Annotated in this window: 84 protein-coding genes, 2 tRNA genes, 4 rRNA genes, 1 other RNA gene and 4 pseudogenes (2 of these 95 cut by a window edge); 49 read left to right on the top strand and 46 right to left on the bottom strand. The window is 62.5% G+C overall.

Features of this window, described 5'->3' with window-relative positions:
- The 6 genes and pseudogenes from GKC70_RS23235 to GKC70_RS23210 form a co-directional block, all read left to right on the top strand.
- On the top strand, positions 1-630 hold the 3' portion of the coding sequence (locus GKC70_RS23235) for a phosphate ABC transporter substrate-binding protein PstS (protein WP_029612258.1). It extends 351 nt beyond the left edge of the window; the window shows 630 of its 981 coding nt (coding positions 352-981); the start codon falls outside the window, past its left edge; the stop codon is at positions 628-630.
- Positions 631-773: 143 nt separating this feature from the next.
- Positions 774-3061, top strand: a pseudogene (locus GKC70_RS23230) (ABC transporter permease subunit).
- Positions 3062-3078: 17 nt separating this feature from the next.
- Entirely contained in the window at positions 3079-4749 is a 1671-nt protein-coding gene (gene pstA, locus GKC70_RS23225; RefSeq protein ID WP_342650048.1) for a phosphate ABC transporter permease PstA, read from the top strand.
- 90 nt (positions 4750-4839) lie between these two features.
- Positions 4840-5673 carry a phosphate ABC transporter ATP-binding protein PstB gene (gene pstB / locus GKC70_RS23220; RefSeq protein ID WP_039582425.1) on the top strand — a complete coding sequence of 278 codons (834 nt, stop codon included), beginning with the start codon at positions 4840-4842 and terminating at the stop codon, positions 5671-5673.
- Between the two features lie 122 nt (positions 5674-5795).
- Positions 5796-6566 (top strand): phosphate signaling complex protein PhoU, encoded by a 771-nt coding sequence (phoU, locus tag GKC70_RS23215; RefSeq protein ID WP_039582427.1) that lies wholly within the window; start codon positions 5796-5798, stop codon positions 6564-6566.
- A gap of 161 nt (positions 6567-6727) precedes the next feature.
- Complete coding sequence (locus GKC70_RS23210; RefSeq protein WP_029612261.1) at positions 6728-7636, top strand: response regulator; 909 nt, start codon at positions 6728-6730, stop codon at positions 7634-7636.
- Between the two features lie 50 nt (positions 7637-7686).
- On the opposite strand, the gene GKC70_RS23205 is transcribed toward GKC70_RS23210, so the two are convergent.
- From GKC70_RS23205 to GKC70_RS23185, 5 genes are all read right to left on the bottom strand, one after another.
- The gene (locus GKC70_RS23205; RefSeq protein WP_029612263.1) at positions 7687-9027 is read right to left on the bottom strand and encodes a hemolysin family protein; all 1341 of its coding nucleotides are present in this window, start codon (positions 9025-9027) and stop codon (positions 7687-7689) included.
- Positions 9028-9154: 127 nt separating this feature from the next.
- Positions 9155-10462 carry a phosphate regulon sensor histidine kinase PhoR gene (phoR, locus tag GKC70_RS23200; RefSeq protein WP_039582429.1) on the bottom strand — a complete coding sequence of 436 codons (1308 nt, stop codon included), beginning with the start codon at positions 10460-10462 and terminating at the stop codon, positions 9155-9157.
- Positions 10463-10567: 105 nt separating this feature from the next.
- Positions 10568-11257 (bottom strand): phosphate regulon transcriptional regulator PhoB, encoded by a 690-nt coding sequence (gene phoB, locus GKC70_RS23195; protein ID WP_003253341.1) that lies wholly within the window; start codon positions 11255-11257, stop codon positions 10568-10570.
- Between the two features lie 230 nt (positions 11258-11487).
- A complete protein-coding gene (gene ubiA / locus GKC70_RS23190) occupies positions 11488-12378 on the bottom strand; it encodes a 4-hydroxybenzoate octaprenyltransferase (RefSeq protein ID WP_342650047.1) in 891 nt (296 codons plus the stop codon).
- Complete coding sequence (locus tag GKC70_RS23185) at positions 12378-12935, bottom strand: chorismate lyase (protein ID WP_342650046.1); 558 nt, start codon at positions 12933-12935, stop codon at positions 12378-12380. Before GKC70_RS23185 ends, ubiA begins: the two co-directional genes overlap by 1 nt.
- A gap of 175 nt (positions 12936-13110) precedes the next feature.
- Here GKC70_RS23185 and rubA point away from each other — a divergent pair, with 175 nt between their 5' ends.
- From rubA to GKC70_RS23165, 4 genes are all read left to right on the top strand, one after another.
- Positions 13111-13278 carry a rubredoxin RubA gene (rubA, locus tag GKC70_RS23180; protein ID WP_342650045.1) on the top strand — a complete coding sequence of 56 codons (168 nt, stop codon included), beginning with the start codon at positions 13111-13113 and terminating at the stop codon, positions 13276-13278.
- A 30-nt stretch (positions 13279-13308) separates the two neighbouring features.
- Entirely contained in the window at positions 13309-14457 is a 1149-nt protein-coding gene (locus GKC70_RS23175) for an FAD-dependent oxidoreductase (RefSeq protein ID WP_342650044.1), read from the top strand.
- Positions 14458-14645: 188 nt separating this feature from the next.
- Positions 14646-14954 carry an HU family DNA-binding protein gene (locus GKC70_RS23170; RefSeq protein WP_029612270.1) on the top strand — a complete coding sequence of 103 codons (309 nt, stop codon included), beginning with the start codon at positions 14646-14648 and terminating at the stop codon, positions 14952-14954.
- 144 nt (positions 14955-15098) lie between these two features.
- Complete coding sequence (locus GKC70_RS23165) at positions 15099-15473, top strand: helicase (protein WP_342650043.1); 375 nt, start codon at positions 15099-15101, stop codon at positions 15471-15473.
- Positions 15474-15488: 15 nt separating this feature from the next.
- On the opposite strand, the gene GKC70_RS23160 is transcribed toward GKC70_RS23165, so the two are convergent.
- From GKC70_RS23160 to exbB, 6 genes are all read right to left on the bottom strand, one after another.
- A complete protein-coding gene (locus tag GKC70_RS23160; RefSeq protein ID WP_342650042.1) occupies positions 15489-16892 on the bottom strand; it encodes an HDOD domain-containing protein in 1404 nt (467 codons plus the stop codon).
- 81 nt (positions 16893-16973) lie between these two features.
- The gene (gene recG, locus GKC70_RS23155) at positions 16974-19052 is read right to left on the bottom strand and encodes an ATP-dependent DNA helicase RecG (protein WP_342650041.1); all 2079 of its coding nucleotides are present in this window, start codon (positions 19050-19052) and stop codon (positions 16974-16976) included.
- 4 nt (positions 19053-19056) lie between these two features.
- Positions 19057-19983: a LysR substrate-binding domain-containing protein gene (locus GKC70_RS23150; protein ID WP_342650040.1), complete on the bottom strand. Its 927-nt coding sequence runs from the start codon at positions 19981-19983 to the stop codon at positions 19057-19059.
- A 93-nt stretch (positions 19984-20076) separates the two neighbouring features.
- Positions 20077-20811, bottom strand: coding sequence for an energy transducer TonB (locus GKC70_RS23145; protein ID WP_029612277.1), 735 nt, complete (start codon positions 20809-20811; stop codon positions 20077-20079).
- A complete protein-coding gene (exbD, locus tag GKC70_RS23140) occupies positions 20808-21236 on the bottom strand; it encodes a TonB system transport protein ExbD (protein ID WP_039582442.1) in 429 nt (142 codons plus the stop codon). The genes GKC70_RS23145 and exbD overlap by 4 nt, the downstream gene beginning before the upstream one ends.
- A 3-nt stretch (positions 21237-21239) precedes the next feature.
- Positions 21240-22214 (bottom strand): tonB-system energizer ExbB, encoded by a 975-nt coding sequence (gene exbB, locus GKC70_RS23135; protein WP_039582443.1) that lies wholly within the window; start codon positions 22212-22214, stop codon positions 21240-21242.
- Between the two features lie 190 nt (positions 22215-22404).
- On the opposite strand from exbB, the gene GKC70_RS23130 reads away from it, so the two are divergent.
- A complete protein-coding gene (locus tag GKC70_RS23130; protein WP_342650039.1) occupies positions 22405-23262 on the top strand; it encodes an SDR family oxidoreductase in 858 nt (285 codons plus the stop codon).
- Positions 23263-23273: 11 nt separating this feature from the next.
- Here the strand turns inward: GKC70_RS23130 and GKC70_RS23125 are convergent, their stop codons facing one another.
- From GKC70_RS23125 to GKC70_RS23105, 5 genes are all read right to left on the bottom strand, one after another.
- Positions 23274-24005: a hypothetical protein gene (locus GKC70_RS23125; RefSeq protein WP_342650038.1), complete on the bottom strand. Its 732-nt coding sequence runs from the start codon at positions 24003-24005 to the stop codon at positions 23274-23276.
- Between the two features lie 53 nt (positions 24006-24058).
- A complete protein-coding gene (locus GKC70_RS23120; protein ID WP_029612280.1) occupies positions 24059-24439 on the bottom strand; it encodes a RidA family protein in 381 nt (126 codons plus the stop codon).
- 23 nt (positions 24440-24462) lie between these two features.
- Positions 24463-26571, bottom strand: a complete 2109-nt coding sequence (gene spoT, locus GKC70_RS23115) for a bifunctional GTP diphosphokinase/guanosine-3',5'-bis pyrophosphate 3'-pyrophosphohydrolase (RefSeq protein WP_029612282.1) — start codon at positions 26569-26571, stop codon at positions 24463-24465.
- A gap of 59 nt (positions 26572-26630) precedes the next feature.
- Positions 26631-26894 (bottom strand): DNA-directed RNA polymerase subunit omega, encoded by a 264-nt coding sequence (gene rpoZ, locus GKC70_RS23110; protein ID WP_003253383.1) that lies wholly within the window; start codon positions 26892-26894, stop codon positions 26631-26633.
- Positions 26895-27099: 205 nt separating this feature from the next.
- Positions 27100-27972 (bottom strand): LysR family transcriptional regulator, encoded by an 873-nt coding sequence (locus tag GKC70_RS23105; RefSeq protein WP_342650037.1) that lies wholly within the window; start codon positions 27970-27972, stop codon positions 27100-27102.
- A 270-nt stretch (positions 27973-28242) separates the two neighbouring features.
- Between GKC70_RS23105 and GKC70_RS23100 the strand changes: the two genes are divergently transcribed.
- Entirely contained in the window at positions 28243-29004 is a 762-nt protein-coding gene (locus GKC70_RS23100) for a gamma-glutamyl-gamma-aminobutyrate hydrolase family protein (protein ID WP_342650036.1), read from the top strand.
- Between the two features lie 126 nt (positions 29005-29130).
- Positions 29131-30678, top strand: a complete 1548-nt coding sequence (locus tag GKC70_RS23095; protein WP_342650035.1) for an APC family permease — start codon at positions 29131-29133, stop codon at positions 30676-30678.
- A gap of 30 nt (positions 30679-30708) precedes the next feature.
- Here the strand turns inward: GKC70_RS23095 and gmk are convergent, their stop codons facing one another.
- Together gmk and GKC70_RS23085 are read right to left on the bottom strand one after the other, a co-directional pair.
- Positions 30709-31329: a guanylate kinase gene (gene gmk, locus GKC70_RS23090; protein WP_116887315.1), complete on the bottom strand. Its 621-nt coding sequence runs from the start codon at positions 31327-31329 to the stop codon at positions 30709-30711.
- A gap of 13 nt (positions 31330-31342) precedes the next feature.
- Entirely contained in the window at positions 31343-32206 is an 864-nt protein-coding gene (locus tag GKC70_RS23085; protein ID WP_317871790.1) for a YicC/YloC family endoribonuclease, read from the bottom strand.
- Positions 32207-32427: 221 nt separating this feature from the next.
- Between GKC70_RS23085 and rph the strand changes: the two genes are divergently transcribed.
- Both rph and GKC70_RS23075 read left to right on the top strand, forming a co-directional pair.
- The gene (rph, locus tag GKC70_RS23080; RefSeq protein ID WP_029612290.1) at positions 32428-33150 is read left to right on the top strand and encodes a ribonuclease PH; all 723 of its coding nucleotides are present in this window, start codon (positions 32428-32430) and stop codon (positions 33148-33150) included.
- A gap of 26 nt (positions 33151-33176) precedes the next feature.
- Positions 33177-33545 (top strand): DUF4870 domain-containing protein, encoded by a 369-nt coding sequence (locus GKC70_RS23075; protein WP_342650034.1) that lies wholly within the window; start codon positions 33177-33179, stop codon positions 33543-33545.
- A 9-nt stretch (positions 33546-33554) separates the two neighbouring features.
- Here GKC70_RS23075 and GKC70_RS23070 read toward each other — a convergent pair whose 3' ends face one another.
- The 10 genes and pseudogenes from GKC70_RS23070 to GKC70_RS23025 form a co-directional block, all read right to left on the bottom strand.
- Positions 33555-35513 carry a DUF4105 domain-containing protein gene (locus GKC70_RS23070; RefSeq protein WP_342650033.1) on the bottom strand — a complete coding sequence of 653 codons (1959 nt, stop codon included), beginning with the start codon at positions 35511-35513 and terminating at the stop codon, positions 33555-33557.
- Positions 35510-35830 (bottom strand): DUF2388 domain-containing protein, encoded by a 321-nt coding sequence (locus GKC70_RS23065; RefSeq protein WP_029612292.1) that lies wholly within the window; start codon positions 35828-35830, stop codon positions 35510-35512. Before GKC70_RS23065 ends, GKC70_RS23070 begins: the two co-directional genes overlap by 4 nt.
- Positions 35831-35866: 36 nt before the next feature.
- Positions 35867-36160, bottom strand: coding sequence for a DUF2388 domain-containing protein (locus GKC70_RS23060; RefSeq protein WP_029612293.1), 294 nt, complete (start codon positions 36158-36160; stop codon positions 35867-35869).
- Positions 36161-36239: 79 nt separating this feature from the next.
- Positions 36240-36557 (bottom strand): DUF2388 domain-containing protein, encoded by a 318-nt coding sequence (locus tag GKC70_RS23055; RefSeq protein WP_342650032.1) that lies wholly within the window; start codon positions 36555-36557, stop codon positions 36240-36242.
- 299 nt (positions 36558-36856) lie between these two features.
- Positions 36857-37069 (bottom strand): DUF1127 domain-containing protein, encoded by a 213-nt coding sequence (locus GKC70_RS23050; RefSeq protein WP_029612296.1) that lies wholly within the window; start codon positions 37067-37069, stop codon positions 36857-36859.
- 332 nt (positions 37070-37401) lie between these two features.
- The gene (locus GKC70_RS23045; RefSeq protein WP_039582460.1) at positions 37402-38895 is read right to left on the bottom strand and encodes an acetyl-CoA hydrolase/transferase family protein; all 1494 of its coding nucleotides are present in this window, start codon (positions 38893-38895) and stop codon (positions 37402-37404) included.
- Between the two features lie 188 nt (positions 38896-39083).
- Positions 39084-40535: an NAD(P)(+) transhydrogenase (Re/Si-specific) subunit beta gene (locus tag GKC70_RS23040; protein ID WP_342650031.1), complete on the bottom strand. Its 1452-nt coding sequence runs from the start codon at positions 40533-40535 to the stop codon at positions 39084-39086.
- Positions 40532-40852 (bottom strand): NAD(P) transhydrogenase subunit alpha, encoded by a 321-nt coding sequence (locus tag GKC70_RS23035; protein WP_039582464.1) that lies wholly within the window; start codon positions 40850-40852, stop codon positions 40532-40534. Before GKC70_RS23035 ends, GKC70_RS23040 begins: the two co-directional genes overlap by 4 nt.
- Before the next feature lie 11 nt (positions 40853-40863).
- Positions 40864-41984: pseudogene (locus GKC70_RS23030) on the bottom strand (Re/Si-specific NAD(P)(+) transhydrogenase subunit alpha).
- 428 nt (positions 41985-42412) lie between these two features.
- Positions 42413-43312 (bottom strand): LysR family transcriptional regulator, encoded by a 900-nt coding sequence (locus GKC70_RS23025; RefSeq protein ID WP_342650030.1) that lies wholly within the window; start codon positions 43310-43312, stop codon positions 42413-42415.
- Between the two features lie 163 nt (positions 43313-43475).
- Here GKC70_RS23025 and GKC70_RS23020 point away from each other — a divergent pair, with 163 nt between their 5' ends.
- The 8 genes from GKC70_RS23020 (at position 43476) to rrf (GKC70_RS22985) (ending at position 51900) form a co-directional block, all read left to right on the top strand.
- On the top strand, positions 43476-44657 hold the full coding sequence (locus GKC70_RS23020; RefSeq protein ID WP_342650029.1) for an acyl-CoA dehydrogenase: 1182 nt from the start codon (positions 43476-43478) through the stop codon (positions 44655-44657).
- A gap of 15 nt (positions 44658-44672) precedes the next feature.
- Positions 44673-45893 carry a CaiB/BaiF CoA-transferase family protein gene (locus GKC70_RS23015; RefSeq protein ID WP_342650028.1) on the top strand — a complete coding sequence of 407 codons (1221 nt, stop codon included), beginning with the start codon at positions 44673-44675 and terminating at the stop codon, positions 45891-45893.
- 572 nt (positions 45894-46465) lie between these two features.
- A 16S ribosomal RNA gene (locus GKC70_RS23010) occupies positions 46466-48001 on the top strand.
- 86 nt (positions 48002-48087) lie between these two features.
- Positions 48088-48164: transfer RNA gene (locus GKC70_RS23005), tRNA-Ile, on the top strand.
- A gap of 37 nt (positions 48165-48201) precedes the next feature.
- A tRNA-Ala gene (locus GKC70_RS23000) sits at positions 48202-48277 on the top strand.
- Positions 48278-48531: 254 nt separating this feature from the next.
- Positions 48532-51422 (top strand): 23S ribosomal RNA (locus GKC70_RS22995).
- 137 nt (positions 51423-51559) lie between these two features.
- Positions 51560-51675 (top strand): 5S ribosomal RNA (gene rrf / locus GKC70_RS22990).
- 109 nt (positions 51676-51784) lie between these two features.
- Positions 51785-51900: ribosomal RNA gene (gene rrf, locus GKC70_RS22985) — 5S ribosomal RNA — on the top strand.
- The 16S, 23S and 5S rRNA genes sit together here with 2 tRNA genes alongside, the layout of an rRNA operon.
- Positions 51901-51967: 67 nt before the next feature.
- On the opposite strand, the gene GKC70_RS22980 is transcribed toward rrf (GKC70_RS22985), so the two are convergent.
- The 6 genes and pseudogenes from GKC70_RS22980 to GKC70_RS22955 form a co-directional block, all read right to left on the bottom strand.
- Entirely contained in the window at positions 51968-52435 is a 468-nt protein-coding gene (locus tag GKC70_RS22980; RefSeq protein ID WP_039582467.1) for an SRPBCC family protein, read from the bottom strand.
- Positions 52436-52468: 33 nt separating this feature from the next.
- Positions 52469-55898 (bottom strand): annotated as a pseudogene (locus GKC70_RS22975) (amino acid adenylation domain-containing protein).
- Between the two features lie 10 nt (positions 55899-55908).
- The gene (locus GKC70_RS22970) at positions 55909-56838 is read right to left on the bottom strand and encodes a diiron oxygenase (RefSeq protein WP_342650027.1); all 930 of its coding nucleotides are present in this window, start codon (positions 56836-56838) and stop codon (positions 55909-55911) included.
- On the bottom strand, positions 56835-57611 hold the full coding sequence (locus tag GKC70_RS22965; protein WP_029614631.1) for a DUF3050 domain-containing protein: 777 nt from the start codon (positions 57609-57611) through the stop codon (positions 56835-56837). Before GKC70_RS22965 ends, GKC70_RS22970 begins: the two co-directional genes overlap by 4 nt.
- 599 nt (positions 57612-58210) lie before the next feature.
- Entirely contained in the window at positions 58211-58795 is a 585-nt protein-coding gene (locus GKC70_RS22960) for a hypothetical protein (protein WP_342650026.1), read from the bottom strand.
- 71 nt (positions 58796-58866) lie between these two features.
- The gene (locus GKC70_RS22955; RefSeq protein WP_342650025.1) at positions 58867-59559 is read right to left on the bottom strand and encodes a GntR family transcriptional regulator; all 693 of its coding nucleotides are present in this window, start codon (positions 59557-59559) and stop codon (positions 58867-58869) included.
- Between the two features lie 205 nt (positions 59560-59764).
- On the opposite strand from GKC70_RS22955, the gene lapG reads away from it, so the two are divergent.
- Positions 59765-60526, top strand: a complete 762-nt coding sequence (gene lapG, locus GKC70_RS22950; protein WP_317870238.1) for a cysteine protease LapG — start codon at positions 59765-59767, stop codon at positions 60524-60526.
- Positions 60527-60535: 9 nt separating this feature from the next.
- Positions 60536-62482, top strand: a complete 1947-nt coding sequence (lapD, locus tag GKC70_RS22945; protein ID WP_342650024.1) for a cyclic di-GMP receptor LapD — start codon at positions 60536-60538, stop codon at positions 62480-62482.
- 39 nt (positions 62483-62521) lie between these two features.
- On the opposite strand, the gene GKC70_RS22940 is transcribed toward lapD, so the two are convergent.
- On the bottom strand, positions 62522-62863 hold the full coding sequence (locus GKC70_RS22940; protein WP_029614627.1) for a hypothetical protein: 342 nt from the start codon (positions 62861-62863) through the stop codon (positions 62522-62524).
- 156 nt (positions 62864-63019) lie between these two features.
- Entirely contained in the window at positions 63020-81238 is an 18219-nt protein-coding gene (locus tag GKC70_RS22935; protein WP_342650023.1) for an immunoglobulin-like domain-containing protein, read from the bottom strand.
- Between the two features lie 1110 nt (positions 81239-82348).
- Between GKC70_RS22935 and GKC70_RS22930 the strand changes: the two genes are divergently transcribed.
- From GKC70_RS22930 to GKC70_RS22905, 6 genes are all read left to right on the top strand, one after another.
- Entirely contained in the window at positions 82349-84505 is a 2157-nt protein-coding gene (locus GKC70_RS22930; RefSeq protein ID WP_342650022.1) for a type I secretion system permease/ATPase, read from the top strand.
- A gap of 28 nt (positions 84506-84533) precedes the next feature.
- Entirely contained in the window at positions 84534-85871 is a 1338-nt protein-coding gene (locus tag GKC70_RS22925; protein WP_205419314.1) for an HlyD family type I secretion periplasmic adaptor subunit, read from the top strand.
- Positions 85872-86260: 389 nt separating this feature from the next.
- Positions 86261-87160: a TauD/TfdA family dioxygenase gene (locus GKC70_RS22920; protein WP_342650021.1), complete on the top strand. Its 900-nt coding sequence runs from the start codon at positions 86261-86263 to the stop codon at positions 87158-87160.
- A gap of 18 nt (positions 87161-87178) precedes the next feature.
- Positions 87179-88198 (top strand): ABC transporter substrate-binding protein, encoded by a 1020-nt coding sequence (locus tag GKC70_RS22915; RefSeq protein ID WP_342650020.1) that lies wholly within the window; start codon positions 87179-87181, stop codon positions 88196-88198.
- A 6-nt stretch (positions 88199-88204) separates the two neighbouring features.
- Positions 88205-89068 carry an ABC transporter ATP-binding protein gene (locus GKC70_RS22910; RefSeq protein ID WP_342650019.1) on the top strand — a complete coding sequence of 288 codons (864 nt, stop codon included), beginning with the start codon at positions 88205-88207 and terminating at the stop codon, positions 89066-89068.
- Positions 89069-89080: 12 nt separating this feature from the next.
- Positions 89081-89944, top strand: coding sequence for an ABC transporter permease (locus GKC70_RS22905; RefSeq protein WP_342650018.1), 864 nt, complete (start codon positions 89081-89083; stop codon positions 89942-89944).
- Positions 89945-89956: 12 nt separating this feature from the next.
- Here the strand turns inward: GKC70_RS22905 and GKC70_RS22900 are convergent, their stop codons facing one another.
- Positions 89957-90511 carry a WYL domain-containing protein gene (locus tag GKC70_RS22900; RefSeq protein WP_342650017.1) on the bottom strand — a complete coding sequence of 185 codons (555 nt, stop codon included), beginning with the start codon at positions 90509-90511 and terminating at the stop codon, positions 89957-89959.
- Positions 90512-90716: 205 nt separating this feature from the next.
- Here GKC70_RS22900 and GKC70_RS22895 point away from each other — a divergent pair, with 205 nt between their 5' ends.
- The 7 genes from GKC70_RS22895 (at position 90717) to GKC70_RS22865 (ending at position 98846) form a co-directional block, all read left to right on the top strand.
- Positions 90717-91529 carry a tetratricopeptide repeat protein gene (locus tag GKC70_RS22895; protein WP_342650016.1) on the top strand — a complete coding sequence of 271 codons (813 nt, stop codon included), beginning with the start codon at positions 90717-90719 and terminating at the stop codon, positions 91527-91529.
- A gap of 90 nt (positions 91530-91619) precedes the next feature.
- Positions 91620-92063 (top strand): MarR family transcriptional regulator, encoded by a 444-nt coding sequence (locus tag GKC70_RS22890; RefSeq protein WP_039582492.1) that lies wholly within the window; start codon positions 91620-91622, stop codon positions 92061-92063.
- Positions 92060-94147 carry an FUSC family protein gene (locus GKC70_RS22885; RefSeq protein ID WP_342650015.1) on the top strand — a complete coding sequence of 696 codons (2088 nt, stop codon included), beginning with the start codon at positions 92060-92062 and terminating at the stop codon, positions 94145-94147. The genes GKC70_RS22890 and GKC70_RS22885 overlap by 4 nt, the downstream gene beginning before the upstream one ends.
- Positions 94144-94356, top strand: a complete 213-nt coding sequence (locus tag GKC70_RS22880) for a DUF1656 domain-containing protein (protein ID WP_342650014.1) — start codon at positions 94144-94146, stop codon at positions 94354-94356. The genes GKC70_RS22885 and GKC70_RS22880 overlap by 4 nt, the downstream gene beginning before the upstream one ends.
- Positions 94353-95228 (top strand): HlyD family secretion protein, encoded by an 876-nt coding sequence (locus GKC70_RS22875; RefSeq protein WP_039582496.1) that lies wholly within the window; start codon positions 94353-94355, stop codon positions 95226-95228. The genes GKC70_RS22880 and GKC70_RS22875 overlap by 4 nt, the downstream gene beginning before the upstream one ends.
- Positions 95225-96643, top strand: a complete 1419-nt coding sequence (locus tag GKC70_RS22870) for a TolC family protein (protein ID WP_342650013.1) — start codon at positions 95225-95227, stop codon at positions 96641-96643. The genes GKC70_RS22875 and GKC70_RS22870 overlap by 4 nt, the downstream gene beginning before the upstream one ends.
- Positions 96644-96869: 226 nt before the next feature.
- On the top strand, positions 96870-98846 hold the full coding sequence (locus GKC70_RS22865; protein WP_342650012.1) for a methyl-accepting chemotaxis protein: 1977 nt from the start codon (positions 96870-96872) through the stop codon (positions 98844-98846).
- A gap of 6 nt (positions 98847-98852) precedes the next feature.
- Here GKC70_RS22865 and GKC70_RS22860 read toward each other — a convergent pair whose 3' ends face one another.
- Entirely contained in the window at positions 98853-100238 is a 1386-nt protein-coding gene (locus tag GKC70_RS22860; protein ID WP_342650011.1) for a VOC family protein, read from the bottom strand.
- Between the two features lie 123 nt (positions 100239-100361).
- A pseudogene (locus GKC70_RS22855) lies at positions 100362-101338 on the bottom strand (NADPH:quinone oxidoreductase family protein).
- Between the two features lie 156 nt (positions 101339-101494).
- On the opposite strand from GKC70_RS22855, the gene GKC70_RS22850 reads away from it, so the two are divergent.
- A complete protein-coding gene (locus GKC70_RS22850) occupies positions 101495-101899 on the top strand; it encodes a flagellar basal body-associated protein FliL (RefSeq protein ID WP_029614651.1) in 405 nt (134 codons plus the stop codon).
- Between the two features lie 23 nt (positions 101900-101922).
- Here GKC70_RS22850 and GKC70_RS22845 read toward each other — a convergent pair whose 3' ends face one another.
- On the bottom strand, positions 101923-102375 hold the full coding sequence (locus GKC70_RS22845; protein WP_295486128.1) for an EVE domain-containing protein: 453 nt from the start codon (positions 102373-102375) through the stop codon (positions 101923-101925).
- 174 nt (positions 102376-102549) lie between these two features.
- Between GKC70_RS22845 and GKC70_RS22840 the strand changes: the two genes are divergently transcribed.
- Complete coding sequence (locus GKC70_RS22840; RefSeq protein ID WP_162889483.1) at positions 102550-102702, top strand: hypothetical protein; 153 nt, start codon at positions 102550-102552, stop codon at positions 102700-102702.
- A 19-nt stretch (positions 102703-102721) separates the two neighbouring features.
- On the opposite strand, the gene GKC70_RS22835 is transcribed toward GKC70_RS22840, so the two are convergent.
- The 4 genes from GKC70_RS22835 to GKC70_RS22820 form a co-directional block, all read right to left on the bottom strand.
- Positions 102722-103330, bottom strand: coding sequence for a 5-formyltetrahydrofolate cyclo-ligase (locus GKC70_RS22835; RefSeq protein WP_342650010.1), 609 nt, complete (start codon positions 103328-103330; stop codon positions 102722-102724).
- Between the two features lie 79 nt (positions 103331-103409).
- Positions 103410-103588, bottom strand: a non-coding RNA gene (gene ssrS / locus GKC70_RS22830) — 6S RNA.
- Positions 103589-103605: 17 nt separating this feature from the next.
- Positions 103606-103923, bottom strand: coding sequence for a cell division protein ZapA (locus GKC70_RS22825; RefSeq protein ID WP_029614654.1), 318 nt, complete (start codon positions 103921-103923; stop codon positions 103606-103608).
- The gene (locus GKC70_RS22820; protein ID WP_037028563.1) at positions 103920-104102 is read right to left on the bottom strand and encodes a TIGR02449 family protein; all 183 of its coding nucleotides are present in this window, start codon (positions 104100-104102) and stop codon (positions 103920-103922) included. The genes GKC70_RS22825 and GKC70_RS22820 overlap by 4 nt, the downstream gene beginning before the upstream one ends.
- Positions 104103-104283: 181 nt before the next feature.
- On the opposite strand from GKC70_RS22820, the gene GKC70_RS22815 reads away from it, so the two are divergent.
- The 9 genes from GKC70_RS22815 to gcvH all read left to right on the top strand — a co-directional run bounded on the left by GKC70_RS22815 (position 104284) and on the right by gcvH (position 113537).
- On the top strand, positions 104284-104838 hold the full coding sequence (locus GKC70_RS22815; protein WP_342650009.1) for a YecA family protein: 555 nt from the start codon (positions 104284-104286) through the stop codon (positions 104836-104838).
- Positions 104839-104860: 22 nt separating this feature from the next.
- Positions 104861-106195, top strand: a complete 1335-nt coding sequence (gene pepP / locus GKC70_RS22810; RefSeq protein ID WP_039582507.1) for a Xaa-Pro aminopeptidase — start codon at positions 104861-104863, stop codon at positions 106193-106195.
- The gene (ubiH, locus tag GKC70_RS22805; RefSeq protein WP_342650008.1) at positions 106192-107391 is read left to right on the top strand and encodes a 2-octaprenyl-6-methoxyphenyl hydroxylase; all 1200 of its coding nucleotides are present in this window, start codon (positions 106192-106194) and stop codon (positions 107389-107391) included. The genes pepP and ubiH overlap by 4 nt, the downstream gene beginning before the upstream one ends.
- Positions 107388-107870, top strand: a complete 483-nt coding sequence (locus GKC70_RS22800) for a DUF4442 domain-containing protein (protein ID WP_039582510.1) — start codon at positions 107388-107390, stop codon at positions 107868-107870. The genes ubiH and GKC70_RS22800 overlap by 4 nt, the downstream gene beginning before the upstream one ends.
- A gap of 9 nt (positions 107871-107879) precedes the next feature.
- Complete coding sequence (locus tag GKC70_RS22795) at positions 107880-109097, top strand: 2-octaprenyl-3-methyl-6-methoxy-1,4-benzoquinol hydroxylase (RefSeq protein ID WP_342651568.1); 1218 nt, start codon at positions 107880-107882, stop codon at positions 109095-109097.
- Positions 109098-109199: 102 nt separating this feature from the next.
- On the top strand, positions 109200-110204 hold the full coding sequence (locus GKC70_RS22790; protein WP_039582514.1) for an extracellular solute-binding protein: 1005 nt from the start codon (positions 109200-109202) through the stop codon (positions 110202-110204).
- 73 nt (positions 110205-110277) lie between these two features.
- Positions 110278-111900 (top strand): iron ABC transporter permease, encoded by a 1623-nt coding sequence (locus GKC70_RS22785; protein ID WP_342650007.1) that lies wholly within the window; start codon positions 110278-110280, stop codon positions 111898-111900.
- Positions 111901-112024: 124 nt separating this feature from the next.
- On the top strand, positions 112025-113107 hold the full coding sequence (gene gcvT, locus GKC70_RS22780) for a glycine cleavage system aminomethyltransferase GcvT (RefSeq protein WP_342650006.1): 1083 nt from the start codon (positions 112025-112027) through the stop codon (positions 113105-113107).
- 46 nt (positions 113108-113153) lie between these two features.
- Positions 113154-113537, top strand: coding sequence for a glycine cleavage system protein GcvH (gene gcvH, locus GKC70_RS22775; protein ID WP_342650005.1), 384 nt, complete (start codon positions 113154-113156; stop codon positions 113535-113537).
- 46 nt (positions 113538-113583) lie between these two features.
- Here the strand turns inward: gcvH and GKC70_RS22770 are convergent, their stop codons facing one another.
- Entirely contained in the window at positions 113584-113892 is a 309-nt protein-coding gene (locus GKC70_RS22770; protein ID WP_039582522.1) for a DUF2388 domain-containing protein, read from the bottom strand.
- 91 nt (positions 113893-113983) lie between these two features.
- Positions 113984-115343: the 3' portion of an ATPase, T2SS/T4P/T4SS family gene (locus GKC70_RS22765; protein WP_342650004.1), read on the bottom strand. It continues 317 nt past the right edge of the window; only the last 1360 of its 1677 coding nucleotides appear in the window; its start codon lies off the right edge, out of view — the gene reads right to left on this strand; the stop codon is at positions 113984-113986.

Here is a 115343-nt window from a genome sequence, read left to right as displayed (position 1 = left end):
ATTCCGGTCGCTGTCGATGCCTTGGCCGTGTTCGTGCACAAGGACAACCCGATCCAGCACCTGACCATGGAACAGGTCGATGCCATTTTCTCTTCCACCCGCCTGTGCGGTGGCAAGACCGAGGTCAAGACCTGGGGCGACGTGGGCGTGACCGGCGACCTGGCCAGCAAGCCCATCCAGCTGTTCGGACGCAACTCGGTGTCCGGCACCTATGGCTACTTCAAGGAAGAGGCGCTGTGCAAAGGCGACTTCAAGCCTAACGTCAACGAACAACCCGGCTCGGCGTCGGTGGTGCAGTCGATCAGCTCCTCGCTGAACAGCATCGGTTACTCGGGCATCGGCTACAAAACCGCCAGCGTGAAGACCGTTGCCCTGGCCAAGAAAGGCAGCAGCGAGTTCATCGAAGACACCGAAGAAAACGCCCTGAACGGCAAGTATCCGCTGTCGCGCTTCCTCTATGTGTACGTGAACAAGGCGCCGAACAAGCCGCTGGCACCGCTGGAAGCCGAGTTCGTCAAGCTGGTGCTGTCCCAGGCCGGCCAGCAGGTGGTGGTGAAGGATGGCTACATCCCGCTGCCGGCCAAAGTCGTCGAGAAGACCCTGAACGACCTGGGCCTGGCCCACAAGTAAGACGATGACCCGGAAGCGATCGGTCTTCAGCCGCCGATCGTTTCCACCGCCTTTTCAGTCCGGCGCCAGATACCTGAGCGGCGGGCTTTTTTGCGTCATTGTGTTGTCATGTTTCTGTAATACGGTGCCACTAGGGTGTGCCCATGAACGATCTGGCCAATTCTGCGATGACCCCCAATTCCCCTCCCGTGCGCATTGATTTCAATACGCCCGAGCTGCAACGCAAACGCCGTCTGCGCGCGTTGAAGGACCGCCTGACCCGTTGGTATGTGCTGGTGGCGGGCTCGCCGTGCTGGCCGCCATCACCCTGATCTTCTTCTACCTAGCCTACGTGGTGTTGCCGCTGTTCCAGGGCGCCGAGTTGACCCGCAAGCCGGCCTTGCAGCCTGCCTGGCTGCAGCAGGATGCCAGCAAGCCGCTCGCGCTTGCCCTCGAGGAGCAGAATCTGGTGGGCATGCGGGTGTCCGATAACGGCCAGGCGCTGTTCTTCGATAGCCGTACGGGTGCCGAGCTCAAGCGCGTCGAGTTGCCGGTCCCGGCCGGCGCCAGCGTCAGTTCGATCGGCAGCGACCAGCCGGGCAGCGCGCTGATGGTACTGGGCCTGTCGGACGGTCGCGCGCTGGTGTTCCATCACAGCTACAAGATCACCTACCCGGACAACAAGAAGACCATCACCCCTGATATCGACTATCCGTATGGTCAGGAGCCGATCCTGCTCGACGAGCAGGGTCGCGCGCTGGAGCACGTCACCCTGAACCGCAACGGCGACACCCTGTTGTTGGCCGGTTCGACCGGTGCGCAGTTGCAGGTGCTGTCGCTGTCGAGCAGCGAGAACATGATGACCGGCGAGGTCACCCACGAGCAGACCCGCATCGTGCTGCCGCAGATGACCGAGACGGTGAAGAACCTCTTCATCGACCCTCGTCAGCAGTGGCTGTACGTGATCAACGGGCGGGCCACGGCGGACGTATTCAGTCTGCGCGACAAGAGCCTGAACGGCCGCTACACCCTGCTCGACGATGGCAACGCGGCCATCACTGCCAGCGGCCAGCTGGTCGGTGGCATTTCGCTGATCCTCGGCGACTCCAAGGGCGGCCTGAGCCAGTGGTTCATGGCCCGTGACCCGGATGGCGAGTCGCGCCTGAAGCTGATCCGCAGCTTCCAGCTGGGCAAGGCGCCGATCGCGCAGATCGATGCCGAAGAGCGGCGCAAGGGCTTCATCGCCCTGGACAGCGACGGCAAGCTCGGCGTGTTCCACAGCACCGCGCACCGCACCTTACTGGTGGAGCCGGTGGCCGAGGGCGCCGGGCTGCTGGCGCTGTCGCCGCGGGCCAACCGCATCATGATCGAGCAAGGGGGCAAGCTGCTGCCGCTGAGCCTGCGCAACCCGCACCCGGAGGTGTCCTTCAGCGCGCTGTGGGGCAAGGTGTGGTACGAGAACTACGACGCGCCGAAATACGTCTGGCAGTCCACAGCTTCCAACACCGACTTCGAGCCCAAGCTGAGCCTGTCGCCGCTGACCTTCGGCACGCTCAAGGCGGCGTTCTACGCGATGATCCTGGCCGCGCCGCTGGCCATCGCCGCCGCCATCTACACCGCCTACTTCATGGCGCCGGGCATGCGCCGCAAGGTCAAGCCGGTGATCGAGCTGATGGAGGCGATGCCGACGGTGATTCTCGGCTTCTTCGCCGGCCTGTTCCTGGCCCCGTATCTGGAAGGCCATCTGCCGGGCGTATTCAGCCTGTTGCTGATCCTGCCCATCGGCATCCTGGTCACCGGCTTCGCCTGGAGTCGCCTGCCCGAATCGATCCGCCTGCGCGTGCCGGACGGCTGGGAGGCGGCGATTCTGATCCCGGTGATCCTGGCGATCGGCTGGCTCGCACTGCACCTGAGCCCGGCGGTGGAAAGCGCCTTCTTCGGCGGCGACATGCGCCTGTGGATCCGCGAAGAGCTGAAGCTCAACTACGACCAGCGCAACGCCCTGGTGGTGGGGATCGCCATGGGCTTCGCCGTCATCCCCAACATCTACTCCATTGCCGAGGACGCTGTGTTCAGCGTGCCGCGCAGCCTCACCCTGGGCTCGCTGGCCCTGGGCGCGACACCTTGGCAAACGCTGACCCGCGTGGTCATCCTGACCGCCAGCCCCGGCATCTTCTCGGCGCTGATGATCGGCATGGGCCGGGCAGTGGGCGAGACCATGATCGTGCTGATGGCCACCGGCAACACCCCGGTGATGGAGCTGAACCTGTTCGACGGCATGCGCACCCTGGCCGCCAACGTGGCGGTGGAAATGCCCGAATCGGAAGTCGGCGGCAGCCACTACCGTGTGCTGTTCCTCGCCGCCCTCGTGCTGCTGCTGTTCACGTTCGTGATGAACACCTTGGCCGAGCTGATTCGCCAGCGTCTGCGCAAGAAATACTCGTCGCTTTGATAGAAAGGTAGAGATCCGTGAAACAGGATTCCCTCAAAGGCTGGTTCAAGAGCGGTGCGCCCGGCGTGTGGATCAGCGGTGGCGCGGTGGCCATGGCGGTGATCATGACCCTGGGCCTGCTCGCCGTGATCGCCGTACGTGGCCTGGGCCACTTCTGGCCTGCCGATCTGATCCAGGCCACCTACCAGGTGCCCGGGCAGGCCGACGTGGTGATTGTTGGCGAAGTGGTGCAGAAGGAAGAAGTCCCTCGTGTGCGCCTGAAGGATGCCGGCTTGCCGGTGCCCGAGAATGGCCCGGAGTTCATGACCCGCGAGCTGGTCAAGGTGGGTAACCGCGACCTCAACGGCAGCGACTTCACCTGGCTGGTCGGCGACTGGCTGGTGGACCAACGCCGGCCGACCGACCTGATGGCCCTGGAGCGCCGCGAGTGGGGCAACTTCTATGGCTACCTGGTGAGCGTCAAGGAGCAGGGCCGTGTGGTCGCTTCTGGCCCCAGCGCCTGGAACGAACTGCAGGCGCGACTCAAGCGCGCCGACGCGCTCAACGACCAGCTTGTCAGCCTGGAAAAAAAGGACATCGGGTCGATCAACCATGGACTGGAACGCCTGCGCCTGCACAGCCGCAAGCTGGAATTGCAGGGCAAGCTGGACGCGGCAGCCCAGGCCGATATCGAGGCCGAGCGCGCCGAGCTGACCAGTCGTTACAAGACCATCGAAGAGCGCCTGACCGAGCTGCACCAGGCCTTCGCCCGTGACAGCCTGGTGGCTCGCGACGGCAGCGGCCGACAGGTCGAGATCAACTTGAGCAAGGTGGTGCATGCCATCCAGCCCAACAACATGTCGACCCTGGCCAAGCTGGGGGCTTATTTCAGCAAGGTCTGGGAATTCCTCAGGGACGACCCGCGCGAGGCCAACACCGAAGGGGGGATCTTCCCGGCCATCTTCGGCACGGTGATGATGACCTTGATCATGGCGGTGATCGTCACGCCATTTGGCGTGCTGGCGGCCGTTTACTTGCGCGAGTATGCCCGGCAGGGGCCGGTCACTCGCCTGATCCGTATCGCTGTGAACAACCTGGCAGGGGTGCCGGCGATCGTCTATGGCGTGTTCGGCCTGGGCTTCTTCGTCTACGTGCTCGGTGGCTCCATCGACCGCCTGTTCTTCCCCGAATCGCTGCCGGCGCCGACCCTGGGCACGCCGGGCCTGCTGTGGGCCTCGCTGACGCTGGCGCTGCTGGCCGTGCCGGTGGTGATCGTCGCCACCGAAGAGGGGCTGGCGCGCATTCCACGTACCGTGCGCGAAGGTTCATTGGCACTCGGTGCGACCAAGGCCGAGACCTTGTGGAAGATCGTGCTGCCGATGGCCAGCCCGGCGATGATGACCGGCATGATCCTCGCCGTGGCCCGCGCCGCCGGCGAAGTGGCGCCGCTGATGCTGGTGGGTGTGGTGAAGCTGGCGCCGTCGCTGCCGGTGGATGGCAACTACCCTTACCTGCACCTGGACCAGAAGATCATGCACCTGGGCTTCCATATCTACGATGTCGGCTTCCAGAGCCCCAACGTCGAGGCCGCGCGGCCGCTGGTGTACGCCACCGCCCTGTTGCTGGTGCTGGTCATCGCGACCCTCAACCTGTCGGCGGTATGGATCCGCAACCACCTGCGCGAGAAATACAAGGCACTCGACAGCTGATCCCGCCCGCACGCCGCAAGCCGATTCGACGCAGGCCCCTATTTGCAGCGTGCAGCTCAGAGCTCGCAGCTAAAAAACCGGAGTACGACCATGCAACACGATACTCATAACCACGGCATCGACATGTCGGCCCTGGGGCGCAACAAGCAAAGCCTGCGCCTGGCCGAAGAAACCGTGGCCATCGAAGTGCCGGGTCTGTCGCTGTTCTACGGTGACAAACAGGCGCTGTTCGATGTGCAGATGAACATTCCCAAGCAGCGTGTCACCGCCTTCATCGGCCCGTCCGGTTGCGGCAAGTCGACCCTGCTGCGCACTTTCAACCGCATGAACGACCTGGTGGACGGTTGCCGCGTCGAGGGCGCCATCAACCTTTACGGCCACAACATCTACCGCAAGGGCGAGGACGTGGCCGAGCTGCGTCGTCGAGTGGGCATGGTGTTCCAGAAGCCCAACCCGTTCCCTAAGACCATCTACGAGAACGTGGTCTACGGCCTGCGCATCCAGGGCATCAATAAGAAGCGCGTGCTGGACGAAGCGGTGGAGTGGGCGCTCAGGGGCGCGGCGCTGTGGGATGAGGTCAAGGACCGCCTGCACGAGTCGGCGCTGGGCCTGTCCGGTGGCCAGCAGCAGCGTCTGGTGATCGCCCGGACCATCGCCGTGGAGCCGGAAGTGCTGTTGCTCGACGAACCCTGCTCGGCGCTGGACCCGATCTCCACGCTGAAGGTCGAAGAGCTGATCTACGAGCTCAAGTCCAAGTACACCATCGTCATCGTCACCCACAACATGCAGCAGGCCGCACGGGTTTCGGACTACACCGCGTTCATGTACATGGGCAAGCTGATCGAGTTCGGTGACACCGATACGCTGTTCACCAACCCGGCCAAGAAGCAGACCGAAGACTACATTACCGGCCGCTATGGCTAAGCGCCCTTGGGCGCAGCCGCACGTTTTGAGCTGCAAGCCACGAGTCAAGGCAGCTCGCGCGGCGACAGGGAACCACAGGAACTACTTGAAGCTTGCAGCCAGCAACTTCGCGGAGCGAACGCATGATCAACAAAGACAGCCTCACCCATCACATTTCCCAGCAGTTCAATGCTGAGCTCGAAGAGGTGCGCAGCCATCTGCTGGCGATGGGCGGCTTGGTCGAGAAGCAGGTCAACGACGCCGTGACTGCGCTGATCGAAGCCGATTCGGGGCTTGCCCAGCAGGTGCGTGAGGTCGATGAACAGATCAACCAGATGGAGCGCAACATCGACGAAGAGTGCGTGCGCATCCTCGCCCGGCGTCAGCCGGCGGCGTCCGACCTGCGTCTGATCATCAGCATCTCCAAGTCGGTGATCGACCTGGAACGCATCGGCGACGAGTCGACCAAGATCGCCCGACGCGCTATTCAATTGTGCGAAGAAGGCGAGTCGCCGCGTGGCTACGTGGAGGTGCGGCACATTGGCGATCAGGTGCGCAACATGGTGCGCGACGCGCTGGACGCCTTTGCCCGCTTCGACGCTGACCTGGCGTTGTCGGTGGCGCAGTACGACAAGACCATCGACCGCGAATACAAGACCGCCCTGCGTGAGCTGGTCACCTACATGATGGAAGATCCACGCTCGATCTCGCGGGTTCTCAGCGTGATCTGGGCACTGCGCTCCTTGGAGCGCATCGGCGACCACGCGCGCAATATCTCGGAATTGGTGATCTACCTGGTGCGCGGTACCGATGTACGCCACATGGGCCTCAAGCGCATGAAAGCCGAGGTTGAAGGCGACCCGTTGGCGGCGCTGGAAAAGGCTAATGTTCCGGGGCAATCTGACGATAAATAGTATTGCCCCGTGCATCGACGCCCGGCCCAAGCCGGGCGTTTTCGTTGGTGGCAGATGCTGCAGGTACCCGCGAACTGTCTTGAAACGTCCCGGCGTGAACAGTGCTTTGGCAAATTGCCATCATTCGGCGGTAAGCTAGTCGGGATTCAAGAGGAGTATCGATGAGTAAAGTCAATGTGCTGGTCGTGGACGATGCGCCGTTCATCCGCGATCTGGTAAGAAAGTGCCTGCGCAATGCCTTCCCCGGCATGGTCATCGAAGACGCGGTCAACGGCCGTAAAGCTATGGCCATGCTGACCAAGGAACGCTTCGACCTGGTCCTGTGCGACTGGGAGATGCCGGAAATGTCCGGCCTCGAACTGCTGGCCTGGTGCCGCCAGCAGCCTGAGATGAAAGCCATGCAATTCATCATGGTGACCAGCCGTGGCGACAAGGAGAACGTGATCCAGGCCATCCAGGCCGGCGTCTCCGACTTCGTCGGCAAGCCGTTCACCAATGAGCAACTGCTGACCAAGGTGAAAAAGTCGCTGCAGCGCATCGGCAAGCTCGAAGGGCTGATGTCGGCGGGACCTGCGCGGGTGAATTCGGCATTCGCCAACGATTCGCTGAGCGCCCTCACCGGCGGCAAGCCTGAGGCGGCCAAGGTCGCGGCAGCGCCGTCCGCAGCAGCCAAACCGCTGATCAATGCGCCGGCCCCGCAGAGCGCCGCCGCCGCTGCTGCCGCAGCGCCGAGTGGACGTGGCCAGGGCCAGTTGCGCCTGTCCAGTGGCAACCAACCTTGTGTGATCAAGGCGCTGAGCCTGAAGGAGGCCCTGCTGGTGGTGCGTCGCAGCGCGGTGCTGCCGCAGGTGCTCGAGGGCGCGGTGCTCGATCTGGAGCAGGGCGAGAACGCTGAGGTGGCGCGTCTGAACGGCTACCTGCACGCCGTCGCCGCGCTCGAGCCCAAACCCGAGAGCGACTGGTTGCAGTTGACGTTCAAGTTCGTCGATCAAGATGCACAGAAGCTCGACTACCTGTCGCGGCTGATCGCTCGCGGCACCGCGCAGAAGCACTTCATTCCCGGCGCCTGATCCGTCCGGCCGCTCGCGATCGTTTGCCGCTCCCCTACAGGAGCGGTGTTTCAGTCCAGTTTGACCACTTTGGACAGCACGATCTTCGGGCCTTTCATCTTCTTGATGATGATCCGCAGGCCCTCGACTTCCAGCACTTCCTCTTCCTCAGGCACGCGCTTGAGCGATTCGTAGACCAATCCGGCAAGGGTCTCGGCCTCGATATGATCGAGGTCGACGCCCAGCAGGCGTTCGACCTTGAACAATGGCGTGTCGCCACGCACCAGCAGCTTGCCTGGTTGGTAGGCGAGGATGCCGCGCTCGGCCTTGCGGTGTTCGTCCTGGATATCGCCGACCAGCACTTCCAGCACGTCTTCCATGGTCAGGTAGCCGATCACCTTGCCATCGGCTTCCTCGACCAGCACGAAGTGCGCGCCGCCCTTGCGGAACTGCTCCAGCAACTGCGACAGCGGCATGTGCCGTGAGACGCGTTCCAGAGGGCGTGCCAGCTCTTCCAGGTCGATGCGCTCGGGCAGGTGGTCGAGCTCGGCCAACTCCAGCAGCAGGTCCTTGATGTGCAGCAGCCCGGTGAATTCCTCGCGCTCGGCGTCGTACACCGGGTAGCGGCTGAACTTGTGGCGTCGCAGCATCGCCAGGATGGTCTTGAGCGGCGCCTTGGCGTCGATTACCACCATGTCTTCGCGCGAGTTGGCCCAGTCGACCACCTCCAGTTCGCCCATCTCCACCGCCGAAGCGAGCACGCGCATGCCTTGGTCGCTCGGATCCTGGCCACGGCTGGAGTGCAGGATCAGCTTCAGTTCCTCGCGGCTGTAGTGGTGCTCGTGGTGCGGCCCGGGCTCGCCCTGGCCGGCGATGCGCAAGATGGTGTTGGCGCTGGCATTGAGCAGGTAGATGGCCGGGTACATCAGCCAGTAGAACAGGTACAGCGGTACCGCCGTCCACAGCGACAGCAGTTCAGGCTTGCGGATCGCCCAGGACTTGGGCGCCAGCTCGCCGACCACGATGTGCAGGTAGGAGATGACGAAGAAGGCGATGAAGAACGACACGCCCTTGATCAGCTCCGGGCTGTCGACGCCCAGGTAGGCCAGCAGCGGTTCGAGCAGGTGGGCGAACGCCGGCTCACCGACCCAGCCCAGGCCCAGGGAGGCCAGGGTGATACCCAACTGGCAGGCCGACAGGTAGGCATCGAGTTGATTGTGCACTTTGCGCAGGATGCTGCCGCGCCAGCCGTGCAGTTCGGCGATGGACTCGACGCGGGTCGCGCGCAGCTTGACCATGGCGAACTCGGCGGCAACGAAGAAGCCGTTGAGCACAACCAGGAACAGGGCAAAAAGGATCATGCCGAAATCGGCGAACAGTGACGCGAGGTTGAAACCAGGGGAAGGGTCCATGATGGAGTTTTTACGGGGTCCGTCTTCGATAGGGGGAGAAAAAAAGTGCCAGCTCAAGCTGGCACAGGGGATCCAATGTAGCGGCTGGTGCCGCAAAAGCAAAGGGGACTGATGTCATTGCCGAGCGTCAGCGGCTGGCGCCGACTAATTGTGCCGGGGCGAAGTGACAGGTGAAGGTGCTGCCGTGACCGGGCACGCTGCTGATCTCCAGCTTGCCGCGATGGCGCATCAGCACGTGCTTGACGATCGCCAGGCCCAGGCCGGTGCCACCGGTATTGGACGCGCGGCTGGAGTCGACGCGGTAGAAGCGTTCGGTCAGGCGCGGCAGGTGCTTGGCGTCGATGCCCACGCCAGAGTCCTGCACGCTCAAGTGCGCACCTTGCTCGTCGGCCCACCAGCGAATACGGATGTTGCCGTCTTCCCCGGTGTACTTCACGGCGTTGAACACCAGGTTGGAGAAGGCGCTGCGCAGCTCCGATTCGCTGCCCTTCAGGCGCACGCCGGGCGCCGCCTCCAAGGTGATGTGCTGACGCTTGGGGCCTGACAGCGCCTGGGCGTCGCCCTTGATCGACTGCAGCAGCGTGTCCACGGCCACCGGCTGGTTGTCGGAGGGGTAGTCGGTGGCTTCGAGCTTGGCCAGCAGCAGCAGGTCGTTGAGCAACGTCTGCATGCGCGAGCCTTGCTGGCTCATCTGCTGCAGGGCGCGGGCCCAGCGCGGATTCACATCCTCGACGTTGTCCAGCAGGGTCTCCAGGTAGCCGGTGATCACAGTCAGGGGGGTACGTAGCTCGTGGGAAACGTTGGCGACGAAATCCTTGCGCATCTGTTCGAGCAGATGGATACGGGTGACGTCGCGCACCAGCATCAGGTGCTCGTTGTTGCCATAGCGGGTGATGTTCAGTTGCACGCGCAGACGGTCGTTGATGGGCGAGGGGATTTCCAGCGGTTCGACGTAGTTCTCCGCTTCGAAGTACTCCTTGAAGCGTGGATGGCGGACCAGGTTGGTCACCGGTTGTCCGCCGTCCTGAGGGGTCTTGAAGCCCAGCAGGGTCTCGGCGGCGCGGTTCCACCACTCCAGGTTGCCGTCGCTGTCGAGCATGATCACCGCATCGCGCAGGGCTGCGGTGGACTCCTGCACCCGGTCGATCACCGCTTGCAGGCGGCCGCGCACGCGCTGATCGCGGCGTTGCAGGTGATAGATGCTGTCGAACACTTCGCCCCACAGCCCGTAGCCGTCGGGCGGTGCCTCGTCGGGTTGATGGTTGCGCAGCCAGTCGTGCAGGCGCAGCAGTTGCTTGAGGGTCCAGCCCAGGTACAGCGCCAGGCCGATGGCCAGGCTCCAGCCGTACTCGCCGCTGGCCAGCCCACCGACCAGGCAGACGGTGATCAGCAACAACAGATGACGAATCAGGGTCGCATGCCAGTTCTGGTTCAATTAGGGGATCCTTCGGATCCAGCGGCTAGTTGCGAGCGGCGAGCTGCAAGTAGAGGCGGATCGGTGGTGCATTCACGTCCATTTATGGGCTTGGCGCTTCGCTTTTCAGCTCTTGGTGGAGAAGCGGTAGCCGGTGCCGCGTACGGTTTGTACCAGATTTTCGTAGGCTTCACCCAGCGCCTTGCGCAGGCGACGGATGTGCACGTCGACGGTCCGCTCTTCCACATAGACGTTGCCGCCCCAGACCTGATCGAGCAGTTGGCCACGGGTGTAGGCGCGTTCCTGGTGGGTCATGAAGAATTGCAGCAGACGGTATTCGGTCGGGCCCATTTCGGCGGGTTTTCCGTCGATGGTCACGCGGTGGCTGATCGGGTCGAGCAGCAGGCCGCCGACTTCGATGGGCGCCTCACTGTCGCTCGGGCCGGTGCGGCGCAGCACGGCTTTCAGGCGGGCCACCAGTTCGCGGGGTGAGAAGGGTTTGGTGATGTAGTCGTCGGCACCGACTTCCAGGCCCTGGATCTTGTTGTCCTCTTCGCCTTTGGCGGTGAGCATGATGATCGGAATATCGCCCGTCAGTTCGTCGCGCTTGAGGCGGCGCGCCAGCTCGATGCCGGAGGTGCCGGGCAGCATCCAGTCGAGCAGGATCAGGTCCGGCTTGCGGTCGACGATGATGGCATGGGCCTGCTGGGAGTTCTCCGCTTCGAGGCAGTCGTAGCCGGCCATTTCCAACGCAACGGCGATCATCTCGCGAATAGGCGCTTCGTCGTCGACGATCAGAATGTTCCTGCCAACCATGCTCAAACCTCTCCCATCTATGGTGTCTTGGCCCGCATTAGATAACGGAATTATTGCAGCTGTGTGACAGGGCGTTGGCCATTCTGGCGACATTGCATGAACGGAGGGGCTTCGCGGCGTGGCGCCGGCACCACTGAAAATCCGGTGCGGGAGGGGATGGAATACGGCTTGTCGGGGCGGCAGCCCACTGGCGATTGCGGCGCAGGCCGGTGCCTGCGCCGGCCTGGCGTTCAGCGCAGTGCGTAATCCAGCACCACGCCGATGAAGATCAACAGCCCCGCCCAGTGATTGTGCAGAAACGCCTTGAAGCAGGCGTCGCGCTGCCGTGTGCGGGTCGACCAGAACTCCCAGGCGAAACAGGCCAGCGCCGCCAGCAGCCCCAGGTGGAACCACCCTCCGAGCGCGAAGCGGCTGCCGGCCAGCAGCAGACAGCCCAGTGACAACACCTGCAGCGTGAGGATGATCACCCGGTCGGCGTCACCGAACAGGATCGCGGTGGACTTCACGCCGATCTTCAGGTCGTCGTCGCGATCGACCATGGCGTAATAGGTGTCGAACGCCACCGTCCACAGCAGGTTGGCGATGTACAGCAACCAGGCGGCGGCAGGCACCTCGACGCCGGCCGCCGTGAAGGCCATGGGAATGCCCCAGGAATACGCCGCACCCAGGACCACCTGCGGGTAATAGGTGTAGCGCTTCATGAACGGGTAGCAGAAGGCCAGCGCTGCGCCACCGAAGGACAGCCACACGGTACTGACGTTGGTGCACAGCACCAGCAGGAAACTGATACCGGTCAGCACGGCGAACAGCAGGACCGCTTCGCGCGGTTTCACCCGACCGCTGGCCAGAGGGCGATCGGCAGTTCGTTTGACATGACCGTCCACCTTGCGGTCGGCGAAATCGTTGATCGCGCAGCCCGCCGCTCGCATCAGCGCTACGCCCAGGCCGAATATCAGCACATTGGCCAGCGTCGGTGAGCCGTTGCCAGCGATCCACACCGCCGACAGCGTTGGCCACAGCAGCAGGTAGATGCCGATGGGGCGATCCAGGCGACTGAGCTGCACGAAGTCCCAGGCCCGGGGATGCAGGCGGTTCAGCGATTTAAGCAGGTTCAGGTACATCAGGACGGCACCTCTTGCTCAGCCTGCCACAGTGCCGGCAGGAAGACCTCGGCGACCAGCAGGTCGAGGCCGTCGCGAGAGAAGCGCGAGCGTCGCCCCCACAGCCCGGCGCTGGCGCTGGGCGCGGGCAGCCAGGATTCGGGATAGCGGCACACTTCGATGGGCTGGCGAACGAACGCCTGGTCGCAGAACAGCAGCTCGCCCAGCGAGCGGCTGCCCAGCGTTTCCAGATCCAGGCCACCACGCTCCAGCGCTGCACGGCTGGCGACGCTGCGGGCGAACACCCAGGGCTGATCGTGGCCGCGCAGGAACACTTCGCGGACCCAACCCTGGGCGCCGGGCTCCAGGCTCAGTGCCTGGCATTCGTCGGCACGCAGCGGCTGCCAGCCTTCGCTCAGGGGCGTCACGCAGAAGTGATCGTCGGACAGGCGTGTCAGGCGGCGGGTCAGGGAGCCCTCGTCGAACAACCAGTCGCGGGTGCGCGGGTCGAGCTCGCTCGCCAGCTGTGAATACGCCAGCCACGCGACAGCGGCTGCTTGCGGGGATTCGTACGGCACGTCGGTATGCTTGCTACATCCAGAGAGGCGGCGAGCTTAGCATGATTGCCCGGTAGGCTTGCATCCTGCCCGCCGGGCCAGTAAAAAGCCCCCATGAATTGCGCGGTGAGTGCAGTGCAGGCCTGCCCGCGCAGCCGTCACCCGACGCAACACGACGCCTGACCGAGGATCACCAATGAAGAAGTGGCAATGCATCGTCTGTGGCCTGATCTATGACGAAGCCGAGGGCTGGCCGGACGACGGCATCGCGCCCGGCACCCTTTGGGAAGACGTGCCAGACGACTGGCTGTGCCCGGACTGTGGCGTAGGCAAGAGCGACTTCGAAATGATCGCCATCGGCTGATCGAAGACCCTTTCAGAGAGGAACCCCGACATGACGTCACCTGTAGTGATCATCGGCACCGGCCTTGCGGGCTACAACCTGGCCCGAGAGTTTCGCAAGCTCGACAGCGAAACGCCGCTGCTGCTGATCACCGCCGACGACGGGCGTTCCTATTCCAAACCGATGCTGTCCACCGGCTTCGCCAAGCAAAAAGGCGCCGACGAGCTGTGCATGGCAGAGCCCGGCGCGATGGCCGAGCAGCTCAATGCCGAGATCCGCACCCATACGCGTATCAGCGGTATCGACCCCGGCCACAAGCGCCTGTGGATCGGCGAGGAGGCTGTGGCCTATCGCGACCTGGTGCTGGCCTGGGGCGCACAGACGGTACAGATACCGGTAGAAGGCGACGGTGGGCAGCACATTTTTCCGATCAACGACCTGGAGGATTACGCCCGCTTTCGCGCCGCGGCTGTCGGCAAGCGGCGCGTCCTGGTGCTCGGCGCGGGGTTGATAGGCTGTGAGTTTGCCAACGACCTCACCTTGGGTGGCTACCAGTGCGATGTGGTCGCGCCGTGCGAGCAACTGATGCCGACGCTGCTGCACCCCGCTGCCGCGCATGCAGTGCAGGCTGGCCTGGAGCAGTTGGGCGTGCGCTTTCATCTCGGACCGGTGCTGACGCGACTGCAGTGTGTCGACGAGGGTTTGCAGGCGCAACTGTCCGATGGCAGCGTGATTGCCTGCGACCTGGTGGTATCCGCCGTGGGCCTGCGGCCTCGCACCGATCTGGCGGCGGCGGCTGGGCTGCTGGTCAATCGAGGCGTGGTTGTGGATCGCCAGTTACGCACATCCCACGCCAACATCTTTGCCCTGGGCGACTGCGCCGAGGTCGACGGTCTCAACCTGCTCTACGTCATGCCCTTGATGACCTGCGCCCGCGCCTTGGCGCAGACGCTTGCCGGCAATCCCACGGGCGTGACTTACGGGCCGATGCCGGTGACGGTGAAGACGCCAGCATGCCCGCTGGTAGTTTCGCCCCCGCCACTGGGGCGAGAGGGGACTTGGCGTATCGAAGGGCAGGGCAACGACCTGAAAGTGCTGTGCCACAGCGCTGAAGGCGAGCTGCTCGGCTATGCGCTCACCGGCACGGCGGTCATGGAAAAACTGGCCTTGAATCGACAGCTGCCACCGCTGTTGGCGTGAATGGCGTCCGGAGTGTCATTTGCGTCGTGTTCTAGACGCGACAATGGCCGCGCAGATACTGGCGCGCCCCCGGCCTGCATGCCATCCTCACTGGCGTCTGCCGCAGACTAGAGCCTGTGGCGCCTTGGGCGCTGCATTCGCAGGCAGTACGGCATAACAACAAAAAATCCCGTCTAAGAGGCTTCACTATGCGTAAACCAGAACTCGCCGCCGTCATCGCTGAAAAGACCGACTTGACCAAGGACAAGGCCAATCAGGTCCTGAACGCGATTCTCGACAGCATCACTGGCGCGCTCGACAAAGATACCGTCACGTTGGTTGGTTTCGGTACCTTCGAAAAACGTCATCGTGGTGCGCGCACTGGCAAGAACCCGCAGACTGGACAACCGGTCAAGATCAAGGCCAGCAATACCGTGGCGTTCAAACCGGGTAAGAACCTGCGTGACACCGTCATGACCTCCGGCAAGCCGGCTAAACCGGCGAAGAAAGCCAAGTAACCGACAGACATTCGAGTGTCATCCAGACGGGCGCCTATTGGCGCCCGTCGTATTTGGCACAAACACCCCGGTGCGCACTGGCGTAATCGGTTCGATAAAAAGCTAGAATCCGCGCTTCGGTCACTTTTCCATCGAGGCACCCTGATGAAGTTTCGCTTTCTGCTCTGGGCCATGGGGCTGCTGATGGCTCGGGCCAGCCGCAACAATCCGGCGTTTCAGCAACAGCTTCGCGGCAAGGACCTGGTGTTCCAGATGCAGACGCTGGACGGCAAGGTGGCGCGGCACTTCAAGGTCAGTGGCGAGCGCATCAGCAGCAAGGCCGGCCTGCATCCTGATCCCGCCTTCGCCATCGCCTTCAAGGATGCGGCGTTCGGCTTCGCCACCTTGCAGGCGAGCAACAAGCAACTGGCCTTCATGCAGGGCATTCAGGACAAGAGCATCCAGATCAAGGGCAACCCGGCCTTGGTGATCTGGTTCCAGGGCCTGATGAAGTACCTCAAGCCGCGCAAGAAGGCGTGAGGCGGTCGCGCACGGTCAGTGCGGGGTGTGGAATTGCGAGGCCAGTTCGCGCAGCAGTGCTTCGGCCTCCAGCACCTTGCTGACCACCTCCTCGGCTTTGTTGCGTGTCAGCCCCAGGCGTTCGAGCAGCGCCTCGGGAATCTCCTCCTGCGGCCCCGCACCGATGCCCCGCGAGCGCAGCAGCGAAGTGGCCAGGCACACCAGGTTGGGATAGGCCGAATAGTCCCCTTCATAGCTTGGATCGTGCTGGAAGCGCAGCGCCGTGGACAGCTCGTCCGGCATGTCCCACAGCTTCATCAGCCAGGCGCCGATCTGCTCGCGGCTGATGCCCAGCAGGTGCTGTTCGACGTAGCTGTGATAGAGGTGCGGGTTGACCTCCAGATGGCGACAAATCAGCGAGAAGTGCGGTGGGAACACGTGGGCCAGCAGCAGGTAACCGAAGTTGTGCAGCAGCCCGGCCAGGTAGGTAAGCCCCGCTTCTGGACGCTCGGTACGTGGCATCGCGCGGGTCAGGCCTTCGATCACCGCGGCGGTGTAGATCGATTGCTGCCAATACGGGGTGGCCTGCTGCGGATTGTCCTTGGGCAGGCTCAGGGTTTTGCCCAAGGCCAGACCCAACGCCAGGTTGATCACCAGATCGAAGCCCAGCACCCGCACGATGGCATCTTCCACCGAGCGGATCTTGCCCGGTGAAGCGTAGTAGGGCGAGGCGGCCCAACTGACCACCTGAGCGGCCAGCGCCGGATCGGTTTCCACCACGCCGGTGATGTCGTCGAGGCTGGCATTGGGGTCGACGCGCAGCTTGATGATCTTTTGCGCGGTGTCGGCCAGCGGCGGGATCTCGATGGTCTGTTCGAGGCGTTGCTGGATGCGTCGGGCGGTGAAGGCTTGAACCGCATGGGAAATCTCGCGGGTGTCGTCGTGCGGACGGTCGAGATTGCGGCGGATGCCCTCGACTTCCACACCGAAGCTGCCGGCACTGGCCTTGCTCAGCATGCGCTTGAAATCGTCTCGGGCAATTTCCAGCAGCAGACCGGTTTCTCCCGACTGGATCAGCAGCGCATCGGCGCTCAGTAGCCGTTCATCGTACAGACAGGGGGAACTGGTCAGCGCGGGCAGCCCAGGCAGGGCCTTGAGCGAATGCTTGTCGAGCATCTTCCTCAGGCGCTCCCCCGGGACCGCGGTCAGCGTGCGGCCGGTGAGCTCTTCGAGACGCTTGAGGTCGAGCAGTTGGCTCTGTGCGAACAGCACCATGAGTGCGCCGACTTCATCGTCCAGCAGGATCGCCTGGACACGCGAACTGGCAGGCAGGTGTGGGTGCTCCAGCACCTCGCGATAGCCGATGCCAAGCTTTTCCAGCAGCAGCCGGATGACCGGCGGGGCGTGCGGGTGTGCGGTATCCAGGGCCACTTCAGTCATGGTCTGTTTTCCAATGTGTCTTTTTCAAATGCGAAGTATAACCATCCTGCGCCCCAAGCTGGGGCGCGAATAGGACCAAGGTCACACTTGGCCGTACTGTTGGCCGTGACGCAACCAGCGGTCGAGCAGTGGGCTGACATGCTCCGGCCAGCGTGACAGCAGGGCCTGCGCCGCATCGCGCACCGCTGGCAGGAGATCGGCATCGCGCATCAGGTCGGCCACCTTGAACTGCAACAGACCAGTCTGCCGGGTGCCGAGCATTTCTCCAGGCCCCCGCAGTTCCAGATCCTTTTCCGCGATGACGAAGCCGTCGTTGGTTTCGCGCATGATGCCCAGGCGTTCGCGACCGATCTGCGACAGCGGCGGATGATAGAGCAGTACGCAGTGGCTGGCCGCGCTGCCCCGGCCAACCCGGCCGCGTAGCTGGTGAAGCTGAGCCAGCCCCAGGCGCTCGGGGTTCTCGATGATCATCAAGCTGGCGTTGGGCACGTCGACGCCCACTTCGATCACCGTGGTGGCGACCAGCAATTGCAGCCCGCCCGCCTTGAACTCGGCCATGACCGCAGCCTTTTCGGCAGGCTTCATGCGTCCGTGGATCAAGCCCACGCGCAGCTCGCCCAATGCGCTGCCCAGTTCCTCGAAGGTGCTTTCGGCCGCCTGGCAGGTCAGCTCTTCGGATTCTTCGATCAGCGTGCACACCCAATACGCCTGGCGACCCTCGGCGCAGGCAGCGCGCACGCGCTCGACCACCTCGAATCGACGGCTGTCGGCTACCAGCACCGTATTGACCGGCGTTCGCCCGGGAGGAAGCTCATCGAGAATGGAGGTATCCAGGTCGGCGTAGGCGCTCATGGCCAGGGTGCGCGGGATGGGGGTGGCGGTCATGATCAACTGGTGCGGACAGAGCAGACCATTCACGCCTTTCTTGCGCAGGGCCAGGCGCTGCTGCACGCCGAAGCGGTGCTGTTCATCGATGATAGCCAGGGCCAGGTTGCGAAATACCACTTCCTCTTGGAACAGCGCGTGGGTGCCGACCACCATCGGTGCGCCGCCGGCGATCTGTTCGAGCGCGCTGGCGCGGGCCTTGCCCTTGAGCTTGCCGGCCAGCCAGGCGACCTCGATGCCCAGCGGTTCGAGCCAACGCTTGAAAGTGAGGTAATGCTGCTCGGCGAGAATCTCCGTAGGCGCCATGAGCGCAACCTGGTAACCCGCCTCCAGCGCCTGCAGGGCGGCGAGCGCAGCGACGACCGTCTTGCCGGCGCCGACATCGCCCTGGACCAGGCGCATCATCGGCTCAGGCTGGCTGAGGTCGTAGGCGATCTCGTTGCCGACACGCTGTTGTGCACCGGTGGGGGCGAAGCCGAGATTGGCCAGGTAGCGCTCGGGCAGGCGGCTGGCCTTGGCCAGCGCCGGTGCCCGCAAAGCTCGCAGGCTTTCGCGCAGGCGCTGCTGGGAAAGCTGATGGGTCAGCAACTCCTCGAAGGCAAGCCGGTGCTGAGCCCAGTGCTGGCCTTCGGCGAGCTCGTCGAGGTCGGCGTCGGCAGGCGGGTTGTGCAGGTAGCGGATCGCATCGTCCAACGGCGCCAGGTGATAGTCGCGGGCCAGCTCGTCAGGCAGCCAGTCGGGCAGGCTGCGTGGCCCGAGCTTGCTCAGGCTGAGTTGGCAGAGCTGACGCAGACGCTGCTGCGTCAGGCCTTCGGTGGTCGGGTAGATCGGCGTGAGGGTTTGCTCGACTGGAGGCGGCGGCTCGTCGCCGTTGAGCGCCCGATATTCGGGATGGTAGATCTCCAGGCCCGAGGCGCCGGGGCGGGCCTCACCGTAGCAGCGCAGGTGGGTGCCGCGTTTGAGGCCCTCCTTCTGCGCATTGCTGAAATGATAGAAGCGCAGGCTCAGCACGCCGGTGCCGTCGCCCAGGCGCACGACCAGACTGCGGCGCTTGCCCATGGTCACATCGGCGCCGCTGACCACACCTTCGATCACCGCGTCCTGGCCAGGACGCAGCGCGCCGATGGGCACCACGCGGGTGCGGTCCTGATAACGCAGGGGCAGATGGAACAGCAGATCCTGCAGGTTCTCAAGCCCGACCTTGGCGAGCTTTTCCGCCATGGCCTCGCCGACGCCCTTGAGCTCGGTGACCGGAACCTTCGACAGCTCGGTCATGGGATCAGGCCGGCTGATGCGTGGGCGTCTTGGCCACCGAGCACAGGCGGATCGAGTCGGCGAGGATCTCGATGGCCTTGGGCCGTGGGAAGCTGGCACGCCAGGCGATGGCCACGGTGCGGAACGGCGCCGGGGCGGTGAGCGGGCGTACTTCGATCACACCGGGTGCATAGTGGTGACTGTGCACGGCAGACAGCGGCAGGATGGAGACGCCCAGACCGGAGGCGACCATGTGACGGATGGTTTCCAGCGAGCTGGATTCCACCGTGGTGTGCTTGGAGGCATCCGCACCCTTGTTCAGGGTCGGGCAGGCTTCGAGCACCTGGTCGCGGAAGCAGTGACCTTCACCGAGCAGCAGCAGGCTCTTGTCGTTGAGCAGAGCGGTGTCGATGGTCTTCTTTGCGGTCCATGGGTGATCGGCCGGCATCAGCGCGCAGAACGGCTCATCGTACAGCGGCAGGGTGAGCACGTCGGCCTCGTTGAACGGCAAGGCGATGATCACTGCATCCAGCTCGCCGTTGCGCAGCTTCTCGCGCAGCACGTGGGTGAAGTTTTCCTCGATGTACAGCGGCATCTGCGGCGCGACCCGGTGCAGCTGTGGAATGAGGTGGGGGAACAGGTAGGGGCCGACGGTATAGATGGCGCCGACCTTCAGCGGGGCGGTGAGCTGGTTCTTGCCGGCCTGGGCCAGTTCGCGGATGCCCTGGGCCTGCTCCAGCACCTTCTGCGCCTGGGCGACGATGCTTTCGCCGACAGGCGTGAGGCGCACCGCACTCTTGCTGCGCTCGAAGATCAGCACCCCCAGCTCGTCCTCGAGCTTCTTCACACCGACCGACAGGGTAGGCTGGCTGACGTGACAACGCTCAGCCGCGTGGCCGAAGTGTTGCTCCTGGGCGAGTGTGACGATGTAGCGGAGTTCTGTGAGGGTCATAACGTGCGTCCATGAAGTTGCGGCCCCAGCATAGCGGGTGCAATCGATAGACGCACGTTATCAGACTTGCGGCTGTGTGACAGATTCAATGTGTCAGCGCTTGTCCAGCGAGAAGACAAAGGGCGCGACCACTTCGATCTGACCGTTGTTCAGCAGCTCCGGCGGCGGCTTCGGCACCGTGCCCGCGCGGCGGATCATGTCCATGGTCGCTCGGTCCAGCGAAGCGCTGCCTGAACCTGCTGCCATCGAGTAGGACAGAATCTTGCCGTCGGCATCGACCACGAAACGCAGCCGGTTGATGCCTTGCAGGCCGCGACGGCGCGCGTCCTCCGGGTACTTCTTGTACTTGGCCAGATGGCGCAGCAGGTCACTCTGCCAGTTCGGCAGGGCATTGCTGTTGGACGCGATACTTGGCTGCGGTGCGGCCGACTTCTGCGGTGGCGCATTGCTGGGCGGCGTATCGGCGACCTGCTCCTTGGCGGGAGGCTCGTCCTTCGGCGGCTCAGGCTTCTTCTCAGGCTTGGGCGGCTGCGGCTTGACCTTCGGCTTGGGCGGCTTGTTGATGGCGATCTTCGGCTTCGGCGCCTCGGCGACCTTCGGCAGCGGCGGCTCTTCGACCGGCGCCGGCGGCGGCGGGGCGACTTTCGGTGGCGGCGGCGGTGCCGGCTCCGGCAAAGGCGCCAATTCGACCATCATCGCTGCCGGAGGCAGTTCGATGGCCTGGGGCACCGTCCAATTGAGCATGAGCAGCACGGCGATCGCGTGCACACCCAGCACGACCGCCAGGCCTACACCGTAGCGCGCCAGGTTGGAGCGCGTCTTTGTCATTTCTTCGCTGCCGTCTCGAGTCCGACCAGACCGACCTTGAGATAGCCGGCCGCACGCATGGTGTTCATCACTTCCATCAGGTCGCCGTAGTCGACCCCCTTGTCAGCCTGGAAGAAGATGGTGGTTTCCTTGTCACCCTTGGTCTTGCCGTCGAGCATCGCGCCAAGCTGATCGGGTGTGGCCACCGGGTCATCGCCGACATACAGCTTCTTGTCGGCCTTGACGCTGACGAACACCGGCTTCTCCGGCCTCGGCGCCGGTTTGGCGGTGGAGGCGGGCAGATCGACCTTGATGTCGACCGTCGCCAAAGGCGCGGCAACCATGAAGATGATCAGCAGTACCAGCATCACGTCGATGAACGGGGTGACGTTGATTTCGTGGTTTTCGGCGAGGTCGTCGCCACCTTCGTTGAGATGCAGGCCCATGGCTTACCCCACTTTCACCATGTGCGGGGCGGCGCGATCGCCAGCCTGGTGGTCGAGGTCGCGGCTGACCAGCAGCAGGACCTGCGCCGAAGCATCGGACACCTGCGCCTTGTAGCCGGCGATGGAGCGGGCGAAGACGTTGTAGATGACCACCGCCGGGATGGCGGCGACCAGACCCAGTGCCGTTGCCAGCAGGGCCTCGGCGATACCCGGTGCGACCACGGCCAGGTTGGTGGTCTGGGTCTTGGCGATGCCGATGAAGCTGTTCATGATGCCCCATACGGTACCGAACAGACCGACGAACGGTGCGGTGGAACCGATGGTCGCCAGTACGCCGGTGCCGCTGCTCATGGCGCGGCCGCTGGCGGCCACCAGGCGTTCCAGACGGAAGCTGACGCGTTCCTTGATGCCTTCTTTCTCGCGGCTGTTGGCCGACAGGCGCATTTCCTCGAGGGCGTCATGCACCAGGGTATGGGCCAGGGTGCCTTCCTTGTTGGCGACCGTGCTGGCCTCCTTGAGGCTGGCGGACTTCTTCAGCACGGCGATTTCGCCACGCAGACGGCGCTTGGCGCCCAGCAGCTCGAAGCCTTTGGCGATCCAGATGGTCCAGGTGATGATGGAGGCGATGGCCAGGCCGATCATCACGGCTTTGACCACCACGTCGGCGTTCTTGTACATGCCCCAGGGCGACAGGTCGTGAGCCATGCCCAGCGAGGTGTCCTCGACCAGCGCCTGAGTGCTGTCGTCGGCAGGTGCCGGGGCGTCGACGGGTGCGGCGGCGGTGTCTGTCGTCGACGGCTGGGCAGCAGTGGGGGCTGCCGGGGTCGCCGGGGCTGCGGCGGCTGGCGCGGCTGCGCCATTGGCGGCGGGCTCATCAGCCATGGCGGCCGGTGCCAGTACCAGGCTGAACATCAGCGCGGCGATGGCGCCCCAGGCGCGCGATGTGGTTGGCGAAGCGGAGGGTTGAGTACGAGTCATGCTGGCCGGACCTGATGAAGAAAAGAGGGTGACGTTCTTCACGGCCTCGAGACAGGCCGAGAATTTTTCAGGGCGCCATTATTGCAACTAATTCTTGTTAACAAAAGCAATACAGTAACTTTTTTTATACGTTCCATAGCCGTTGATCGTCAGAAGGGGCTAGCCTGAAGCTTTGGAATTGGAGTGTGTGATGTCCGATTTATCCGCAATGATCGTAGGCTGCGGTGATGTAGGCGGGCGGTTGGCTCGACAGCTGCTCGCGCGTGGCTGGCACGTGCATGGCCTGCGAAGGTCCGTCAATCAACTGCCCAATGGCGTGCTGCCGGTGGCGGCGGACCTCGCCCAGGTGGAGATGCCAGCGGCTTGGCCCGAGGGCTCTTTCGATTACCTGGTCTACTGCGTGGCAGCCAGTCAGCACGACGAGCCCGGTTACCGTGCAGCCTATGTCGAGGGGTTGCGTAACGTGCTGTCGTGGATGGCGCAGCGGGCACAGCGGCCTCGCCGAATCCTCTTCGTCTCCAGCAGCAGCGTCTATGCCCAGAAGGATGGGGCCTGGGTCGATGAGCGTGCGGCTACCGAGCCAGAGGCCTATTCCGGTCGAGTCATGCTTGAGGCTGAGAAGCTGGCACTGGACAGTGGCCTGCCGGCCAGTGTGGTGCGCCTCACCGGCATCTACGGCCCAGGCCGTGAATGGCTCTTGAGTCAAGTGCGTCAGGGCTACCGGGTTGCCGAAGAGCCGCCGTTGTACGGCAACCGAATCCATGCCGATGATGCCGCAGGTCTGCTGGCGTTTCTTCTGCAGGCCGATGCCGGTGGGCAGGTGCTGCAAGACTGTTATATCGGCGTCGATGACGATCCGGCGCCACTGGCCGACGTGGTCACCTGGTTGCGCCAGTACCTGGGCATCACGCAATGGTCGGACGAGCAGCGCGTGCGTCGTACCGGGAGCAAGCGTTGCAGCAACGCGCGTGCTCGGGCACTGGGCTGGGCGCCGCAGTATCCGAGCTACAAGGAGGGTTACGCCGCGATTCTGCTGGGTCAGGGTTGAGGCCGTGCCGCTTAGTTGCGCTGAAGTACCCACTGGCGCGGGCCAGGTGCCAGCTGTGGCATGTCATCGGGCTGGGCACGATTGACCGCGCGGAAGATCTCGAGTCGGTCGGGGCTGCGCCGGAAAATCCAAGGCCCGCCTTGTTGATTGCGCTCGAGCCATAGGCTGTCGTTACCATTGCCGATGGTGGCGCAGTCGCCGGCCAGGCACAGCGCATAGCGGTCAAGCGCCGGCAAGCCAGTGACGCTGCCGTCATCGCCGAAGCGGACCTTGGCGCCTTGGCCCGGTCCTTCGGTGATCGTCCACTCACCGCCCAGGTAGGTCTGGTACAGCGTCTTTTCGAAGCTGCTGCCTACAGGTGAATCGGCCGCTTCGGGCGAGGTACTGCGTATGAACGTCTGGCGGGTGCCGTTGGCGTCGGTCGTTTGCAACTCGTTGCCGCTCAGGCTCAACTGTTCGCTTTGGCCGCCTTCGAACGTGGCTTGCCATTGCTTGTCGTTGGCGAGCAAGCGGCCATCGACGGTCTCCACGCCATTCATGTAGCTGGCCTGTTGACCGGCGACATTGATCTTCCATTCGAAGACCGGACCATTGCTAGCCAGCGCATTGCGTAGGCTCTCGCCCTTGGCCGCTGCATCGATCGCTTTCTGATTGATCCAAGTACCGTTGTAGTCTTCGGGTTTGTGGCTGGCGCAGCCGCCCAGAATCAGGGCTGCCAGCGCGAGGGGCAGGGCATGACGCATGAGGGGAACCTTCAGGCAGGAGGAGCGGCAGGCGAGTGCCCGCCGCTTGGGCATCACTCGATGACGAGGATGGCGTCCATCTCGACTTGCGAGCCTTTTGGCAGCGCTGCTACGCCGATCGCGGCGCGCGCGGGGTAGGGCTGCTCGAAGTAACGGCCCATGACCTCGTTGACCTTGGCGAAGTGGCTGAGGTCGGTGAGGAAGATGTTCAGCTTGACGATGTCCTTGAACGACCCACCAGCCGCTTCAGCGACCGCCTTGAGGTTCTCGAAGACCTGCACGGTCTGGGCCTCGAAGCCTTCGACCAGTTCCATGGTCTTGGGGTCCAGCGGAATCTGCCCCGACATATATACGGTGTTGCCAGCCTTGATCGCCTGGGAGTAGGTGCCGATGGCGGCCGGGGCCTTGTCGCTGTTGATGACGGTCTTGGTCATGTTGACTCCTTGCGGTTGACGGACTACGCACGCGTGCGGGTAATGCGTACCACGCCGGTAAGGGTGCGCAGCTTCTTGATCACGCGCGCCAGGTGCACACGGTCGCGCACGCTGACCACCAGCTGGACCACGCTGACGCGACCGTCGCGCTCATCCATGCTGATCTTCTCGATGTTGCCGTCGGCGGCATTGACGCTGCTCGCCAGCAGCGCGATCAGGCCGCGCTGGTGCTCCAGCTCGACGCGCAGTTCGACATTGAACTCGCCGGTGACGTCCTTGGCCCAGGAGAGCTGCAAGCACTTTTCCGGGTTGTGTCGGATTTCGCTGATATTTCGGCAGTCTTCCAAGTGAACGACCATACCTTTGCCTGCCGACAGGTGGCCCACGATAGGGTCACCTGGAATCGGTGTGCAGCACTTGGCGTAGCTGAGCACCAAACCTTCGGTGCCGCGGATTGCCAGTGGCCCTTCAGGCGATGGCAACTGCTCGCCCTCTGCGGACAGCAGGCGTCGGGCCACCACGTAGGCCATGCGGTTGCCCAGACCGATGTCCTCGAGCAAATCCTCGATCAATTCCAGGCGGTATTCGCTGAGGATGGCCTGCACGCGCTCGCTCGGGATCTTGTCCAGGCTGCTGTCGAAGCCGGTGAGCACTTTGTTCAACAGGCGTTCGCCGAGATTGATCGACTCGGAGCGGCGTTGCTGTTTGAGGGCATGACGGATGTGGGTGCGGGCCTTGCCGGTGACCACGAAGTTGAGCCAGGCCGGGTTCGGGCGCGCGCCGGGCGCGCTGACGATCTCCACCGTCGAGCCACTTTGCAGCGGTTCGGAAAGCGGCGCCAGGCGACGGTTGATGCGGCAGGCGATACAACTGTTGCCCACGTCGGTGTGCACGGCGTAGGCGAAGTCGACGGCCGTGGAGCCTTTGGGCAGCTCCATGATCCGGCCTTTGGGGGTGAAGACGTAGACCTCGTCGGGGAACAGGTCGATCTTCACGCTCTCGATGAATTCCAGCGAGTTGCCGGCCCGCTGCTGCAACTCAAGAATGCCTTTGACCCACTGGCGGGCACGGGCGTGGTTGCCCTTGGGCTGCTCATCCTCGTTGGACTTGTACAGCCAGTGTGCGGCGATGCCGTTGTTGGCCATCTCTTCCATTTCGCGGGTGCGGATCTGGATCTCGATGGGTACACCATGCATGCCGAACAGCGTGGTATGCAACGACTGATAGCCGTTGGCCTTGGGAATGGCAATGTAGTCCTTGAAGCGACCCGGCAGGGGTTTGTACAAATTGTGTACAGCGCCCAGTACGCGATAGCAGGTATCGACCTTGTCGACCACGATGCGGAAGGCGTACACGTCCATGATTTCGGTGAAGGCGCGGCGTTTGCCGCGCATCTTCTTGTAGATACCGTAGAGGTGCTTCTGTCGCCCACTGACCTCGCCGGCGATGCCGTCCGCTGCCAGGCAATTGGCCAGGGAGGTTTCGATCTTGGCGACGATTTCCTTGCGGTTACCGCGCGCGCTCTTGACCGCTCGATGAATCAGCGCTGAGCGCATGGGGTGCATGGCCTTGAACCCCAGGTCTTCGAATTCCACGCGCACGGTGTGCATGCCCAGGCGGTTGGCGATGGGGGCGTAGATCTCGAGGGTTTCCTTGGCGATGCGCCGGCGTTTTTCCCCGGACAGCACTTCAAGCGTGCGCATGTTGTGCAGGCGGTCGGCGAGCTTGACCAGGATCACGCGGATATCGCGGGCCATGGCCATGGCCATCTTCTGGAAGTTTTCGGCCTGCGCTTCGGCTTTGGTCTCGAAGTTCATCTGGGTCAGCTTGCTGACCCCGTCAACCAACTCGGCGACGGTTTCGCCGAACTGCTGGCTGAGGGCTTCCTTGGCGATGCCGGTGTCTTCGATGACGTCGTGCAACATGGCTGCCATCAGGCTCTGATGGTCCATGTGCATGTCGGCGAGAATGCTGGCCACTGCCAGCGGGTGGGTCACGTAGGGCTCGCCACTGCGGCGGCGCTGCCCATCGTGTGCCTGCTCGGCATAGAAATAGGCCCGGCGAACCAGGTTGACCTGTTCGGGACCTAAGTAGGTCGACAGCCGCTCGGCAAGGGCTTCTATACCCGCCATGATTTCACCTCTTGCACAGGAAGAGGATCGGGTGCCGCGCGACGTCGACAGGGCATGAATCAGACGGCCTCGTTGTTCTCGTCCTCGAACGCGGCGAACACCGGATCCTCGGTGACGATCTCTTCAGCGGCGATGAATTCATTGGTCACGATGCCTTCGGCGATTTCGCGCAGGGCAACGACGGTCGGCTTGTCGTTTTCCCACGCCACGCGTGGTTCCTTGCCGCCGGTGGCCAGTTGGCGGGCGCGCTTGGTCGAGAGCATGACCAGCTCGAAGCGGTTATCCACGTGTTCCAGGCAGTCTTCAACAGTTACGCGGGCCATGGTGTTCCTCAGTAGCAGATGCGTTAGGCGTACAGCCCAGAATGGGCAGGCGGACTCGATAGTTTAAAAAATCACCAGCCAATAGGGAAGGACTGTTTCGCTCCACGCCCGGGTTTCGCCGGGCAGTGCCCACGAAACAGGCGCCGCAGAAGGCCTTTTGCACGACGCTGACGATAACGCCTCCCGCCCCGCGAACACAACAGCCTCAACGCATCGCGTCACGCAGCCGCGGCGTCAGTTCCTCGAACAGGGTCTGCACCGAGCGCAGGGCCCGGCAGTCGGGGCGGGTGAGCAGCCATAACTGGGTGTCACAGCCTGGCAGCGGGCCGCTCAGGGCCTCGACACCGGGCAGGGTGTCGACCATGTAGTCAGCCAGTGCGGCCACGCCCATGCCGCTACTGACCAGTTGGGCGATGGTCGACATGCCACTGCATTGGTAGCGCGGAACGAGGTCGGGGTGGTGCTGAGTGCGCCAGATGACCGTGGGGTGTTCGTGCATGCTGTCGTCCGGGGCGATCCAGGGCACGTTGTTCGGCGACTCGGTCAGGCGTTCGCGAAACGCCGCGTGGCCGCAGATCACGTAGGAGGTCGACCCCAGGCAACGCCCGACCAGATGTTCCGGCGGCGTGTTGGTCAAGCGCAGAGCGATGTCGGCGTCGCGACGGCTCAGATTGGCGAAGGAATTGGAGGTGCCCATCTCCAGCGAGAGTGCCGGGTAGTTGGGCATGAACTCGACCAGCGCCGGCAGCAGCAGACTGTGCAGTACCGCTTCGGTACAGGTCAGGCGCACGGTGCCGCTGACCACCTGTTCGCCGCTGGTCAGCGCGATTCGCGCCGCATCGAGCGCTTGTTCGGCACGTTCGGCCTGCTCGGCAAGGGCCTGGGCAGTGTCGGTCGGCAGATAACCCTTGCGGCTCTTGACGAACAACGCAGTCCCCAGCGCCGATTCCAGTCGACGGATGGAGCGAAACACCGTGGAAACATCGACCTTGAGCAGATCGGCTGCTTTTGCCAGCGAGCGACCTCGCTCCAGCGCCAGCACCAGGGCCAGGTCGGCATGAGAGATTTGATATTGCATGGTTGCACGCTCTGCTTGCTGGTCTGCCAATGTCTGTTGCATTGGAGCCCACTTTATAGTGCAACGACTGGCGTGAATCAATGTGGCGCCGCGCAACGCAATGCCCCTCGAATGGGGTCGTTAGAACAACAACCAGCGCAACCCTCGTCGCCTTCAAGGCGTCCTCCTTATCCCTGAATCGTCGCTTTTGATCACAGGATGTACAGCCATGACGTCGGTCTTCTCGTGCACCCGTTTCCGCGACATGATGCCTGCCGACAAGGTACGTCCATGAGCACTCGCAAGCCGCCCCTGATCGGCGTCAGCGCCTGCCGCCAGCAGGTCGGCCGGAACTCTTCGCACACGGTAGGCGCCAAGTACGTCGAGGCCGCAGCCTTTGCGGGGCTGCCGCTGATCCTGCCGGCCCGCGATACCCCCGATGAGCCGCATGCGCTGCTGGCGCACCTGAACGGCATTCTTTTCACCGGCTCGCCTTCAAATGTCGAGCCGCATCATTACAATGGCGCCCCCAGCGCGGTCGGCACTCGGCATGACGCTGCGCGCGATCGTTTGACGCTGCCGTTGCTGCAGTCGGCGATTGCCGCAGGCGTGCCGGTGCTGTGCATTTGCCGGGGCTTTCAGGAACTCAACGTGGCCTTGGGCGGAACCTTGCATCCGCGTGTGCATGCGTTGCCCGGCCATCTTGACCACCGCGAGCCCGAGGAGGCGCCGCTGCACCTGCAGTATGGCCCCCGGCATCGGGTCGACAGTGCGCCGGGCGGCCTGTTCGAGCGCCTGGGCCTGGCGGCGCAGTTCGAGGTCAACTCACTGCACAGCCAAGGCATCGACCGTTTGGCGTGCGGCCTGCGAGTCGAAGCGCGGGCGCCGGATGGCTTGATCGAAGCGGTATCGATGCCGGGCGCACCGGGGTTCGTCCTCGGCGTGCAGTGGCACCCAGAATGGCAGCTCGCCGAAAACCCGGTCTCCCTACGTCTGTTTCAGGCGTTTCGCGAGGCCTGTATCGCCCATGCTGCAGGGGAGGGCGCGCGTTAGAAGGCATTCTGACGCGGCCCCAAGGTCGCGGACGACTCACCCCGGCAGCAAGCTTTCAATGAGTGGAAGCGGGCCTTGCGCGCAAGGTCTGTGAAAAAACAATACCAATAGCAACGGCAAATACTCATGAGCGAATACACAGAAACCGGCCGCCCTCCCGATGCGGCCGCCGATGCAGGCAGTACCGCCCAAGCCGCAGGCAAGGGCCTGGCCAAGGGCCGCCTGGGCCTGCTGGCCAGCGTCGTGCTGGGCATTTCCACCATCGCGCCGGTCTACACCCTGACCGGCGCGCTCGGCCCGACCGTGCGCGAAGTCGGCGCCCATCTCCCCGCGGTGTTCATCGTCGGTTTCCTGCCGATGCTGCTGGTCGCGCTGGGCTACCGCGAGCTCAACGCCGCCGAGCCCGACAGCGGCACTTCCTTCACTTGGTCAGCCCGCGCGTTTGGTCCGATGATCGGCTGGATCGGCGGGTGGGGGTTGGTGGTGGCGACCACCATCGTGTTGTCGAACCTGGCGGGCGTCGCGGTCGATTTCTTCTACCTGTTCATTGGCCAGATCAGCGGCCACCCTGAGCTTGCCGCGCTGGCAGACAACTTGCTGATCAACGTCAGCACCTGTTGCGCCTTCATCGCCTTGGCGGTGTGGATCTGTTGCCGAGGCATGGGCACCACCATGACCGTGCAATACGGTCTGGTCGCCTTGCAACTGCTGGTGCTGGTGGGCTTCGGTTTTGCCGCGTTCGGCGAAACCACCGCACCGCCGCCCTTGGAATTCGACTTCGCCTGGTTCAACCCGTTTGGTGTCGAGTCGTTCTCGGCCTTCGCGGCCGGGCTGTCGTTGTCGATCTTCATCTTCTGGGGGTGGGACGTGTGCCTGACCGTCAGCGAAGAGTCGGTCGGCAGCGATGAGGTGCCTGGCAAGGCTGCCACCTGGACCGTGCTGCTGATATTGGGGCTGTACCTGTTCACTGCCATCGCCACGTTGCAGTTCGCCGGCATCAGCGACAGTGGTCTGGGGCTGGGTAATCCGCGTATCCAGGAGAACGTTTTCGCCCACTTGGCCGGCCCGGTGATGGGGCCGCTGGCGATCCTGATGTCGATCGCCGTGCTGGCCAGTACGGCGGCCTCGTTGCAGTCGACCTTCGTCTCGCCGGCGCGCACGCTGCTTGCCATGGGCTATTACGGCGCGGTGCCGCAGCGCTTCGCCAGTGTCTGTCCGCGCTCGCAGACACCGCGTTACGCGACCGTCTGCGCTGGGCTGGCGGCGGCGGTGTTCTACGTGACCATGCGCACCCTGAGCGAGAACGTGCTGGCCGACACCATCACCGCACTGGGCATGATGATCTGTTTCTACTACTCGCTGACGGCCTTCGCTTGCGTCTGGTATTTCCGCAGCAGCCTGTTCGACAGCCTGCGCCACTTCTTCATGCGCGGCGTGTGTCCGCTGGTGGGCGGTGTGATCTTGTCGGTGATCTTCGTGCGAACCGCGCTCGACAGCGCGTCGCCGGACTTCGGCAGCGGCTCGCACGTGGGCGGGCTGGGGCTGGTGTTCGTGATCGCGGCGATCATCTCGGTGCTGGGCATCGTGCTGATGATGCTGTCGCGGCTGCGAGCGCCGGCGTTTTTCCTCGGCGCGACCTTACAGCAGCAGGCCAAGCTGCAATTGCAGGACTGACCCAGGGGGCGCCAAGCGCCCCCGATGTCTTCAGCCGACCAACTGCTCGAGCAGCGCCGCATGGCGCTGTTGCTGTTTCTTGAGCAAAAGGCGGTTGGCCCGGAACACCGATTGCAGATCGTCCAGCGCGTGGGCGAAATCGTCGTTGACGATGACATAGTCGAACTCGGCGTAATGCACCATCTCGCTGACTGCTTCTTTCATGCGGCCGGCGATGATGTCTTCGCTGTCCTGGCCGCGGCCGTCCAGTCGCTGACGCAGCGCCTCTCGGCTGGGCGGCAGAATGAAGATCGACAGCGCCTCGGGCATCAGCTTGCGTACCTGCTGAGCGCCCTGCCAGTCGATCTCCAGGATCAGGTCGAAGCCTTGCGCGAGGGTTTCCTGCAGTGCGCTGCGCGAGGTGCCGTAGAAGTTGCCGAACACCTCGGCGTGTTCGAGGAAGTCGTCCTGGGCGATCAGCGTCTTGAAGGCCTCGTGGTCCACGAAGTGGTAGTTCACGCCGTGGGCCTCGCCGGGACGCATGGCCCGCGTGGTGTGGGACACCGAGACGCGGATCTGCGTGTCCTGTTGCGTGAGGGCGGTGACCAGGCTGGTCTTGCCGGCGCCCGAAGGGGCCGAGACGATGTAGAGCGTGCCGCTGGTGTGGGTCATGGTCGGGGTAGCCTTACTCGATGTTCTGTACTTGTTCACGCATCTGTTCGATCAGCACCTTCAGATTGACGGCCGCTTGGGTGCTGCGTGGGTCGAAGGCCTTGGAGCCGAGGGTGTTGGCTTCGCGATTGAGCTCCTGCATCAGGAAGTCCAGCCGCCGTCCGGCCGCACCGCCGGACTTGAGCACCCGGCGTACTTCGGTGACATGGGTGCTCAGGCGGTCGAGCTCTTCGGCCACGTCGCTCTTCTGCGCCAACAGCACCATTTCCTGCTCCAGGCGCTGGGGCTCGAGTTCGGCCTGCATGTCGGCGAAGCGGTCGAGAATACGCTGGCGTTGCGCAGCCAGCATCTGCGGCACCAACGCGCGCAGGGTGGTGACTTCGTGGGTCATGGCCTCCAGGCGTTCGTCGATCAGCCGTGCCAGCTCCTGGCCTTCGCGCTGACGGCCAGCCTTGAGCTCGGCGAGCGCTTCGTCGAACAGCGCCAGGGCCTCGGCGTTCAGCGCCTGCGGGTCGGCGGCGTCGGCCACCAGTACACCGGGCCAGGCCAGCACTTCGAGGGGATTGAGCGGTGCCGGCTGGTTGATGAGTCCGGCCACGGTTTCAGCGGCGGCGACCAGTTGCGCGGCGCGCTCGCGATCGACCTGCAGCGGCTTGCCGCTGCTCTCTTCGCACAGGCGCAGGGTACATTCGACCTTGCCGCGCGAGAGCCCTTGGCGCAGACCTTCGCGGACCGCGCCTTCGAGATCGCGCAGGGCCTCGGGCAGACGCAGATGCGGCTCCAGGTAGCGGTGGTTGACCGAGCGCAACTCCCAGCTCAGGGTGCCCTGGCTGCCGGCGCGCTCGACGCGGGCAAAGGCGGTCATGCTGTGCACCATGGGGAGAACCTCGCGAATTTCGGGATGACGGAGCGCCTTTCGGCTGCAAGGCGCAGGATTGTAGCGCAGTGCGGCGACGGCGCCCAATCGCGCCTCGCCGCGCACCGGTGACCAGAGCAGACAGGTCGACGGATGGCACGCCCGAGACATTAGGCATGTCCTCGTGCGTTTAGCAGCCCTATAATGGCCGCCTGATTCGCATTCCAGTACAGGTATCCCAGATGAAACGTCCAAGTGGTCGCGCCGCCGATCAGCTTCGCTCGATCCGCATCACCCGCAACTACACCAAACACGCCGAGGGGTCGGTACTGGTCGAGTTCGGTGACACCAAGGTCATCTGCACGGTCAGCGTCGAGAACGGCGTTCCGCGTTTCCTCAAAGGTCAGGGCCAAGGCTGGCTGACTGCCGAGTACGGCATGCTGCCGCGCTCGACCGGCGAGCGGAACCAGCGCGAGGCCAGTCGTGGCAAGCAGGGTGGTCGCACCCTGGAGATCCAGCGCCTGATCGGCCGCTCCCTGCGCGCCGCGCTGGACATGAGCAAGCTCGGCGATATCACGCTCTACGTCGATTGCGACGTCATCCAGGCCGATGGCGGTACCCGCACGGCGTCGATCACCGGTGCCATGGTCGCCCTGTGCGACGCGCTGGCGGTGATCAAGAAGCGCGGCGGCCTCAAGGGCGGCAACCCGCTCAAGCACATGATCGCGGCTGTCTCGGTAGGCATGTACCAGGGTGAGGCGGTGCTGGACCTGGACTACCTGGAAGATTCCGCCGCCGAGACCGACCTCAATGTGGTCATGACCAGCGCTGGCGGTTTCATCGAAGTGCAGGGCACTGCCGAAGGTGCGCCGTTCCAGCCTGAAGACTTCAATGCCATGCTGGCACTGGCCCAGAAGGGCATGACCGAGATCTTCGATCTGCAGACTGCCGCACTGGCCGACTGAGCGCTTCCCTAGAGGACCATCGATCCATGAATGAGCCAAATCCACCGATCGGAACCGTCAGCGCCGAAGCCCGGCAATGGGCGATGTTCTGTCACTTCAGTGCGTTTCTCGGGCTGGTGATGCCGTTGGGACATCTGCTCGGGCCGTTGGTGATGTGGCTCTGGAAGCGCGAAGCGGACCCCTTCGTCGATGCCCAAGGCAAGGAGGCGCTGAATTTCCAGATCACCGTCACCCTGGCCGGGTTCATCTGCTTCCTGCTGATGTTCGTGGTGATCGGTATCGTGCTGTTCGCCATCCTCGCGGTGGCGACGCTGATTCTGATCATTCTGGCCGGCGTTCGCGCGAACGAAGGCAAAGCCTATCGCTACCCGTTCATCTGGCGTCCGATCAAGTAACCGCTACGTTCAAGGCAGCTGCAAACCGCCGGCTGCCTTGTGCAACGCCCTCAGATGTTCGCCGATCTGCTTGACGTTGGTCTCGATAGCGGCAATTTCCTTGGCCCTCGCGGGCTCCAGCAGTGCTCTCACTTCTTTGTCCAGATCGGTGCTCAGGCGCAGCAATTGCGCCTGACGCTCGCTGCTGACTTTCTCGAGATGCGCGCGCTCTTGCGGTTGCGGCAGACCATAGCCCTGCGACTCCAGCAATTCGGCCGGCCGGCTGAGGAAGCCGCTGTTGGCGAGCATCTGCTGCAGAGTCGCATTGGCTTTGTCGATGCTGCCGTCCTTTAATGCAGCCGCGTTCAGATAACGCTGCTTGACCTCATCCTGTGCCAACAGCAGTTGGCGACGCAGGCTGGCCTGCTCCAGCAGTAGCAGGGCCGCGCTGGTGCGCAGATTGGCCTGGGCGAACCAGGGCCGACGCTGTTCGGCGTCCTGTGCAAGCCAGTCCTCCACAGCGGTCTGCTGGATCGGGAGCTGTTTTCTCAACACCTCGAACATCGCCTGGTAGCGGTCTCGATAGGAGTCGAACCGATAGCCCAGGCGCAAGGCTTCGCGCGGATCGTCGAGCACGTGGGTATCGGCCAGGCCGCGGCCCTTGAGCACTTCCAGCAAGCCGTTGGGCATGATCGAATCGAGGTCGCTCAAGCGTGGATCGGCGGTGCCGCTGCGCATCAGCTTGAGGGTTTCCACCGCACAGTTGTTGGACAGGAAGTAGTAGTTGCCGTCATAGCTCCAGTGCATTTCCGCTGCCTGGCGCACCAGGTCCTCGATCTGCTGACGATCAAGCTTGAGCGGCACTGACGACAGGCTGCGCAGTTCGGTCTTGGTGTATTCGTCGATGACCTGGCCCAGCGGCAACACGAACAGCCGCGAGGGGTAGGCGCCGATCAGGCCGTCCCAGCTGGACAGTTGCACATCGTTGACGAAGGCACGGTAGGAAAGCACCAGGTGGCGGTCCAGGTCCAGGCGGCAGTCCGGACCGCGTGGCCGACCTGGGGCGCAGATCACCAGCCGCAGCATGCTGTGCCCCCAGCGGCTCACCCAGTTCTGGTTGGCTTCGGCGAGCAGGTAGTCGACCTGGTAGACGCGCTCGGGATCGATATCGCCCAGCGGCTCGCGGGCGAAGTCGCTGCCGGCATTCAGGAAGGGCAGGCCCTGGGCGCAGGTGTCTTGCGCCGGTGCCCAGGCGAAATGCTCGCGCAGGTATTGGTTCAGCGCCGGCCGGCGACAGCCGTAGCTCGGGTCGAGGAGGAAGTACTCCATGTTGACCGCGATGAATTCCTTGGGGCTGCTCAACTCGTAGGCGTCGGGCGTGCGCACCAACTGGCCGTTGTGCTGTTCGCGCTCGCCGCGACGGCCTACATATTGTGGCCAGCCGGCCAGATCGAGCAAGCGTGGATCGTCGCTGAGGGTGAAGCGGCGCCCGGTCTCGCCACGGCATTGCTGCGGCAGGCCGATATCGCCGAGCGTCGTGTACTGCCGCTTGCAGCGGGCGATGCGTGAGCGCTCGGCACCTTGCCATAGACGTGCGCGGTCATAGATGTGGGTCAGCTCGTGGAGCACGGTGGCGAGCAGTTCTTCGCGAACCGTGCCATGGGGGCGCTGGGTCTTTTCAGTGGCGGCGCTGCCGTCGACCAGACCAGGCAGCAAGCGGCGATTGAGTTCCAGGCTGGCTACGGGCGACGCCTGCCCGTAGGCATCGGCCGGCATGCGGTCGCTCCAGCTGACGGCAATTCGCCGATTCAGGCGCTGCTTGAAGGTCGGCGGCAGCTTGGACAGGGCCTCGTCGAGCAAGGCCTGGGACGCCTGCCGTTGGTGAGCGTCGAGACCGTGAGTCTGCAAGTCCAGTCGCAGGTCCGCCAGGGCGGGCGTGCCGAGCAGCGTCAGGGCGCAGCCGAGCAGCCAGGCACGCGTGCGCTTCACAGCGAGAGGATGGCTTCGGCCAGAACCTGATCGCTGGCGTCGCGTGCCTCGGGCACACGGTCGCGCAGGGTGTCGAAGGCCGCCTCGAGCTGAGCGCCGCGGATATCGCCGTTGCTGGCGACGAAGCTGGCCGCATCGTCACGGGCTTCGCGCACGACCTTGGAGTCGCGGATCGAGGTGGTGGTGTCGGAGGTGAAGTCGATCGAGCGGCCAAAGGCACGCACGATGATGTTGCTGGTGGCCACCAGGGTCTGTGCCTGGGCCAGGTCGGCCAGCAGCAGCATGCCGAGGGTAGCGGCGATCAGCGGTTTACGCATGGAGCATCTCCGAAGAATACGAGGAGTCAGGGGTGATCATTGGACGAGAATTGCCTCTGCCAGTTCAAGGTCGTCGTGATTGCCAAGCCAATGATGGCGGCGCAGTTCGACTAGCGCAGCCTGGAGACGGGCGCTGCGTATCTGTCCGCCACTGGCGACGAACGTGGCGGCGTCATCGCGGGCCATGCCCACGATCTTGCGATCGAACGGCGCGGTGGTCACTTGGGTGGTGACGTAGCCGGTCATGATTGGAAACTGAGTGGTGACGTCCATGGCGTGGACGCTTCCCACACTGGCGAAGGCAAGCAGCAGGGTTATCAGGTAACGCATGGGCTTAACGTTCTGTCGGCTGGCGAGGCTTGCAGTGCAGTCGGTGTGTAACGCCGACTGCGCGAACCTGAAGGCGTAATCAATAGGCCAGGATGGCCTGGGCCAATTGTGCATCGCTCGCTTGCAGCGTCGGCACCTGCTCGCGGATGTGGGCAAAGGCGCTTTCCAGCTTGGCGCCGCGAATGGCGCCCTGACTGCCGACGAAACTGGCGGCGTCGTCGCGTGCGGCTTCGACAATTTTCTTGTCACGCAGCGACGAACTGGCGTCAGAGGTGGCGTCGGTGGACGCTGCGACCCCGCGAACAACGGTATCGGTGGTGACCACGAAGCTGCTGGCCTCGGCGGCGCTGGTCAGGGCCAGCAGCAGGGCGGCGCCGAACAGGGATTTACGGGACATGGATGGTGCTCCTGCGAAGGGACGGTTCTGGTTACTCGGACGCTTGCGGGACCGCACAGGATACCTGTGGGCACACTGACACGCGCGGACACGCTAACAGGCGGGTGACGCAAGCGTACCACGGGGCTTTGTTTCAGGATGTTAAGGGAAGGTCGCTTCAAACTGTTTCGGCTATTTCGAATTTCATTCGAACTGTACCTGTCCAGCACGGTTTTGCCATTCCCAATAAAAAACCCGTCACAGTTGCCTGTGACGGGTTTTCAAGAATGCAGTGCCGATTAGTGCCGGCACGCCAGCGCTTAGCGCCAGAAAGGTTTGCTCAGCTCTTGGTAGCGCTGCGATTCGCTGATACCCGCATCAGCGAGCAGGCGTGCATCCAGGCGAGCGAGTTGACGACGACTGGCGATGCGGCGTTGCCACAGCAGCAGGGTCGAAACGACGCGCAGTGGCGCCGAGGCTTTGGATTCAGTGTTGTTGTCGAAAACCAGACCGGAACTGAGGGTACGTTCCATGATGTGTCATCCTTCCGCTTATGGCGGGACTAGATAGTGATTTAACTGGTGCCCATGATCCTCTCGTCTTGTCCAGTACAGTAGATACAGTTCAACAGTATTGCGTGGGCTCAGTTAACTGTTTGTGGGCACTGTTGCACTCGAATTTGGCGCAACTGTACCGGTGCGCGCCATTATGGTGCAAATTTTAGGGGCTTGAGCATTTTGGATGACTGTGGGCGGGGGTTATTGCAATACAGTAGTACAGTTTTATTCGTATGACCTGGGCCAACTGTTTTATGCCGGCCACCGCGGAGTGCGTCCGCAATGACCGTCGCTAGAAAGCGTTCTGATCACCCTGCCAGCATCCGCCCGTTCTCTTCCAGGTTTTCGTGCCAGCTCAGCGCCTCGCGCAGAATGTGCGGCGTATGCCCACCGCGCGCGCAGGCCCGTTCGAAGTAGTCGTTCAGCGCCGCGCGGTAGTCAGGGTGCACGCAATTGTCGATGATGACCCGGGCGCGCTCGCGCGGTGCCAGGCCGCGCAGGTCGGCAAGCCCTTGTTCGGTGACCAGGATGTCGACGTCATGCTCGGTATGATCGACATGGCTGACCATCGGTACCACGCTGGAGATCGCCCCGCCTTTGGCGATCGACTTGGTGACGAACACCGACAGATGCGCGTTACGGGCGAAGTCACCGGAGCCGCCGATGCCATTCATCATCCGCGTGCCGCAGACATGGGTGGAGTTGACGTTGCCGTAGATGTCGAACTCCAGCGCCGTGTTGATACCGATGATGCCCAGGCGACGGACCACTTCGGGGTGGTTGGAAATTTCCTGAGGACGCAGCACGAGCTTGTCTTTGTAGCGTTCCAGGTTGCCGAACACGTCGGCGTTGCGCCGGCTCGACAGGGTGATCGAGCTGCCCGAGGCGAAGCGCAGTTTGCCTGCGTCTATCAGCTCGAAGGTCGAGTCCTGCAGCACTTCGGAGTACATGGTCAGGTCTTCGAACGGCGATTCGATCAGCCCGCACATCACTGCGTTGGCAATGCTGCCGATGCCAGCCTGCAATGGGCCGAGGCTGTTGCTCATGCGCCCGGCGGCCACCTCGCGCTTCAGGAAGTCGATCAGGTGATTGGCGATGCCCTGGGTCTCGTGATCCGGCGGCAACACGGTGGAGGGCGAGTCGGGCTGGTCGCTGATGACGATGCCGACGATCTTCGCCGGATCGATCGGGATAGCGGTGCTGCCGATGCGGTCATCGACCTTGACCAGCGGGATCGGCGTGCGGGTTGGACGATAGGTAGGAATATAGATGTCGTGCAAGCCTTCGAGATTGGGGTTGTGCGACAGGTTGATCTCGATGATGACGTGCTTGGCGAAGATCGCGAAGCTGGCCGAGTTGCCCACCGAGGTGGTCGGCACGATGTGACCTTGTTCAGTGATCGCGACGGCTTCGATGACCGCGATGTCCGGTAGCGTCAGTTGCTTGTTACGCAACTGCTCCACGGTTTCGGACAGGTGCTGGTCGATGAACATCACCTGGCCGTCGTTGATCGCCTTGCGCAACGTGCTGTCGACCTGGAACGGCATGCGCCGGGCCAGCACGCCGGCCTCGGTCAGTTGCTTGTCCAGGTCGTTGCCCAGGCTGGCGCCGGTCATCAGGCTGATCTTCAGTGGCGATTTTTTCGCCCGTTCGGCCAGTGCGTGGGGCACGGCCTTGGCTTCGCCGGCGCGGGTGAAGCCGCTCATGCCGACGGTCATGCCGTCCTCGATCAGGCCAGCGGCATCGGCCGCACTCATTACCTTGCTGTGCAGGGAGGACAAGCGGATACGATCACGGTACATGGGGTGTCATCTCGGGCTACTTGGCTACTGCAGCGCAGTCTAGTGATTTCGCCCGGGGCCGTCCCGCGACCATGGTCGTATGAGAAGCCCGGTCGTAGAGCCGTTGATCTGGATCAGCAAAACGACAAGGCCCCAGGAAAGATCTTCCTGGGGCCTTCTTCATGTCGCTCGGTTCAGCAGGAAAAGTGCTACTCCACGGCCTTGACCATGTCTTCGATGACCTTCTTCGCGTCACCGAACACCATCATGGTCTTGTCCAGGTAGAACAATTCGTTGTCGAGCCCGGCATAGCCGCTGGCCATGGAGCGCTTGTTGACGATGATGGTCTTGGCCTTGAAGGCCTCGAGAATCGGCATGCCGGCGATTGGCGACTTGGGATCGTTCTTCGCCGCCGGGTTGACCACGTCGTTGGCGCCAAGCACCAGCACCACGTCGGCTTGTCCGAACTCGGCGTTGATGTCTTCCATTTCGAAGACCTGGTCATAGGGGACTTCTGCCTCGGCCAGGAGCACGTTCATATGGCCAGGCATGCGCCCCGCCACCGGGTGGATGGCGTACTTCACGGTCACGCCGTTGTGCGTCAGCTTCTCCGTCAGTTCCTTCAGCGCATGCTGCGCGCGCGCTACCGCCAGGCCGTAGCCGGGGACGATGATCACGCTGTCGGCGTTGCTCAACAGGAAGGTCGCGTCATCGGCCGAGCCGGATTTCACCGGGCGCTGTTCCTGAGTGCCCGCCGAGGCGCCAGCACCGGCATCGCCACCGAAGCCACCGAGAATGACATTGAAGAACGAGCGGTTCATGGCCTTGCACATGATGTACGACAGAATCGCACCGCTGGAGCCGACCAGGGAGCCGGCGATGATCAGCATCGAGTTGTTCAGCGAGAAGCCGATACCCGCCGCCGCCCAGCCCGAGTAACTGTTGAGCATCGAAACCACCACCGGCATGTCGGCGCCGCCGATGGGGATGATGATCAGCACGCCCATGATGAAGGCCAGCACCAGCATCAGGGTGAATGCGCTGTAATGGCCGGTGAAGGTGAACAGCAGGCCCAGGGCCAGTGTGGTGATACCCAGGATCAGGTTCAGCTTGTGCTGGCCTGCGAACTGGACCGGAGCGCCTTGGAAAAGGCGGAACTTGTACTTGCCCGACAGCTTGCCAAAGGCGATGACCGAGCCGGAGAAGGTGATAGCGCCGATGGCGGTGCCGAGGAACAGTTCGAGCCGGTTGCCGGTCGGGATCGGATCGCTGATGAGCGCGACGATGCCCAGCGACTGCGGTTCCAGCACTGCAGCGATCGCGATGAAGACCGCAGCCAGGCCGATCATGCTGTGCATGAAGGCGACCAGTTCGGGCATCTTGGTCATTTCCACGCGCTTGGCCATGATCGCGCCCGCGCTGCCGCCAATCAGCAGACCAACGAGCACGTAGCCGATGCCTGCCGTGGCGCCGCCGTTGCCCACCGAGAGCGCGGCCAGCTTGTAGATCAGGCCGATGGTGGTCAGCGTGGCGATCGCCATGCCGATCATGCCGAACAGGTTGCCGCGTCGCGACGTGGTCGGGTGGGACAGGCCTTTGAGCGCCTGGATGAAACAGATCGAAGCGACCAGATAAAGGAGGGTGACCAGATTCATGCTCATGGTTGCTTCTGCCCCGCGTTCTTGGTTTTCTTCTTGAACATTTCCAGCATGCGGCGAGTGACCAGGAAGCCGCCGAACACATTGACCGCAGCCAATGCCACGGCCAGTGTGCCCATCACTTTGCCGGCTGGCGTCACGGTCAGGGCGGCTGCGAGCATGGCGCCGACGATGACGATCGCGGAAATGGCGTTGGTCACGGCCATCAGTGGCGTGTGCAGCGCGGGAGTGACATTCCAGACCACGTGATAGCCGACATAGATCGCCAGCACGAAGATGATCAGGTTGTAGATGCCGTGGGAAATCAGCATGTCTTCCATAGTCGTATTCCTCAGCCGTTCTTGCGCACGATCTGGCCGTCGCGGCACATCAGGCACGCGGCGACGATGTCGTCTTCGAGGTTGATCGCCAGAGCGCCGTCCTTGTCGAACAGCAGCTTCATGAAATCCAGCAGGTTGCGTGCGTACAGCGCCGAGGCGTCGGCCGCCAGCTGTGCGGGGAGGTTGGTCGGACCTACGAGGGTCACGCCATGCGCCATCACCACCTGGTCGGCCACGGTGAGGGGCAGTTGCCACCTTGGGCTGCGGCCAGGTCGATGACCACCGAGCCAGGCTTCATCTGCGCAACGGTTTCTGCGCTCAGCAGCGTCGGTGCCTTGCGTCCTGGAATCAGTGCCGTGGTGATGATGATGTCGGCCTGCTTGGCGCGTTCGTGGACCGCCTGTGCCTGACGCTGCATCCAACTGGCCGGCATGGGGCGGGCATAGCCACCGACGCCTTCGGCGCACTCGCGTTCTTCATCGGTCTCGTAGGGGACGTCGATGAATTTCGCACCCAGCGACTCGATCTGCTCCTTGACTGCCGGACGTACGTCCGAGGCTTCGATCACCGCACCTAGGCGCTTGGCTGTTGCGATGGCCTGTAGCCCGGCGACACCAGCGCCCAGGATCAGTACACGGGCAGCCTTCACCGTACCGGCGGCGGTCATCAGCATGGGCATGAAGCGCGGGTAGTGGTGAGCGGCAAGCAGCACGGCCTTGTAGCCGGCGATGTTGGCTTGTGACGACAGCACGTCCAGGCTCTGGGCCCGCGACGTGCGGGGTGCCGCTTCTAGGGCAAAGGCCGTGATGCCGCGATCGGCCATCTTGGCGATCAAATCATTGTTGAAGGGGTTGAGCATGCCCGCCAGAACGCTACCTGGGTCGATCTGGCCTAATTCTTGGTCGTTGGGGGCCACCACCTTCAGCACCAACTGTGCGCCCAGTGCGTCGGCGGCCTCGCCCAGGGTGGCGCCTGCGGCTTCATAGGCTGTATCCGGAATGCTGGCCTTGAGCCCGGCCCCACGTTCGACGGTGATCCGATGGCCTTGGCCAACCAGTTTCTTGATGGTTTCCGGGGTCGCAGCGACCCTCGTCTCACCCGTCTGCGTCTCGAGAGGAACACCAATGTGCACGACTTTTTCTCCTGCGGTGACCTTTGTCATTGTTGATTTCCAGCCCACTTCGGGTGGTGCGGCTGGAGCGGTCGTTGAGCATGCATACCGCCGGTTCCAGGGCGGGCGAGGCATTTTGCAGAGGAACCGAAACGGCATCAACCAGTTCTGGAGCGAAACGAAGTTAAAACTACAAGTCACACTGTGACCATGTGTCGCAATGCATGGGCTTCGACGCGTCTAGAATGGGACATTCGCATCATAGATGAGGAAAACGAGATTTTTTCCTGTGTTTCGCTCACAGATTGGTGAATGTCGTAAATGTCACCTCTAGCTCACGCTGTGCGGGGCGTTCAGAGATTTCGTCGAAGTCATAAGATTGTTTATGGATAGGCGACATATCCATACATCTGTAGGTTTATTTGACTAGGAACTACAGCACAGGCGGGCTACATGAGACGGGTGTAGGCGTGCGCTTGACCTATCAGCCAATCGCGGAAAGCACGAAGCGAAGCCGACTCGATCTTGCGCTCTGGAATCATCAGATGGTAGGCCTTGTCGCTGGTCAGCACATGCCTGTTTGCGACCACCAGGCGTCCTTCCTCCAGCTCGCGTTGGATGAGGAAAGGGGGAATCAATGCAATGCCCATCTGGTGCATGGCCGCCTGGGCCAACATTGAGAACAGTTCATAGCGCGGCCCGGTCATGTCCCGCTCAACGGTCATGCCGAGGCTGGTGAACCACTGTCGCCACGCGTAGGGGCGAGTGGTCTGCTGCAGCAAGGGTAGCTGTGCGATTTCTCCCGGCTCGATGCAGTCTTGCTTTTCGAGCCAGTGCGGACAGCACACCGGCACAGGGTTCTCGCCCATCAACCGGTGCGATTGGGTGCCAGACCAGTCGGCATCGCCGAAGTAGATGGCCGCATCAAAAGGTGTGTCGGCGAACAGGAAGGGCCGAGTACGGTTGGTCAGGTTGACCGTCACCTGCGGATGACGTTGCTGGAAATCCTTGAGTCGTGGCAGCAGCCATTGAGTGCCGAAGGTAGGCACCACGGCCAGTTCGATGACACTGGCGCCTTGCTGGCGCATCACCGACAGTGTGTCGCGCTCCACCGCATCGAGCTGCGCTGCCACCTGGCGGCTATAGGAAAGGCCGGCCTCGCTCAGCTTGACTCCGCGTTGCGAGCGTCGAAACAGCTCTACGTTGAGGAAGCTTTCCAGGCTGGCGATCTGTCGGCACACGGCGCCCTGGGTCAGTGCCAGCTCCTGTGCGGCCTTGGTGAAGCTCTCGTGGCGGGCTGCAGCTTCGAAGCAGACCAACGCGGCGGTGCTAGGGATCTTCCGGCGCATGTACGTCAATCTCACTCATCAAGGGTCGCTCAGGCGATTCTGTGCTCTCTTGGAGTGAGAAAACAACACAGGTAGGTGCGCAATCCTCGTTTGTCGTGCTGCCAATTCGGACCTAGGATCAATGCCAGCCCTATTCATCGGACATCTGCAGAGGACTCATCACATGGCCGGTAAAGCAAGCTTCAACTGGATCGATCCGCTGCTGCTGGATCAGCAGCTCACCGAAGAAGAACGCATGGTGCGCGACAGCGCCTACCAGTTCGCCCAGGACAAGCTGGCGCCGCGTGTGGTCGAGGCCTTTCGTCATGAGCGTACCGATGCAGCGATTTTCCGCGAGATGGGCGAGGTCGGTCTGCTGGGCGCAACCATCCCGGTGGAGTATGGCGGCAGTGGCCTGAACTACGTGTGCTATGGATTGATCGCTCGCGAGGTGGAGCGCATCGACTCCGGCTACCGCTCGATGATGAGCGTGCAGTCTTCCTTGGTGATGGTGCCCATCGATACCTTTGGCAGCGAGGCGCAGAAGCAGAAATATCTGCCGAAGCTGGCCAGCGGCGAATGGATCGGTTGCTTCGGTCTGACCGAGCCCAACCATGGTTCCGATCCTGGAGCGATGATCACTCGCGCGCGTAAGGTCGAGGGTGGCTACAGCCTGACTGGCAGCAAGATGTGGATCACCAACAGCCCCATTGCCGACGTATTCGTGGTTTGGGCCAAGGATGATGCCGGTGATATTCGTGGCTTCATTCTGGAAAAAGGCTGGAAAGGCCTGAGCGCGCCGGCCATTCACGGCAAGGTGGGCCTGCGTGCTTCGATCACTGGCGAGATCGTCATGGACAGTGTGTTTGTGCCGGAGGAGAACATCTTCCCTGACGTGCGTGGTCTCAAGGGGCCGTTTACGTGTCTGAATTCAGCGCGATACGGCATCTCGTGGGGAGCACTGGGCGCGGCGGAAGCCTGCTGGCACACCGCGCGCCAGTACACGCTCGATCGCCAGCAGTTCGGCCGCCCGCTGGCGGCCAATCAGTTGATCCAGAAGAAGCTCGCCGACATGCAGACTGAAATCACCCTGGGCCTGCAGGGCTGTCTGCGTCTGGGGCGGATGAAGGATGAGGGCACGGCCGCGGTGGAAATCACCTCGATCATGAAGCGCAATTCCTGCGGCAAGGCGCTGGAAATCGCCCGTCTGGCCCGCGACATGCTTGGCGGTAATGGTATTTCCGACGAGTTCGGTGTGGCCCGGCATCTGGTCAACCTCGAAGTGGTCAACACCTATGAAGGTACCCATGACATTCATGCGCTGATCCTCGGGCGTGCCCAGACTGGCATCCAGGCGTTCTATTAATAGAAGGAGCAGGCCATGGGAGCGCTTTCTCACCTGCGGGTGTTGGATCTGTCTCGGGTGCTCGCCGGACCTTGGTGTGGGCAGATTCTTGCCGACTTGGGCGCGGATGTGATCAAGGTCGAGCGTCCCGGCAGTGGCGACGATACACGCGCCTGGGGGCCGCCCTTCCTCAAGGATGCGCAGGGCGAGAGTACCAGTGAAGCTGCTTATTACCTGTCTGCTAATCGCAACAAGCGCTCGGTCACGATTGATTTCACCCAGCCCGAGGGTCAGCGCCTGGTACGTGAACTGGCGGCCAAGTCCGATATCGTCATCGAAAACTTCAAGGTGGGCGGTCTGGCCAGCTATGGGCTGGATTATCACAGCCTGAAGACGGTCAACCCCCACCTTATCTATTGTTCGATCACAGGCTTTGGCCAGACCGGTCCGTATGCCAAAAGAGCGGGCTACGATTTCATGATTCAGGGACTGGGCGGGTTGATGAGCCTGACCGGGCGCCATGAGGGCGAGGAAGGCGCGGGACCGATAAAAGTCGGGGTGGCGCTGACGGATATCCTGACGGGCTTGTATTCCACGGTTGCGATTCTGGCTGCGCTTGGCCATCGCGACCAGGCGGGCGAAGGCCAGCATATCGATATGGCGTTGCTGGATGTGCAAGTGGCGTGTCTGGCGAATCAGGCGATGAACTACCTGACCACCGGCGTTGCACCGAAGCGGCTGGGTAACGCGCACCCCAACATCGTTCCCTACCAGGACTTTCCCACTGCAGACGGCGATTTCATTCTTACCGTGGGGAACGATGGGCAGTTCCGCAAGTTCGCTGAGGTGGCGGGTCAGCCCCAGTGGGCGGACGACCCGCGGTTTGCCACGAACACGCTGCGGGTAGCGCATCGGGCGGAGCTCATCCCACTGATCCGTCAGGTGACGGTGTTCAAGACTACGGCGCAATGGGTTGGCCTTCTGGAGCAGGCGGGTGTGCCGTGCGGACCGATCAACGACCTGGCGCAGATGTTCCAGGATCCGCAGGTGCTGGCCCGTGGGCTGGCGCTGGATGTGCCGCATGCGTTGGCGGGCAGTGTGCCGCAGGTGGCGAGTCCTATCCGGCTGTCGCGTACACCGGTGGAGTACCGTCACGCGCCGCCCTTGCTGGGTGAGCATACTCAGGCGGTACTCGAAGAGGTGCTGGGGCTGGAGGCGAGTGTCGTGCAAGGGTTGAGGGATGCCGGCGTGGTGTAGGTGGGGTGGTAGACCTCTCTATAAATGAGCGGGGCGGCCGACAGGCCGCCCCGCTTTGTTTCAACTATTTGAAGTTATTTGAAATTAAGCCTTGACCGCTGTTCAGATCCCCTTATAATGCGCCCCACTTCCGCAGCAAACGGAACGCGAAACTCCTTGAGAATCAACGAGTTAATCGAGTTCGGTGCGGTGCGAAGGGCTTCGATCCTCGGGTTGAAAGCGGTGAAAAAGGCAGTTGACAGCATCGAATGGTGCTGTATGATTCGCCTCCCGCTACGAGAGATCGCAGCGAGTCAAGTGTTTGAAGCTAAACGAGTTTCTCGGAAAGAACTTCAAAATAAACGCTTGACACGAAGTAAGGCTGCTGTAGAATGCGCGGCCTCGGTTGAGACGAAGCGCTCTTAGCCAAACGCTCTTTAACAAATCGAATCAAGCAATTCGTGTGGGTGCTTGTGAGTATGGACTGATCGTCGCCTAGATTATCAGCATCACAAGTGGCCATGCGAGAAATCACATAGTCATTTGAGATTGCTGAGCCAAGTTTAGGGTTTCTTAAAAACCCAAGCAGTATTGAACTGAAGAGTTTGATCATGGCTCAGATTGAACGCTGGCGGCAGGCCTAACACATGCAAGTCGAGCGGATGAGAGGAGCTTGCTTCTCGATTCAGCGGCGGACGGGTGAGTAATGCCTAGGAATCTGCCTGGTAGTGGGGGACAACGTTTCGAAAGGAACGCTAATACCGCATACGTCCTACGGGAGAAAGCAGGGGACCTTCGGGCCTTGCGCTATCAGATGAGCCTAGGTCGGATTAGCTAGTTGGTGAGGTAATGGCTCACCAAGGCGACGATCCGTAACTGGTCTGAGAGGATGATCAGTCACACTGGAACTGAGACACGGTCCAGACTCCTACGGGAGGCAGCAGTGGGGAATATTGGACAATGGGCGAAAGCCTGATCCAGCCATGCCGCGTGTGTGAAGAAGGTCTTCGGATTGTAAAGCACTTTAAGTTGGGAGGAAGGGTTGTAGATTAATACTCTGCAATTTTGACGTTACCGACAGAATAAGCACCGGCTAACTCTGTGCCAGCAGCCGCGGTAATACAGAGGGTGCAAGCGTTAATCGGAATTACTGGGCGTAAAGCGCGCGTAGGTGGTTTGTTAAGTTGGATGTGAAAGCCCCGGGCTCAACCTGGGAACTGCATCCAAAACTGGCAAGCTAGAGTACGGTAGAGGGTGGTGGAATTTCCTGTGTAGCGGTGAAATGCGTAGATATAGGAAGGAACACCAGTGGCGAAGGCGACCACCTGGACTGATACTGACACTGAGGTGCGAAAGCGTGGGGAGCAAACAGGATTAGATACCCTGGTAGTCCACGCCGTAAACGATGTCAACTAGCCGTTGGAATCCTTGAGATTTTAGTGGCGCAGCTAACGCATTAAGTTGACCGCCTGGGGAGTACGGCCGCAAGGTTAAAACTCAAATGAATTGACGGGGGCCCGCACAAGCGGTGGAGCATGTGGTTTAATTCGAAGCAACGCGAAGAACCTTACCAGGCCTTGACATGCAGAGAACTTTCTAGAGATGGATTGGTGCCTTCGGGAACTCTGACACAGGTGCTGCATGGCTGTCGTCAGCTCGTGTCGTGAGATGTTGGGTTAAGTCCCGTAACGAGCGCAACCCTTGTCCTTAGTTACCAGCACGTTATGGTGGGCACTCTAAGGAGACTGCCGGTGACAAACCGGAGGAAGGTGGGGATGACGTCAAGTCATCATGGCCCTTACGGCCTGGGCTACACACGTGCTACAATGGTCGGTACAGAGGGTTGCCAAGCCGCGAGGTGGAGCTAATCTCACAAAACCGATCGTAGTCCGGATCGCAGTCTGCAACTCGACTGCGTGAAGTCGGAATCGCTAGTAATCGCGAATCAGAATGTCGCGGTGAATACGTTCCCGGGCCTTGTACACACCGCCCGTCACACCATGGGAGTGGGTTGCACCAGAAGTAGCTAGTCTAACCTTCGGGGGACGGTTACCACGGTGTGATTCATGACTGGGGTGAAGTCGTAACAAGGTAGCCGTAGGGGAACCTGCGGCTGGATCACCTCCTTAATCGAAGACATCAGCCTGCTGATGAGCTCCCACACGAATTGCTTGATTCATTGTGAAAAGACGATGCTGTAACGCGACCCTGTTATAGGTCTGTAGCTCAGTTGGTTAGAGCGCACCCCTGATAAGGGTGAGGTCGGCAGTTCAAATCTGCCCAGACCTACCAATTACTTGGTGCGGCCTACGAGATGTAGCAGATACACGGGGCCATAGCTCAGCTGGGAGAGCGCCTGCCTTGCACGCAGGAGGTCAGCGGTTCGATCCCGCTTGGCTCCACCACCTTTGTACAGCACTGTTAGAACTCAGAAATGAGCATTCGCGCGTCGCGTTGACGCCGCGTTGGAATGTTGATTTCTGGCTTTTGCCAGATCGTTCTTTAAAAATTCGGATATGTGATAGATACAGACTGATGACCAGTTTCACTGCTGGACATCAGGCTGAGGTAAAATTTGTGAGTTCTGCTCGAAAGAGCGACGTGCGAATTTTCGGCGAATGTCGTCTTCACAGTATAACCAGATTGCTTGGGGTTATATGGTCAAGTGAAGAAGCGCATACGGTGGATGCCTTGGCAGTCAGAGGCGATGAAAGACGTGGTAGCCTGCGATAAGCTTTGGGGAGTCGGCAAACAGACTGTGATCCAGAGATCTCTGAATGGGGGAACCCACCTAGGATAACCTAGGTATCTTGTACTGAATCCATAGGTGCAAGAGGCGAACCAGGGGAACTGAAACATCTAAGTACCCTGAGGAATAGAAATCAACCGAGATTCCCTTAGTAGTGGCGAGCGAACGGGGACCAGCCCTTAAGTTGATTTGAGATTAGTGGAACGCTCTGGAAAGTGCGGCCATAGTGGGTGATAGCCCCGTACACGAAAGTCTCTTTTCAATGAAATCGAGTAGGACGGAGCACGAGAAACTTTGTCTGAACATGGGGGACCATCCTCCAAGGCTAAATACTACTGACTGACCGATAGTGAACCAGTACCGTGAGGGAAAGGCGAAAAGAACCCCGGAGAGGGGAGTGAAATAGAACCTGAAACCGTATGCGTACAAGCAGTGGGAGCCTACTTTGTTAGGTGACTGCGTACCTTTTGTATAATGGGTCAGCGACTTATATTCAGTGGCGAGCTTAACCGAATAGGGGAGGCGTAGCGAAAGCGAGTCTTAATAGGGCGCTTAGTCGCTGGGTATAGACCCGAAACCGGGCGATCTATCCATGGGCAGGTTGAAGGTTAGGTAACACTGACTGGAGGACCGAACCGACTACCGTTGAAAAGTTAGCGGATGACCTGTGGATCGGAGTGAAAGGCTAATCAAGCTCGGAGATAGCTGGTTCTCCTCGAAAGCTATTTAGGTAGCGCCTCATGTATCACTGCTGGGGGTAGAGCACTGTTTCGGCTAGGGGGTCATCCCGACTTACCAAACCGATGCAAACTCCGAATACCAGCAAGTGCCGAGCATGGGAGACACACGGCGGGTGCTAACGTCCGTCGTGAAAAGGGAAACAACCCAGACCGTCAGCTAAGGTCCCAAAGTCATGGTTAAGTGGGAAACGATGTGGGAAGGCTTAGACAGCTAGGAGGTTGGCTTAGAAGCAGCCATCCTTTAAAGAAAGCGTAATAGCTCACTAGTCGAGTCGGCCTGCGCGGAAGATGTAACGGGGCTCAAACCATGCACCGAAGCTACGGGTATCACCTTTGGTGATGCGGTAGAGGAGCGTTCTGTAAGCCTGTGAAGGTGAGTTGAGAAGCTTGCTGGAGGTATCAGAAGTGCGAATGCTGACATGAGTAACGACAATGCGAGTGAAAAACTCGCACGCCGAAAGACCAAGGTTTCCTGCGCAACGTTAATCGACGCAGGGTTAGTCGGTCCCTAAGGCGAGGCTGAAAAGCGTAGTCGATGGAAAACAGGTTAATATTCCTGTACTTGCAGTTATTGCGATGGAGGGACGGAGAAGGCTAGGCCAGCCTGGCGTTGGTTGTCCAGGTTTAAGGTGGTAGGCTGAAATCTTAGGCAAATCCGGGATTTCAAGGCCGAGAGCTGATGACGAGTTGCCTTTAGGCGACGAAGTGGTTGATGCCATGCTTCCAAGAAAAGCTCCTAAGCTTCAGATAACTGGGAACCGTACCCCAAACCGACACAGGTGGTTAGGTAGAGAATACCAAGGCGCTTGAGAGAACTCGGGTGAAGGAACTAGGCAAAATGGCACCGTAACTTCGGGAGAAGGTGCGCCGGCGAGGGTGAAGGACTTGCTCCGTAAGCCCATGCCGGTCGAAGATACCAGGCCGCTGCGACTGTTTATTAAAAACACAGCACTCTGCAAACACGAAAGTGGACGTATAGGGTGTGACGCCTGCCCGGTGCCGGAAGGTTAATTGATGGGGTTAGCGCAAGCGAAGCTCTTGATCGAAGCCCCGGTAAACGGCGGCCGTAACTATAACGGTCCTAAGGTAGCGAAATTCCTTGTCGGGTAAGTTCCGACCTGCACGAATGGCGTAACGATGGCGGCGCTGTCTCCACCCGAGACTCAGTGAAATTGAAATCGCTGTGAAGATGCAGTGTATCCGCGGCTAGACGGAAAGACCCCGTGAACCTTTACTATAGCTTTGCACTGGACTTTGAGCTTGCTTGTGTAGGATAGGTGGGAGGCTTTGAAGTGGGGACGCCAGTTCTCATGGAGCCATCCTTGAAATACCACCCTGGCAACCTTGAGGTTCTAACTCAGGTCCGTGATCCGGATCGAGGACAGTGTATGGTGGGTAGTTTGACTGGGGCGGTCTCCTCCCAAAGAGTAACGGAGGAGTACGAAGGTGCGCTCAGACCGGTCGGAAATCGGTCGTAGAGTATAAAGGCAAAAGCGCGCTTGACTGCGAGACAGACACGTCGAGCAGGTACGAAAGTAGGTCTTAGTGATCCGGTGGTTCTGTATGGAAGGGCCATCGCTCAACGGATAAAAGGTACTCCGGGGATAACAGGCTGATACCGCCCAAGAGTTCATATCGACGGCGGTGTTTGGCACCTCGATGTCGGCTCATCACATCCTGGGGCTGAAGCCGGTCCCAAGGGTATGGCTGTTCGCCATTTAAAGTGGTACGCGAGCTGGGTTTAGAACGTCGTGAGACAGTTCGGTCCCTATCTGCCGTGGACGTTTGAGATTTGAGAGGGGCTGCTCCTAGTACGAGAGGACCGGAGTGGACGAACCTCTGGTGTTCCGGTTGTCACGCCAGTGGCATTGCCGGGTAGCTATGTTCGGAAGAGATAACCGCTGAAAGCATCTAAGCGGGAAACTTGCCTCAAGATGAGATCTCACTGGGATCTAGAATCCCCTGAAGGGCCGTCGAAGACTACGACGTTGATAGGTGGGGTGTGTAAGCGCTGTGAGGCGTTGAGCTAACCCATACTAATTGCCCGTGAGGCTTGACCATATAACACCCAAGCAATTTGAGCGTGAGCGCCGAATTGTGGTGGTGAAGACGAAAGAACCGAAAGTTCGCGACGAATCACAGAATCACATATCCGAATAGGCTGGGGTGTCCGCAGGGGCGCACTGGCAACCGAATTTCTTGACGACCATAGAGCATTGGAACCACCTGATCCCATCCCGAACTCAGCAGTGAAACGATGCATCGCCGATGGTAGTGTGGGGTTTCCCCATGTGAGAGTAGGTCATCGTCAAGATTCATTTCGCAAAACCCCTATCTGCGTGAGCAGGTAGGGGTTTTGTCTTTAAGTAGAGACTACAGAGATTCGCAGACACGTCCTTGGGACGGGCCTGCACACAGAATTTCTTGACGACCATAGAGCATTGGAACCACCTGATCCCATCCCGAACTCAGCAGTGAAACGATGCATCGCCGATGGTAGTGTGGGGTTTCCCCATGTGAGAGTAGGTCATCGTCAAGATTCATTTCGCAAAACCCCTATCTGCGTAAGCAGGTAGGGGTTTTGTCTTTCTGGGGGATCTGTCAGGTCAGGTCAGCAGATTACGTACGTTGCCCATCGCCTGATCGGCAAAGCCCTGCAAGAAAGCCTGGAATTCCGGTAGCGCCTGCGGTCCTCCTTCCCAAGGCTCTGCCTGGATAGTCCAAGTCGCTCGGCTGGATTGGGCGTCAATGTGCTCGACCTGCATGGCTGCCCACAAATTGCCGATATTCAGGCTGGTATAGATCAGGCTCCACGTCATGTGCATCGCTTCGTCATCCCGCGAGTTCAACTGCTCGATCACCACATGACCGTCCTTGAACAGCTTCTTGCGTACCGAGCGCACCCCGCTGCCGGTCATCTCGATATGCGAGAGGGCCGGGATGAACACTGGAAAGCCAGCGAAGTTGCCCACCATGCTCCACACAGCGGAGGCCGGTGCGGTAATGTCCACGCTGGAGACCACCAGGCAACCTTGTGGATTGCGAATCAGGGTATCGGGCTTGAGTGCTTGCATGTCGTATTGCTCCTGTTGTGATAAAGCGAAGAGTCAGAGAAAACCGATATCGCTGAGGTAGCGGCAACCGCGTTGCAACAGCGCTGTGTCCTTGACCGGATAGCACGCGCCCATGCGTCGCACGCCCTCTCGGGCATTGCCATGTTCGATACCGGCGATATCGCCGATGTCCTCCTCGAAACCTTCGAGGTAGAAGCCCAGCACGTCGAACAGCGCGTTGTCGCGATCGACCCGTCCCAACTGACGTTGCCATTGCGCGACATCGACCACATCGAAGGCGTGGCCCTGTTCCCGAAACGCAGCCAGGTAGTCCTGCCAACGCAGGGGCTCGGGGTTGTGCAGATTGAAGACACAGTGCCCAGGCTGGTACCGGCTGCTGTGAAAGGCGATGAAGCGGCTGAGGAAGTCCACCGGCATGAGGTCGAAATCGATCTCCAGGTGGGGGCCTGACCCAATTGCAGTGAACCCTTGAGCATCAGCATCAAGCGATTACGGTGTGGCTGACAGACGCCATTACGACTGTCGAAGGTGATGTTGCCAGGCCGGAACAGATTCACCCGTACGCCCGCCTCACGAGCACGATGCAGAATGCGCTCGCCAACCCATTTGCTCAGGTTGTAACCATTGCGCAGGTAGATGGGCGGCGTGACGGCCGGGTCTTGTTCCAGGACACGCCCATCGCCGCTCACCGCGCTGCAGGCTGACAGTGTCGAGACGAAGTTGAAGATCTTCTTGCGCCGTCCTTCGCACAGCCGCAGGCATTCGAACAGCGGCTCGATGTTATCCACAGCCAGTGCTTGGTAATCCAGCACGTGATTGACCTGCGCTGCGTTGTGCAGCAAGGCACCGAAGTTCAGATCAAGGTCATCGTAATCCGCCTCGCCAAGCCCCAATCGCGGGTGGCGCAGATCCGCGGCAAGCACCCGCACCCGTGTCAGGTCGAAGTCCAGCTGGTTATCGCGCATGGCTTGGGCAAAGCGTTCGTTGGCCGTCTGCTCAGCGCTGCTGCGCACCAGGCACGCCACCTCCGTAGCTCCCCAGTCGAGCAGCGCTTCGACCAAGTGGACGCCGAGGAAACTGTTGGCGCCGGTGACGATGACCTTGTGGACATCGCCCATGGCCTCCAAGGGCAGCACGTGCAGATCCAGCGGCCGATTGGCGTCCTGCTCCAGGCGGTCCAAGCCCGCGTCGGTCCCCCCTCTTCACCGTCGAGCAGCGCCGCCAGCCGTTGCAGCGTCGGCTGCTCGATGAAGCGGTTGATGGCAACCCCGCAGCCAAACAGCTGACGCACCTCCAGCAATAGCCGGGAGAGCAGAATGGAATGGCCGCCGAGGTTGAAGAAGCTGTCGTCCACGGAAATGTCCGCCTCTGCCAGCTCCAGCAGTTCGCTCCACAGCACCAGCAGACGCTGCTCGGTGGCGGTGCTGGGGCCGACCCGTGCGCTGAGAGGCAACGCCAGCGGTCGCGCCCGTAGGGCCTGGCGGTCGACCTTGCCGTTGGCCGTGAACGGCATCCGCTCCAACACCTGATAGAACACTGGGCGCATGTAATCCGGTAGATGTGCTTCGGCGTGTTGGCGCAGCGCTGTCAGGGCATTCTGGGCAGCGGGCTGCGCCATGAACGCCAGCACCCGCCGCTGCTCGTCGATCACTACCACCAGTTGCTTGTACAGTCCGCTTGCACGCAGACAGTGTTCGATTTCTTCCGGTTCGACGCGAAAGCCGCGGATCTTCACTTGGTTATCGAGTCGCCCACACAGCTCGATACCGTGGTCTGTCCATTTGCCGATATCCCCTGTGCGATAGGCGCGCAAAGCGCGGCCGTCTGGCAGGTCGAGGGTGACGAAGCGTTCTTGGGTGAGTGTCGGATTATTCAGATATCCCAGACCGACCCCGGGCCCGCACAGGTAGAGTTCGCCCGGCGTCTGCTCGACGACCGGTTGCAGATGCGGGTCGAGGATCAGCACCTGAGTGTTGGCGATCGGTTTGCCGAGGTTTCGGTTGCTCGTACCGACAGCGAACACCCGGGTGGTCGCCAGCACAGTAGTTTCGGTCGGTCCGTAGATGTTGTGCATCTGGCACTGCTGGCTGTAGCGCGCGATCACCTCCGGCTCGCAGACATCGCCTCCCGTCACCAGGTGCCGCAGACCCAAAGGCGCGTCACTGGGCAGGATGCTCAACAACGCGGGTGGCAGGAATGCATGGCTGACCGCTTGGCTGTGGATAAGTGTGACCAGCCGCTGTGGATCACGGCGGTGCTCCTCGTCCGGAATCACCAACTCCGCGCCGCTGGCGAAGGTGGGCAGGATATCCAGCAGCGAGGCGTCGAAGCCGATGGTGGAGAACTGCAACACACGACTGTCGGCATCCAGTTCGACATGCTCGCGATACCAGGCGATGAAGTGCAAGAGGTTGCGCTGGCTGAGCAGCACGCCCTTGGGCTGCCCGGTAGTGCCGGAGGTGTAGATCGCCACGCAAGCGCGGTCTGGCTCACCAGAACGTAGCTGCAGCGAAAGCACGTCCGCCCCCTGGGCCGACGACAATTGGCTTACATCCAGCGAAGGTACGGCTGTCTGCGCCGTGCCATCGTGCAGCAGCACCTGCGCGCCGGCGTCCTCGAGAACGCGTCGGCGACGATCAGCGGGGGTTGCAGGGTCCAGTGGCAGGTAGATAGCGCCGCAACCCAGCACGGCCAGCAGGCTTGCATAGAGGGCGGGTGACTTGGCCATGCACACACCCACTACCGCAGGCTGGTCAGCGTGTTCGGGCAGCAGCGGCAACAGCGCCTGCTGCACTGCCGCGGCTAGCCCGTGCAGTTCGCGATAGCCAATACGTTCGCCATTGCTATTGAGAGCGGGTCTGTGTGGCGCTTGGCGCAGGCCCTGCTCCAGGTACTGCATCAAGTCGCCTTCAGCTTGCTCCAGCAGGTCTGCGCGCTGTGTGCGGTTGAAGGGGTGATGGAACGCCAGCGACTCCAGCCACTGCAGTCCATGCTCGCGCTCATGCAGCCCAGCCAGCGCTGTGGGCATCTCGCGAAGCGCACAGGCATCGCGGGCCAGTCGGGTGCTCAGCAGGGTGACCTGCTCGGCAATGACCTGCAGAGCCTCTGCGCGCACGTGCTGGCCGTTGCCTGAAACGGGTGCCGCCAGCGCCACCCGTGCGATCAGACGCTGCGCCGTGGCGCTGCCATACCAGCACAGAAGCTCGAGTGCGGGCAGCGTAGTCGCGTGATGGGTGCCCAGTCGCAGCCTCAGCAGAGGCGCATTGGCAAGGCCCTGCCAGTCGCTGGAGGACAGCGCCAGGCTGCCATCGTCCAATGCCAGCGAGTGCGTTGCGCTCAGCGCCTGACGTAGCGCCGCCGGGGTTTCGGTCAGCACGCAGGCATGGCCGTGATCGTCGAGCATCTGCGCCAGTGCGTGCAGCGCCGGGCTGATGCCGACCAGAATGATGTTGAGACGTCGCATGCGCAGCTCCTCAGGGCAGGTAATCACGCAGGGCGTCCTGCACACACGGCGACTCGAGCATCGAGCTGCCGCGGAAAAAGCGCAGGATGTTGCCCAGCAGCGGATGCTGGTGATTGATCGGATAGGCCAGGCCGAGCACTTCCTCGCGCAGCGCCTGACGCAGGTCTTCGCTGATGGGCAAGGCCTGGATCAGGCTGAAGTCGAAGGTCTGCTGGATCTCGTTGGTCAGGTACTGGCCGAGGAACACCGGTAGCACGCGGGCGATGGCTTCGCGCTCGTGTTCAGGCGCGGCCTGCCAGTAGATCCGGGTCAGACGTGCCCAGAAGCTGGAGTGACGCCCTTCGTCGAGCAGGTGATCGGCCATCAACCCTTTCACCGAGGGCTTGACCGTGTCGTCGCGGGCAAACGCTGCGACGTCATCGGTGAGGGTGTTCTCGGCGATGCCGACGCAGATCAGCTCCAGGGCATCGCGCAAGGACGCCGGTACCTGGGCCAGCGCTGCGGGTATGGCGCGGCTGAGTTCGATCTCGCCAGGCAGGACGATGGGCTCGATGCCGGTGAGGGCGATGGTCTGCTGCAGAAAGTCCATGGCCACCAGCGCGTGATAGTCCTCATCGACCACCACGGTCATCGCGTCATAGCGGCAGGCGAACGGGAAGCGCACGGCGAAGTGGTCCTTGGCGATGCGCCGGGCGGTGCGGTCGACGATCTCGGTCTCGAAGATCACTACATCGTTGATGAACTTGTAGAGGCTCTGCACCAGCACGAAGTCGCGCAACTGCGGGCAGCCTTGCTGGAAGGTGGCACTGAGCACCAGCGGTTGGCGACTGAGGGGATAGATCAACCGCTGGTCGTCCTCGACCCGGCGACGCGGCCGCGTGCGGATGGTGGCGCGCTCTTCCCAGGCCTCGGCGAAAGAACGGTAGTCCAGCGCATTCATGGCAGCACCTCACCGGCCGGCACCTGCAACGAAGCGCGCAGACGGTCCCACAGCGCGGTACGACTCTGCACGGCAGTGATGGCAGCCTCGTAGACCTCTTCCTGACGCTGCGGGTCGCCATCGACCAGGCGCGCCAGCAGTTGCTCAGCCGCGGGACCATGGTCTTCGGAGTCCACCTCGATATGCCGTTGCAGGTAGTAGCGGAACGTCGGCGCTTGGGCCTGGCCAATACCCCATTCATCGAGGATCTGCTGGAACATCGCGGGAATGACGCTCTCGCGGCCATGCAGGAACGCGGCGGCCACGCGGTGCGCTGGAGCGTGCAGGGCCACGTCGAGGGTATCGCTGACGAAGCGCCTGGCCGCCTCGCTGGCGCCTGAACGTTGCAGCGCGGTGAGGTAGTCCACGCCTTGCTGTTGCAAGCTGACGAAGTGTTCGATGGCCTGCGTACTGGCCCCGACCTCGCGCATGGCGTCGAGGTACAGCTCGAAATGACTGTAGTGGCCATGTTGCAGGCGGTCATCGGACTCTTCACCGAGCACGATCTCGTTGATCAGCCGTGCCGCTGCGGGATCCGACGGCGGCAGCCAGGGCAGGCGGACACAGGTCAGTTCCTGTTGCAAACGTTTGGTCAGCGACATGAAATCCCACACGGCGAAAACATGGGTTTCCATGAACCGTCGCAATGTTTCGAGCGAATCGATCTCGGAAAACAATGGGTGCCGGGCGAGGGCGCTCTTATGGTTGGACAGGGTGCTGTTCAATGGGCTCATCACAATTATTCCTCGTGGAAATTAGGCGCTTAGTTACCGTGCCGTTACAGCCATTACAAAGTCTGGGCGAACGAGTGCCTCGATCTAAGTTCGATGGCTGAGCAGTCTCGGTATAGCCGGCGGATCATGAAGCATGAGGCCTGCAGCAGGCCAGGCAAGTTCCAGGGGTCGGCGATGAAAAGTTAGAACAACTTCAAAGTTGTCGGCAAATGTTTTTTGAAATAATTTTTGGGAGTGGGAATATTGAAAAATGGGGGTCCATATAAAACTTTTTGAGAGTTTTATTTAATTAAGCAGTGCCCCTTCCGATAACTAAAATCAGAAAATTAAAGTTGAGTGAATGCCTCACTCGGAGCACTGGTAAAGGTCGTTGCGGGAGTGTTTCGCTTTACGGGGGCGGCTGATCGCCATGCGGCCCTTGCCCCGATATCAGACTCCTTCTGCGGGTGTATGGAAGGCCTGCGACCGGGCCCCGAGCAGGGCGATCAGCAGTCACGGCGCAACTAGAGTGGGGGTAAACGGCGCGCGCTGCCACGGCCTTTGGCAGCACACTGGGGAAAATCCTGCCAACGCGAGGCAATTACGCCGTGTGTCAGGGTTCAGAAGCTCAATAAGCCGAGGTGCGTGTCGAAGATTCGCACGAGCCGTTGATCCACATGGGAAGGGTCTGCCGAAGCGTCCGGTAACTCGATGAGCTCCAGCTCCCGCCGGACGAAGGCGTGCCAGCCGAGCATTTGAGCGAGTGAGCCGGCGGGATAGAGAACCGTCATTGGCACCTGAATGGCGCTGATGCTGGCCCGAGGTTCGGTAGCCCTCGGGCTGTCACAGCTCGAAACAAACAAATGACGAGTCTGTCCAGGGTACTCACGCTCCGCCAGTTGAGTGAGCTCGAAGGCCAGGTGCGCGCTCAGACGCTGACCAAAGATGGCATGCGGTTGGCTGAGGTAAGGGTGCAGGTGGTCGGCCAGGGTACGGGCTAGGGGCGAAGGGCCCTGCTGGAGGTCGCTTGGCGCGCAGTCGGCGTGGCGCTGGACATCGACCGCGATCAGCTCGATGGGGTCGCTCAGGGCATAGGCCCAGGCTCGATAGCGTTCCAGGTGCTGCGGGCTGCAGGCCAGGCAGATGAGGCGGACTTGCGCGGATGACCCGCTGTCTTCGGGGGCTGGTAGGTTCTGGACGTGCACTGTCTGTCCTTCATCCCGAGGTGTGCCGGGCGTGATGACCGTTAGGGCTTGCGGCCGTCGCGGCTGAGAATTCACTTGGCGGCTTGCGAGCTCAAGTAGCGTTTGATGGTCTGCGCTGCGGTGTTCAGGTGTTTTTCCAGCACTTCGATGGCCTGTTCCACCAGCTTGTCATTGGCCGCATCCACCAGGGCGATGTGGTCATCCTGAGTGAGCTTGCCCAGGCCCATGGCCGAGAGATGAAAACGCAGGAAGCGCTCTTCCTCGTTGAGTTCGATCTCGATGAGGCGCAGCAGCTTTTGATTGGAGGCCTTGCTGTACAGCGTCATGTGGAACAGGCGGTTGAGGCGGCCGATTTCAGCGTGCCGGGTTTCTTCTTCCAACTGAGCGATGTAGCCGCGGGCAAGCGCGATATCGGCAGCGTCCAGGTTGGGAATGGACTGCCGCAGCGCCTCGGTCTCCAGAAGCACGCGCAAGTTGTAGGTATCGACGGCGTCTTCACCGATCAGGGGAGCGACCACCGCGCCCTTGTGCATCACCACCTTCAGCAGCGATTGCGCCTCCAACTGGCGCAGCGCTTCGCGCACCGGCATGCGGCTGACCCCAAACAGACCTGCCAATTCTTCCTGACGCAATGCGGTGCCTGGCGGCAGGCGACCATCGAGGATGGCACTGCGCAGGCGCTCTTCGATAACGCTGCGGGCAAGATGAGCGGGTACTTGCTCATTACCCAGCACGGAGCTTAGGAGTCGGATTTTCTCGGCCACGCGGAGTCTGCCTTGATGAATAGCGATGATTGGATCCAATAACCCTAGTGATCAGAGTGGTCACTTGTCAAACCGAGGCGATGGGCTGCTGCGGTGCTGGAGTGCAGCTATCGTGAATGAAGTCGCCAGGCAAGGGAAGTCGGCCCGCTCCTGATCGGCAGTTGGCAAGTGACCGGGCATTAGCGTCCAGCGCCGTGATTGTAAGGTGCCATTGTCTTTTACACGGGTAAGCCGCACCATCGCGGCTTTCGTCTGTTCTGGAAAGGTGTTCGCAGTGGCGATACCTGAAGTGCTCAAGCAGCTCGTGCATCGCCTCGGTCTCGCCGTGCTGGTAGGCTGCCTGCTGCTGGGCGGCCTGCACGCCGATTGGGACTTCGCCCAGATCAGCCGCCGCGCTGAACAGTTGTACGGGCCGCTCGGCGCCGGACAGGGGCGCATCGATGCCTGGCAGCGTTTGATGGCGACCCAGAATCAGGGCAGCGAGCTGGACAAGCTGCAGGTGGTGAACCTGTTCTTCAACAAACAGATGCGCTACGTAGAGGACATCGACCTGTGGCATGAGGTCGACTACTGGGCCACCCCGGTGCAGTCGCTGATCAAGGGCGCGGGCGATTGCGAAGACTACGCCATCGCCAAATACTTCAGTCTGCGGCGCATGGGCATCCCGGCCGACAAGCTGCGAATCACCTACGTCAAGGCGCTGCGGCTGAACCGCGCGCACATGGTTTTGACTTACTACGCCAGTCCCCAGGCTCAGCCGCTGGTGCTGGACAGCTTGATGGACTCGATCAAGCCGGCCAGCCAGCGCAACGACCTGCTGCCGGTGTATGCCTTCAACGGCGAGGGCCTGTGGATAACCGGCGCCGCCGGCAACAAGAAAGTCGGCGACACCAAGCGCCTGTCTCGCTGGCAGGACGTGCTGAAGAAAATGCAGGCCGAAGGGTTCCCGGCCGAACCGGTCTATTGAGGAGCACAGATGTCACTGTTCAAACAATTGCTGCTTGCCATATGCCTGCTCCTGACGATCGCCTTCAGCGGCAGCTTCATGGTCAGCCTGGAAAGTTCGCGCACCCAGTACGTCAACCAGTTGCGCTCCCACGCTCAGGATGCCGCGACCGCGCTGGCCCTGTCATTGACCCCTAATATCGACGATCCGGCCATGGTCGAGCTGATGGTCAGCTCGATTTTCGACAGCGGCTATTACTCGAGCATCAAGGTCGTCGACCTGGATTCCAACGCAGTGCTGGTCGAGCGCCATGCCGAGCCCGACAGCAACGGTGTGCCGGCCTGGTTCATCGGCCTGATCGGCCTGGAGCCTGCCGGGGGCGATGCCATCGTCAGCCGTGGCTGGCAGCAGGCGGCACGGGTCGAGGTGATCAGCCATCCGATGTTCGCCCTGGCCAAACTGTGGCAAAGCGCCCTGGGCAGCCTCGGCCTGCTGCTGCTGTGTGGCGTGGTGAGTGCGATCCTCGGCGCGCTGTTGCTGCGTCGCCAACTGCGCCCGCTGGATTACCTGGTGGCGCAGTCCCACGCCATTGCCCGGCGCGAGTTCCTCAGCTTGCCGGAACTGCCACGCACGCCTGAGTTTCGTCGGGTGGTGCAGGCCATGAACCAGATGGTCGAGAAGCTACAGACGCTGTTCACCGAACAGGCCGAGCGCAGCGAAAAGCTGCGGGTCGAGTCGTACCAGGACAGCCTCACCGGCCTTGCCAACCGCCGCTATTTCGAAATGCAGCTCAATGCTCGGGTCAGCAATCTGGAAGAGGCGCGCGCGGGTTACCTGCTGTTGTTGCGGGTGCAGGACTTGGCCGGCCTCAACGCGCGTCTGGGTGGCCAACGCACCGACCAGTTGTTGCAAGCCGTCGGTGAGCAATTGCGGCGCACCTGTGCCAGCTTCCCGGAGACCAAGGACCTGATCACCCGCAGCCGTGGCGGTGAATTCGCCGTGCTGGCGCCAGGCATGGTGCACGAGGAGGCCATTCAACTGGCCCAGGCCCTGGAGGCGACCTTGCAGAGCCTGCATGTGACCGGCGCCAGTGATGTCGATCCGGTGGCCTGCATCGGCCTTGCGCCCTACAGTCCAGGGGATGCGCCGCAGGCGCTGCTCAAGCTCGCCGACGAGGCGCTGGCGCGTGCCGAGAGCCAGCCAGAGCCGGGCTGGGTCTGCCTGGAGCAAGGCGCTGCCGCGCAAGCTGCCGACAGCCATCACGCCTGGCACATGCGTCTGGATCAGGCCCTGACCAACGGCCAGTTCGAGCTGTTCTTCCAGCCGGTCGTGGACTGCCAAGCGCCGGAGCGGATTCTGCACTACAAGGTGATTTCCCGCCTGCACGACGAGCAGGGCGAGGCGCTGGCAGCCGGACGCTTCCTGCCCTGGCTCGAACGCTTCGGCTGGATGCCGCGGCTTGACCTGCTGGTGCTGGAGAAGGTGCTTCGGCACTTGCAGAGCCATGGTGAGTCGCTGGCGCTGAACCTGTCTGCCGCGACGCTGGCCGATCCCAAGGCGCTGCAGCGCGTGTATGAACTGCTGGCACAGCATGCGGCGCTAGGACGTCGGCTGACCTTCGAGATCGGCGAGGAACAGTTGCCGGAGCAGGCGCAGTTGGAGAAGCTCAACCGCCGCCTGCACGAACTGGGCTACGGCCTGGCGCTCCAGCGTTTCGGCGGGCGCTTCAGCATGATCGGCAACCTGGCGCACTTGGGTCTGGCCTATCTCAAGATCGATGGCGGTTACATCCGCAGCATCGATCAAGAGCGGCACAAGCGGCTGTTCATCGAGGCGATCCAAGGTGCGGCGCACAGCATCGACCTGCCGCTGATCGCCGAACGGGTCGAGACCGAGGGCGAGTTGCAGGTACTGCGCGAGATGGGGGTTCAGGGGATCCAGGGACAATGGGTGGGTGAGCCTGCCCCCTGGAAGTGATACAGGCCCGGGCCGCATCCGCTCAGGGTGCGGCCTGATTCAGATCAGCCCGCCTTCTTCCTCTTCCTCGATCAGGTTATTGAGGCTGCCCAGCGCCTTGCGCGCGGAGGCCCGGCTGAGCAACTTGGCCTGGGCGCCCGGCGGCAGGTCGGTGATGCTGAACACGCCCTTGGCGGTCAGCACCTCGATCAAGTCCTCGAGCACACGAATCATGTCCAGGTCGCTCTGCTTGAGCTGTTTGAGACTGGTTTCCACGACATCGTCGGCGAACCACTCCTGGATATCGGCATGGTCGGCCGGCAGCGACTCGGTGTACTCGTCAAACGGGGTAGCTTCTACCCGCAGCAGCTGGCCGTCGGCGTCGCGTTGCACGTAGAACATGGCATCGACCCTCGTCACGATGATTCCTTTTGGTTGTCAGGAGCATAGGCAAAGTTCAGCGGCCTTGCAGCGGCCGACCTGCGAGTATGCCCCGCGCGACGATGACAGGAAAGCGCGACCCCCAGGCGGCGGTTGAAGCCGCCTGGGGTTCACGCATCAGCTGTTGGCGTTGTCGATCTTGATGATCGGGTCCGCACCGGCGATCAACGAGTTGATCGACGAGTGTGACCAGTCCACGCCTTGCAGCTTGATGCTGACGTCGGCGTTGGCCACGCCGCCGCTGGCATTGAGCTTGCCTTCGGAACTGACCTGCAGGGTCGACTCGCCATTGACGGTGGTGATCTTCAGGAAGTTGTCGATGGTGCTGGCCTTCTCGCCCTGCAGCAGATCGCGCAGATCGAGACGGTCGCCTTCCTGCTGGTTGAAGTCCTTGATCACATCGTTGCCGAAATCGCCGGCCTTCCACACGAAGGTATCTGCGCCGCTCCCGCCGATGAGGATATCGTCGCCCTTGCCGCCGATGAGGATGTCGTTGCCGGCACCGCCGATCAGCAGGTCGTTGCCTTCACCACCGATCAGCGTGTCGTTGCCGGTGCCACCGAGCAGGATGTCGTTGCCGCGCCCGCCGTCGAGGTAGTCGTCACCGCCCTGGCCGAAGAGGATATCGTTCCCGTCGCCACCGATCAGGGTGTCGTTGCCGTCGTTGCTGCGCGAGATATCGAACTCGGTGTAATGCTCGGTGACGTACTGATGCATCATCCGGGCATCCACGTCGCCCACGTCAACGCCCAACTTGTTGGCGACATAGCCCTGGATCGCCTCGACGCCGGTGCCGGGCACAGAATCGAAGGTCACCAGATCACCGAAGATGATGTCGTTGCCGTCGCCGCCGTTGACGGTGTCGTTGCCTGGGTTCATCACCTCGGTGTGACCGAGGATGGCCTCGGCCAGCTTGCTCGGGTCGATGTTGGTCTGCGGCACGCCATCGGAATCGTACGGCTTCAGGTCGCTGGCATTGACGTCGTTGTTCAGGCCGATGGCTTCGACGTTGGACAGGTTCGACAGCAGCTTGAAGGTGTCCTTGGAGTTGGCCAGTGTCGCCGAGTCGGTGCTATAGCCGGTGCCTGAAAGCGACGAGACCTCATAGGTGCCATCGCCTTGGGCATGGATGTAGCCCGAACCGAAGTTGTACCAGCTCGAACCGGACTTGTACTGCACGGACAGGTAGCCCTTGGAGTCGATGTCGGCCCGCGTGCTGCTGTCGATCATGCCACGGGAGATCACGTCGCCGATCTTGTAGTTGATCGAAGACAGGTAGCCGTCCAGGGTCGAGCCGGCGTAGCCCAAGGTCGGGTTGGTCTGCTCGTTGGACTGGTAGTACGTCGGCTGACCGTCGGTGATGAAGTAGGTCTGGTTGCTGCCGGTGCTACCGGCACTCTTCAGGCTCTGGAACCAGTTCGCCGTGGTCTTGAAGGCATCTTCGTAGTTGGTACCGCCGCCTGCGCTGAGGGTGCTCAGCTGGCTTTGCAGCTTTTGCAGACCGGCATCGTTCAAGGTGACGGAAACCGATGACTTGACCTGGGTGGCGAAGTCCACGAGCAGGATGTTGACGCTACCGGACTGCGCACCCTTGACGCTGGCCGCGAGGGTCTTGAACACCGACTCCAGCGATTTCTTCGCCGCATCCACGCCCGAGGCGCCCATGCTGCCAGAGGTGTCGACGATGAAGGCGATGTTGTAGTCCTTGCCCGGCACCACGTGCAGGCCGCCGACGTCGGCAATGATGATGTCGTTACCGTCGGTGCCGGTGAAGTTATCGGCATTGGCGGTCAGGTTGCTGGTGCTGTAGGACTGCGGGTACACCGTGACCTTGAAGGTGCCTTCATTGGTCGCGGTGCTGCCGCCAACGCTCTCGCTGGAGATCGAACTGACCTTCACGTCGAACTGGCCGTTGTAGTAGGCCGGTGGCTTGATCGCCAGGCTGTTGAGGTTCCAGCCGGTGACGTCCACGGCACTGCTGCCCACGGTGAAGCTGTGGCCAGCGTTGTCGCTGACCACCGAGCCTGCCGGAATGCCGCTGAGCTTGACGCTCAGGGTTTCCGAGCCGTCGGTGTCGGTCAGGTTGGTGCTGATGCCCACCAGTTTGACCGGCGCGCCGTTTTCACGGCCTTCGTTGAGCTTGTAGCCGTCGTAGTAACCCTGGCCGTTGCTGCCGTGCAGGTCGGAGACGGTCAGGCCTGCGCCGGTCATCGAACCGAGGTTCGGGTACAGCGGGATGTTCGAGGCGCTCAGGTCTGTCACCGGGCCGTTGCCGACCTTGATGTTGACGTCCAGGCTCCCTGGACCCGCTTGGTTGGCGTTGTAGATCTCCAGGGTGTAGTAGCCGTTGGTGGTCGGCGTGAAGCTGCCGCTGATGGCGCCGCTGGCGTTGCCCCAGGTGCCACTGGCTACGTTTTTGCCGCCGACAACGATCTGCAGGCTGTCGTCCGCCGTGCCGCTGAAGGTGTAGGTCTTGCCGGCCTCCATGTAGATCAGGCCGGACGTTTTCGAACCGGTGCCAGGGCTGACGGTGGCTGCGGTATCGACCGTGGTGACCTGCTCGCTCTTGTTGGCGCTGCCGGAGTTGGCGAACACGTTCTTCAACTGGTCGCCCGTGATGCCGTTGCCGTTGGTGCCTAGGCCGTTGAGGCTGTTCCAGCTTTCTTTGGTCAGGCCAATCGACGCGACGTTATTGTTGCCGATCGACAGGTCAGGGCGGTCGGCGACCGGCGTGATGTCCACCTTCATGGTCACTTCGCTGCCGGTATTGGTGCCGTCGTTCGGCTTGTACTTGATCTGTGCGTAGTCGGCCTGCTGGTTGCCCACGCCGTTGCCGCCGTAGCCGTCCACGCCGGACTGGTTCGCCAGCGGCACGAACTTGAGCTTGCCGGCGGTGATGTCGGCTTGGCTGACCGTCTGGTTCAGCGACACGTTGACCCAGGCGCTGCCGTTGAAGAACTTGAGGCTGCCCAGATCCGGCAGTTTGCTGATGACCACGGCCAGTCCGGTGTTGCCATCGGCATCGGTGACGTTGAAGTCGCCCCACTTGAACACGTAGTCGGTGTCCTCGGTGCCGGTGACGGCGCCGCCGGGCGACTCGGGCATGTGGTCGTTGTCGATGATGGTGGTGGTCACGCTGCCCTTGTTCGCGTCGACCTGCAGGTTCTCGAAACCACCACCGCTGGTGCCGGTGATCTTGACGGTGAAGTTCTCCGAGCCCTCGACGAGCTGGTCGTCGATGGTCTTCACGTCGAAGTTGGCCGTGCTGGCGCCGGCCGGAATCTTCACGGTGACCACGCCGGTGTAGTCCTGGCCATTGGTGGCGGTGCCGCTGTAGCTCAGGGTGACGGTGACATCGGTCTTCGATGGACTGGTCAGGGTGAGCGTGTAGTGCGCGGTATCGCCCTCGGTCACCGACGTGTCGCCGCCAATGCTCACCGTGGTCAGGTCGCCCTGGCCGCTCGGTTCGTCGGTCACGGTGGTAGTGAGGGTGTTGCCGCCCAGGGTCAGTTTCTCGAAGTTGTCGCCGCCGGTGACGGACTCGAGCTTGTTGACGATCGGCGCTTGCCCGCCGACGTACACGTCGTCCTTGGCGGTGATGGTCGCGGTGCCGCTGGCGCTGCCCGCAGCGATGTTGACCTTGGTGCCGTCGCTCAGGGTGAAGACCAGGCCTTGGTGGCCGGTGACCGACAGGCCTTGAGCGTTGCTCAGGGTGACGGTGTAGGTGACCGTGCCGCCTTCATAGACCGTGGTCTTGTCCGCAGTGAGCGTAGCAACCACTTCACTGATGGTGTCGCTGATCTGCACAGTGGCAGGTGCACCCAGCTCCAGGTTTTCGAAGGTCTTGCCTTCAACGGTGGCGCTGTTGACGCCGACGGTGAGCGAGCCGGCATCTTTGAAGACGTCTTCGCCTTGAGCTGGCGCTTTGTACTCGACCTGGGTCTGACCGGCAGCGATGGTGACTTTGGCACCGTTGCTGAGGGTGACGGACAGGTCGCGATCCAGAACCTGGCTCACTTTCACCGTGAAGCTTGGCTGCTGGGCTTCGTTCACGTCGCCATTACTGACGATGGTGACGGAGACCTTGTCGCCTTGGTTGCCGGAGCCTGTAGTGCCCGAACCTGGCTCGTCGGTAACGGTGGTGGTCACGGAGTTGCTGCCCAGCGTCAGCTTCTCGAAGTTGTCGCCGCCAGTGACTGCGGTGATTTTGTTGACGATTGGCGCCTGACCACCGACGTAGACGTCGTCTTTCGCGGTGATGGTCGCGGTGCCGGTGGCGCTACCTGCAGCGATGTTGACCTTGGTGCCGTCGCTCAGGGTGAACACCAGGCCTTGGTGACCTGTGACCGACAGGCCCTGAGCATTGCTCAGGGTGACGGTGTAGGTGACGGTGCCGCCTTCGGCAACAGTCGATTTGTCGGCAGTCAGCGTGGCAACCACTTCGCTGATGGTGTCGCTGATCTGCACGGTGGCGCTGCCACCGAGTTCCAGGTTTTCGAAGGTTTTGCCGGTAACGCTAGCATCGGTAATGCCGACGGTGAGCGAGCCGGCGTCTTTGAAGACGTCTTCGCCTTGAGCGGGAGCTTTGTACTCGACCTGGGTTTGACCGGCCGCGATGGTCACCTTGTCGCCATTGCTCAGAGTGACAGTCAGAGGACGATCCAGCGCCTGATTCACTTTGACGGTGAAGCTTGGCTGCTGGGCCTCGTTCACGTCGCCATTGCTGACGATAGTGACCGAGACTTTGTCGCCTTGGTTACCCGAACCTGGCTCGTCGGTGACCGTGGTGGTCACGGAGTTGCTACCGAGGGTCAGTTTTTCGAAGTTGTCGCCGCCAGAGACAGACTCGATCTTATTGACGATCGGAGCTTGGCCGCCGACGTAGACGTCGTCTTTGGCAGTGATAACAGCGGTGCCAGTCGAGCTACCAGCGGCCACGTTGACTTTGGTGCCGTCGCTCAGGGTGAACACCAGACCCTGGTGACCAGTCACCGACAGACCTTGAGCATTGCTCAGGGTAACGGTGTAGGTGACTTGGCCGCCTTCGGCCACGGTCGTCTTATCGGCGCTCAGTGTGGCAACGACTTCGCTGATGGTGTCGCTGATTTGTACCGTTGCAGGTGCACCCAGCTCCAGGTTTTCGAAGGTCTTGCCTTCGACGGTGGCGCTGTTGATACCGACGGTGAGTGAACCGGCATCCTTGAAGACGTCTTCGCCTTGAGCTGGCGCTTTGTACTCGACCTGAGTTTGGCCGGCAGCGATGGTGACCTTGTCGCCGTTGCTCAGAGTGACCGTCAGAGGACGGTCGAGCACTTGGCTGACCTTCACAGTGAACGACGGCTGCTGGGCTTCGTTTACGTCGCCATTGCTGACGATGGTGACCGAGACTTTGTCGCCTTGGTTACCCGAACCTGGTGTACCTGAACCTGGCTCGTCGGTGACGGTGGTGGTCACGGAGTTGCTACCGAGGGTCAGCTTCTCGAAGTTGTCGCCACCAGTGACGGACTCGATCTTGTTGACGATCGGAGCTTGGCCGCCGACGTAGACGTCATCTTTGGCGGTGATGACCGCGGTGCCAGTCGAGCTGCCCGCAGCCACGTTAACTTTGGTGCCGTCGCTCAGGGTGAAGACCAGACCCTGGTGACCAGTCACCGACAGGCCTTGGGCGTTGCTCAAGGTGACGGTGTAGGTGACTTGGCCGCCTTCAGCGACAGTGGATTTGTCTGCGGTGAGGGTCGCAACCACTTCGCTGATGGTGTCAGCGATCTGAACAGTTGCCGAACCACCCAGCTCAAGGTTCTCGAAAGTTTTGCCAGCAACGCTGGCGTCGGTGATGCCAACAGTCAGTGAACCGGCATCCTTGAAGACGTCTTCGCCTTGAGCGGGAGCTTTGTACTCGACCTGGGTTTGACCGGCCGCGATGGTCACCTTGTCGCCGTTGCTCAGAGTAACAGTCAGAGGACGATCCAGCGCCTGATTCACTTTGACGGTGAAGCTTGGCTGCTGGGCCTCGTTCACGTCGCCATTGCTGACGATGGTGACGGAAACCTTATCACCTTCGTTGCCAGCACCTGGAGTACCGGTGCCAGGTTCATCGGTGACAGTAGTGGTGACCGAGTTATCGCCGAGAGTCAGCTTCTCGAAGTTATCCGCACCGGTGACCGATTCCAGCTTGTTAACGATGGATGGCTGACCACCCACGTACACATCATCTGGAGCCTGGATGGTGGAAGTGCCCGTGGCGCTACCAGCCGGGACGGTTACTTTGGTGCCGTCGCTCAGGGTGAAGGTGAGGCCTTGGTGGCCGGTAACCGACAGGCCTTGAGCGTTGCTCAGGGTGACGGTGTAGGTGACTTGACCGCCTTCAGCGACGGTGGATTTGTCAGCGGTAAGAGTCGCGACCACTTCGCTGATCGTGTCAGCGATTTGTACGGTAGCGCTGCCGCCGAGTTCCAGGTTCTCGAAGGTTTTGCCAGCAACACTGGCGTCGGTAATACCGACAGTGAGCGAGCCGGCATCTTTGAAGACGTCTTCGCCTTGAGCCGGGGCCTTGTACTCAACTTCGGTCTGACCGGCAGCGATGGTGACTTTATCGCCATTGCTCAGGGTGACGGTGAGTGGACGATCCAGTGGCTGATTGACCTTCACGGTGAACGACGGCTGTTGAGCCTCATTCACGTCGCCATTGCTAACGATGGTGACGGCAACCTTGTCGCCTTCGTTGCCAGCACCTGGAGTACCGGTACCTGGCTCATCAGTAACTTCGGTTCTAACTTCGCCCTGACCCAGGGTCAGTTTTTCGAAGTTGTCGCCGCCAGAGACAGACTCGATCTTATTGACGATCGGTGCTTGGCCGCCGACGTAGACGTCATCTTTGGCGGTGATGACCGCGGTGCCAGTCGAGCTGCCCGCAGCCACGTTAACTTTGGTGCCGTCGCTCAAGGTGAACACCAGGCCTTGGTGGCCGGTGACCGAAAGGCCTTGAGCATTGGTCAGGGTTACGGTGTAAGTGACTTGGCCACCTTCAGCGACAGTGGATTTGTCTGCGGTGAGGGTTGCAACCACTTCGCTGATGGTATCGGCGATCTGGACAGTTGCCGAACCACCCAGCTCAAGGTTCTCGAAGGTTTTGCCTGCAACGCTGGCGTCGGTGATGCCAACAGTCAGCGAACCGGCATCTTTAAAGACGTCTTCGCCTTGAGCCGGAGCCTTGTACTCAACTTCGGTCTGGCCTGCAGCGATGGTGACTTTGTCGCCGTTGCTCAGGGTGACGGTGAGTGGACGATCCAGTGGCTGATTCACCTTCACGGTGAACGACGGCTGTTGAGCCTCATTCACATCGCCATTGCTGACGATGGTGACGGAAACCTTATCGCCTTCGTTGCCAGCGCCTGGAGTACCAGTGCCTGGCTCATCAGTAACAGTAGTGGTGATCGAGTTGTCGCCGAGGGTCAACTTCTCGAAGTTATCCGCACCGGTGACCGATTCCAGTTTGTTAACGATAGATGGTTGACCACCCACGTACACATCATCTGGAGCTTGGATGGTCGCAGTGCCGGTGGCGCTGCCAGCGGCCACGTTGACTTTGGTGCCGTCGCTCAAGGTGAACACCAGGCCCTGGTGGCCGGTGACCGAAAGGCCTTGAGCATTGGTCAGGGTTACGGTGTAAGTGACTTGGCCACCTTCAGCGACAGTGGATTTGTCTGCGGTGAGGGTTGCAACCACTTCGCTGATGGTATCGGCGATCTGGACAGTTGCCGAACCACCCAGCTCAAGGTTCTCGAAGGTTTTGCCTGCAACGCTGGCGTCGGTGATGCCAACAGTCAGTGAACCGGCATCTTTAAAGACGTCCTCGCCTTGAGCCGGAGCCTTGTACTCAACTTCGGTCTGGCCTGCAGCGATGGTGACTTTGTCGCCGTTGCTCAGGGTGACGGTGAGTGGACGATCCAGTGGCTGATTCACCTTCACGGTGAACGACGGCTGTTGAGCCTCATTCACATCGCCATTGCTGACGATGGTGACGGAAACCTTATCGCCTTCGTTGCCAGCGCCTGGAGTACCAGTGCCTGGCTCATCAGTAACAGTAGTGGTGATCGAGTTGTCGCCGAGGGTCAACTTCTCGAAGTTATCCGCACCGGTGACCGATTCCAGTTTGTTGACGATGGATGGTTGACCACCCACGTACACATCATCTGGAGCCTGGATGGTGGAAGTGCCAGTGGCGCTACCAGCAGGCACAGTAACTTTGGTGCCGTCGCTCAGGGTGAAGGTGAGGCCTTGGTGACCGGTAACCGACAGACCTTGGGCGTTGCTGAGAGTGACGGTGTAAGTGACTTGACCGCCTTCAGCGACGGTGGACTTATCAGCGGTAAGAGTCGCGACCACTTCGCTGATCGTGTCAGCGATTTGTACGGTAGCGCTGCCGCCGAGTTCCAGGTTCTCGAAGGTTTTGCCAGCAACACTGGCGTCGGTAATACCGACAGTGAGCGAGCCGGCATCTTTGAAGACGTCTTCGCCTTGAGCCGGAGCCTTGTACTCAACTTCGGTCTGGCCTGCAGCGATGGTGACTTTGTCGCCGTTGCTCAGGGTGACGGTGAGCGGACGATCCAGCGGCTGATTCACTTTAACGGTGAACGACGGCTGTTGAGCCTCATTCACGTCGCCATTGCTAACGATAGTGACGGCAACCTTGTCGCCTTCGTTACCAGCACCTGGAGTACCAGTGCCTGGCTCATCGGTAACAGTAGTGGTGATCGAGTTGTCGCCGAGGGTCAACTTCTCGAAGTTATCCGCACCGGTGACCGATTCCAGTTTGTTGACGATGGATGGTTGACCACCCACGTACACATCATCTGGAGCCTGGATGGTGGAAGTGCCAGTGGCGCTACCAGCAGGCACAGTAACTTTGGTGCCGTCGCTCAGGGTGAAGGTGAGGCCTTGGTGACCGGTAACCGACAGACCTTGGGCGTTGCTGAGAGTGACGGTGTAAGTGACTTGACCGCCTTCAGCGACGGTGGACTTATCAGCGGTAAGAGTCGCGACCACTTCGCTGATCGTGTCAGCGATTTGTACGGTAGCGCTGCCGCCGAGTTCCAGGTTCTCGAAGGTTTTGCCAGCAACACTGGCGTCGGTAATACCGACAGTGAGCGAGCCGGCATCTTTGAAGACGTCTTCGCCTTGAGCCGGAGCCTTGTACTCAACTTCGGTCTGGCCTGCAGCGATGGTGACTTTGTCGCCGTTGCTCAGGGTGACGGTGAGCGGACGATCCAGCGGCTGATTCACTTTAACGGTGAACGACGGCTGTTGAGCCTCATTCACGTCGCCATTGCTAACGATAGTGACGGCAACCTTGTCGCCTTCGTTACCAGCACCTGGAGTACCAGTGCCTGGCTCATCGGTAACAGTAGTGGTGATCGAGTTGTCGCCGAGGGTCAACTTCTCGAAGTTATCCGCACCGGTGACCGATTCCAGTTTGTTGACGATGGATGGTTGACCACCCACGTACACATCATCTGGAGCCTGGATGGTGGAAGTGCCAGTGGCGCTACCAGCAGGCACAGTAACTTTGGTGCCGTCGCTCAGGGTGAAGGTGAGGCCTTGGTGGCCGGTAACCGACAGGCCTTGAGCGTTGCTCAGGGTGACGGTGTAGGTGACTTGACCGCCCTCAGCGACAGTGGATTTGTCTGCGGTGAGGGTCGCAACCACTTCGCTGATGGTATCGGCGATCTGGACAGTTGCCGAACCACCCAGTTCGAGGTTCTCGAATGTTTTGCCTGCAACACTGGCATCGGTGATACCAACAGTCAGCGAACCGGCATCTTTGAAGACGTCCTCGCCTTGAGCTGGAGCCTTGTACTCAACCTCAGTCTGGCCTGCAGCAATGGTGACTTTATCGCCGTTGCTCAGGGTGACAGTCAGCGGACGATCCAGCACTTGGCTGACTTTCACGGTGAAGCTTGGCTGCTGAGCCTCGTTCACATCGCCGTTGCTAACGATGGTGACGGAAACCTTGTCGCCCTCGTTGCCAGCACCTGGAGTACCGGTGCCTGGTTCATCGGTGACAGTAGTGGTGATCGAGTTGTCGCCGAGGGTCAACTTCTCGAAGTTATCCGCACCGGTGACCGACTCCAGCTTGTTAACGATGGATGGTTGGCCACCCACGTAGACATCGTCGTTGGCAGTGATGGTCGCGGTGCCAGTGGCGCTGCCAGCAGGCACAGTAACTTTAGTACCGTCGCTCAGGGTGAAGGTCAGGCCCTGATGGCCGGAAACCGACAGACCTTGGGCGTTGCTCAGTGTAACGGTGTAAGTGACTTGGCCGCCCTCAGCGACTGTGGTCTTGTCAGCGGTAAGAGTCGCGACTACTTCGCTAATCGTGTCGGCGATTTGTACGGTAGCGCTGCCGCCGAGTTCCAGGTTCTCGAACGTTTTGCCAGCAACACTGGCATCGGTGATACCGACAGTCAGCGAGCCGGCGTCTTTGAAGACGTCTTCACCTTGAGCCGGAGCCTTGTACTCAACCTCGGTCTGGCCTGCAGCGATGGTGACTTTGTCGCCGTTGCTCAGGGTGACAGTCAGCGGACGATCCAGTGGCTGATTCACTTTAACGGTGAAGCTTGGCTGCTGAGCTTCGTTCACATCGCCATTGCTAACGATGGTGACGGAAACCTTGTCGCCCTCGTTGCCAGCACCTGGAGTACCGGTGCCTGGTTCATCGGTGACAGTAGTGGTGATCGAGTTGTCGCCAAGGGTCAACTTCTCGAAGTTATCCGCACCGGTGACCGACTCCAGCTTGTTAACGATGGATGGTTGGCCACCCACGTAGACGTCGTCGTTGGCAGTGATGGTCGCGGTGCCAGTGGCGCTGCCAGCAGGCACAGTAACTTTAGTACCGTCGCTCAGGGTGAAGGTGAGGCCTTGGTGGCCCGTCACAGAAAGGCCTTGAGCGTTGCTCAGGGTGACGGTGTAGGTGACTTGACCGCCCTCAGCGACAGTGGATTTGTCTGCGGTGAGGGTCGCAACCACTTCGCTGATGGTATCGGCGATCTGGACAGTTGCCGAACCACCCAACTCAAGGTTCTCGAAGGTCTTGCCAGCAACACTAGCATCGGTAATGCCGACAGTCAGAGAACCGGCATCTTTGAAGACATCCTCGCCTTGAGCCGGGGCCTTGTACTCAACCTCGGTCTGGCCTGCAGCGATGGTGACTTTATCGCCATTGCTCAAGGTGACGGTGAGCGGACGATCCAGCGGCTGATTCACTTTAACGGTGAACGACGGCTGTTGAGCCTCGTTCACATCGCCATTGCTAACGATAGTGACGGCAACCTTGTCGCCTTCGTTACCAGCGCCTGGAGTGCCAGTACCTGGTTCGTCAGTGACTTCGGTTCTAACTTCGCCCTGACCCAGCGTCAGTTTTTCGAAGTTATCGCCGCCAGTGACGGACTCGATCTTGTTGACGATCGGAGCTTGCCCGCCGACATAGACGTCGTCGTTGGCAGTGATGGTTGCGGTGCCCGTGGCGCTGCCAGCCGGAACAGTAACTTTAGTGCCATCGCTCAGGGTGAAGGTCAGGCCCTGATGGCCGGAAACCGACAGACCTTGAGCGTTGCTCAGTGTGACGGTGTAAGTGACTTGGCCGCCCTCAGCGACAGTGGATTTGTCTGCGGTGAGGGTCGCAACCACTTCGCTGATGGTGTCGGCGATCTGAACAGTTGCCGAACCACCCAGCTCGAGGTTTTCGAAGGTTTTGCCAGCAACGCTGGCGTCGGTGATACCAACAGTCAGCGAGCCGGCATCTTTGAAGACATCTTCGCCTTGAACCGGGGCCTTGTATTCAACTTCGGTCTGGCCCGCAGCAATGAAGACTTTATCGCCATTGCTCAAGGTGACGGTGAGCGGACGATCCAGTGGCTGATTCACCTTCACGGTGAACGACGGCTGTTGAGCCTCATTCACATCGCCATTGCTAACGATGGTGACCGAAACCTTGTCACCTTCGTTGCCTGCACCTGGAGTACCAGTGCCTGGCTCATCGGTGACGGTAGTGGTGATCGAGTTGTCGCCAAGGGTCAACTTCTCGAAGTTATCCGCACCGGTGACCGATTCCAGCTTGTTAACGATGGATGGTTGGCCACCCACGTACACATCATCTGGAGCTTGGATGGTTGCAGTGCCAGTTGCGCTGCCAGCGGCCACGTTGACTTTGGTGCCGTCCGAGAGGGTGAAGACCAGGCCTTGGTGACCTGTGACCGACAGACCTTGAGCATTGCTTAGGGTGACGGTGTAGGTAACGGTGCCGCCTTCGGCCACGGTCGATTTGTCGGCGGTCAGCGTGGCAACGACTTCGCTGATGGTATCGGCGATTTGTACGGTAGCGCTGCCGCCGAGCTCCAGGTTCTCGAAGGTCTTGCCAGCAACGCTGGCATCGGTAATGCCGACGGTGAGCGAGCCGGCATCTTTGAAGACGTCTTCGCCTTGAACCGGGGCCTTGTACTCAACTTCAGTCTGGCCTGCAGCGATGGTGACTTTATCGCCATTGCTGAGGGTGACGGTCAGCGGACGATCCAGCACTTGGCTGACTTTCACGGTGAAGCTTGGCTGCTGAGCTTCGTTCACGTCGCCATTGCTGACGATGGTGACCGAAACCTTGTCACCTTCGTTGCCGGCACCTGGAGTACCAGTGCCTGGCTCATCGGTGACAGTAGTGGTGATCGAGTTGTCGCCGAGGGTCAACTTCTCGAAGTTATCCGCACCGGTAACCGACTCCAGTTTGTTAACGATGGATGGCTGGCCACCCACGTAGACGTCGTCGTTGGCAGTGATGGTCGCAGTGCCAGTGGCGCTGCCAGCCGGAACAGTAACTTTAGTGCCATCGCTCAGGGTGAAGGTCAGGCCCTGATGGCCGGTGACCGAAAGACCTTGAGCATTGCTCAGGGTAACGGTGTAGGTGACGGTGCCACCTTCAGCGACGGTGGTCTTGTCGGCAGTCAGCGTTGCTACCACTTCGCTGATCGTGTCAGCAATTTGTACAGTAGCGCTGCCGCCGAGCTCCAGGTTCTCGAACGTTTTGCCAGCAACACTGGCATCGGTGATACCGACAGTCAGCGAGCCGGCGTCTTTGAAGACGTCTTCACCTTGAGCCGGAGCCTTGTACTCAACCTCGGTCTGGCCTGCAGCGATGGTGACTTTGTCGCCGTTGCTCAGGGTGACAGTCAGCGGACGATCCAGTGGCTGATTCACTTTAACGGTGAAGCTTGGCTGCTGAGCTTCGTTCACATCGCCATTGCTAACGATGGTGACGGAAACCTTGTCGCCCTCGTTGCCAGCACCTGGAGTACCGGTGCCTGGTTCATCGGTGACAGTAGTGGTGATCGAGTTGTCGCCAAGGGTCAACTTCTCGAAGTTATCCGCACCGGTGACCGACTCCAGCTTGTTAACGATGGATGGTTGGCCACCCACGTAGACGTCGTCGTTGGCAGTGATGGTCGCGGTGCCAGTGGCGCTGCCAGCAGGCACAGTAACTTTAGTACCGTCGCTCAGGGTGAAGGTGAGGCCTTGGTGGCCCGTCACAGAAAGGCCTTGAGCGTTGCTCAGGGTGACGGTGTAGGTGACTTGACCGCCCTCAGCGACAGTGGATTTGTCTGCGGTGAGGGTCGCAACCACTTCGCTGATGGTATCGGCGATCTGGACAGTTGCCGAACCACCCAACTCAAGGTTCTCGAAGGTCTTGCCAGCAACACTAGCATCGGTAATGCCGACAGTCAGAGAACCGGCATCTTTGAAGACATCCTCGCCTTGAGCCGGGGCCTTGTACTCAACCTCAGTCTGGCCTGCAGCAATGGTGACTTTATCGCCGTTGCTCAGGGTGACAGTCAGCGGACGATCCAGCACTTGGCTGACTTTCACGGTGAAGCTTGGCTGCTGAGCCTCGTTCACATCGCCGTTGCTAACGATGGTGACGGAAACCTTGTCGCCCTCGTTGCCAGCACCTGGAGTACCGGTGCCTGGCTCATCAGTAACTTCGGTTCTAACTTCGCCCTGACCCAGCGTCAGTTTTTCGAAGTTATCGCCGCCAGTGACGGACTCGATCTTGTTGACGATCGGAGCTTGGCCACCAACGTAGACGTCGTCTTTCGCGGTGATGGTCGCGGTGCCGGTGGCGCTGCCAGCGGCGACGTTAACTTTGGTGCCATCGCTCAGGGTGAACACCAGACCCTGGTGACCGGTCACCGACAGGCCTTGGGCGTTGCTCAGGGTGACGGTGTAAGTGACTTGGCCGCCCTCAGCCACAGTGGACTTGTCGGCAGTGAGGGTCGCGACCACTTCGCTGATCGTGTCGGCGATTTGTACGGTAGCGCTGCCGCCGAGTTCCAGGTTCTCGAAGGTTTTGCCTGCAACGCTGGCGTCGGTGATACCAACAGTCAGCGAGCCGGCGTCTTTGAAGACGTCCTCGCCTTGAGCTGGAGCCTTGTACTCAACCTCAGTCTGGCCTGCAGCGATGGTGACTTTATCGCCATTGCTCAGGGTGACAGTCAGCGGACGATCCAGTGGCTGATTCACTTTAACGGTGAACGACGGCTGCTGAGCTTCGTTCACATCGCCATTGCTAACGATGGTGACGGAAACCTTGTCGCCCTCGTTGCCAGCACCTGGAGTACCGGTGCCTGGCTCATCAGTAACTTCGGTTCTAACTTCGCCCTGACCCAGCGTCAGTTTTTCGAAGTTATCGCCGCCAGTGACGGACTCGATCTTGTTGACGATCGGAGCTTGGCCACCAACGTAGACGTCGTCTTTCGCGGTGATGGTCGCGGTGCCGGTGGCGCTGCCAGCGGCGACGTTAACTTTGGTGCCATCGCTCAGGGTGAACACCAGACCCTGGTGACCGGTCACCGACAGGCCTTGGGCGTTGCTCAGGGTAACGGTGTAAGTGACTTGACCGCCTTCAGCAACGGTGGACTTGTCGGCAGTGAGGGTCGCGACCACTTCGCTGATGGTGTCGGCGATCTGAACAGTTGCCGAACCACCCAGCTCGAGGTTTTCGAAGGTTTTGCCAGCAACGCTGGCGTCGGTGATACCGACAGTCAGCGAGCCGGCGTCTTTGAAGACGTCTTCGCCTTGAGCCGGAGCCTTGTACTCAACCTCGGTCTGGCCTGCAGCGATGGTGACTTTGTCGCCGTTGCTCAGGGTGACAGTCAGCGGACGATCCAGCGGCTGATTCACTTTAACGGTGAAGCTTGGCTGCTGAGCTTCGTTCACATCGCCATTGCTAACGATGGTGACAGAAACCTTATCGCCTTCGTTACCAGCGCCTGGAGTGCCAGTACCTGGCTCATCGGTGACAGTGGTGGTGATCGAGTTATCGCCGAGGGTCAACTTCTCGAAGTTATCCGCACCGGTGACCGATTCCAGTTTGTTAACGATGGATGGTTGGCCACCCACGTACACATCATCTGGAGCTTGGATGGTCGCAGTGCCGGTGGCGCTGCCAGCAGGCACAGTAACTTTAGTACCGTCGCTCAGGGTGAAGGTGAGGCCTTGGTGGCCCGTCACAGAAAGGCCTTGAGCGTTGCTCAGGGTGACGGTGTAGGTGACTTGACCGCCTTCAGCAACGGTGGACTTGTCGGCAGTGAGGGTCGCGACCACTTCGCTGATGGTGTCGGCGATCTGAACAGTTGCCGAACCACCCAGCTCGAGGTTTTCGAAGGTCTTGCCTGCAACACTGGCATCGGTGATACCAACAGTCAGCGAGCCGGCATCTTTGAAGACGTCCTCGCCCTGAGCCGGCGCCTTGTATTCAACTTCGGTCTGGCCTGCAGCGATGGTGACTTTATCGCCATTGCTCAGGGTGACAGTCAGCGGACGATCCAGCACTTGGCTGACTTTCACGGTGAAGCTTGGCTGCTGAGCTTCGTTCACATCGCCATTGCTGACGATGGTGACGGAAACCTTGTCACCCTCGTTGCCGGCACCTGGCGTACCAGTGCCTGGTTCATCGGTGACAGTAGTGGTGATCGAGTTGTCGCCGAGAGTCAGCTTCTCGAAGTTATCCGCACCGGTAACCGACTCCAGCTTATTGACGATTGAAGGCTGACCACCGACGTAAACATCGTCAGCAGCTTGAATAGTGGCCGATGCAGAGGCGCTGCCTGCCGGGATGGTCACTTTGGTGCCATCCGAGAGCGTGAACGTCAGGCCCTGATGACCGGTGACATCCAAGCCTTGGGCATTGGTCAGCGTGACGGTGTAAGTAACCTGCCCACCCTCGGCGACAGTAGCCTTGTCCGCAGTGAGCGTCGCAACGACTTCGCTCACGGTATCGGTGATCTGCACGGTAGCCGCGCCGCCGAGCTGCAGATTCTCGAAGGTCTTGCCTGGCACGCTGGCATCGGTGACGCCCACGGTCACGGAACCTGGATCCTTGAAAACGTCATCGCCTTGGGCTGGCAGGCTGTAGGTCGCCTGGGTCTGGCCAGCAGCGATCACCACCTTGTCACCGTTGCTCAGGGTGACGGTCAGATCGCGATCCAGTTGTTGACTGACGGATACGGTGAAGGTCGGTTGCTGGGCCTCGGTCACATTGCCGTTGCTGGCGATGTTGACGGTCACGGTATCGATGCTGTCACTGACCACAGTTTGTGCAGGGGTCGGATTGGTGACCAGGTTCTCGAAATTGCCGCCGGTCGCGCTGGTGATCGTGGTGTTAACCGTGCTGCCGTTGACATAAACATCGTTGGGCGGCGTCTGGAAATCGATCGAGCCGCTGGACTTGCCTGCTTCAACGGTAATGGTCTGGCCGTTGGACAAGGTCACAGTCACCGGCGTCTGAGCCGGATTAGTCAGGCTGACGGTGTAGGTGATGACGCCGCCTTCGGTGACGCTTGGGGTGGCTGTCAGCGTGGCAGTGGTAGTGTCGATCGAGTCATTGATAACGGTCTGCGCTGGCGTCGGATTCGGTACCAGATTCTCGAAGTTGCCGCCGGTAGCGCTGGTGATCGTCGTGTTAACGGTGCTGCCGTTGTTGTAGACGTCATTCGCAGGCGTCTGGAAATCGATCGAGCCGCTGGATTTGCCTGCTTCAACGGTAATGGTCTGGCCGTTGGACAAAGTCACGGTCACCGGTGTCTGCGCCGGGTTGGTCAGGTTGACGGTGTAGGTGATCACACCGCCTTCGGTGACGCTTGGGGTGGCGGTCAGCGTGGCAGTGGTGGTGTCGATCGAATCGTTGATAACGGTCTGTGCCGGCGTCGGATTCGGTACCAGATTTTCGAAGTTGCCGCCGGTAGCGCTGGTGATCGTGGTGTTAACGGTGCTGCCGTTGTTGTAGACGTCGTTGGCTGGCGTCTGGAAATCGATCGAGCCGCTGGACTTGCCTGCTTCAACGGTAATGGTCTGGCCGTTGGACAGGGTCACGGTGACCGGCGTCTGAGCCGGATTGGTCAGGCTGACGGTGTAGGTGATCACACCGCCTTCGGTCACGCTTGGGGAGGCGGTCAGCGTGGCAGTGGTGGTGTCGATGGTGTCAGTGATCTGGGTCACTGCTGGCGTGTCACTTGGCGTAACGATCAACCCAGTGCCGCCCGAGGTGCTGGTAATGGTGGTAGAGATCTGCCCGCCATCGAGGTACGGCGTGTCGTTGGCTGGAATGTTGACGTTTACCGAACCGCTGGTTTGACCGGCCTGAATCACGACCACCGCGCCATTGGACAGGGTCACGGTCAGGTCGCTCTGGGGCGCCTGGCCGACGTTGGCGGTGTAGACGATGACGCCACCCGCCTCGCTGATCGAGGGGGTGGCGGTCAGGGTGAGGCCGGTGGCCACGGGCACCGTATTGGTCGTGGTGGCGTTATTGGCATTCAGGCCACCGACCTGCTGCGTGTTCAGCGCGGCGGCGAAGTTGAGCGGATCGGTAGGGAAACCGATGGTCGGATCCACCACACCTGCCGTTTCTTCCAACAGAACGAAGCTGTGTCCGCCACCTACCGAGCCGCCACCTGCGGCCGTCGGGCCTGCGGCGGGTGCTTCCAGATCGGTGGTCGGGTCGGCACCCGCGGCAATGGCCTGCTGCAGCTCTTCAACCGATGGCGCGGCCTGGGCAGTGACCTGTCCCAGGTCAGCGCTGCTGGCGGGTGTGTCCGCACTCCATTGACTGTCGCGGCCCAGGTCGAGCATTCGCCCGTCGGCCAGTTCCAGGGTCACGGCGCCGCCCGGGCCGGTGAGGACTTCTTCGCCCGCGAACAGGCGGTCGCCCTCGATCAGCACGCGCTTGATGCCTTCCGGGGATACTGCGATGACTTGGCCAACAATGCTTTTGACGATGGCAACGACAGTGCTCATGGAACTCTCCGGGGTGTGTCTCAGTTGGCTTCCGGCCGGCGTGCGAACCTGCTTCCGCTGGAATGTTACGAAATAGATTTGACGCTTTTATGCGTCAACTTTCTGTCGATAACTTTTGGCTATTAAGTTTATGCCAAAGTATTGACCCTTGTCTTGTCATCCTAAACAATCGGCAAAGTAATGTCACATTGATATTTAGTCCGACACCAATCTTCCTTTTGTATTAATTACCTAACAGCTCGCGTTTTTTCTAAACGTTCCGTCGAGACCGCTATTCTCCTGAGCTACGCGCCTGTTGGCAGTGACTTGGGGCAAGTCTGCGACTGGGAAATGACCCACACTGCGTGTCGTGAGTTTCATCGATGTGTCACTTGAGGTGCAGGCTTTTGTTTTTAAGCACAAACCTTGCCGATCACCATTAATTTGGCGCTTATCGTTCGTCAGGAGAATAGTCGCAAAATCAGTTTCTGCGCAGACGCGCGCAGTCCCTTACGCGCGGTGTACAGCGGGGATTTGGCGTGCACAGCAAGAAGGGCTTCGCAGCCCGGTTTACCCTCCTGAATAGGATTGGGTGGCTATAAGGCATCATCGTGCTGAGTCAAATAACTGTCTCTGGCGAGGGATCATGAGGATTGGGCGCGGTGTGGGCGTCAAACGCCCAGAATCGATGGACGGTCTGTTGCCTGAGCGGAACCGGAGCTTCCAGGCGTCACGACACGCGCCGTGATTCGGGCGCTGGTTTTTTGCCATATGGCCTTGCGCCGGCGTCATGAGCAGTTAGGCTTTGCAGAGTGAGTTGTGATAATGCCTTGGTGCGCATTTTTCGCAAGAACCGTGCACTGCACGCGAGTCAGCCGCCGTTGGTAGCGGCCTTGCTCAGCCTGCGACACCGCGTGAATGAAACCTTCACCGTGCACTGTCGTCTGGTGCAGGTGACCTGTAAGCAGTTGTTTACTCAGTACCGAATCAAGGCGACCATTGGTCGGCTGCCGAGGCACAGGGTGTCGAAGCCCGATGCCTGCAGCACGACCTCAAGCCCAGGGTGAGACGGCCAGACCTGACTGGCAGGCGCACCCGCCCCAACCACTGCAAGGATGAAGAGAGCGCCGCGTGGAATCTGAAGTCAGTCGAGTACAGCTCAACCATGATCCACGCAGTCAGCACGATGACCCGCTGCTGGACAGCCTGCTGACCCTGTGCGTGTTGCACCAGAAGCCTGCCAGCCGGGCGATGCTCACCACTGGCCTGCCGTTGCCAGCACAGCGCATGAGCCCGGAACTGCTTCCGCGTGCGGCTGCGCGGGCGGGCCTGCAAGGGCGCCTGCTGCAGCGCAAGCTCGAGCAGATCCCCACCATCGCCATGCCTGCCATGCTCCTGCTCAAGGATGGCCGCAGCGCCGTGCTGCTGGGCTGGGAGAATGAAGACAGCGCGCGCCTGCTGCTCAGCGAGAGCGACGGTGGCGAAGTGCTGGTCACCCGCGAGGCTTTGACCGGCGACTACAGCGGCAAGGTGTTCTTCGCCCAGCCGCAGCACAAGTTCGACGTCAACCACGGCAACCTCATTCCACGCACCCGTTCCTGGTTCCGCGACACGCTGCTGCGCAGCAAGTGGCTGTACATCGACGCCATCGCCGCGAGCCTGGTGATCAACCTGATCGCCCTGGCGGCACCGCTGTTCGTGATGAACGTGTACGACCGCGTGGTGCCCAACCAGGCCACCTCGACCCTGTGGGTGCTGGCAGTGGGCATCGCCGGTGCCTACGTCTTCGACCTCATTCTCAAGGGGCTGCGCAGCTTGTGTCTGGACCTGGCCGGCAAGAAGACCGACTTGATCATCTCCGCTACCTTGTTCGAGCGCATCGTCGGCATGTCGATGAAGTACCGGCCCGCGCGGGTCGGCAGCTTCGCCCAGAACATCCACGAGTTCCAAGGCCTGCGTGATTTCCTCGCCTCGCTGACCCTCACCAGCCTGATCGACCTGCCGTTCACCCTGCTGATCCTCATGGTGATCGCCATCATCGGCGGGCACCTGGTGTGGATTCCGGTGCTGGCTTTCCCGCTGGCGCTGGGCATCGGCTATGCCTTGCAGAAGCCGTTGATGTCGACCATGGAGCGAACCATGGCGCTAGCCTCCGAGCGCCAGTCCAGCCTGATCGAGACCCTCGCCGGCCTGGACGCGGTGAAGGTCAACAACGCCGAAAGCGAACGCCAGTACATGTGGGAGCAAACCCTCGGCACCCTCAGCCGCCTGGAGCTGCGGGTCAAGGTGCTGTCTGGCCTGGCGATGAACATCACCCTGCTGATCCAGCAACTGGCCGGTGTGGCGATGATCTGCGTCGGCGTCTATCTGATCATCGACGGCAACTTGAGCATGGGTGGGCTGGTGGCCTGCTACATGCTCAGCGGTCGCGCACTCGGTCCACTGGGCCAGCTCAACGGCTTGTTGGCGCGTTACCAGCAGGCCAAGGTGACCATGGTCGCCACCGACCAGATGATGGGCCTGCCCCAGGAACGCAATTTCGAAGAGCGTCCGCTGAGCCGTCAGGTGCTGCAAGGCGCGGTAGAGTTCCGCGGGCTGGAGTTCACTTACCCGAACCAGCAGAACCAGGCGCTCAAGGGCATCAACCTGGTCATTCGTCCCGGCGAGAAGATCGGCATCATCGGTCGCAGCGGCTCGGGCAAGAGTTCGCTGGCCAAGCTGATCGTCGGGCTTTATGAGGCCGATAACGGTTCGCTGCTGGTCGATGGCGTCGATATCCGCCAGATCGACGTCAGCGAGCTGCGCCACAACATCGGCTACGTGCCCCAGGACATCCAACTGCTGGCGGGCACCTTGCGCGACAACCTGGTCAGCGGCGCACGTTACATCGAGGACGAACTGATCCTGCAAGCGGCCGAACTGGCCGGCGTGCACGAATTCGCCCGCTTGCACCCGGACGGCTACGAACTGCAGGTCGGCGAGCGCGGGCAGAACCTGTCCGGCGGCCAGCGGCAGAACGTTGCCTTGGCCCGCGCGCTGCTGCTCAACCCGCAAATCCTGCTGCTCGACGAACCCACCAGTGCCATGGACAACACCGGCGAGGAGCGCCTCAAGCAGCGCCTGGCGGCTGTCATCGAAGGCAAGACCGTGCTGCTGGTGACTCACCGTGCATCGCTGCTGTCGCTGGTGGATCGGTTGATCGTCATCGACCGCGGACAAATCGTCGCCGATGGCCCGAAAGTGGCTGTCATGGAAGCGCTGAAGAAGGGGCAGATCAGTGTTGCATAAGCTGAATTTCGCACGTTTCAAGGATCAGATGCGGCGCTATTTCAAAGGCTCGGAGTCGATGGCCGGCCAGCCTCTGCCTGAAGTGCCCAAGGCGTTGATCGAAGATGCCCCGCGCGTGGTGCGTTTGACTATCTGGGGTGTGATCGCCTTCTTCCTGTTCCTAATCGTCTGGGCCTGCTTCGCCCCCATCGATGAAGTGACGCGCGGGGAGGGCAAGGCCATTCCGTCGTCCAAGGTGCAGAAAGTGCAGAACCTGGAGGGCGGCATCGTCGCGCAGATCTATGCGAAGGAGGGCGAAATCGTCGAGGTCGGCCAGCCGCTGCTGCGCCTGGATGAAACGCGCTTCGCCTCCAACGTCGGCGAAACCGAGGCCTCGCGCTTGGCCATGGCGCTGCGCGTGCAACGCCTGAGCGCGGAGGTGGAGGGCACACCGCTGCAGATCGACGAAGAACTGCGCAAGGCTGCACCCAACCAGGCGGCCGACGAGCTTTCGTTGTATCAGAGCCGTCGCCAGCAATTGCAGGATGAGATCGGCGGTCTGGACCAGCAGTTGGTGCAGAAGCAGCAGGAGCTGCGCGAGTTCAATTCCAAACGTGCCCAGTACGCCAACAGCTTGCAGTTGCTGCGTCAGGAAATCTCCATGTCCGAGCCGCTGGTGGCCCGGGGCGCGATTTCTCAGGTGGAGATGCTGCGTCTGCGCCGTTCCGAGGTGGAAACGCGCGGCCAGATGGACTCCACCGCGCTGGCCATTCCCCGCGCCGAAGCGGCGATCAAGGAAGTGCAGAGCAAGATCGAAGAGACCCGTGGCAAGTTCCGCAGCGAGGCGCTGACACAGTTGAACGAGGCGCGCACCGAGCTGAACAAGGCCACTGCCACCAGCAAGGCGCTCGACGACCGGGTCAACCGCACCATGGTCACTTCGCCGGTACGCGGTATCGTCAAGCAGTTGCTGGTCAACACCATCGGCGGCGTGATCCAGCCGGGCAGCGACATCATCGAGATTGTGCCGTTGGACGACACGCTGGTGATCGAAGCCAAGATCCTGCCCAAGGATATTGCCTTCCTGCACCCCGGCCAGGAAGCCACGGTGAAGTTCAGCGCCTATGACTACACCATCTATGGTGGTCTGAAGGCCAAGCTGGAGCAGATCGGTGCCGACACCATCACCGACGAAGACAAGAAGACCACCTACTACCTGATCCGGCTGCGTACCGATAAAAGCCATTTGGGCACGGACGAGAAACCGCTGCTGATCATCCCGGGCATGGTCGCCACGGTGGATATCCTCACCGGCAAGAAGACCATCATGAGCTACCTGCTCAAGCCGATCATCAAGGCGCGTACCGAGGCGCTGCGCGAGCGGTGAGAGCTTGGTATTGCGGCCAGACTGCGCCGCAGCCCCCTCTATCTGGGTTTCGGCCAAGAATGGATTGGGCTGCTCTGCAGCCCAATCGCGACACAAGGCCGCTCCTACCACGGCCGTATAAACCTTGAAACATGGGGGCTACATGGAATCTGGGAGCGGCCTTGCGTCGCGATTGGACCGCAGAGCCGTCCCGGCACTGGCACGTGATCATGGTTGTATGCATATTCTTTAAAGATATTTAAATTTTTATTTTTATGACTTTATAGTTCGTCCCACTGCGTACCTGCCGACCAATCGGCGCGCCGCACGACTCGAACCCACACGGCAAACCCGTGCGGTCATGAATCGATGCGCGCCCTTCGACGTCGCGCTCTGCGTGGGAGTGAACAATGTCAGCCGCCTTGAACGCTGTGTCGACCATCCACAGCGCACCGCCGCAAGCCTTCGAAATTCGTCCTTTTAGCGGCGCCGTCGGTGCCGAAATCGTTGGGCTGGATCTGTCCCGCCTCGTCAATGCCGACGACTTCCAGCGTATTCACCGCGCCCACCTGGATCACCACGTGCTGGTGTTTCGCGAGCAGCGCATCAGTCCCGACCAGCAGATCGCGTTCAGCCGCCGTTTCGGTGAGCTGCAGATCCACGTGCTCAAACAGTTTTTGCTGCAGGGCCATCCCGAGATTCTCATCGTCTCCAACATCGTCGAAGACGGTCGCAACATCGGCCTGGGCGATGCCGGCAAGTTCTGGCATTCCGATCTCTCCTACAAGGAACTGCCGAGCCTGGGCTCGATGCTGCACGCCCAGGAACTGCCCAGCGAGGGCGGCGACACCCTGTTCGCCGACATGCACAAGGCCTGGGACGCCGTTCCCCAAGCGTTGCGCGACGTGGTGCAGGGCCGCAGCGCTGCCCACTCCTACACCGCGCGTTACGCGGAAACCAAGTTTGAAGGCAATTGGCGCCCGACCCTGACGGCCGAGCAGTTGGCCCAGGTCAACGAGGTGGTTCATCCGATCGTGCGGACCCACCCGGAAAACGGCCGCAAGGCGTTGTTCGTCAGCGAAGGCTTCACCACCCCCATCGTCGGGCTGCCGGAGGACGAAAGTCGCGATGTGCTTCAGCAGCTCTACGCCCTCAGCGTGCTGGAGCACAACCTGTATCGCCATCGCTGGCAGCCCCATGACCTAGTGTTCTGGGACAACCGCTCGCTGATCCACCTGGCCACCGGCTGTCCTGCTCACCTGCGACGCAAGCTGTACCGCACCACCATCCAGGGCGACGCCCCGTTCTGACTGTCGAGGATCTTCATCATGCGCACCTCCATCGGCCGCCTGGCGGCCACTATCGGCCTGGGCGTCAGCCTGGTCATCGGCGGTCTTGCGGTTCCCAGCCTGGCCCAGGCCGAAGGCAAGATTCGCATCGCCGAGCAGTTCGGCATCGTCTACCTGCTGCTCAATGTGGTCCGCGACCAGCAACTGATCGAGAAGCACGGCAAGGCCCAAGGCATCGACATCCAGGTCGACTGGGCGCAGTTGTCCGGTGGCGCGGCGATCAACGACGCGCTGCTGTCCGGCTCGGTGGACATCGCCGGTGCCGGCGTCGGCCCGCTGCTGACCGTCTGGGACCGTACCTACGGGCGGCAGAACGTGAAGGCGGTGGCCTCGCTGGGCAACTTCCCTTACTACCTGGTCAGCAGCAACCCCGAGGTGAAGACCATCGCCGACTTCTCCGCCAAGGATCGCATTGCCGTGCCGGCGGTAGGCGTCTCGGTGCAGTCGCGCTTCCTGCAATACGCCGCCGCCAAGCAATGGGGCGACAAGGAATACAACCGCCTGGACAAGTACACCCTCGCGGTGCCGCACCCGGATGCCGCCGCTGCACTGTTGGCCGGCGGCACCGAACTCAACGGACATTTCTCCAACCCGCCGTTCCAGGACCAGGAGTTGGCCAATCCCAACGTGCACGTGGTGCTCGACAGCTACGACCTGCTCGGCCCCAACTCGCCGACGCTGCTGTTTGCCACCGAGAAATTCCGCCAGGACAACCCCAAGACCTACAAAGCCTTTGTCGATGCGCTGGCCGAGGCCGCCGACTTCGCCCAGCGCGACAAAGCGGCTGCCGCCGACACCTACCTGCGCGTGACCAAAGCCAAGATCGACCGCGACGCGCTGATCAAGCTGATCGACAGCCCGCGCTACGAATTCACCATCACGCCGAAGAACACCTACCCGCTGGCCGAGTTTCTCTATCGGGTCGGTGCCCTCAAGCACAAGCCCGCGTCGTGGAAGGACTACTTCTTCCAGGATGAGCGGCCGTTGCAAGGGAGCTGACCGATCATGACCGCCCCTTTGCCAGGCCACGCGGCCAGCAACCTGCGCCCTGTCGACAGCCCGACGTTGCTCGCGGTGGAGAACCTGAGTCTGGAGTACCGCACCGCCCAGCGCGTGGTGCGGGCCACGCATCAAGTCAGTTTCGAGGTCGATCGCACTGATCGATTCGTGCTGCTCGGCCCTTCTGGGTGCGGCAAGTCCACCCTGCTCAAGGCTGTGGCCGGCTTCATCGAGCCGCGCGAAGGCCACATTCTGCTCAACGGCCAGCCCGTCAAAGGGCCTGGGCCAGACCGCATCGTCGTGTTTCAGGAGTTCGACCAACTGCCGCCCTGGAAGACGGTGAAGCAGAACGTGATGTTCCCCCTGTTGGTCTCTGGGCAGCTAAAGCGCGGCGAAGCCGATGATCGCGCGTTGCATTACCTGGAGAAAGTCGGTCTGGCGGCGTTCGCCGATGCCTACCCGCACACGCTGTCTGGCGGCATGAAGGCACGCGTGGCGATTGCCCGAGCGCTGGCCACGCAGCCGCAGATCCTGCTGATGGACGAGCCATTCGCCGCCCTGGATGCACTGACCCGCCGCAAGATGCAGGAGGAACTCTTGCTGCTGTGGGAGGAGGTGCGCTTCACCTTGCTGTTCGTCACCCACTCCATCGAAGAGGCGCTGGTGGTGGGCAACCGCATCTTGCTGCTGTCGCCGCATCCAGGGCGGGTGCGGGCCGAGGTGCACAGCCACCAGTACCATCTTGGCAGCCTGGGCGGCAGCGACTTCCAGGCCAGCGCCCGGCGCATCCACCGCCTGCTGTTCGACCAGGCCGGCGAGCCCGAGCCTGCTGCGCCGCTGGGCTTCAACGACATCCGCATCGCCTACTGACAGGAGCTGGATATGAGCACGACGTCTACGCGTCAGGAGTACGAAGTGGCGCTGCAACCGCTGCCAGGTCTATCGCTGCACCGTGAGCTGCCGCTGGCCCAGCGCCTGTGGCAGCAAGCCTGGATACGCAAGGGCCTGATCCTGCTGTTGCTGGCGGTGATCTGGGAAGCGGTGGCGCGCTACACCGACAACGACCTGCTGCTGCCCACCTTCGGGCAAACCGCAGCGGCCTTGTGGGATGGCCTGGCCAGTGGCGAGTTGCCGGCCAAGGTCGCGGTGTCGCTGGTGGTGCTGCTCAAGGGCTATGTGCTGGGGATCGTGCTGGCGTTCGGGTTGACCAGCCTGGCGGTCTCGACCCAGTTCGGTCGCGACCTGCTCGGCACCCTGACCTCGATGTTCAATCCATTGCCGGCCATCGCTCTGCTACCGCTGGCGCTGCTGTGGTTCGGGCTGGGCGACAACAGCCTGATCTTCGTGCTGGTGCACTCGGTGCTGTGGGCCCTGGCGCTGAACACCTATGCAGGCTTTCTGGGCGTGTCCGAGACCCTGCGCATGGCGGGGCGCAACTATGGCCTGCGCGGGCTGCGCCTGGTGCTGCATATCCTGGTGCCGGCGGCGCTGCCGTCGATTCTGTCGGGGCTGAAGATCGGCTGGGCTTTCGCCTGGCGTACGCTGATCGCGGCCGAGCTGGTGTTCGGCGCCAGCAGCGGCAAGGGCGGCCTGGGCTGGTACATCTTCCAGAACCGCAACGAGCTGTACACCGACAAGGTGTTCGCCGGGCTGGCGGTGGTGATCCTGATCGGCCTGCTGGTGGAGGGGCTGGTGTTCAACACGCTGGAGCGGCTGACCGTGCGCCGCTGGGGCATGCAGCGCTGACGAAAGCGCTTTTCAGTCGCGGTAGCGTGCTGCCGCGCTGGCAAGGATACGGCCGATTTCATCGCGCAGCGCCTGGGGCAGTTCCACCATCAGATCGTCACCCTGGCCCAGCAGCCACCAGCGCAGCGGCGCGTCGTCGCTGACCGTCGCGCGCAGGCGGTGACCCTGCTCCAGCGCGGTCAAGTGCATGTCCGCACCCAGCGGCGTTTCGCGCAGCCGTCGCGCCAAGGCGTCGCTGACCCAGGCTTGCAGCGCCAGGCCTTGGCCAGGCGCGGCCTTGAGCGGATCGTCACGCAGATAGTCCAGCAGGTCGAAATGGCCGCGCAGCTCGCCTGCGCTGGCTGACCAGTGCCAGCCGAACGGGATGCTCTTGTCGTTGCGCTCGAGCGGGAAGATCAGTGACAACTCATTGAGGTCACGTTCCACGGTGCGCTTGCTGACCGTGAAGCCCACGTCGCGCAGGCGCCACACCAGTTCGGCACTGGTGACCCCGGGCGAGCGGCTGGGCAACTGGCGCAACAAGGCCCACTGGCGACTAAGGGTGGCGCGGGTTGTGGCGAACGGCAAAGGTTAACGTCCTTGTCTAGGCTTGCGACAAATAGCATGGCGGGCGCGGTGCGGGATGGCAATTCGCTACTTTGCGCTGAGATCAACAAACCCGCTATTTGTTGCGTGCGCGCAGATCGTTCGCGACAGGTTTTGTCGTATCGTCGCGCAGAATCGCCTCATCACAGTCGAGGTCGGAACTGTGGGCCGTTCAATGAGGATGAACATGTCTGCTGCCAGCAATATCCATTCGCTGCTTGCCCGCCTTCTGCCCGAGCATGTGGTACCGGTGCCCGCCATCCCACGTCGGCACCTGCGTGCGTTTGCCGGGGTGGGGCTGCCCTCCCAATGGGCATTGCTGGGCGAGCGCTCGGCCTTGGTCAGTCGTCTGGACGAGGCGGTGGATGTGCAGGCGATCTACAGCGACCTGCGGCATCAGGCGCTGCAAGGCAACGCGGCGGTGCTCAACGACCTGGGCTGGATCTGGCTCAATGGCCGCTACTGGCGCGCGGACACTGCACTGGCCAGCCATCTGCTGCGCATGGCGGCGTTGCAGGGCAATGCGGCGGCCTGGTTCAACCTCGGCCAGCAGCATTACTTCGGCAAGGGCGTGGCGGTGTGTTACGCCAATGCCGCCGAGTACTACCGGCATGCCTTCGAGCGCGGCCTGTCGCATGCGGCCGCAGCGCTGGGCGATCTTTATGAAGAAGAGGTGTGCGAGACCGACCAGCCGTGGCAGGTGGACCCGGTTCAAGCCTACGGCTGGTTCCTGCGCGGTGCTCAGCGTGGCGAGGCGCGTTGCCGGTTCGAGGTGGGCTACCGGCAGTTGCATGGTTTGCATGTGTCGGCGGACATCAAGGCCGGGCTGTACTGGCTGGAGCTGGCGGCCGGCGCCGGGGTGATGCAGGCCGCCGAGGAGTTGGCCGTACACTTCAGCCGGCGCGACGCCTCACGCTACCTGGCCTGGCGCGACCAGGCGATCGGGCTGGGCAGCACCCTGGCCTTGACCATGAAGCTGGAGGATCAGGTGCAGACCTGAACACGCTGTTCATCGCCTCCGGTTGACGACGGGGGGAGGGCGGGCGTATATTGATAGTTAGCAAACTATGATTACCCTCGGTTTCCTCTGATGACACTCGACGCACTGCACTTGAAAGTCAGCAGCGGCCTGGTGGTTGCCGCCCGCCACTGGCGGCGCATCTGCCACGCCGCGCTGACCGGCTACGGCATTTCCGAGGCCTGCGCGGTGCCGCTGCTGATGATCGTGCGCCTGGGCGATGGCGTGCATCAGGTGGCGGTGGCACAGGCCGCTGGGCTGGAAAGTCCGTCGCTGGTGCGCCTGCTCGATCAATTGTGCAAGGCCGGGCTGGTCTGTCGCAGCGAAGATCCCCTGGACCGACGCGCCAAGGCCCTGAGCCTGACCGCTGAAGGGCGCACGTTGGCCGAATCCATCGAAGCCGAACTGGTCCGCCAGCGCCGCGACGTGCTGCACGGCCTGCCGGCCGACGATCTAGAGGCGACCCTGCGGGTGATCCGCGCATTCGAAACCGCCGGCTCGGGCAGCGCGTCATGAAGCACTTCTTCAGTTCGGTGCCGCCGGCGCGCGACTGGTTCTACGGCGTGCGCACCTTCGCCGCGTCGATGATCGCCCTGTACATCGCCCTGCTGATGCAACTGCCGCGTCCCTACTGGGCGATGGCCACGGTGTACATCGTCTCCAGCCCGTTCGTCGGGCCGACCAGCTCCAAAGCCCTGTACCGCGCCGTCGGCACCCTGCTCGGCGCCGCTGGCGCGGTCCTGCTGGTGCCGCCGCTGGTGCAGTCGCCGCTGCTGCTGAGCATCGCCATCGCCCTGTGGACTGGCACCTTGCTGTACTTGTCGCTGAACCTGCGCACAGCGAACAACTACATGTTCATGTTGGCCGGCTACACCTTGCCGATGATCGCCCTGGCGGTGGTCGACAACCCGCTGGCGGTGTTCGACGTGGCGGCCTCACGCGCCCAGGAGATTTGCCTGGGCATCGTCTGTGCGGCCGTGGTGGGCGCGATTTTCTGGCCGCGGCGCCTGGCACCGGTGGTGGTCGGCGCCACCGGCAAGTGGTTCGCCGAGGCCATCCGCTACAGCGACCTGTACCTGAGCCGCGACGCCGCTGCCGAACAGGTTGGCGCCCTGCGCAGCTCGATGGTGGCCACCTTCAACAGCCTGGAGCTGATGATCGGACAGCTCGGCCACGAGGGCGCGGGACCGCACACGCTGAAGAACGCCCGCGAACTGCGCGGGCGGATGATCCATCTGCTGCCGGTGATCGACGCCCTTGACGATGCCCTGGTGGCCTTGCAGGGCCGCGCCCCGGCGCAGTACGCACAGCTCGAAGGGGTGCTGGCCGACGCCCGCGCCTGGCTCGAAAGCACCGCCGACGATCCCTCGATCGGGCGCTGGAGCGCCCTGCACGTGCAGATCGAGCACCTGCAGCCCGACGCCGAGGCGCTCGATCAGCGCCAGGCCTTGCTGCTGTCGAACGCGCTCTACCGGCTGAGCGAATGGATCGACCTCTGGCAGGACTGCTGCACCCTGCAGCACGCCCTGCGCGACGATGACGCGCGGCCCTGGCGGGCGGTGTACCGGCACTGGCGCCTGGGCCGTCTGACGCCGTTCTTCGACCGCGGCCTGATGCTCTACTCGGTGCTCTCCACCGTGGTCGCCATCGTCGTCGCCTGTGGCCTGTGGATCGGCCTGGGCTGGGCCGACGGCGCCAGCGCGGTAATCCTCGCCGCCGTCGCATGCAGCTTTTTCGCCGCGATGGACGACCCGGCGCCGCAGATCTACCGGTTCTTCTTCTGGACGTTGGTCTCGGTGATTCTCTCCAGCCTGTACCTGTTCCTGGTGCTGCCCAACCTGCATGATTTCGCCATGCTGGTGCTGGCGTTCGCCGTGCCGTTCATCGTCATCGGCACCCTGACCGTGCAGCCGGCCTTCTACCTGGGCACCTTGCTGACCATCGTCAACACCTCGAACTTCATCAGTATCCAGGGCGCCTACGACGCCGACTTCTTCACCTTCGTCAATTCCAACCTGGCCGGCCCCGTGGGGCTGCTGTTCGCCTTCATCTGGACCTTGGTGATGCGCCCGTTCGGCGTGGAACTGGCCGCCAAGCGCATGACCCGCTTCGCCTGGCGCGACATCGTCGAGATGACCGAGCCGGCGACCCTGGCCGAACAGCGCAAGGTCGGCGTGCAGATGCTCGACCGCCTGATGCAGCACCTGCCGCGCCTGTTGCAGACCGGCCAGGACACCGGCATCGCGCTGCGTGATCTGCGCGTGGGGTTGAATCTGCTGGACCTGCTGGCGTACTTGCCGCGTGCCGGCGACGACGCCCGCGCGCGCCTGCGCACGGTGATCGAGGAAGTCGGCGCCCACTACGCCGCGTGCCTGCGCAGCGGCGAACGCCTGCACGCGTCGGCGGCGCTGCTGCGGCACATGGAGCGGGCGCGTCTGGCCTTGGCCCAGGATCGACTGAACGAGCGCGGCGAGCCCCGGGTCCATCTGCTGCATGCCCTCTCCGGTTTGCGCCTGTCACTGCTGCCGGGTGTCGAGGTGATGCTCGAACCGGACGCGCAAGCGCAACTGCCCCCTGCCATCGATGGAGCACCGCTGTGATTGGCGAAGTGGATATCAGCGGAGTCTTCCTGCCTACGCTGCTGGTGATGATGCTGGGCACCTATGGGGTGTTCCTGGGCCTGCACGCGGTGCTGGTGCGCCTGCATTTCTACCGCCTGGTCTGGCACCGGGCGCTGTTCAACGTTGCTCTCTACGCCGTGCTGCTGGGCGCGGTGGATCACTTTTGTCGAAGCCTGATGCTGCCATGAAAAAACCGTTGTTGACCTTGGGCCGCGTGGTCCTGACTTTGCTGGTGGTGACCCTGGCGGCCGTGCTGGTCTGGCAGATGGTCGTGTACTACATGTTCGCGCCCTGGACCCGCGATGGGCACATCCGTGCCGACGTGATCCAGATCGCCCCGGACGTGTCCGGGTTGATCCAGCAGGTGAGCGTGCGCGACAACCAGGTAGTCAAGCGCGGCGACGTGTTGTTCACCATCGACCAGGACCGTTTCTCGCTGGCCTTGCGCCAGGCCCAGGCGAGCCTGGCCGAGCGCCAGGAAACCCTGGCCCAGGCCGCCCGCGAAACCCGACGCAACCGCAAGCTGGGCAACCTGGTGGCCGCCGAGCAGCTCGAAGAGAGCCAGTCGCGTGAGGCCCGTGCCCGCTCGGCGGTGAGCGAGGCGCAGGTGGCGGTGGACATCGCCAAGCTCAACCTCGAGCGCTCGGTGGTGCGCAGCCCGGTGGACGGTTACCTCAACGACCGCGCCCCGCGCGCCCACGAGTTCGTCACCGCAGGCCGAGCCGTGCTGTCGGTGGTCGACAGCACCTCGTACCACGTCGACGGCTACTTCGAGGAAACCAAGCTCGGTGGCATCAACGTCGGTGACGCCGTGGACATCCGTGTCATGGGGGATGACACACGCCTGCGCGGGCATGTGCAAAGCCTGTCGGCGGGCATTGAAGACCGTGACCGGGTCAGCGGCGCGAACCTGCTGCCCAACGTCAATCCCGCGTTCAGTTGGGTGCGCCTGGCCCAGCGGATTCCGGTGCGCATCGCCTTCGACGAGGTGCCCGCAGACTTTCGCCTGATCGCCGGGCGCACCGCGACGGTCTCGATCGTCGAAGGGCAGCGGCCATGAAACGCCTGATGCTCACGGCCCTGGCGCTGGCACTGGGTGCTTGCACCACGGTCGGCCCCGACTACCACGTGCCGGCCGACGCCGCCGTGCAGCGCAGCGACCTGAACGGTCCGTTGCGCGAGGATGCCAGCAGCGTGGTGTCGGCGCCGGTGCCGGACGATTGGTGGCAGTTGTATCAGGATCCACGGCTCAACGCGCTGGTGCGCCAGGCGTTGGCGGCCAACAGTCAATTGCGCGTGGCGGCGGCGAACATCGCCAAGGCCCGTGCCCAAGTGAAAGTGGCTGAGTCGCAGGGCGGTTTTGGCGCGGGTGCCAAAGCCGGTGCCCAGCGCCTGCAAGAGTCTGGCGAAGCCTTTCTGCAGCCCAATAAAGTGCCGGTGGCCAATATCGGCGAAGCGATCATCAGCGCCTCGTACCAGTTCGACCTGTGGGGCACGCTCAAGCGTGGCACCGAGGCGGCCAAGGCCAATGCCGATGCCGTCCAGGCCGCCGCCGACACCGCGCGCATCACGGTGGTGGCCGACGTGGTCAAGGCCTACACCCAGGTGTGCTCGGCCAATGAGGAGTACCACATCGCCCGGCAATCGCTGGACCTGCAACAGCAGGGCGTGCAGCTTAATCAGCGCCTGCGCGATGCCGGGCGCGGCGACGAGACCCTGGTCACCCGTTCGCAGACCCAATTCAAATCGTTGCGCGCCGAGTTGCCGCGCTTCCAGGCCGAGCGCGAAGCGGGCCTGTATACCCTGGCGGCACTGCTGGCCGTGCCGGTCGGCCAGTTGCCCGCTGGCACCGCCGAGTGCGCCGAACTGCCTCACCTGGCGCAACTGATTCCGGTGGGCGACGGCGCCGCACTGCTCAAGCGTCGGCCCGACGTGCGCCAGGCCGAGCGGCAGTTGGCAGCAGCCACGGCGAACATCGGTGTGGCGACCGGCGCGCTGTACCCGAACATCAGCTTCGGCGCGCAGATCGGCACCCTCGGCATCATCGACAACCTGGGCGAGCCTTCCACCAATCGCTGGGGCTTCGGCCCGCAGATCAGTTGGACGCTGCCCACCAACGGTACGCGTGCGCGCATCCGCGAGGCCGAGGCGTCGACCCAGGCCGCGCTGGCGCACTTCGACGGTGTGGTGCTCGACGCCCTGCGCGAAACCCAGACGCGGCTGGCGCAATACAGCGCCTTGCTCGAACGACGCGACGCGCTGGCCGATGCCGAACGCTCGGCCAAGGACGCCGCCGACCAGACTCACCGCCGTTACCAAGCCGGGCGCGAGTCGTTTCTGGCCGATTTGCAGGCCACCCGCGCGTACACCGATGTGCGTGGCCAGTTGGCTGCGGCCAACAGTCAGGTAGCGATGGGGCAGGTCAGCGTGTTCCTGGCGTTGGGCGGTGGCTGGAAAGCAGCGCCTGCGCCGTGAAAGCGCCGGCTTGACCGGTGCATCGCTGCGCGCTATTCGCCGCCAGTTGCCGAAAAAAACCGACGCAAAACGTTTGCGTATTCCCGCGTCCGACACTCAAGTATTCATCGGCGACGCCGATCCATTGGCACCAGCGTCCCGGAAGAGGACGCCCGTTCCCGTCGATAATAAAAGCGGGTGGTCAGCGTGATCAGGACGATCCCGGCCCCTTGCCAGGAGCTTCGCCATGCCTCGACCCCGTGCCCGGATCGCCTCGCAACTCGGTATCGCCCTCGCCATCGTGCTGGCGTTGGTGATCACCGGCAGTACCCTGTTCGCCCTGCGCTCGCTCGACGACGCCAACCTCGCCACCCGCCAGCAGCACTTAGGTAGCGAAGCGCGGCTGCTCGCCGATCAGCTCGACACCTTCCACGGCTCGCTCAAGGACAACACCCAGCGCCTGAGCGGGCTGTTCGAACGCCGCTTCGCCTCTGGCCTGAGGATTCAGGACGGCCAGAGCGTACAGGTCGCCGGTGTCGCCACCCCAGCGCTGTACCTGGGCGATCACCTGCTCAACAACGACCTGAGCATCGTCGATGAATTCCAGCAGATGACTGCCGGTATCGCCACGCTGTTCGTGCGCAGTGGCGACGACTTCGTGCGCATCGCCACCAACCTCAAGAAGCAGGACGGCAGCCGTGCCATCGGCACCCAGCTCGACCGCGCGCACCCGGCCTATGCGCGGCTGCTGGCCGGGCAGATGTACGTGGGCCGCGCCGTGCTGTTCGAGCGCAACTACATGACCCGCTACGTGCCGGTCAGCGACACCAGCGGTCGGGTGATCGCCGTGATGTTCGTCGGCTTCGACTACACCGATGCGCAAAACGCCCAGTTCACCAACCTCAAGCGCTTCCGCATCGGCCAGACCGGTTCGCTGGCGCTGCTCGACAACCAAGGTCAGTGGCTGGTGCCGCCGGCGGGGGTGGCCGATACCCAGGCTGCGGCGACGGCCATCAAGGGCCTGGGGGCGCACGCGCAGTTCTGGAACAGCGGTGACCAGCGTTTCTTCAGCGTGGTGCAGCCGTTCGCCGAAGGCCCGTGGACCGTGGTGGCGAGCATGCCCGAGGCGGAAATCCGCGAAGTGACCTGGAGTGTCGGTTTGCGCCTGGCGATTGGCAGTCTGCTGGCCATGCTGCTGGCGGTGCTCGCCACCTTGTGGCTGCTGCGGCGCAAGCTGCGTCCGCTGGACGACCTGGTGCGCCAGGCCCAGGCGTTGGGCGCAGGCGACCTCAGTGCGCGGCTGACGCTGACCAGCGAGGACGAGATCGGTCAGTTGGCGCGCAGCTTCAACCAGATGGCCGACGCCCTGGCGACCATGGTCACGCACATTCGCAGCGCCTCCGAACAGGTCAGTGCCCGCTCGCAGTCGTTGGCCGGGTTGTCGTCCGGGGCGTGCGAGGGCATGGAGCAGCAGTCCGGCGAAATCACCAGCATGGCGGGTGCCGTGGAGGAATTCAGCGCCACGTCGATGAACATTGCCGAGAACATGGCGGGCACCGAGCGCATGGCCCAGGACAACGCCCAGCAGACCCGTATCGGGCGTTCGGCCATGGACCAGGCGTCCGCCTCGCTGCGGCAGATCGCCGAAGCGCTGGGCGGCACGGCGACGGTGATGGACAGCCTGGGGGCGCGTTCGCAGGAAATTGGCGGCATCGTCGGGGTGATCACCGCGATCGCCGAGCAGACCAACTTGCTGGCGCTCAACGCCGCCATCGAAGCGGCGCGCGCTGGCGAGCAAGGCCGCGGCTTCGCCGTGGTGGCCGATGAGGTGCGTGGCTTGGCGGCGCGGACCCGCCAAGCCACCGAGGAAATTTCCACCATGATCGCCAGCATCCAGCAGCAGACGGGTCAGGCGATCAGCACCCTGGAGCAGGGCAATCGGTTGATGCAGGATGGCCTGGAGCGCAACGACAAGGTGGCCCAGGCGCTGGCCCGCATCGACGAGCAGAGCCGTGCGGCGGGCGAGCAGTTCACCGTGATCAGCACGGCAACCCAGGAGCAGAGCAGCACCGCCAACCTGCTCAGCCGCAACCTGCAGAGCATCGCCCAGGCCAACAGTGAGCAGCATGACGTGGCCAACGAGCTGGCGGCGACGGCCCGGGAGCTGGAAGGGCTGGCCGAGCAGTTGCGCCAGGAAGTGGACCGCTTTCGCGTCGCCGGGTAAGGGCGGCTAGGCCAGGGTCACGCCCAGGGCCTGGGCGCAGGCCTGCAGCGAACGCTGTTCGGCCTGCGCATACAGGGCCAACTCGTCCAGCACCGCAAGGCCCAGCGCGGCCTCGAAGGCCTCGCGGTTGGCGTTGCTGCCGTAGTGGGCCTGTGCGTCGTCGCCCAGGTTCGACTGGAAGATCCCGGCGGCGCTGACCGGCAGGAAGTCTTCGTAGACCAGCGCTTCGAAATGCACGTGCCCGGCATCGATCAGACCTTGCAGCGTGTCAGGGCGATCCTGGCGGGTACGTTCGGCCAGGCCTTTTTCGGTGGCGAAGTAGCGGAAATAGGCCAGGCCCTGTTCGCGCATCTGCGCCAGGTCATCGGGGAACTCGGCGAAGTGGCTGGCCAGCAGCGTTCGATAGCGCTCGGCATTGGCCTCGGCGGGCACGCCGCCCAGGGCCGCGCGGGTGGCGTCGAGCAGGCGGTCGTAGAGCCTGCGGCCCTTGGCCGTGAGCGCCGCGCCGCGCTGTTCGATCTCGCCGAAGCGTGCGGTGTGACTGCCTTGGGCATCGCTGAAGGCGACCGTTTCCTGCAGCGCTTTGAAGCTGGTCTGGCGCAGCAGGATCGGATGGCGTCGAGTGGGTGGGCCTTCGACCACGGCCTTGGGCGCGATGCCTTTGGCCGGCATGCCTACCTGGATGGCGTCGATGTCCAGGGTGCGCGGCGTCAGGTGGTTGATGTGCGGGCCTTTGAAGGCCACCACATCGGCGATCAGGCGGTGCTGCTGGTGCAACTGCTGGTACTGCTCGGCGCTGACCGTCGCCTGCGGATGCCAGCGGAACGTGTGCAGGGCTTGCTCGACGAAGGTCTCGGCATCGGCGGCGCTCAGGCCGCCGTCGCGCTCGTGCTGGGCGATCAGTTCGAGTACGCGCGGGGTGAAGATGCTGCGTTTGGCCAGGATGTCGCGGGCCAGCTCGCGCAGGCCGAGATCGTCGATCAGCTCCAGGCGCAGCAGCGAGGTGAAGACCCGGAACGGGCTGATGTGCAGCGATTGCTCGTGCACCGCGCGGAAGGCGGTGGAGTGCACCGGTACGCCCGCCGGGCTCAGGTCGTAATAGCCGACCGGAAGCATGCCCATAACCGCGAACAGTCGGGCGATGGTCGCCAGTTCCTCGGCCGTGCCGACGCGGATCGCGCCATGGCGCTCCTGGTCCAGACGCTCGATTTCGCCGGTCCAGCGCAGGGCCTGGGCCACTTCGGGCTGTTCGGCCAGGATCTGCTGGTTGACCTCGCTCACCAGCTCCAGCAGCGTGCCGTACAGCGGCACCTCTTCTTTGTACAGGCGCGACATGGCTGCGGAGAACTGCGTGCGAATGCTGTCGGGGCTGACGAAATGGTGGGCGGGCATCGCGGGGTTCCTGAAGGTGGTAGAGACCCTGACATGAAAGCGAGGAATGCACTTTCTCTACAAGCGAAAAAAAGTGCGAGGGTCATTCCTTTTTTGATCGAACCTACTGCGCGGCCCAGCCCGTCACCGGGCGATCACCACCAACTTGCCGACCGCTTGGCGCTGGGCCAGGCAATCGATGGCATGCCCGGCCTGCGCCAGCGGATAGGTCTGTGACACGCGCGGCTTGAGCTTGCCTTCGCTGTACCAGACGAACAGACGCCTGAAGTTGTCGGCGTTGTCCTGGGGCTGGCGCTGGGCGAAGGCGCCCCAGAACACGCCGAGCACCGCCGCGCCCTTGAGCAGTACCAGGTTGGCGGCCAGTTGCGGGATGCTGCCGCTGGCGAAACCCACGACCAACAGTCGGCCGTTCCAGGCCAGGCTGCGGACCGCCTGGTCGAACAGCTCGCCGCCGACCGGGTCGTAGATCACGTCTGCGCCCTGGCCGCCGGTCAGGCGTTTGACTTCGTCTTTCAGACTGGCCTGGCTGTAGTCGATCAGTTCGTCGGCGCCGGCAGCCTGGGCGACGGCCAGCTTCTCGGCGCTGCTGGCGGCGGCGATCACCCGCGCGCCCAGGGCCTTGCCGATCTCCACGGCCGCCAGGCCCACACCCCCGAGGCGCCGAGCACCAGCAGGGTCTCGCCGGCCTTGAGCTGGCCGCGCTGGCTGAGGGCGTGCATGGAGGTGCCGTAGGTCATGCTGAAGGCGGCGGCGGTAGTGAAGTCCATGTCGTCGGGAATCGGCAAGGCGTTGTAGTGCGGCACCGCGACCTGTTCGGCGAAGGCGCCCCAGCCGGTCAGCGCCATGACCCGTTGGCCGACCTTGAACGTGCCCGCCTTCTCGCCGACCGCCGCCACCACACCGGCCGCTTCGCCGCCGGGCGAGAAGGGCAGTGGTGGCTGAAATTGATACTTGCCCTGGATGATCAGCGTGTCGGGAAAGTTGACCCCGGCGGCGTGCACGTCGAGCAGCAGCTCGTTGGGCTTGGGCGCCGGGCTGGCGACCTCTTCGAGCACCAGGTCGCCTGCCGGCCCCAGGGTTTTGCACAACACAGCTTTCATCGGGCTATTCCTTTGCGGGTGTTGGCCGATAAGTGTAGGAGGACGAAGGGGTGGGTCAACGAGCATGGCCTGTTCTGATAGGCCGGCATAAGCCCGGACTTGGGTTTGTACGCGGCGCTGGGTAAGCTGGCGCCCATTGTGTCGAGGAGCGAAGTCGTGAAAGCGTGGATCTTGATGGTGCTGGCGCTGCTGCTGCCGGTGGCGGCCCTGGCCGAAGAAGCCAAGGAAGGGGAGCCGAAGGTGGCCTACATCAGCCTGAGCCCGCCCTTTGTCGGCAACTATGCGCTCGATGGCGGGCCCAAGCTGCGGGTATTCAAGGCCGACGTGGCCCTGCGCGTCACCGGCGATGCCGCCGTGGCGGCGGTCAAGCACCATGAGCCGCTGATCCGCAACCAGTTGGTGGCGTTGTTCACCCAGCAGGGTGTGGACAACATGAGTAGCGTCGAGGCCAAGGAGGCGTTGCGTCAGGAGGCGCTCAAGCAGGTGCAGCAGGTGATGCAGGCCGAGGAAGGCAAGCCGATCGTCGAAGACTTGCTGTTCAATAATCTGATCGTGCAGTGATGTACCCTAGCGCTGCCGCGTAATCACCGCACCAGCGCGCAAATCGCCTGCCATTGTTCCGTCGTCACCGGCATCACCGACAGCCGGCTACCCTTCTGAACCAGCGGCAGTTCGGCGAGTGCCGTCTGCTGCTTGAGCTGCGCCAATTCCAGTACCTGATCGAAGGTGCGTACCGGCTCGACGTCGACTGCGCTCCAGGGGTTCTTGTCGGCGCTGGCCTTGGCGTCGAAGTAGGGGCTCTGTGGGTCCAGCGCGGTGGGGTCCGGGTAGGCGCCCGCGCTGATCCGGGCGATGCCGGCGATGCCGGGCTGCGGGCAACTGGAGTGATAGAAGAAGAACTCGTCGCCGACGCTCATGGCGCGCAGGAAATTGCGCGCCTGATAGTTGCGCACGCCGTCCCAGCGCGCCTGGCCCAGGCGCGACAAATCGGCACTGGACAGCTCGTCGGGTTCGGATTTCATCAGCCAATAGGCCATGGACGCTGCTCCTGACAAGTTTTGAAATAAGATGTTGCATCTAACCGACAGCCGGTTGGCGTCAACGTTTGCGTGTTGCGTCACGTTGGCGGAAAATGCGCCGATTTTAACGCTAGGGGCTCCGGCGATGCCGAGAAAGTCGTCGAGCCTGAACAGTTTGCCGAGGGGGCAATCATGAACAAACGCAAACCGGACCTGCTCTGGATCCTAGCCTTCATCTTCGGTCTGGGCGTTGTCACCACCGGTTATGCGCAGGGTTTGTGGGAGCGCAAGCTCGACGCGTCATATCAGACGTCGGCCGTGTCCACCCCTCAACAGTCACGCTGATCGCTGCGGCGCGCGGCCTTCAAGCCGGCGCCAGGTACCAGTTGCGGTCCGAGACGGTTCCGCGCAACGGTACATCCCAACTGGCCTGAGCCAGGCGCTCCACCTTCTGGCATTCATGGGCCAGACCCAACAGCAGCGGTTTCTTCCAGTATTGGCGCCGGCCTTGATAGGCCAGGCTGCGATCGTAGAAGCCTCCGCCCATCCCCAGGCGTCCGCCTGCCTCGTCGAAGCCCACCAGTGGCAGCAGAATCAGGTCCAGTGCCCACACCGGCCGCTGACGCTTGCGCTCGATCACCGGCTCGGCAATACGGAAACGGTTGCGCCGCAGTGGCTCGCCGCGTTCGAAGCGCTGGAACACCATGCGCGTGCGCGGCCAGGCGTGCAGGACCGGCAAGTAAGTGCGCTTGCCACGGCGCTGCGCTTCACGCAGCAACAGGCACGGGTCGATCTCACCGTCGTTGGGCAGATACAGGGCGATGTGCCGGGCACGTCGAAACAGCGGATGCTGCGCCAACTGGCGGTACAGGCCCAGGGCGGCCTGGCGCTGCTGAGCCGGGGTGAGTGCACGGCGGGCGTTGCGCAACACGCGACGCAGTTGTGGACGGGTGAGCGGCGCGGTGTCGGTCATGGCACAGGCGATCCCGGAAGCGGGCCGTGGCAGGCGGCCTAAGCGAAAATGCCCGCCGAAGGGGCGGGCATCGATATTCAGGCTCCCCGATAAGACCGCTATCGGTGTAGCCCTTGAACCCGAAAGTTCAAGGTGGAGATTGCAGGAGGCTTTAAGGCTTTCCGTCGAGCGGACATGCACACCGGCCCCACGTGCAAGCCCCGTGGTTGTGCGTATCGGCTCAGGGACATAACCGACTGGCGCATCCACCAGGGAGTGGCGCCAGTATACCTATCTCAATCCTTTTTGCTAACCGGGTCGTCGGACAGCGCCTGATCGACCCGCTCGAGCAGGTCACGCACCTGCTCGCGGGTGGTGCCCGCGCTGGCGCCCTCGGGACGCTCCTGGCGGTGCAGCAATTCGTGGGTGATGTTCAGGGCGGCCATGACGGCGATGCGATCGGCGCCGATCACCTTGCCGCTGCTGCGGATCTCGCGCATCTTGCCGTCCAGGTAGCGCGCCGCGCCGACCAGATTGCTGCGCTCTTCCGGCGGGCAGATGATCGAGTACTCCTTGTCCAGGATGTGCACGGTGACGCTATTGCTTGAACTCATGAGTCTTGCTCCAGGGCCTTCAGACGTAAGATCATCGACTCGATCTTGTGCCGGGCGATCTCGTTCTTTTCGATGAGGTGGGCGCGCTCCTCGCGCCAGGACCGTTCCTGCGCTACTAGGAGTGCATTTTGCCGTTTTAGTTGCTCGACGCGTGCAATCAGCAGCTCGAAACGGCTCATCAGCGCCTGCAGGTCATTGTCTTGCGTGGGTTGCACTCGATCCGCTCCTTCGTCGATCGCCTGGCGATCTTGCGTCTGCCCGAGCCGGGGCGGGCGGCGCAGATGGTCTTGGCGCGCCTGCCGGTGCTAGGATACAAGGCCTTCATTCTAGTCATATGCGCCGTCTGGCGCCTAGCCGCCCATGCCCAATACCCAATCGCCTTACACCGCCTTCGCCCAGTTGCTGTCGAGCAACGGTCATCCTGTCTCTCCGGCCGAGTTGCATGGTCTGCTGATCGGCCGCAGTTGCGCCGGTGCCGGCTTCGATGCCGAGGCCTGGCTGGCCGACGCCGCGGCTGCGCTGGAGAGCGAACCGCAAGACAACGTCCGCGCGGCCCTGATCGGCCTGCAGGAGATGGTCAAGGCCGAACTCACCGGCGAAGACGTCGCCATCGTCCTGCTGCTGCCGGGCGATGAAACCTCGCTGACTGAACGGGCCACTGCCCTGGGCCAGTGGTGCCAGGGCTTCATTGCCGGCTTCGGCCTGAACGCCGGCGGCAAGGACCTGTCCACCGATGCCAAGGACGTGCTGCAGGACCTGGTGGCCATTTCCCAGGTCCAGGAAGCACTGGAAGAATCCGAGGACGGCGAGAACGACTACATGGAAGTCATGGAGTACCTGCGCGTCGCCCCGCTGCTGCTGTACACGGAGCTGGCCGCACCCGTCGCGCCAGCGCCCAAGCCATCGCTGCATTGATCGTTCCGGGGGTCGTTTGCCCATGAGCCACATACCCAAGGCGGAGTACGCCCGTCGGCGCAAGGCGCTGATGGCGCAGATGGTCCCCAACAGCATCGCCATCCTGCCAGCGGCAGCGGTGGCGATTCGCAACCGCGACGTCGAGCACGTCTATCGCCAGGACAGCGATTTCCAGTACCTGAGCGGCTTCCCCGAGCCCGAGGCGGTGATCGCCCTGATTCCCGGGCGCGAGCACGGCGAGTACGTGCTGTTCTGCCGCGAGCGCAACCCCGAGCGCGAGCTCTGGGACGGCCTGCGCGCAGGTCAGGAAGGGGCGATTCGCGACTACGGCGCCGACGACGCCTTCCCCATCACCGACATCGACGAGATCCTGCCGGGACTGATCGAGGGGCGCGAGCGGGTCTACAGCGCCATGGGCAGCAACCCCGAATTCGACCGACGGCTGATGGACTGGATCAACGTGATTCGCTCCAAGGCCCGTCTCGGCGCCCAGCCACCGAATGAATTCGTTGCCCTGGATCATCTGCTGCACGACATGCGCCTGTATAAATCGGCGGCGGAAGTGAAGGTGATGCGCGAGGCCGCGGCGATTTCCGCGCGTGCCCATGTGCGGGCCATGCAGGCTTGCCGCGCCGGACTGCATGAATTCAGCCTGGAGGCCGAACTGGACTACGTGTTCCGTCAGGGTGGCGCGAAGATGCCGGCCTACGGCTCGATCGTCGCCGCTGGGCGCAACGCTTGCATCCTGCATTACCAGCAGAACGATGCACCGCTCAAGGACGGCGACCTGGTGCTGATCGACGCGGGCTGCGAAATCGACTGCTATGCCAGCGACATCACCCGCACCTTCCCGGTCAGCGGGCGCTTCTCGCCTGAGCAGAAGGCGATCTACGAGCTGGTGCTGGAGTCCCAACACGCCGCTTTCGCCGAGATCGCGCCCGGCAAGCACTGGAATCATGCCCACGAGGCGACGGTGCGGGTCATCACCGAAGGGCTGGTCAGGCTGGGGCTGCTGCAGGGCGAGGTCCAGGCGCTGATCGACAGCGAGGCCTACCGCGCCTTCTACATGCATCGCGCCGGACACTGGCTGGGCATGGACGTGCACGACGTGGGCGAATACAAGGTCGGTGGTCAGTGGCGCGTGCTCGAACCGGGCATGGCGCTGACCGTCGAGCCGGGCATCTACATCGCCCCGGACAACACGCGCGTGGCGAAGAAATGGCGTGGTATCGGGGTTCGAATCGAGGACGACGTGGTGGTCACCAGAAAAGGCTGTGAAATCCTCACCTCAGGCGTGCCGAAGACGGTCGCCGAGATCGAGGCCTTGATGGCCGACGCGCGCAAGGACGTGGCATGAATCGGGTCAATCTGGCGATCATCGGCGGTGGTCTGGTCGGTGCCAGCCTGGCGCTGGCCTTGCAGGCCGGGGCCAAGGCGCGTGGATGGCGCATTCTGCTGATCGAGCCGTTCGCCCCCGGTGACAGCTTCCAGCCCAGCTACGATGCGCGCTCTTCAGCGCTGTCCTTCGGCACCCGGCAGATCTACGACCAAATGGGCCTGTGGCACGGTATCGAGCGTCGTGCCGAGCCGATCCGCCAGATCCAGGTGTCCGATCGCGGCCGCTTCGGCGCAACGCGCCTGGATGCCCAGGAGGAGGGCGTGCCGGCGCTGGGCTACGTGGTGGAGAACGCCTGGCTCGGCCAATGCCTGTGGCAGGGCCTGGACAGCGAAGTGGTGAGCTGGCGCTGCCCGGCCGAGGTCAAGGCGTTGCAGCCGATCGCCGGCGGCTACCGTCTGCAACTGGACGACGACACCCGCGTGGAGTGCGACCTGGCGATTCTTGCCGACGGCGGCCGCTCCGGCCTGCGCGAGCAGTTGGGTATCCATGTGCGGCGCATCCCCTATGAGCAGAGTGCGCTGATCGCCAACATCACCCCTGGCCAGGCTCATCGCGGCCAGGCCTTCGAACGCTTCACCGAACAAGGCCCCATGGCCTTGCTTCCGCTGCCGGAGAATCGCTGCGCGCTGGTCTGGACCCGACAGGGCATGGACGCGCGGCGCCTGGCCGACCTCGACGAGCGCGCATTCCTCGGCGAGTTGCAAGAGGCCTTTGGTTATCGCCTGGGGGCCTTGCGCCAGGTCGGCGCACGGCATCTGTATCCGCTGGCGCTGGTCGAGGCCCAAGAGCAGGTGCGTCCGCACCTGGTGGTGCTGGGCAATGCCGCGCACAGCCTGCACCCGATTGCCGGCCAAGGCTTCAACCTGTCGCTGCGCGATGTGCAAGCCCTGGCCGAGGCCTTGCTCGCCGGTCCGCAACAGCCGGGCGACCTCGCCACGTTGCAGGCCTACCGTGAACGTCAGCGCCTCGACCAAGCCTTGACCATTGGCTTTTCCGATCAGGTCACACGCCTGTTCGGCACGGCTCAGCCGCTGTTGGCCGGCGGTCGCAACCTCGGCCTGCTGGGCCTGGACCTGCTGCCCCCGGCGAAAAGTTGGTTCGCCCGCCAGGCCATGGGCCTGGGCACTCGCGCCGATCTGCGAGGCCAGGCATGAGCGATGCGCGCAAGCTCGCCCGTCGCGCCCGCCTGCTGCGCTGGCTGCTGAATCTCTACCCGCCCTACCTGGGCGCCGGCATCCGCGTGCAACGCATCAGCCCGGACATGCGCAGCGTCAAGGTGCGCATGAGCCTGACGCGCTGGAACCGCAACTACGTCGGCACCCAGTTCGGCGGCAGCCTGTATTCGATGGTCGACCCCTTCTACATGCTGTTGCTGATCGAGCAGCTGGGCAGCGAGTACATCGTCTGGGACAAGGCTGCCAGCATCGACTTCATCGCACCGGGCAAAGGTCCGGTGTTCGCCGAACTGCACATCGACGATGCCCTGCTGGACGACATCCGCCAGCAGACGGCCAGTGGCAAGAAATGCCTGCCGCGTCTGCAGGTGGACATCCGTGACGGCGCTGGCGAGCTGGTGGCCCGCGTCGACAAAACCCTATATGTGCGGCTCAAGCCGCAAGCGAGGCAGGCGTAAGGCATGGACATGCGCGCGGATCTGTTGATTGTCGGAGCCGGTATGGTCGGCAGCGCCCTGGCGCTCGCCTTGCGCCACAGCGGGCTGCAGGTGCTGCTGGTCGATGGCGGGCCTCTGTCGGTCAAGCCGTTCGAGGCGGCGGCGCCCTTCGAGCCGCGGGTCAGTGCCCTGTCGGCCGCTAGCCAGCGCATCCTCGAGCGCCTCGGCGCCTGGGAAGGCATCGCCGGGCGACGCGTGTGTCCCTATTCGGACATGCAGGTATGGGACGGCAGCGGCACCGGGCAGATCCACTTCTCGGCGGCCAGCGTGCATGCCCAGGTGCTGGGCCACATCGTCGAGAACCGCGTAGTCCAGGACGGCCTGCTCGAGCGCCTGCACGACAGCGATGTCGGCCTCGTGCCCAATGCCCGTCTGGAACAGCTGCGTCGCTCCGGTGACGAGTGGCTGGTCACGCTGGCCGACGGTCGACGCGTGCGCGCACCGTTGGTGGTGGCGGCCGACGGCGCCCACTCGGCGGTGCGTCGCCTGGCCGGTTGCGCCACCCGCGAATGGGATTACCTGCATCACGCCATCGTCACCAGCGTGCGGTGCAGTGCGCCGCACCAGGCCACGGCCTGGCAGCGCTTCACCGACGGGGGGCCGCTGGCGTTCCTGCCGCTGGCGCGCGATGGCGGGCAACACTGGTGCTCGATCGTCTGGTCCACCACGCCGGAGCAGGCCGAGCAAGCCATGGCGCTGGACGACGCGGCATTCTGCCGGGCGCTGGAGCGCGCCTTCGAGGGGCGCCTGGGCGAGGTCGAGCATGCCGATCCGCGCCTGTGCGTGCCGCTGCGTCAGCGCCATGCCAAGCGCTACGTGGACGAAGGCCTGGTGCTGATTGGCGATGCCGCCCATACCATCCACCCACTGGCGGGTCAGGGGGTCAACCTGGGGTTGCTTGACGCTGCCGTGCTGGCCGAGGAGCTGATGCGCGCCAGCGAGCGTGGCGAGCGCCTGGCGGACGTCAAGGTGCTGAGTCGCTACGAGCGCCGACGCATGCCGCACAACCTGGCGTTGATGGCGGCCATGGAGGGCTTCGAGCGCCTGTTCCAGGCCAATCCGCTGCCGCTGCGCTGGCTGCGCAACACCGGGCTGAAAGTGATGCAGGACTTGCCCGAGGCCAAGGCGTTGTTCGTGCGTCAGGCGCTGGGCTTGAGCGGCGATCTGCCGGCGCTGGCAAAAGCCTGAGGGTCAGCCGTTCCCTTGCAACATCTGGTAACGGCTCAGTGGGTGAGTAGGCAAATGAGATTCACTACCCTTTGCGCCTCACTTACCCCTGGAGCCCTCGCCATGTCGCCCCGCAAGCCTCTGTTCGCCGCCCTGGCGCTGACCCTGTTCGCTGGCACTGCCCAGGCGGCGGACGACGAAGTGGTGGTGTATTCCTCGCGCATCGACGAGTTGATCAAGCCAGTGTTCGACGCCTACACCGCCGAAACAGGGGTGAAGATCAAGTTCATCACCGACAAGGAAGCGCCGTTGATGCAGCGCATCAAGGCCGAGGGCCAGAACGGCGTGGCCGACCTGCTGCTCACCGTCGATGCCGGCAACTTGTGGCAGGCCGAGCAGATGGGCATCCTGCAGCCGATCAAGTCGGACATCATCGACCGCAACATTCCGCCCCAGTACCGCGCCGCTTCGCATGACTGGACGGGCCTGAGCCTGCGGGCGCGGACCATCGTCTACGCCAGTGACCGGGTCAAGCCCGCTGAACTGAGCACCTACGAAGCCCTGGCCGACAAGCAGTGGGAAGGCCGTCTGTGCCTGCGCACGGCGAAGAAGGTCTACAACCAGTCGCTCACCGCCACGCTGATCGAGGCGCATGGCGAGGCCGAGACCGAGAAGCTGGTCAAAGGCTGGGTCAACAACTTGTCCACCGATGTGTTCTCCGACGACAACGCCGTGATTCAGGCCGTGGCGGCCGGTCAGTGCGATGTCGGCGTGGTCAATACGTACTATTACGGCCGCCTGCACAAGATCGATCCGAACCTGCCGGTGAAGATCTTCTGGCCTAACCAGGGCGACCGTGGCGTGCACGTCAACCTGTCGGGCATCGGCCTGACCCAGCACGCGCCTCACCCCGAGGCGGCGAAGAAGCTGGTGGAGTGGATGACCGGTGAGCAGGCGCAGAAGCTGTTCGCCGACATCAACCAGGAGTTTCCGGCCAATCCCAAGGTCAAGCCGTCGGACGAGGTCGCGGCCTGGGGCAGCTTCAAGGCTGACAGCCTGCCGGTGGAGGTGGCTGGCAAGCGTCAGGCCCAAGCCATTCGCTTGATGGACCGGGCTGGCTGGAACTGAGTCATGAACCTGATCGCGGGTTCACCCCGCGATCGCCGCAACGCAATCACCCAAGCCACCGGACTCAGCCACTGTGCCCCACACTCCTCAACGCCGCTGGTATGTCCCGGTCTCGCTCATCGCTGCCCTGGTGCTGCTGCCCCTGAGCGTGCTGGTGCTGTCCTGGCAGTCGATCGATGTCCAGATCTGGTCGCACCTGCTCGACACCCAGATGAGTCGTCTGCTGGGCAATACCTTGACGCTGGTGGTGGGCGTTGGCTTGGGCGTCACCCTGCTCGGCGTCAGCCTGGCGTGGCTGACTAGCCTCTGCGAATTCCCCGGCAGGCGCTGGCTGGACTGGGCGCTGATGCTGCCCTTCGCCATTCCGGCCTACGTGCTGGCGTTCGTCTTCGTCGGCCTGCTGGATTTCGCCGGTCCCGTGCAAAGCGCGTTGCGTGAACTGTTCGGTCCTCTGCGCCTGCCCCGTGTGCGCTCCACCGGCGGTGTGATCGTGGTGCTGGTGCTGGTGTTCTATCCCTACGTCTACCTGCTGGCTCGCAGTGCGTTTCTGGCCCAGGGCCGGGGGCTGATGGAGGCGGCGCGGGTACTGGGCCTCTCACCGCTGAAGGCCTTCTGGCGGGTGGCGCTGCCCATGGCGCGGCCGGCCATCGGCGCCGGCGTCGCCCTGGCACTGATGGAAACCCTGGCCGATTTCGGCGCGGTGGCGGTGTTCAACTTCGATACCTTCACCACGGCCATCTACAAGACCTGGTACGGCTTCTTCAGCCTGTCCAGCGCCGCGCAGTTGGCCAGCCTGCTGCTGTTGGCGGTCATGCTGGTGCTGTACGGTGAGCGCCGCGTCCGTGGCGCGACGCGCAGCGCCAACGAGCGTGCGCGTGGCCAGGCCCTGTATCACCTGCGAGGACTCAAGGCCCTGGCTGCCAGTGGCTGGTGCCTGCTGGTCTTCGCCTGCGCGTTCGTGATTCCGCTGCTGCAACTGCTGGCGTGGTTCTGGCAACGTGGCCGCCATGACCTGGACGAGCGCTATGCCGGGTTGATCCTGCATACCCTCTCTCTCGGTGGCATGGCGGCGCTGATCACCGTGTGCGTGGCGCTGGTGCTGGCCTTCGCCCGACGCCAGGCGCCCAGTGCCTCGATCCGCGCCGGCGTCGGGCTGGCCAATCTGGGCTATGCCTTGCCGGGATCGGTGCTGGCGGTATCGATCATGTTGGCCTTCAGCTACTTGGATAACCACCTGGTGATCCCGCTGTCCAGTTGGCTCGGTGGCGCGGGCAAGCCATTGCTATTGGGGAGCGTATCCGCCCTATTGCTGGCGTATCTGGTGCGGTTCATCGCCGTGGCCTATGGGCCGCTGGAGAGCAGCCTGGCGCGGGTCAGGCCCTCGCTGCCAGAGGCTTCGCGCAGCCTGGGCGTGGCCGGGCCGCGATTGTTTTTCAGGGTGTATCTGCCGTTGCTGGTGCCGGGCGTGTTGAGCGCTGCGTTGCTGGTCTTCGTCGATGTGCTGAAGGAAATGCCGGCGACCTTGCTCATGCGTCCGTTCGGCTGGGACACCCTGGCCGTGCGCGTCTTCGAGATGACCAGCGAAGGGGAGTGGGCGCGCGCCTCGCTGCCGGCCCTGACCCTGGTGCTGGTCGGGCTGCTGCCGGTCATCCTGCTGATCCGTCGCTCGGCGCGCGGCCCTGGGCAAGCGTGCTGAGGGTGTCAGCCCTGGCCCTTGCCGCTACAATGCGCGGCATTCGCCGAGGCCGGTCCTGCAATAGCCCGCGCTGATCGAACAGCGCCGACCGCCTCTGCCTCGCCACGCCCGGAAGGAGAAACCCATGGGACAGCGCACGCCCCTGTACGACCTGCACCTGGCGCTTGGCGCCAAGACGGTCGACTTCGGTGGTTGGGACATGCCCCTGCATTACGGCTCGCAGGTCGAAGAACATCATCAGGTGCGCCGGGATTGCGGCGTTTTCGATGTTTCCCACATGAGTGTCATCGACCTTGACGGTGCAGATGCCATGCCCTGGCTGCGCCGTCTGCTGGCCAACGATGTGATCCGCCTCGAGCGCACCGGCAAGGCGCTCTACAGCCCGTTGCTCAACGAGCAGGGCGGGGTCATCGATGACCTCATCGCCTACCGAACCGAGGCGGGCTACCGACTGGTGGCCAATGCCGCCACCCGCGAAAAGGTGCTGGCCTGGTTGAATGCCTGCTGCGCAGGCCATGCCGTGAACCTGGTCCCGCGCACGGATCTGGCCATTCTGGCCATCCAGGGCCCGCAGGCGCGCGAGAAGGTCGCAGCGCTGCTGAGTGCCGCGCGGGCGGCGCTGATCCGCACGCTCCAGCCGTTCGAGGGAGTGACCGACGGGGACTGGTTCATCGCCCGTACTGGCTATACCGGCGAGGACGGTCTGGAAATCATCCTGCCGGCCGATCAGGCGGCCACGTTTTTCTACGATCTGGTCGGCGCCGGCATCGCGCCCAGCGGCCTTGGCGCGCGCGATACCTTGCGTCTGGAAGCCGGTATGAACCTGTACGGTCAGGATATCGACGAACGCCATACGCCGCTCACGTCCAACCTGGGCTGGAGCATCGCCTGGGAGCCGGCGGAGCGCGATTTCATCGGGCGCGGCGGTCTGCTCGCGGAAATCGAGCGTGGGGTTGAAGAGAAATTGGTCGGCCTGGTATTGGAAGAACGCGGTGTCCTGCGCGCTCATCAGACCGTTCGCGTCGCCGGGATTGGCGAAGGAGAGATTACCAGTGGTAGTTTCTCTCCTACGCTGATCAAGTCCATCGCCTTGGCGCGTGTACCCATGGCCACGGGTGAGCGTGCCGAGGTGGAAATTCGCGGCAAGTGGTATCCGGTGCGCGTGGTCAAACCCACCTTCGTGCGCCACGGCAAGATTCTGATTTGAACCATTACCGGCGGTACGCCGCTGAGCCAATCGAGGAAAACGACACATGAGCAATATCCCCGCCGACCTGCGTTTTGCTGAAAGTCACGAGTGGGCTCGCCTGGAGGCTGACGGTAGCGTCACCGTGGGCATCAGCGACCATGCCCAGGAAGCTCTGGGCGATGTGGTCTTCGTCGAACTGGCCGAAGTCGGCAAGGTGTTCGCGGCGGGTGATGCCGCAGGTGTGGTCGAATCGGTCAAGGCTGCGTCGGATATCTATGCTCCGGTCGGCGGTGAAGTCATCGCCGTCAACGAAGCACTGGCCGACACGCCGGAGCAGCTCAACGAAACACCATACGAGGCCTGGATCTTCAAGCTCAAGCCGAGCAATGCGGCCGAACTGGACAAGCTGCTGGATGCTGCCGGTTACCAGGCGGCCATCAGGGAATGAGTGACCGGGGCGGCCATCAGGCTGCCCCGCACCGCACGCGAGGTGACTACTTCGCGTCGAGGTTGCTGGCCAGGATGGCGTTGGCCAAGTCCATGTCGGTGGCTTGTACACCGGGATTCTCGGCCCGTACCTGACGCATCGCGGCTTCCAGGTAAGGACCGCGGATCGCGCCGTCGCTGGCGACGAAGCTGCCAGCGTCGTCCTGTGCCGCCGCGACCAGCTTGTGGTCTTTGAAGGTCAGGTACGTGGAGGCAGTGGTCGCGCCGGAAGATATGATGTCGCGCCAGGATGCCAGGGCGGAGCCCACGGGCAGAGACAGCATGACAGCGGCCGCAATGGCGGATTTGAGACGCATGTTGAATACCTCGGAAGGTTAGGGCGCACAGGTGCCTGATTCGATCGTTTTGCCCGAGGCAAGTTCCTTTGCGCGCAAGATAGGGCGGTGCTCAGGGGCATACCCGCAGAACCTCCTGCAGGCTGGTCAGCCCCTGTGCAACCTTGTCTTCGCCGCATCGACGCAAGTCCCGCATACCTCTGGCAAAAGCTTGCTGTCGCAGGCTCGCCAGGTCCATCCGGGCGCCGATTCGCGCTCGCAGAGCTTCGCAGAGCACCAGCAGTTCGAACAGCCCGGTACGCCCCTTGTAGCCAGTTCCCCGACAGGTCCTACACGACGCATCGTTTTCTCCTGACCTTCCGTGGCAAGCCACGCAAAAGGTCCGGACCAGACGCTGGGCCATGACCGCGATCAGCGTGGCTTTGATCAGGTAGTCGGCAACGCCCAGTTCCTGCAAGCGGGTGATAGCGCTGCAGGCGTCGTTGGTGTGCAGGGTGGAAAGTACCAGGTGACCGGTCAAGGCGGCTTGCACCGCGACCTGCGCCGTTTCCCGGTCACGGATTTCGCCGATCATGATGATGTCAGGGTCCTGGCGCAGCAACGCCCGCACTCCATTGGCGAAGCTCAGGTCGAGCGCCGGCTGGACCTGCAATTGGTTCAGGCCGGGCTCCAACCGTTCGATGGGATCTTCGATGGTGCACAGGTTGATCTCGGGTGTAGCGAGGTACTTGAGGCTGGCATAGAGCGTGCTGGTCTTGCCGGAGCCGGTGGGGCCGGTCAGCAGGATAATGCCCTGGCGCCGGGCCAGTAGTGTTTGCCACTGCTCGAGCAAGCGGCCTTCCAGCCCCAGGCGCTCGAAGTCTTCATGCAACTGTTCCGGATCGAAAATGCGCAGCACCAGCTTTTCGCCGAAGGGAGTCGGTAGGGTGGACAGGCGCAATTCGATTTCGCTGGCGTCGGGCAGACGGCTTTTCAAACGACCATCCTGAGGGCGGCGTTTCTCGGCCACGTCCATTCGCCCCAGATGCTTCAGGCGGCTGACCAGTGCCAAGGTCACGCTGGCTGGAAACACGTACACCGTGTGCAGCAAGCCGTCGATGCGATAGCGCAGTTGGCCCTGATCGCCACGTGGCTCCAGGTGGATATCGCTGGCGCGCTGCTCGACGGCGTACTGCAGGAGCCAGTCGGCGATGTGCACGATGTGCGCGTCGTCGGCGTTGTTGGCCGTCGTTCTGCCACTCTGTTCCAGCAAGTGTTCCAGGGCACCCAGGCTGGCGCGCTGCTGCTGGGCACCTTGTACCGAGTGCGCCAGGTGCTGGTAGGTGTGCGTGAGTTGGCGCAGTTGCGCCGGATTGGCCAGTACGCGACGGATCGGCTGGCCAAGGCTGCGCCCCAGGTCGGCCTCCCATTCGCGCTGATAGGGCTGGGTACTGGCCACGGTGACCGCGGTGTCGTCCCTGTCCACGGCGAGG

This window comes from Pseudomonas sp. REB1044, assembly GCF_038813925.1.
In the GTDB taxonomy this organism is placed as follows: domain Bacteria; phylum Pseudomonadota; class Gammaproteobacteria; order Pseudomonadales; family Pseudomonadaceae; genus Aquipseudomonas; species Aquipseudomonas boreofloridensis.
This window is presented reverse-complemented; position numbering and strand designations above follow the sequence as displayed.

Coding starts and splice junctions, on each gene's coding strand:
- GKC70_RS23050 (WP_029612296.1), bottom strand. CDS start 37,069: ATGGAACGTACCCTCAGTTCCGGTCTGGTTTTCGACAACAACACTGAA.
- GKC70_RS23060 (WP_029612293.1), bottom strand. CDS start 36,160: ATGCGTTACCTGATAACCCTGCTGCTTGCCTTCGCCAGTGTGGGAAGC.
- GKC70_RS22920 (WP_342650021.1), top strand. CDS start 86,261: ATGTCAGCCGCCTTGAACGCTGTGTCGACCATCCACAGCGCACCGCCG.
- GKC70_RS22980 (WP_039582467.1), bottom strand. CDS start 52,435: ATGCAAGCACTCAAGCCCGATACCCTGATTCGCAATCCACAAGGTTGC.
- rubA (WP_342650045.1), top strand. CDS start 13,111: ATGAAGAAGTGGCAATGCATCGTCTGTGGCCTGATCTATGACGAAGCC.
- GKC70_RS23020 (WP_342650029.1), top strand. CDS start 43,476: ATGGCCGGTAAAGCAAGCTTCAACTGGATCGATCCGCTGCTGCTGGAT.
- GKC70_RS23130 (WP_342650039.1), top strand. CDS start 22,405: ATGTCCGATTTATCCGCAATGATCGTAGGCTGCGGTGATGTAGGCGGG.
- GKC70_RS22925 (WP_205419314.1), top strand. CDS start 84,534: ATGCGGCGCTATTTCAAAGGCTCGGAGTCGATGGCCGGCCAGCCTCTG.
- GKC70_RS22865 (WP_342650012.1), top strand. CDS start 96,870: ATGCCTCGACCCCGTGCCCGGATCGCCTCGCAACTCGGTATCGCCCTC.
- GKC70_RS22890 (WP_039582492.1), top strand. CDS start 91,620: ATGACACTCGACGCACTGCACTTGAAAGTCAGCAGCGGCCTGGTGGTT.
- GKC70_RS22825 (WP_029614654.1), bottom strand. CDS start 103,923: ATGAGTTCAAGCAATAGCGTCACCGTGCACATCCTGGACAAGGAGTAC.
- pstB (WP_039582425.1), top strand. CDS start 4,840: ATGCAACACGATACTCATAACCACGGCATCGACATGTCGGCCCTGGGG.
- GKC70_RS22815 (WP_342650009.1), top strand. CDS start 104,284: ATGCCCAATACCCAATCGCCTTACACCGCCTTCGCCCAGTTGCTGTCG.
- recG (WP_342650041.1), bottom strand. CDS start 19,052: ATGACCGAGCTGTCGAAGGTTCCGGTCACCGAGCTCAAGGGCGTCGGC.
- GKC70_RS23165 (WP_342650043.1), top strand. CDS start 15,099: ATGAAGTTTCGCTTTCTGCTCTGGGCCATGGGGCTGCTGATGGCTCGG.
- GKC70_RS22875 (WP_039582496.1), top strand. CDS start 94,353: ATGAAAAAACCGTTGTTGACCTTGGGCCGCGTGGTCCTGACTTTGCTG.
- GKC70_RS22895 (WP_342650016.1), top strand. CDS start 90,717: ATGTCTGCTGCCAGCAATATCCATTCGCTGCTTGCCCGCCTTCTGCCC.
- GKC70_RS23045 (WP_039582460.1), bottom strand. CDS start 38,895: ATGTACCGTGATCGTATCCGCTTGTCCTCCCTGCACAGCAAGGTAATG.
- GKC70_RS22860 (WP_342650011.1), bottom strand. CDS start 100,238: ATGCCCGCCCACCATTTCGTCAGCCCCGACAGCATTCGCACGCAGTTC.
- GKC70_RS23085 (WP_317871790.1), bottom strand. CDS start 32,206: ATGGTGCACAGCATGACCGCCTTTGCCCGCGTCGAGCGCGCCGGCAGC.
- rpoZ (WP_003253383.1), bottom strand. CDS start 26,894: ATGGCCCGCGTAACTGTTGAAGACTGCCTGGAACACGTGGATAACCGC.
- GKC70_RS23055 (WP_342650032.1), bottom strand. CDS start 36,557: ATGTCCCGTAAATCCCTGTTCGGCGCCGCCCTGCTGCTGGCCCTGACC.
- GKC70_RS22770 (WP_039582522.1), bottom strand. CDS start 113,892: ATGCGTCTCAAATCCGCCATTGCGGCCGCTGTCATGCTGTCTCTGCCC.
- GKC70_RS22840 (WP_162889483.1), top strand. CDS start 102,550: ATGAACAAACGCAAACCGGACCTGCTCTGGATCCTAGCCTTCATCTTC.
- GKC70_RS22795 (WP_342651568.1), top strand. CDS start 107,880: ATGCGCGCGGATCTGTTGATTGTCGGAGCCGGTATGGTCGGCAGCGCC.
- ubiA (WP_342650047.1), bottom strand. CDS start 12,378: ATGTACCTGAACCTGCTTAAATCGCTGAACCGCCTGCATCCCCGGGCC.
- GKC70_RS23075 (WP_342650034.1), top strand. CDS start 33,177: ATGAATGAGCCAAATCCACCGATCGGAACCGTCAGCGCCGAAGCCCGG.
- GKC70_RS22800 (WP_039582510.1), top strand. CDS start 107,388: ATGAGCGATGCGCGCAAGCTCGCCCGTCGCGCCCGCCTGCTGCGCTGG.
- phoB (WP_003253341.1), bottom strand. CDS start 11,257: ATGGTTGGCAGGAACATTCTGATCGTCGACGACGAAGCGCCTATTCGC.
- exbD (WP_039582442.1), bottom strand. CDS start 21,236: ATGGGCCTGCATCTCAACGAAGGTGGCGACGACCTCGCCGAAAACCAC.
- GKC70_RS23025 (WP_342650030.1), bottom strand. CDS start 43,312: ATGCGCCGGAAGATCCCTAGCACCGCCGCGTTGGTCTGCTTCGAAGCT.
- GKC70_RS23035 (WP_039582464.1), bottom strand. CDS start 40,852: ATGGAAGACATGCTGATTTCCCACGGCATCTACAACCTGATCATCTTC.
- GKC70_RS23120 (WP_029612280.1), bottom strand. CDS start 24,439: ATGACCAAGACCGTCATCAACAGCGACAAGGCCCCGGCCGCCATCGGC.
- gcvT (WP_342650006.1), top strand. CDS start 112,025: ATGGGACAGCGCACGCCCCTGTACGACCTGCACCTGGCGCTTGGCGCC.
- GKC70_RS22885 (WP_342650015.1), top strand. CDS start 92,060: ATGAAGCACTTCTTCAGTTCGGTGCCGCCGGCGCGCGACTGGTTCTAC.
- ubiH (WP_342650008.1), top strand. CDS start 106,192: ATGAATCGGGTCAATCTGGCGATCATCGGCGGTGGTCTGGTCGGTGCC.
- GKC70_RS22915 (WP_342650020.1), top strand. CDS start 87,179: ATGCGCACCTCCATCGGCCGCCTGGCGGCCACTATCGGCCTGGGCGTC.
- GKC70_RS23145 (WP_029612277.1), bottom strand. CDS start 20,811: ATGACAAAGACGCGCTCCAACCTGGCGCGCTACGGTGTAGGCCTGGCG.
- GKC70_RS23170 (WP_029612270.1), top strand. CDS start 14,646: ATGCGTAAACCAGAACTCGCCGCCGTCATCGCTGAAAAGACCGACTTG.
- GKC70_RS23125 (WP_342650038.1), bottom strand. CDS start 24,005: ATGCGTCATGCCCTGCCCCTCGCGCTGGCAGCCCTGATTCTGGGCGGC.
- GKC70_RS23205 (WP_029612263.1), bottom strand. CDS start 9,027: ATGGACCCTTCCCCTGGTTTCAACCTCGCGTCACTGTTCGCCGATTTC.
- exbB (WP_039582443.1), bottom strand. CDS start 22,214: ATGACTCGTACTCAACCCTCCGCTTCGCCAACCACATCGCGCGCCTGG.
- GKC70_RS23175 (WP_342650044.1), top strand. CDS start 13,309: ATGACGTCACCTGTAGTGATCATCGGCACCGGCCTTGCGGGCTACAAC.
- GKC70_RS23015 (WP_342650028.1), top strand. CDS start 44,673: ATGGGAGCGCTTTCTCACCTGCGGGTGTTGGATCTGTCTCGGGTGCTC.
- GKC70_RS22835 (WP_342650010.1), bottom strand. CDS start 103,330: ATGACCGACACCGCGCCGCTCACCCGTCCACAACTGCGTCGCGTGTTG.
- GKC70_RS22905 (WP_342650018.1), top strand. CDS start 89,081: ATGAGCACGACGTCTACGCGTCAGGAGTACGAAGTGGCGCTGCAACCG.
- GKC70_RS23105 (WP_342650037.1), bottom strand. CDS start 27,972: ATGCAATATCAAATCTCTCATGCCGACCTGGCCCTGGTGCTGGCGCTG.
- pepP (WP_039582507.1), top strand. CDS start 104,861: ATGAGCCACATACCCAAGGCGGAGTACGCCCGTCGGCGCAAGGCGCTG.
- GKC70_RS22910 (WP_342650019.1), top strand. CDS start 88,205: ATGACCGCCCCTTTGCCAGGCCACGCGGCCAGCAACCTGCGCCCTGTC.
- GKC70_RS23040 (WP_342650031.1), bottom strand. CDS start 40,535: ATGAGCATGAATCTGGTCACCCTCCTTTATCTGGTCGCTTCGATCTGT.
- GKC70_RS23100 (WP_342650036.1), top strand. CDS start 28,243: ATGAGCACTCGCAAGCCGCCCCTGATCGGCGTCAGCGCCTGCCGCCAG.
- spoT (WP_029612282.1), bottom strand. CDS start 26,571: ATGGCGGGTATAGAAGCCCTTGCCGAGCGGCTGTCGACCTACTTAGGT.
- GKC70_RS23160 (WP_342650042.1), bottom strand. CDS start 16,892: ATGACTGAAGTGGCCCTGGATACCGCACACCCGCACGCCCCGCCGGTC.
- GKC70_RS22970 (WP_342650027.1), bottom strand. CDS start 56,838: ATGAATGCGCTGGACTACCGTTCTTTCGCCGAGGCCTGGGAAGAGCGC.
- GKC70_RS23095 (WP_342650035.1), top strand. CDS start 29,131: ATGAGCGAATACACAGAAACCGGCCGCCCTCCCGATGCGGCCGCCGAT.
- GKC70_RS22820 (WP_037028563.1), bottom strand. CDS start 104,102: ATGAGCCGTTTCGAGCTGCTGATTGCACGCGTCGAGCAACTAAAACGG.
- GKC70_RS22790 (WP_039582514.1), top strand. CDS start 109,200: ATGTCGCCCCGCAAGCCTCTGTTCGCCGCCCTGGCGCTGACCCTGTTC.
- GKC70_RS22965 (WP_029614631.1), bottom strand. CDS start 57,611: ATGAGCCCATTGAACAGCACCCTGTCCAACCATAAGAGCGCCCTCGCC.
- gmk (WP_116887315.1), bottom strand. CDS start 31,329: ATGACCCACACCAGCGGCACGCTCTACATCGTCTCGGCCCCTTCGGGC.
- GKC70_RS23150 (WP_342650040.1), bottom strand. CDS start 19,983: ATGACCCTCACAGAACTCCGCTACATCGTCACACTCGCCCAGGAGCAA.
- GKC70_RS23210 (WP_029612261.1), top strand. CDS start 6,728: ATGAGTAAAGTCAATGTGCTGGTCGTGGACGATGCGCCGTTCATCCGC.
- GKC70_RS22845 (WP_295486128.1), bottom strand. CDS start 102,375: ATGGCCTATTGGCTGATGAAATCCGAACCCGACGAGCTGTCCAGTGCC.
- gcvH (WP_342650005.1), top strand. CDS start 113,154: ATGAGCAATATCCCCGCCGACCTGCGTTTTGCTGAAAGTCACGAGTGG.
- lapD (WP_342650024.1), top strand. CDS start 60,536: ATGTCACTGTTCAAACAATTGCTGCTTGCCATATGCCTGCTCCTGACG.
- rph (WP_029612290.1), top strand. CDS start 32,428: ATGAAACGTCCAAGTGGTCGCGCCGCCGATCAGCTTCGCTCGATCCGC.
- GKC70_RS23065 (WP_029612292.1), bottom strand. CDS start 35,830: ATGCGTAAACCGCTGATCGCCGCTACCCTCGGCATGCTGCTGCTGGCC.
- GKC70_RS22935 (WP_342650023.1), bottom strand. CDS start 81,238: ATGAGCACTGTCGTTGCCATCGTCAAAAGCATTGTTGGCCAAGTCATC.
- GKC70_RS22940 (WP_029614627.1), bottom strand. CDS start 62,863: ATGTTCTACGTGCAACGCGACGCCGACGGCCAGCTGCTGCGGGTAGAA.
- phoU (WP_039582427.1), top strand. CDS start 5,796: ATGATCAACAAAGACAGCCTCACCCATCACATTTCCCAGCAGTTCAAT.
- GKC70_RS22870 (WP_342650013.1), top strand. CDS start 95,225: ATGAAACGCCTGATGCTCACGGCCCTGGCGCTGGCACTGGGTGCTTGC.